Origin of the sequence: Clostridium aestuarii (genome assembly GCF_026735135.1) — a bacterium.
In the GTDB taxonomy this organism is placed as follows: Bacteria; Bacillota; Clostridia; order Clostridiales; family Clostridiaceae; genus Clostridium_H; species Clostridium_H aestuarii.
In genome coordinates, this window is sequence record NZ_JAPQER010000001.1 from 699,558 (window position 1) to 814,900 (window position 115,343).

The window sequence follows — 115,343 nt, forward strand, 5'->3', positions numbered from 1 at the left end:
CTACTAATCTTCATAACCGTATCTACCCCTCTGCTCATCTCTTACAATTACACCTTTTTCAACAGCTATAACTCTTTTTTTCATACTATTTACAATACTTTTATCATGAGTAGCCATAATAATTGTAGTTCCTGCATGGTTTATATCATTTAATGTTTTCATAATTTCAATTGATGTATCTGGATCTAAATTACCGGTTGGCTCATCTGCAATAAGAATTGATGGATTATTTACAATTGCTCTTGCAAGTGCAACCCTTTGTTGCTCTCCTCCTGAAAGTTCATTTGGAAAACATTTATATTTATGTGATAATCCAACCATTGATAGAACCATTGGTACTCTTTTTCTTATATCTCTTTGCTGTGCTTCTATAACTCTCATAGCAAATGCAACATTCTCATATACGTTCAACGTTGGTATTAACCTAAAATCTTGGAACACCATACCAATTTTTCTTCTATAATACGGAGCTTGTTTCCTTTTTAATTTTGCAATATCTTCTTCGTTTACTATTATTCTTCCCGTAGTTAGTTCCACTTCCTTAAAAAGCAACTTAATAAAAGTTGATTTACCAGCGCCACTTGGCCCAACAAGAAATACAAACTCTCCTCTATCTATCTCTAAATTAACATTAGAAATTGCAAAGACATTATTTTCATATATTTTTGTTACATTTTTAAATTCTATCATGTTACAAATTTCTCCCATCTAGTTACTTTATCTTAACAATATTCATTTATTATTATAACATAATATTGAAAATATTTAATTAACTAATTGTGAATATTTTTATCAATTTTCAACAATATTTTTAAATCCTTCCCCTAAAACTTCATGAGCTTCGGTTATTGTTATAAATGCTCTTTCATCTATATCTTTAATATACTCTCTTAATCTTATAAATTCCTTTCTACCCAACACAGTATATAAAACCTCTGTATTATTTTTACTATATCCGCCTTTACCAGTAAAGATTGTGCATCCTCTATCTAATTTTTCTATAATATATTCACTTATCAAATCATTTTTACTGCTAACAATCAGTACAGCTTTACATTTATTCAATCCCTCTATTACATAATCAATTATAAATCCTAACATTATAACGGATATTATCGCATACATACCCTTTTCAGGATTAAAAGTAATTCCTGCCAAAACTGCTATAAAAATATCTACAATCAATAATGATTTCCCTATATCTATATGTATAAATTTGTTTATTATTTTAGCTAATATGTCTGTTCCACCTGTTGAAGCATTTTGATTAAACACAATTCCCATACCTACACCTGATAAAAGCGTGCCAAAAAATGTTGCTAAAAACAAATCATTGGTATAAGCCACCTCTGGTGGAATGATTTTATCCAGAATTGATATTATTATAGACATAGCTAAACTTGCATATATGGTTTTTGCTCCAAATTCTTTGCCTATAACAATAAATGCAATTAAGAAAAATACTCCATTCAAAATCAACATTATATGCCCAACTGATAAACTAGGTATTAAATAATTTATTATTATACCAATACCCATAACACCACCACCAGCTATCTTATTTGGTGCTAAAAAAAATTTTATTGCAATAACCACTATTAAAAATCCTATAGTAGTCCAAAAATATTCTTTTATCTCTTTTTTTATATTCCTCTCCATAATAAATTCCCCCTTGAATTTCCTATAATTAGTTTTACCATCTCAACCCCAAAATATTTGAATTTTAAATTTTAATTATAAAAAACAAAGGAAGGAGTAAATTAAACTCCTTCCTAATCAGTAGTTTTAAGTACTTCTTTTTATTTAAATGAGATACCTTTTTTCACAGCCTTAACGATATCTTCTGCTGTCAATCCATAAGCTTTTAATAATTCATCTGGTTTTCCACTTTCACCAAATTTATCTTTAATACCAATTCTTATTACTGGAACTGGACTATTTTCACTTAAAACTTCGCATACAGCAGACCCTAAACCACCAATGATACTGTGTTCTTCAGCAGTTATAACAACTCCTGTCTCTTTAGCAGCATTTATTATCGCTTCAGTATCTATAGGTTTTATAGTATGTATATTTAAAACTTTAACCTTTATACCTTCTTCTGCAAGAACATTATAAGCTTCTAGAGCAGCATCTACCATTATTCCTGTAGCTATTATAGTAGCTTCTTTACCCTCTCTTAATGTTACTGCTTTTCCTATTTCAAACTTATATTCTTCATTATCATTAATAACTGGAACTCCAGATCTTCCTAATCTTACATAACATGGTCCATTATATTCTGTAATAGCTCTTATTGCAGCTTCTGTTTCAACTGCATCGCTAGGACAAATCACTGTCATATTTGGAATACTTCTCATTAAAGATACATCTTCAATTGCTTGGTGAGAAGCTCCATCTTCACCAACTGTGATTCCTGCATGTGTAGCACATACTTTAACATTTAAATTTGGATAACAAATAGTATTTCTAATTTGTTCGAAAGCTCTTCCTGTTGCAAAAATCGCAAAAGTACTTGCAAACGGTATCTTACCACAAGTTGAAAGTCCTCCCGCAACTGCCATCATATTTCCTTCTGCAATACCCATATTTATATGTCTTTCTGGGCAAACTTTTTTAAACTCTGCTGTCTTAGTTGACTTTGATAAATCCGCATCAAGTACAACGACATTTGGGTTTTCCTGACCTAATTTAGCTAAAGTTTTTCCGTATGCTTCCCTAGTAGCTATTTTTTTAGCCATTATACTTCACCTCCGATTTCCTTTAAAGCCTGCTCACATTGTTCTTTGTTAGGAGTTGAACCATGCCAACCAGCTTGATTTTCCATAAATGATACGCCTTTTCCTTTTATTGTTTTGCAAACTATTACTGTTGGCTTTTCTTTTATTGTTTTAGCTTCATTAATAGCATTTATGATTGCTTCAAAATCATGTCCATCAATATTTATAACATGCCATCCAAAAGCTTTAAATTTCTCATCTATAGGCATAGGATTTAATACATCTTGACAGTTTCCATCAATTTGAAGTCCATTATTATCTACAAACGCAGTTAAATTATCTAATTTATAATGTGCTGCTGACATAGAAGCTTCCCAAACTTGGCCTTCTTCTAATTCTCCGTCTCCTAATAACGTGTAAACTCTATAATCTTTTTCATCTAACTTTCCTGCTATAGCCACACCAACAGCTGTAGAAATTCCTTGTCCTAAAGAACCTGTTGACATATCTATTCCTGGTACATAATTCATATTAGGATGGCCTTGAAGTATTGAACCTAACTTTCTTAATTTCATTAATTCTTCCTTATCAAAAAATCCTTTATTTGCTAGCGCACTATACAGTACAGGAGCTGCATGACCTTTTGAAAGAATAAATCTGTCTCTATCTGGATTATGAGGATCTTCAACATTTACATTCATTTCTTTAAAATATAGAGTTGTTAAAATTTCAACTGCAGATAACGATCCACCTGGATGTCCTGAACCTGATTCTGTTAACATAGTTACTATATCTTTTCTAATTTCTTTTGCAATTTGCTTAAGATGATGAATATCTTTTTCCATATTAATTCCTCCTAATTTTTTCTCCCTAATTATTATAACAACTTATATATAAAAATACACTATGTATATTAAAAAAAGGGCAATTTTGCCCTTTTTTCCTATAAACCAATACTTATTAATAATGCTTCATCTACTTTTCTCATATCTTTTTCTGACATATGTCCAATCTTTTCTTTTAACCTTTTCTTGTCCAAAGTCCTGATTTGTTCCAATAAAACAACTGAATCCTTATTCAGACCATATTCCTCGGAAGAAATTTCCACATGAGTCGGTAGTTTTGCCTTATTTATCTGCGATGTAATGGCAGAAATAATTACTGTAGGACTGTATTTATTACCTACATTATTTTGAATTATAAGTACTGGTCTTATTCCCCCCTGTTCTGAACCCACAACTGGACTCAAATCAGCATAAAATATATCTCCTCTTTTTACCACCATTGTCATCTGGCAAATCACTCTCCACAAGCGTAGCTTCATATTCTTTCAATACTAACATATCTTCTGCTAAGCCCATTTCACTAATTTGTGAGTTAATTTGTGACATTTCAATATATCCTCTTTGAAGTTCATCTATTTTACTTAGCTTTTTTTTATCCTCAATATATACTATTAAAGTATCTTCAATAACTTTACTCTTTTTTTTATATTTTCTTGTACATTTTTTTTTCATTTCACTACTAAGTGCTTTTGACAGGTTTATTATTAATTTCTTTGAACTTGACATTTAGCTAATATTACCTCCTATTTAAACATAAACAAAATATGTACATACTGATTATAATTGAAATTTTGTCAAAATGTCAAAGAAAATCCCTGTTTTTTCTTTATTTTTCTATATGTATTTTTAATCATAATTTCATAATATTAAACATAATTTCTTATTTTAATAATATTTCCATCTTTTATATAAACCCTTGGTACTCTTTTACTTATCATGCATATAACTTCATAATTAATCGTTCCTATCATTTCTGCTATATCATCTGCATCAAATTTAACCCCATTTTCTTGACCCATAAGTATAACTTCATCTCCTGCTCTAACATCACAAGCTATATCTGTAACATCAATCATACATTGGTCCATACAAACGTTACCTATAATTGGTGCAAATTGTCCATTTACTATAACTTTACCTTTATTAGATAGTGATCTAGCATATCCATCAGCATATCCTATAGGTAGCGTTGCAATTACACTTTCTCTACAACTTTTAAATTTTCTTCCATAACTTATATAATGCCCTGAAGGAACTTTTTTTATGTGAGCTATATTAGTCTTTAGTTTCATAACAGGTTTTAATTCTAATTTATTTCTGTCAACTTCTTGTGAAGGATAATACCCATATTGAATTATTCCAGGTCTTACAGCTTGAAAATAGGTTTGAGGTAATTCCATTATAGAAGCACTATTTGCTATATGCCTAATACTTATTTTTATGTTCTTTTGTTTTAGTATATCATAAAAATTATTAAATTTTTCTAATTGATAATAAGTATATTCTTTATCTGTTTCATCTGCTGATGAAAAATGAGAAAACATACCTTCAATTTTTATATTTGGCAGTTTACTTATTTTGTAAATTTCTTCTGCACTTTCATGATTAGGTATAAATCCTATTCTTCCCATTCCTGTATCTATAGCTATATGAATTTTTGCTATCTTTTGCTTTTTATGAGCTATTTCAGAAAGTTGTTTTGCGTAATCATAAGAAAACACAGTTTGCTCTATATTATATTTTAAAAGTTCATCCATAAAACTTGGAGGAGTAAATCCTAAAATCATTATAGGACATTTAATTCCCGCATTTCTAAGCTCAATTCCCTCACTAATTACCGCAACTGCAAGCCTAGTTGCTCCATTTTGTAAAAGTACAGGAGCTACATCTAAAGCTCCATGCCCATAAGCATCTGCCTTAACAACTCCTATAATTTCTTTGACTTTAGCTATTCTCTTTATTTGCTGCATATTAAACGCTAAGTTATCTAAATTAATTTCTGCCCAAACTGGTCTTATATGTTGAAACATTTTATTACCTCCACTTTAAATAAACAAGTATATTATCATAACTTAACTTGTTCTATTCTTTGGTTTCATTATTAATTTGTTCATTATTAATTTGTTCTTTAAAAATTTCTTCTTGTATATCTGTATTAGGACTAAAATTCTTATACACAAATCTAATGCATTCCTTCTCCTTTCTATTATATATAACTATTTTGTCTGGAAAATCATTTTCTAAATTGACATACATAATAGCAGAACTAATATTACTGTTGTTACCAGGTATATCTAAATATATCAATTGATACATTTTATCTTCTATAGTTTCAAAAGAATATTTTATTTCCTCATTGGTATACAATAGACCAATGTATTCACCTATAAAACTTAATTTATATACACTATCAAAATTTTTATCAAGAGTATATTGACTATTATTATTTAAATCTTTTACTGATATATCATTTTCTCTATATATCAATACTCTATCTTTGTTAATGTCTAATCTATGTCCATATTCCTTATGATAAAACTGCTTACATAAATGGTCAATCTCTTGTATATTATTTTTTATATGTACTTCTACATCACAGGTGTAACTATTAAGAGACTTTAAATATTGAATAACTTTACTTGGATCTTTTTCCTTCTTAGTACAAGTACATAAACTCAATATCATAACTATGAAAATAGTAATTAATAATACTAGCTTTTTTTTCATTAATTTCCTCCAGAATATAACTTACAATATTAATACTATTCTCATATAATCTACAATATTCTAAATTTATTAATCTGGAATTTTACCTTTGTAATTCTTTTATAACATAAGGTAGTTCCTCAATAATATGGTCTGCATTTACACAATACATTTTTTTTGATAGTTTGTCCCCACACATGCCATGAATATATGCAGCTACATATGCTGCTTTAAAAGGCTCAATACCTTGTCCTATAAAAGATGCTATCATTCCTGTTAAACAGTCACCCATTCCCCCTGATGCCATAGCACTATTACCAGTAGAATTAACCACTACACTTTCTCCATTTGTGATTAAAGTATTAAATCCTTTTAACAATAATATAACATCATATTCTTTTGCAAATTGTTTTGAAATTTCAATTCTATTTCTTTTGATTTTATCTATAGGAATTTGTGTTATCCTAGACATTTCTCCTAAATGAGGCGTCAAAATTATTTTATTATTTTTTTCTTTAAGCACATCTAGATTATCTTTTAAAACATTAATGCCATCAGCATCAATAACAATAGGAGCTTTTGTTAATTTTATAATATCGCTAACAATTTTTAGTGTACCCTTATTATTACCCATTCCTGGTCCTACGGCTATAACATCACTTTTGTTTAAAATCCCATTTAACTTTTCTTTCTCCTTAAAAGAAACTGTCATAGCTTCTATAAATTTATTACTCATTATTTTTTGTATAATTTCACTACAGCATAATGTTACAAGACCAGCCCCGCTTCTTACAGCAGATTGTGTTGATATATACGCAGCTCCAGTAAATCCTGCTGAACCTGCAACTATAGAAACTCTACCGAAATCGCCTTTATGTGAATATTTTTTTCTTTTAGGAATAATTTTATTTATATCTTTATTGTCTAAAATATAATCATTAATTTTAAATTTGTCTACAACAAAATTCGGAATTCCTATTTCCTCTATTATTATTTTACCTGTTAATTCATGTATTCCATATTTTAAAAAACCTCTTTTATAAAACTGAAAAGATATTGTTTTATTTGCTTTAATACAGCACCCTAAAATTTCTCCAGTATTAGCATTTAATCCTGAAGGAATATCTATTGATATAACATATGTTCCACTGTTATTAATTAATAAAATAACATCTTCATATATACCTTTAATTTCTCTACAAAGTCCTGTTCCAAATATAGCATCAATTATAATATCACACTGTCTTATGTTTTTTTTCATTCTACTAACATCTTCTATATTTGTTATGTTATTTATATTTACATTCATATTTAATAGTATTTCATAATTTAATTTACAATCTTCACTTAGCTTTGAAATATCTCCTATTAAGAATATTTCCGTCTTCTTACCCAATACGCATAAGTGTCTTGCAAGTGCTAGTCCATCGCCTCCATTATTTCCAGTTCCGCACACAATAGCAGCTGAATTAATGTTGTCATATTCTATATTCTTTAAAACTTTCAATGCTGCGTTTTCCATTAAAACCATACTTGGTATTTTCAAAGATTCTATACAAAATCTATCAATCTCCCTCAGCTTTTCAGCTGTTACTATTTTCATTATTTAAAACCTCCAAAACAGCATAAGCAATAGCATTATCTCTACTATGAGATATACTTAAATGAAATTTATATTCTCCCCATTTCTTATCTAATTTTTTAGCTTTGCCCTTTAAAATAACAATTGGTTTACCTAATGTTGTTTTGTCAATTTCTATATCTTTAAATTCAAATCCTGTAAATCCCGTTCCTATAGCTTTAGCTACCGCTTCCTTTGCAGCAAATCTTCCTGCTACATATTCAGGTCTCATATTCCTGCTTTTCAAATATTCTACTTCATTTTTATTAAATATTTTATTTATAAAATTAGGGCTTCTATCCATTGCTTTCTTTATCCTTTTAATTTCCACAATATCTGTACCTATACCAATAATCACATAAACTTCCCCCTAAGATAAAAAATTAAATTTCACGTTTAATTTTACACCTAAAATAATTTTTTATAAACAAAAAAGGAGGTAACCCTCCTTTTAACAAATATATATTTCTTTTAAAACTTCATCAAAATCAGTTATATAACTATCTATATATTCTCCTAAAACATCTAAAAGATGATATGGAGATACTATGTTATTATAAAGCATCTTTGCTAAATTATGTACTTTGTGCCGATGTGGACTTATGCATTTAACACAGTCTCTTTCAATTTTTACAATTTCTCCTTTAACTGTATCCTGTCTTTCAATCTCTATACCGTACGATTGTATTTCTAATTTATCAATCTCCGAAAAAGTAACTTTATCCTTAATTACTCTATATGCATAATTACACTCTATACCTTCATAATTTTCTTTTCTACATAAGTTTTCTACTACTAACATCTTCACTTCCCCCCTTATCTTTCCTTTTATAACTATAATATCATTATTCTATCAAAAAACATGTCACTTTATAAAAGGCGTCTCTATAATTTTATCTCTATGTTATGACAATAATATACCTTTGCTATCACTTTAACTAATCTGTTCACTTATTGTTCCACCCATCATATGGAAGCTATGTATTGATTTGTCGAACGTTACATAAATATGACTATATTTTTTTTGAAGAAATTATTTTATGTACACTATCATTCAATATTTTATTTTCTATAGAAATATATTCACAAACATCTTCCAAAATTAGTAAGATAGCTATATTTATACCTATAGTTTTTTCTTTATGTTCTTGTAAATTGTATTTATTAATATATCTTTTTATAATTTCCTTTTTACATTTAATTTCTTTATATAATTCATTTATAGTTCTATACAATATACTATATGAAATAGTTATAAAATCATTTTGAACTTTTTCATTTCCATTAATTACTTCTTTGATAATTTTATCTAATAAAATACCTTTATAGTATTCTTCTATTTCCTTACTATAAGTATTACTAATAAAACTTCCTATTATATCTGCATCTATTAAAGCTACTTCAGAACTTGTATTAAAGAGTACACTAAACTCTATATCTTTCTTACCCTCTTTTTGTATTTCATCAATTATTTTTTTTATTCTGTAATTAAACGCACTTGTAAACTCGGAATCTAAAATAAAATACTCTAATTCCTTAGCACATACCGTTGCTAAAAATTGCTTAAAATTCTTGTAATCTTTTTTTAAATGATTATCATTTTTCATCCTAAACACCACCTTTAAAGACATTACAAAAAACACTTAGTACTAATTTCTTCTTTATATTCAAACCTGTATTAATTAAAATAAAACAAAATAATACAGATATATGTTTAACATATGTCTGTATTATTATTCTTTTAAAAATATTTTATATAAAAGATAAGAGTTAAATCACAATTATGTTCTGTGATTTAACTCTTATTTACATATTTATAATTCAACTTTTTTAAAATAAACATCACTTAGACTCTTAACTATCAACTTTCAATTTTTAACTGCCTTATTTACGCTTCTGCCTCTAGCTTAACTTTAACCTTTTTTGAAGCTACTATAAATAAACCTAAAGCTAATATTGCTACTACTATTCCTATTGGAAGTGCTATACTCATAGGTAATTTAAATCCAATTTTAGCATTTGCAATAAATGTTGTGCATACTGATGTCATAAATGTAGCTGGAATTGCTGCCATCCAATAGCTCTTACCCTTATGAACCAAATACATTGCTGTTGTCCAAAGCACTATTGTAGCTAAAGTTTGATTTGACCATCCAAAATATCTCCATATAACCCCAAAGTTAACTTTAGTTAATATAAATCCAATTGCAAATAATGGTATACTTATTACAAATCTGTTTTTAATTGCTTCTTGTTTAAATCCAACTGAATCAGCTATTGTAAGTCTAGCACTTCTAAATGCTGTATCTCCTGATGTTATAGGACAAGCTACAACACCTAACACAGCTAATAATCCACCTATTTTACCTAGCCATGTATTACATACTTCATTTACAACCCAAGCAGCATTATGTCCTTCAACAGCCATTGCACTACCAAGTTCATTTATTCCTCCAAAGAAGCTCATTGCTGCTGCCGCCCAAATTAATGCAACAATTCCTTCTGCTATCATTGAACCATAAAATATTCTTCTACCTTGAGATTCTTTTGTTATACATCTAGCCATAAGTGGTGATTGAGTTGCATGAAATCCTGATATAGCTCCACATGCAATTGTTATAAATAATAACGGATATATCGGATTTGTATCAGCTTTCGGATGCATATTTGCCAAAGTAACCTCTGGAATTGGTGCTTTACCAATTATCATTGCTCCTGCAACACCAGCAGCCATAATCAGTAAACATATACCAAATATAGGATAAACCTTACCAATAAGCTTGTCTACTGGTACAACTGTAGCAATTAAATAATAACCAAATATGAAATATAGTAACAAATTAATATTTAGTCCTGTTAAACCATGTAATATACTAGCTGGTCCTTTAACAAAAACAACCCCTACTAGTATAAGTAGTATAACAGAGAATACTCTCATGAACTGTTTAAAACCGCCTCCAAGATATATACCTACAACTTCTGGAATACTAGCTCCATCATGTCTCACTGATAACATACCTGAGAAATAGTCATGTACTGCACCAGCAAAAATACATCCAAATACTATCCACAAGAAAGCAGCTGGCCCCCATAATGCTCCTGAAATAGCTCCAAATATCGGACCTAACCCTGCAATATTAAGAAATTGAATTAAGAATATTTTCCATTCTGGCATTGGAACAAAGTCAACACCATCTTCAAGTCTTACTGCCGGTGTTTGAATGTTATTATCTGCACCAAATGCTTTTTCAACAATTTTACCGTACACAAAATAGCCTATAATAAGTGCAACAATAGATAATAAAAATGATACCATAAAACCCTTCCCCCTTTATCTTATAAAATACTTTCCTTACTTTAAGTATAATGATAACGTTTTATTTTGATTTAAATATTACATTAAAAAACAAAAAAAGCACATGAAGTGCATCTATATACCCATCAAGTGCTTGAAATCGTTTATATTATTCCTACTAACTGGTATTTCCTCATCTAATTCTTTAAACTTAACCATATACGTATTATTAAACCAAGGAATTATTTCTGTTATTTTATCTAAATTTATTACATACGACCTATGGCTTCTAAAAAAATTATTTTTAGGAAGTTTTTTATAGAACTCAGATATACTGGAATTTTCAACATAAGTATTCTTACATGTGTAAATTATAGTTTCTCTTTCACTTGCCTCACAGTAACAAATATCACATACATCTACTACCCATAATTTATTATTCTTCTTTAATGTTATCTTATTGTTTATACATCTGTTTATCGTTTCATTAAATTCTTTTTCAAGTCTCTTTAACGTATTAACAATTCTTTTTTCCGAATAGGGCTTTAATATATAATCAAAAGCTTCTACTTCAAATGCATCAACAGCATACTCTTTATATGCAGTTATAAAGACAATAATTATTTTTTTTTCAAAATTATTGATTATTCTTCCTAACTCCATTCCATCTATTTTAGGCATATTAATATCTAGAAGAATAATATCTGGTTTATGTTTTTCTATAGATTTAAGAGCCTCTACAGAATCTTCAAACTCCCCTTGAATTTTTATATTACTAAATTTATTTATAAAATACTTCAATTCTTCTCTTGCAGGGTATTCATCATCTACTATAACACAGTTCATAACATCACCCTTTCAATCTTTTTATTGTAAAAGAAGTTTTAGTACCTTTATTTAATTTTTCCATTTTAAGTCCTTTTCCATAAATATATTTAAGTCTATTATTTACATTAGAAATTCCTATTTGACTTCCCTTCATAGTTCCTTCATATACCTGTTTTATAATTTCTTCTGATATACCAATTCCGTCATCTTCTATAATTACTTTTACTTTATCTTTATTTAGTTTTTTTATGTCTATTTTAACAGTTCCCTTTTTATCTCCTTTTAAAATACCATGTTTAACTGAGTTTTCTACTATCGGTTGAATAATCAAACTTGGTATCTTTATATCTAAATTATCATCAATATTATATACAACATTTAATTTATCACCAAATCTAGCTTTTTCTATTTCTATATAAGCTTTAACTTGTTCCATCTCTTTATAAATTTCCACAAAATTGTCTCCTAACTCCAAGTTATATCTTAAATATGTAGATAAATTAATAATTAATTCTCTAGCTTTATTGGGGTCTATTCTTACAAATGACGTAATTGTGTTTAGAGCGTTAAATAAAAAATGTGGATTAATTTGAGCTTGAAGTGCCTTAATTTCCGCTTTATTTGCCATTTCCTTCAATTTTCCAAGTTTACTTATTTCTAATTGAGTTGAAATTATTTGTGAAAGTCCTACTGCTAAAGTTTTATTTCTAAAAGATACTAATTCTTCCTCTGCATAGTATATTTTTAACGAGCCAATCACTTCTTCTCCTTCTTTTAAAGGAACTATAATTGCTGATTTTAGTGGACATTTTTCATAAGGACAATTTATTTGTTCAGAATTGGTTAAAGCTAATATTTCTCCATACTTTATTACTTTTTCTGTAGCTCCTGTTAATATTTTCGCTCCTTTGCTATGATGATCTGAGCCCATTCCTACATGTGCTAATACATATTTTTTATCTGTAATAGCTACAGCATCTGCTTTTATAGCTTCTTTAATAATTTCACATATTTTTTCAAAAGAATGATTATTAATCTCTCTAAAATACGGTAGTGTCTTATTAGCTATTTCTAAAGCTAGTTTAGCTTGTTTTGCTGCTATTTGTTCTTTCTCTTGAAATATATTTTGTATTAATAAAATTAGCATTGATATACCTATAGCATTAGAAAATCCCATAGGTATGTATATGTTCTTTACAATAGCTAAAGCAGTTGTAAATGGCTTAGATAAAATTAAGATTAACAGCATTTCTAAGCTTTCTATACCAATACCTGCAAAAAGTCCATATATCCATCTATTTTCCTTATTAGATTTATTATGTAATATTCCTGCTGCTGTTCCTGCTACTATCGTGGTTATTAAACATGGAATAGTAGTAATTCCTCCTATATTTATGAAAAATCTATGTACACCAGCTATAATTCCTGCAAAAGTTCCAACAAAAGGACCACACAAAATCCCTCCTGCCATAACACCTATAACTCTAGTATTAGCTATAGCTCCATTTATTTCTGTTCCTATATAAGTCCCTAATATTCCAAATCCTCCAAATATAGCAGATAAAATAATTAAATCTTTTCTTTGAAATTTATCTTTTTGTATAATTTTTTTAAAACTATTCGGTTGGGAAACAATAAATGCTATAAATACTATATAACTCATATTTTCTGTAAGCTTTTTTATTAATCCAATCAATTTATCAAACCACCTTTTTTAGTTTAGGCGCTTGGCTAAAGCAATACATACTATAAGAATATTTTTGCACAATATTCTTATGTTACGAAATAAGCGTTGGAAAAAATATACACGCTAGAGTAAGTACAGAAGCTGAAATTATACCACCTATAGCTGCGCATATCATAGATTTTTTAAAATCCAATTTTAAAAATGCAGCTACTGCACTTCCTGTCCATACTCCTGTTGTAGGAAGCGGTATTGCTATAAAAGTTATAAGTCCTATTTCCTTATATTTTTCCATTTTAGCTGAATTTTTATTTATTTTTTTCTCAATGAAATTACTTATTCTATTAAAAGCTTTATATTTTTTCATCCACTCAAATATTTTATTGAATAATAATAAAATAAATGGTACTGGAAGCATACTTCCCAAAAAACTTACTAAAAATACTATAGAAGGTTCCAAATTATAAATATTTATTCCTAGTGGTACAGCACCTCTTTGTTCCACTACCGGAACTGCTGATAATAAAAATACTTTTAAAAGTTTACTCATTTGTATTCTCCTCTTCTATCATTTTTATGTACTTTTTATTACTTTTTTATATTAACATTATTCCTTTAAATAGTTAAGAATTTTATATTTTATACCTTGTTTGAGTTTTTTTCTTCACCCACATACATTTGTGCGTCATATGAATATTTTCTTGCATTGTTAAAATATACTGTAAGTTTTTTTTCAAAAACTAGTGACAAATTAAAAATATAATTTATAATTATATTTGAAGGATGGGTTTTTAACACTATTTTTTACAATTATCGGGGTGTATTTATATATATTTATACGTGTAGATTTTATTTATATCATTTATATACATATCTTTAAAACCATAAAACATATCAAAGGGAGGAATTTTAATGAGTAATTACAGTGTTTTCGACATAGTAGGTCCAGTAATGATAGGTCCTTCAAGTTCTCATACTGCTGGTGCTGCAAGGCTTGCTAAAGTAGCTAGCATTATTGCTGGAAACCATATTAAAAAGGTAGAATTTTTATTACACGGATCATTTGCTCAAACTTATAAAGGTCATGGTACTGATAAAGCATTAGTAGCAGGAATTTTAAAAATGGATCCATGGGATGAAAGTTTAAAAACTTCATTTGAAATAGCTAAAGAAAACGGAATAGAAGTTATCTTTAAAGAAACTGATTTAGGAGATGTTCATCCTAATACTGTTAAGTTTATTATTACAAAAGAAGATGGAAAAACATCAGAAGTTACTGGTTCATCTATAGGTGGCGGAAATATAATGATATTTAATATAGATGGCCAATCTGTTGAATTCAGAGGAGATTATCCTACATTAATAACACGACATAAAGATATACCTGGAGTTATTTCAAAAATAACTACAATGTTATATAACCAAAATATTAATATTGGTACTATGAAAGTTTACAGAACAAGTAAAGGATTGCAAGCTACTATGACTGTTGAAACTGATAACTTAATTCCTATAGATATAATTAAAATAATAGAGAAAATTCCTGATGTCTATCATGTAAAAGTCATAAACCCAATCACGGAAGGAGATATTTAAATTATGTTTGCTAACACTGGATTAGAACTTTTAGAAGCTTGTAAAGAACAAAACTGTACTATATGGGAATATACACTTAAAGCTGAAATAGAAAATAGCGGCTTATCGGAAGAAAAAATATTTGAGAAAATGAGAAAAAGCTTAGACGTTATGAAACACTCTGCAAATTTTGCTCTTGAAAATGAAGTTAAATCAGTAAGTGGTTTGATCGGTGGAGATGCATTAAAACTAAACAAATATTCACAAAACAATAATACTTTAACAGGTGAATTTATGGTTAAAGCTATGGCTAGAGCTATTTCTTGTTCAGAAGTTAATGCTGCAATGGGAAGAATAGTTGCATGCCCAACTGCTGGTTCATGTGGTATTTTACCTGCTGCCATTATTTCTGCTGGAGAAAAGCTTAATAAATCAGAAGACGATCTTGTAAAAGCTTTATTTACTGCTTCAGGAGTTGGAATGATTATAGCTCAAAATGCTACTGTAGCAGGTGCTGAAGGAGGTTGTCAAGCTGAGTGTGGTTCTGCTGCAGCAATGGCTTCAGCAGCTATAGTAGAAATGTTAGGTGGAACTGTTGATCAAGCATTACATGCAGCAGCTATAGTAATAAAAAATATCTTAGGATTAGTTTGTGACCCTGTAGCTGGTCTTGTTGAAGTTCCATGTGCTAAGAGAAACTCTTCTGGAACAGTAGCTGCTCTTACTACTGCAGACATGGTTATGGCTGGAGTTAAAAGTATAATTCCTTTTGATGAAATGGTTGCAGCTATGTATAAAGTTGGTAAACAGCTTCCATGTGAACTTAAAGAAACAGCTTTAGGTGGATGTGCAATTACACCAACAGGACTTAAATTAAAGGAAAAAGTTTTCGGAAAAAGTAAGTAAATTTAGTTATTCTAATTGATTTTAAAAAGACCATAAATATAGAAATCTATATTTATGGTCTTTTACAATTAATTTGCTTAAAAATTATTGAATACCTGCACCTAAAAGCATACCCATTAATTCCATTAAATCTATACTCTTAACATCTTCTTTTTTAGGTATATTTATTTCTATTTTTTTGTTAATGTCAAATATATTTAATATTATACTACACTGAACTTTCACATCTTCTGCTGTTGAATTCATATTAATTTTTTCATAAACTATGTAACCATCTTTAATTCCAATAGTTACTTTTAATCCTTCTTCACCTATAGCTTTTAATATTTCATCTATTGATTTATCTAATTCTTTTGAATCTGAACTTTTATCTTCTGAAACCATAATATCTTGTAATATCTTTTTTATTTCAGCATTATCAATTTTCACATCATAAATTTCAATATTTTCTTTATTATTATTAATTTCCACTTCTTGTTTGCCTTTATTTTCTATAATTTTATCACCATTTTTATTTATATAATCCTTTAAAGATTTTAATAACTCTTTTTGCTTATCTAGTCCATTTATACTTAATGGATTAATACCTGATTCTGCTGGTGCTTGTCCCATTGCCTTAAGTTGATTTTCAAACTTCTCAAGGGTATCAGAAGAAACATAAACATAATCTATATTTTCAAACATAGGAGCAGCTTGAGATTTTATAATTTCTGGAATTTGCATAAATATTTGAAAATTAGCTTTATCATTCTTAACGGATGCCTCACCCATCATTTTCATTGCAACATTCATACCTGAAGCATTAAGTTTTAAGTTACCTTGAAATTTTGATTGTTCATCCTTTTCCTTAATAGATTTTCCATCAAATTCTATATTTACTTTATCCATTGCAGCCGAAGGAGTATCCTTTTTTATTCCATCAGCTTTGATATCAATCTTTGCTTTATAAGCACATGTATTTATGCTATTACTTTTTTCAATAGCATTGATTATGATTTCTTTATCAGATTTAGCTCCACATCCTGATAATGCAAATACCATAATACTCATTAAAAATAACCCAATAAAACTTTTAAACTTCTTCATTGGTCTTTCCCCCTAAAAATATAATTTTAAACTCTCCTTTAATGCTAACACATATTTAATATCCATATCATTAGTATATTAATGTAATAATAAACATTATATATCATATCTAAATATTATATATAATTCAAGGTATTATTTCCTTTTTTATTGAACATCCATATCATTGCACATATTACTATATACACCAAAACAAAAAGGAAATTGCGGTGCAATTTCCTTTTTGTTTATTTATATCCAAAAATCACTTCAACTTTTGCTCTTATCTCTAACTCTTTTGCTTGTATAGGTGTAGTTTTTGCTGTTGTAGCAACTCCATCATAAGCTGAATATTCTAATTTTAGTGTCTCTGGATAATCTTGTTCTTTAATTTTAATAGGAATTTTATCTATTGCAACCTTCATTGTTCTAGCAATATCCATTGATTTTTTTATGGCATTTTCAACAGCTACTTTTAATGCTTTTCTATAATATAGTTCTGGATTTGAAATAGTAAAAACTATTTTATCTATAACATTAGCACCATTTTCTACAGCTGTATCAATTACTTCTCCTACCATGTCCAAATCTTTAACAGTAACTTTTAAACTATTCTTAACCTCATATGTTCTAAACTCTTGTTTACCCTCAATATAGTCATATGTTTTTTTAATATTATAAGACACTGTTTCAATATCCTCTTTGTTAATTCCAATATCCTTTAATCCATTAATAACATTATTAGTCTTTACTGCATTTTCTTTTTGAGCTACTTCAAGATTTTTATTTTCTGTAAGTATACTTAAATATACAATAGCTATATCTGACTTTACCGTTATCCTTCCTTCTCCTTCTACTTGCATAATGTAGTTTTCTCTCTTGTTATACAAACGAACAATATCTTTGTAAGGACAGTATGATTGAGGAACTCCTCCTATCCCCCTTATCATCATAAAATTATTCTCCCTAATTTATTGTTATACTTTATAAACGTATTAATATAATATTAATATTATTCTCATTAATATTAAAAATTAACAATGCTCAATTACCGTTAATTTAAAATATTTTTAGTTATATTCTTTATACTATCAAAGCCCAATTTAAAAATATTATTTTCTTCATCTAATATTCTATTTAAAGCATATATTAAATAATCTATATGCTTCTTTTCTATAATGAGTGGTGGTTCTATTCTAAGTACTGATGGATCATTTGTAGTATAACCTGAAATAATTCTATATTCATTCATAAGCTTTGAAATTATTTGAGCCATTGTAGCTTCCATAATTTTATCAGAAATAATACCATTCAAATTATCAAATCTAATACCAAGCATTAATCCCATGCCTCTAATATCTTTTATAATTGTATATTTATTTTTCAAATTTATTAACAATTTCAATGCATAATTCCCCAAATTCTCTGCTCTTTTATATAGTTCTTCTTCCTTTAATATACTTAATGTTTTAATTCCTGCAGCACATGCAAGAGTATTTCCTCCAAAGGTAGAACTAGGTAACTTTGCATTTTTTACCTTTCCATAAGTATCTTTCCATAAAATCTCTTCAACTGCTATGCATCCTATTGGTATTACTCCTCCACTTAAAGATTTTGCAAGGCACATAATATCTGGAACAACTCCAAATTTCTCATAGCAAAACATAGCACCACATCTTCCAAGACCTGTTTGTACCTCATCAAAAATCAAAATAATATCTTTTTTATCACATATTTTTCTTACTTCATTTAAAAAATCTTTAGAAGGAACTACTATTCCGCCTTCTGCTTGAATAGGCTCAACTAGTACAGCTACAATATCCACATTTTCAACAGCTTCTTTAAATTTTTCTATATTATTATAAGGTACTTCTATAAAATTATAAAGTAAAGGCTGATAATTTTCTTTTATTTTTGATCCTAAAGCAGAAATAGAACCCATAGTTTTACCGTGATATGCATTACTAAAATATATTATATTTCCTTCTTTATTATATAGAAGTGAAATCTTTATTGCCTCTTCAACAGCTTCCGTTCCAGAATTAGTAAAAAAACAATATTTCATTTCTCTATTTGTCAAATAGCTTATATTATTTGAAAGTACAGCAGCATAAGTATTTTTAGACACTTGCAACATATTAGGTCTATCTTTAACTTCTTGTATTGCTTCTATAATTTGAGTGTTGTTGTGTCCTAAATTTAAAGCTCCAAATCCCCCCAAAAAATCTATATATTCATTCCCGTCTCTATCATATACATAAACACCATGAGCCTTAACAAATTCCTTATCTATTCCTATTCTTTTAAATAATGTATATAATCCATTATTATAATGTTTTTTATACATTTTATCTATAGATTTTTCACTTAAATTTTTAATATTCTCAAATTTAACAAACTCCATATTTACAACTCTCCTTAAAATTTCTATACTCTACATGACTTATATCCTTATAATTATAATTTCTTAAAAAATAAAAAATAATTCATCATATTAAATGATAATATTATCATTTAATATGATGAATTATAGGTAATTAGCTATATTCCAATTTAACCTTACTTCCTCCTTCACCTTGCTTTGCAGGAGTAACTATAAGTTTTACTGGGACTCTATTTTTAAGTTCTTCTACATGACTTATTATACCTACAGAAAACTTAGAGTTATGAATCCTTTCCAGAGAATTCATAACAATGTCTAATAAATCCCTATCAAGGGTACCGAATCCTTCATCAAGGAAGAAAAATTCAAGTGGAGCACTACCTTTTAACTGAACTTGTGATGAAAGTGCTAAAGCCAGTGCAAGAGAAGTTAAGAAAGTTTCTCCTCCTGAAAGTGTACTAGTTTCTCTTATTTCTCCACCATTATAATCATCTCTAATTGTAAAATTACCTTCACTATCAATTTCAAGAGCATATCTGTCTTTAGTTATATTCTTTAACCTTCTTGATGCCTCTCTTGCTATATACTTCAATTGATTCATAGCTGCAAATTCTACAAATTTATTTCCTTCAACTAATTTTCCTAAGTCATTTAATAGACTTAATTTATGTTCTATTTCTTTTTCCTTCTTTTTAAGTTCTTTTAAATCTTCTATATCCTTTTTCATATCTTCAATGGTCTTTTGAATAGTAGCAATTTCTTTTATTTTTAAATTTAATACTTTTTCCTTTTCACTTCTATCTTTTTTAATTTCTTGCCATTTATCTTCTTCAATAAATTCTCCATTTAACTTTTTATCTATTCTAGCAATATTATTCTTTACGTTCTTTATCTCATCTTCAAATTTATTTATTTCGTTTTCTATTCTATTTATAAATTCTTTATCTAATAAAACTTTTAGTATTTCATTATCATTACTAAAATTATTTTCCTGAAGAGAAACTTCTAGTTTTTCTTTTTGTTCTTTATATAAATTGGTAAGAATAGATTTACTTTGTTCTAAACTTAATTTTGTATCCCATATTTCTTGTCTTTGTTTTTTATCTTTTTCCAGTCTGATTTTAAGAATATCACTACTCTCATTAATTTTTTTAATTTCTTTTCTAACCACTTCAATATATTCTTCTGGATTTTTTCCTAAAGATAGCTTTTGAAATTCTTCTTCTTCCATTTTTATAATACTTGCTTTTTCTTTTCCACTTTGCAATATCTTAGAAATCTCAATATCTAATTCTTTAATTTTATTATTTAATTCTTCCTTTTGTTTATCCATTTTATCTATATATTTTCTTAACTCTCTTTGATTGTTTTGTAACTGTATACTTTCCTTTTCAGCTTTTTTTATTTCCTGCATTTTTAATGTTATATCTTCTAGCTTAAGCTCTTTCTTTAAAAATAAATATTCTTTAGAAGCCTTATCTAGTTTTTTGTTTTCTTTTGATAAATCTTTTTTTAACTCTTCTAAAGAATTTTCTTCACTTTTAAGTATTTCACTTAACTTTGCTTCCTTCATGTCTATCTTTACATTATTTTCTTTTTGCATTTTTAGCTTATTATCTATTTCATTTTTTTCTTTATTGTATTTCTCAAGTCTATTTTTTAAATCTATAAATTCTCTTTCTTTTTTTTCCTTTTCTTCCTTAAGCTTTGATAAATCAATATTTTCCAGTTCTTCTTCTATTTGATTCAAATCATTTTTCATATGTTCTTCTTCTTTTTCATAAGATACAAGTTTAATAGAAAATTTATTTATAATCTTATCTAATTCTTTAAGCTGCTCTTGAATATGAGTCTTCTTTTGTTGTTTTTCTTCTAATAATTTTATATCTATTTTTTCTGCTGAAGAACTATGGTGAATAGAACCACAAACCGGACATGCCTTTCCTTCTTCTAACTCCCTAGCTAAAATACTAGCTAAATTAGTTTTATTAATATAATCTATTTCCTCATCTATAAAAGTTAGTTCTTTCTCTTTTTTTATCAACTTCTCTTTAGTTAGCTTAATTTCTTCTTCTACAGGATTTTTATCCTCATAAACCTCTTTTAAAATTTTTTCTAATTGTCTTTTTTTATTATCATTATTAACAGCCTTCTCTAGCTTTTCTCTCAAGAAACTTACTTTTTCTGATTTTTCTAGAAGTAGTGAATTATCCCCTGGATTTTGCTGTTCTATTTCTCTATATTTATTTTCTAGTTCTATAACTATACTGTTTTGTTTTTTCTGTACCTCTACTACATTTTCATATTCTTTTTTTTCATTAATAATATTTTTTTCTTTGTTTTTAACTTTTAAATCTACTTCTTCTTTTTTATCTAATAATTGTTTATATTCCTTCTCTTTATTAAAAGCATCCTGTACTTTTTCTCTATACTCAGGATCAACACTTATTTTCTTTAATCTACTATCTACTTCTTCTATATTTTTAAACTTATCTTCTCTACTTGAAAGTATTAAATTTAATTTTTTCTCTAATGCATTCATCTCACCTTTAACTTTAGTATAAGCTTTAAGTAGCTCTTCTCTTTCTAATTTTAATCTTGCTACCTTTTTATTTATTTCTATTGCTTGTTGAAGATTAGCTTCTTTTTTAATAAGTTCAGGTATTTCTTTTTCTTTTCTTTCCAAAACATCATTATACTTTTTCTCTGTAGCTTTTAATTCTTCATCTATATTTTTTAGTTTAATTTCTAAATTCTTTAATTCATTATTATTATTTTTAATTTGCATATTTGTTTTTTCTAAATCATCAATAAAAGGTTTTACCCGTAAAGCCTTTTTAGCTTTATCTAAACTTTCTTTTTTTAGTGAAATTTCTTCATTTCTGTCTTCTAAGCTTTTTTCTATAATTTTATAATCTTTAAGTTCATTTTGAAGCTCGTATATACCTTTATATTTCTCATAATCTATATTTAATTTTTTCTTTTCTTCAATTAAACTCTCTTCCTCTTTAATAAGCTCTTTTAATTGAAGTTTTCTTTCTTTAAATACTTCTTCAGACAATCCTTCATATTTTTTCAACTCACCACTTAATATATTTTTTTCCTTTATTCTTTTATTTCTTGCCCGCTTTATCTTATCACTTAAGTTTTTACCATATTTCTCAAGGGCAAAGATTCTTTCAAGCATATCTCTTCTATCTTTTCCTGTAAGCTTTAAAAACTCACTAAATTTCCCCTGCGGAAGCACAACTGAACGAGTAAAATCTTCCACAGTAAGTCCTATAATTTTCTCTATCTGCTTGTGAACTTCCGTTGGTTTATCAGCAAGTATATTGCTTTCACTCTCATTCTTTTCAATAAGTCGTGCATATCTAGTCTTATACGCACCATGCTTATCAATTCTCATATTTCTCTCTGCAATATAAGTTTTTCTTTCACTTCCTAATCCAATTTCAAATTCATAGCTTACATTTAAATTTTTAGTTGTAGTATTTATGTAACCTTTATTTGTTCTTGTAACTTTTCCATATAAAACTATAGTTATAGCATCTAGGATTGTAGATTTACCACTTCCTGTTGGTCCAAAAATACCAAAAAGTCCTTTCTCAGTAAGTCTTTCAAAATCAATCTTTTGTTCCTCTTCAAAACTATTTAATCCAATAATTTTAAGCATTTTAGGCCTCATGTTCTTCACCTTCTTCTTTACCAGCTATACTTAAAAACAACTCCATAATTTCATTGTTTGGCTCTACCATTCTCTGCTTTACATAAAACTCTTTAAAAAGTTCTCCCATACTTTTTTCTTTTACATTATAAAAATCCTCATTTTCTTCATCTTTTCCTTTAATTATAGGTCTTATTTCTAAAATATCTTTTTTAAGACTCTTCATTATTTTTATGTCTTCTTGAGTTATATATTTATCTGTCTTTATCTCTAAATAAACCCAAATTTCTTTATCACAATTTTCCTCACATTTTTTAATAGCCTCGTCTACAGATTCACACTTCCAAACCTCTATAGGCTTGTAGTTTTTAAAATTAATCTTATCTACTTCCGCTTCTTTCCCTGCTTTAACATCAACAATATAGCAGCATTTTGTATATCCCACTTCACTCTTACTATATTGTAGTGGAGACCCTGAATAAAAGCAGTTACTTCTCCCTTTTATTCTTTGAGGTTTATGCAAATGTCCAAGAGCAACATATTGAGCCTTTTCTGGAATAGCCGCAGCACTTACTGCTAAACTTCCTCCAAGTTGAATTTGCCTTTCTGAATCTGATTCTTCTCCACCTAAAACAAACAAATGTGATACTGCTAAATTAATAGTATCTTCTCTATATTTCTCTGAAAGTGATAGAAACAACTCTCCAACCCTTGCAGAATAGCTTTTTTGTCTTTCTTCTTCTTCAATACTTTCCGAAAGCACTTCATTTAATCTTTTTTCACTAGGATAAGGTAAAGTTATGATTACTATTTTTTCACCATTTACTTCTATCTCAACAAACCCTTCACCAGCATTTAATATTTCATGCTTCCCACATCTTCCTATTTCAGCACAACTCTTAGGTCTACCCAAAAGGATAACCCCCTGTTCATAAGCAAGTGGACTTGCCGCTACAAGTCTCTCAGGATTATCATGATTTCCTGCTATAACTAAAACTATTCTCTCTCCACCATTACAAATCTCTTTTAAAGCCCTATAAAACATTTTCTCTGCTCTTGCAGGAGGATTACTATTATCATAAATATCTCCAGCTATTATAACCATATCTGCATTTTTTTCTTCTACTATATCTACAAAGTCTTTTATAAATTGCTCTTGTTCATCCATTCTACTAGCACCTTCTAAGTTCTTTCCAAGATGCCAATCCGAAGTATGTAATATTCTCATAATTTCACCCCTTAAATTTCTCATATTATACACAGAAAACTTAAAATACTAATTTTTATTAATAACTTTCAGATACAAATTATCTCTAACTCTCAACTTTCAATCGTGAGTTTTAAACTATGTAAAATTTCAAGTTTTAAAATTCTATATCTAACATATATTTTAACATTTCAACTATAAAACAAAACATGTAAATTAAAAAAAGAGTTAAGTCACAAAATATATTTGTAACTTAACTCTCTATTATACAAAGTAAATGAATAGCGCCCCTATTTTTACCCCATTAAATTTTATATTTACTCTTCGTTACTTGTTCTTCTAGATTTTAGGCCCCACGCCGCAAGAACAAGTACTACTAAACCGCCTACTACTAATAATGCATTTGTTGATAAACCAGTTTTGAAGTATTCCATTAAACCAATAGAATGTACAAATATAACCATAATTGCTAATGGTGCAACTACTTTGATAGCAAAGCTATATAGATTACTCCATGAGAAAGGATGTAATCCATCACTTTCAATTTCTTTGACAACATTCTTCGTACCCCAAATCCATCCTCCAAATACACATACTAATACTCCACCTAATGGTAATGATATATTTGCTGTAATATAGTCGAAAAGATCGAAGAAATTTTTACCAAACATTTTAACTTCAGACCATGCACCAAAAGATAATGTACTTGGTATAGAAAGCGCGAATAGTGCTAACGTTACTAAAACAGTTGCTTTCTTTCTTCCCATATTAAATTGTTCTGTAACAAAAGCTACAACAACTTCCATTAAAGATATAGTTGAAGTTACAGCTGCAATTCCAATTAATAAGAAGAATAAAGTTTCAAAGAAAGCTCCAAATGGCATAGCCTTGAATACCGCTGGAAGAGTTATAAATATTAATCCTGGTCCTGAATTAGGTTTTAATCCGTAAGCAAAAACTGCTGGGAAAATAACTACTCCTGCCATTAAAGCAATTAATGTATCTGCTATAGTTACTTGAACTGCCAATTTAAAAATATTTTCTTTTTTATCTATATAACTACCATAAGTCATTATTATTGCCATACCTAAACTTAAAGAATAGAAAGAATGTCCAAGTGCTTCTAAAACACCCTTTTTAGTTAATTGTGAAAAATCTGGTTTAAATAAGAATTCCAATCCTGCTGAAGCTCCATCTAAAGTTACAGATCTAATCATTAAGGCAATTAAGATTAATAACAATATTGGCATTAAGAACTTACTACATTTTTCTATACCAGTCTTAACTCCTAAAATTACAACACCAGCGGTTACCACAAGTACAACAAAAGTCCATACTATAGGCTCAGTTCCATTAGATATTATTGCTCCAAAATAATCTTCTAATTTATCTGGTGCAACATTTATTAACTTGCCTGAAGCTGATCTTGATAGATATGAAAATACCCATCCTGCTATGATAGCGTAAAAAGAAAGTATGATAAATGCTGTTGTAACAGATACAATTCCCGATAGATACCATGGTTTATTTGGTTCTAATTCTTTAAATGCTCCTACTGCATTTCTATGTGTCCTTCTTCCTAGTGCAAACTCTGTTAACATTACAGGAAGTCCAACTAAAACAATACATGCTAAATAAACTAAAATAAATGCTGCCCCACCATTTTGTCCTGTAATATACGGAAATTTCCATATGTTGCCTAGCCCTATTGCAGATCCCGCTGCTGCTGCTAAAATACCTAATTTTGATCCAAAATTATCTCTTTTCATATATAAAGCCCCCTTATCTAAATACTAATTATAAAATACCATATAATTGCAAATTTTGTATTTTCTTACTGTTGAATGTATAAATTTTACCCCTTTAATAAGCCCCCCCTTTTTAATTTTTAATTTCTATAAAAAATTTCTGGCAATTCAAAGTTTATAAAAATATTACTATATAAATAAAAAACTCTCGACTCTATGAACGTATAATTGTATACTTCATAGGGACGAGAGATATTATCGTGGTACCACCCTAATTCACATTTTAAATAAAATGCCTTATTATTCAGATCGACGTAGATTTTCAAAATTACTCTTAGAAAATCACCTAACCATAGCCATGTATCGGTGGCAACCGTCCTAATCTACTTGAAAATAATTTCTTTCAATTTGGCAGCTCTAGAGTGATCATTACATACTTCTTTCAACACCAACTTTCAGCATACATTGGCTCTCTGCAGTTAAAACAAAGTATTTTTCTCTCCGTCGTCACTTTATCTTGTTAAATTACCGAAATTCTTATTCACAATTATATATGGTATTTTGAAAATTGTCAACATCTTTTTTGAAAACATTAATTTTTCTAAATTAATTTATTAGTAGTATATGTTTATGTTTTTAAAAAGTTTCCAATTTTCTTGAGTAAATATTCAATATTCTCTTCATCCTTAGCCATTTTTTCTACCGGGCATGCATCACTTTTCGTTCTATTCAATATATAAGGTACCTTTAACTCATACTCAAAAGATATATTATTATGCTTTAAAACCTGTATAGCATTCTCACTTATCATTTTTGTATAGATATGCTTTATACCTGCCTCTACACTTAACATGGCTGCAGCCTTTCCTATAACTTTATCAGCTAAAACTCCTCCAGCTATCAAATCTCTTTTTTCAAGTACTGCAGTAAACAAAGGCTCTATTCCTCTTGCTTTTCTTTGTACAACAACTTCGCTATCCTTAACAATAACCATAGATAAACCATTTTCAATCAAATATTTTTTAGCAAGTTCTATGTCTTTCACATTAAGTCCTCCAACAAAATTTATTTTTACTTAAACCTGTACACTTTTTTCTTCTTTTCCTAAACTTTTTTTCACAGCATATACTACTAAAGGTATAAAAATAAGCTGAATTATTATTCCCGGTAATCCTTTTAAAAATAATCCTGCAGCAATAATATCAAGTTTAAATGGTTTTCCTATTATCATGTGAATAATTATATATACTCCTAAAACATTAACTATTCTACCTAAAATCATTCCAATAATTAATGAAGGATATACACTTAATCTAATTTTATTATATAAAAATGAAATAAATAAACCATAGGCAGCTAATTCAAACATCATTATATATACAAATGGGAACGGTGGCATCCCTGTAAATATATGACTTAAAATAGGAGTTAAAATTCCTATTATCAAAGCATATGATGGACTTAGAATAAACCCTCCTATCAAAATAGGAATATGCATTGGTAAAAACACAGCTCCTGCTTGAGTTCCAAATATATGAAAAAATATTGGTAAAATAATTCCTACTGCTATAAGTAATGCTGCCCTAACTAATTGTTTAATATTTGTAGTTCTTATCATTAAGCTTCCCCCTTTTAATATTTTCCATTAATTACACAGCATTTTTTGTTCCAAAAATAAAAAAAGGCTAAAAACAGCCTTTTTTCCTATTAATATCTTCTGTAATTATTCTTTTTTCTCATTATGATACTATATTTTCTCAATTTGAGATTAAATACTTATTTTTTCTCATTTTGATACTCACTTACTTTTATACCGTATTTACTAATTTTTCTATAAATTGTAGCTCTACTTATTCCTAAGAGTTTTGCTGCTTCTTCAGCATTTCCTTTACAGAAAATTAATGTTTTTTTCATGTTTTGTTCTTCTAAAATCTTAAGTGGAAGTATATCTTCTTTTTTTACATCTAAATTACTTATCTCTTCTTCCACAACATTTGCATTGTTCTTTGGCTTATCTCTTAATAAATTCAATAAATACCTTTCGGTTATTCTATTACAATCACATAAGTAATAAGATTTTTCAACTACATTTCTTAGTTCTCTTACATTGCCTAACCACTTATACTCTGTTAATTTTTTCATTGCCTCTTTATCTATTGTTTTAACATTTTCTATATTTTTGTTATTTAATTTCTTTAAAAAATGTTTTGTTAATTCTTCTATATCTTCTTCTCTTTCATTCAAATCAATTAAACGTATTCCTATAACATTTAATCTATAATAAAGATCATATCTAAAATTTTTATTCTCTACTTCATCAATTAAATTTTTATTCGTAGCAGAAATAACTCTTACATTAATACCTTTTTCGTAGGTTGATCCAACTCTTACTATTTTATGGTTATCTAATACTCTAAGCAATTTAGACTGAATATCAAGTGGCAACTCTCCAATTTCATCTAAAAATATTGTTCCACCATCTGCAAGTTCGAATTTGCCTGGATATCCTCCTTTATTTGCACCTGTAAAAGCACCTTTTTCGTATCCAAAAAGTTCACTTTCCACAAGCTCTCTTGGTATAGCTGCACAATTAACTGCAACAAAAGGTCCTTTAAATCGTTTACTATAATTGTGAATAGCTTGTGCAAAAACTTCTTTTCCAGTACCACTACTTCCCTCTAATAATATATTACAATCTGCATTTGCTGCCTTTTTAGCATATTCTATTATTTTTTTCATTTTTTGATTTTTTGTAGCAATATCCTTAAAAGTATACGATGCACTATATCCAATAACATTATTTACTACCTTATGTATGTGCTTTGTATATCTAAAAGCAACAACTATTCCGCCTATGTTCTCTACATATGTTATAGGTTCTATATTAGTAACACAGCGAACCCTGTTATCATTTATAACAAATGTACAATCCTCATTTTTATATCTTTCACCATTTTTTAAGCAGTCATTCAACAATCTGATATTATTAAATATATCTTTAATATTTTTATCAATTATTTCTTTAAGCTTAAGACCAAGAATTTTTAAAGCTATTTTATTAACTTCTTTTATTTTCAGTTTATCATCTGTAATAATAATTCCTTCTGAAGTACTATTTAAAACAGCATTTAATAATTCTTTTTCCATAAACTCACACCTACTTTTTTATATAGAATTATATATATTATCTCATATATATACTAAATATAGAAGTTAAACTTTTATTATTACTTTATTCTACAAACCACATAAAATACCCTCTATAGAAATCTTTCTTTTTAAATTTCTATAGAGGATATTTTTCTAGATTTATCACTGTCATACATTATTGACAATAAGAAGTTCCTAAGAGAACTTCCTTGAAGGCTTTTGAGTTAATTAAATTTCCACCTTTTAATTCGGCATTTTTTTATTATATAAGAAAATTTAAAATAAAATTCGGTAGGTTACTTCCTACCGAATTTTGTTATTCAAAATCATATTTATTTTTGGCTTCCACTCCACTTTTATTATATTTAGGCTTCTCTGTAGTTTGAACTATCTGATTTTTAGCAAATTGTCCTTGAGATTTAAACCCTTGCTTCTTATAATCTTTTTTATTATCATTTTTTGCTTTTTCACGAGATTTCATAGGGCACCTCCTAAAATATATCCTCTTTAAATAGAATATCCTTATTTTTATAAATTATTAATTGAAGAAATTTCATAATATATTTTCTTAGTATCAATATCTTTTCTCATTTATTTACCTTCTATGGTTATTTGTGTATAATATATTTAAATTAGTATATATATTTGTTCAAAAGGAGTTAATTTCAACATGAGAAAAATAGGTATGAGAAACTTAAAAACTTCATTATCAGTTTTTTTATGTATAATTATTTTAAGAATTTTAAATTTTAAGTATCCTTTTTATGCTTGCATTGCCGCAGTAATTTGCATGCAAAGTTCAGTGTTCAATTCTTTTACAATAGGTAAAAATAGAATGATTGGCACTTTTATCGGTGCTGTGATTGGATTTTTATTTGCACTTATACAACCTAGAAACGTTTTTTTATGTGGTATAGGAATAATAGTTGTAATTTACATATGTACTAGTTTAGGACGAAAAAAGTCTGTAACCATTGCATGTATTGTTTTTCTAGCTATTATGACAAATCTTATAGATAAAACACCTTTTATATACAGTATACATAGATTATTTGAAACCTTTGTAGGTATAATTATAGCAGTTTTAGTTAATTATTTTGTATTTCCTCCAAAGTACTTGGATAATTTAAACACATTAAGAAAAGAAATTATTGATAATATTTTTAAGTTAACAAAAGAAAAAATTTATAACAATAGCAATATAGATCTTTTAACACTAAATAAAAAAATATCTAATTATGAAAGTTTAGTAAATTCATTTTATGAAGAAATTACATATAAACAAAATAAACTTTGTGAAATAGATGATTTTAAAGTATTTTTAACACTATCTAAAAAAGCTTTTAATCATCTATCTATAATTAAAGCCTTAGATATAAATTGCAACTTAACTAAAAGTAATCTAACTAATATTGCATCCATCTATAATATTGAATTAAAACAAAGTTCATATACTACTACAGATAGTACTATCGTTTATAATTATCATATAAATGAGTTAGTAAAGATATTAGATACTTTAAAATCTGATATCCTCAAAATAAATATTTCTCAATAAATTAATAATTATTCTACCCCAACTTATGGGTTACATTTTTTGTAGAATAAGCTTATAATAAATAAATATTCTTATTTATATTTTGGGGGTGAATTTATTTGATTGGAACAACAGTTGATTCTATTGCAATCATTGTAGGAAGTTTAATAGGTATTTTGTTTAAAAAAGGGATAAATGAAAAAATAAGCAAAACTGTTATGAACGGATTAGCACTTTGTGTACTTTTTATAGGAGTATCAAATATTATAGATACTTATAATAAATTCGAGTCTAATAGTATGCTTATAATTATTATTTCTATGGTTATAGGATCAATAATTGGAGAAATAATAGATATAGATAAAAGAATTGAAAATTTAGGAAACACCATAGAAGTTAAGCTAAAAAAAAGTGGTGGTCAAATAGCGGAAGGCTTTGTAACAACAAGTCTCTTATTTTGTATTGGAGCTATGGCAATTATAGGTTCTCTTGAAAGTGGTCTTTCAGGAAATCACAAAACTCTTTTTGCAAAATCAATCATTGATGGCATTACTTCTATAATATTCGCATCTTCTTTAGGAATTGGTGTTATGCTATCAGCTATATCAGTATTTGTATACCAAGGAATAATAACACTTGGAGCATCTTTTTTAAAAGTAATATTGATTCAATCAGTAATAACTAACATGACTGCAATAGGTGGAATTCTAATAATAGGATTAGGCTTTAATGTGTTAGGAATGACTAAAATAAAAGTTGCAAATTTACTTCCAGGAATATTTTTACCTATACTTTATCAAATAGTAACAACTTAACTATTATATAGTTTTCCTAAATTAAGTTTAAATAATTTATTAGGAATAACTTTAACTTTTCTATCATATTATGTACAAACAATATGATGATAGGAAGGTGTTACTATGTATGATAAATTAAAAAAGAGCCACAAACCTTATGCTAAAAAAATCATGTACGAATTATATCCTGACAAAAACTGCAATGTAGATACTTTATGTTCTCGTTTTGTTAAAAAACGTCATAAAATTGTACTCGCTTCTATAAAAGATTTGGAAAAATGTCGCTTAATTGAAAGAGTAAATAATAAAGATAACGAACAATTATATATGCTAACACACTATGGAAAAGATTTTATGAAAGAAGAATTTAATGAATAATAAAAGAAAAGTGCAACGCACTTTTCTTAGTTTAGCCATTTATCACCAACACATTTCTTTTTCACCTAATATTGCTTCAATTTCTTCAACAACAACTGGTTTACTAAATAAATATCCTTGATATTCATCGCACTCGATTTCATTTAAAAACCTAAGTTGTTCATTAGTTTCCACACCTTCTGATATAACTTTTATCTCTAAAGCTTTTGCCATTGTAATAGCTGCTTTTATAAGGGATTCATCTCTTTTATCTTTAGCTATTCCATCAACAAACAATTTATCAATTTTCAATACATCTATTGGAAATGTTTTTAAATAGCTTAACGACGAATATCCTTTTCCAAAATCATCTAATGCTATTTGTATTTTCTTTTTCTTTAACTTAGCAAGAATGTCATAAGCACGTTCTATATCTTCCATAGCTGCTGTCTCAGTAATTTCTATGCTTATATATGAAGTATCAATACCTGTACTTGTTAATATAGACTCTAATTTATCAATAAACTCACTATTGTTAAACATTTTTGCAGAAATATTTACTGCAATATTTATTGGTTTCAAACCATCACTTATCCATTTTTTAATTTGTAAACAAGCTAGTTCTAATATATGTTCATCTATTTCTTTAATAAGCCCTGTCTCTTCTGCTATTAATATAAAATCATTTGGATAAATCAATCCTAGCTTAGGGTGCTGCCATCTTATTAATGCTTCTAGTCCTGTAACTTGCCCCGTTCTAATATTAATTTTAGGTTGATAATGAATAATAAATTCTCTCTTTTTTAATGCAGTTCTAAGGCTTTCTGCAACTTCTAAACTACTCATTACACTATTATCCATTGCATTATTATAAAATTTATAATTATTTCTACCTTTTTCTTTTACATTATACATTGCAATATCAGCATTTTTAAATAAAGTTTCAGCATCTTCTCCATTTTCAGGAAACAAAGAAATCCCCATACTACAAGTAATGTGAATTTGTTTTTCTTTTAGTATAAATGGATGCTTAAAAATCTCTATGATCTTCTTCGCTACATCTTCTACATCTTTTAGTCCATTTATATCATTCAATACTATTATAAACTCATCTCCACCTAACCGAGCAATAATTTCCCCTTTTCTAACAACATCTTTTAATCTACTAGAAACCTTTTTTAGAAAATAATCACCAATGCTGTGTCCAAATGTATCATTTATTAACTTAAATTTATCTAAATCAATAAATATTACTCCTACTTTTTTATCATTTTCTTTTGCTTCTTTAATAGCTAATGTCACTCTTTCCTTTATTATTCTTCTATTAGGTAAATTTGTTAGAGCATCTTTAAATGCTATATCCTTAAAATTTTGTAAAAGTTTTTCTTTTTCCTCAATAGCTTTATAAAAGCCATATCCAATAAATATTATTCCTACTACTACAAACACTTCTTCAAATATATTTTCAATCAAATATCCTAGTTCAATAAATTTAAGTTCATCAATAGTATCACTAAAAAATGAAATAGTTAACAATGCCCACCCAATGCTTAAATATTTAATATTAAGTTTTAAAGAAATATCAAAAGCAATTATAGCAAAAATTGTGCATATCCCTTCTAAAAAAAAATCATTAACTTCTATATCTAAATTCATTTTAATTAATATAAACGTCAGTACTATAAGTAAAATTAATAACATACTAAACATTTTTATTGATTTTTTTGAAATACTTTTCATATAAGTTATCCTCGTTATACATAGTATTTTAGAAATTGTCATTTATCTTTCGTATAATTTTTACTTCTTATCAAAAGTATTTCTACAAAATTATATAAATTCCTCTTTTTATTTACTTTATAAACTTTATAATCTCTTTAAAAACTTATATTTTTTAATAAATTTTAATTTTTAATAAATTTTAATTTTTATAAGCTATTTAATTTTTTAAATTCTAAATAACCTTTTTTTCTCAATTCACATGCTGGACATTCTCCACATCCATTTCCTTTCATTCCATTATAACAAGTTAAAGTTTCTTTTTTTACTATATCAAGCACCCCTAAATCATAAGCCATTTTCCAAGTTTCTGCTTTATTTATCCACATAAGCGGCGTATGAATTACAAATTGATAATCCATTGCTAAATTTAATGTTACATTGATTGACTTTATAAATCCATCTCTACAATCTGGATATCCACTATAATCACTTTGAGATACCCCAGTTATTATATGATTTATTTCTCTCTGCTTAGCAAAAATCGCCACAAAAGTCAAAAACAACATATTTCTTCCATCAACAAAAGAATTAGGCACACCTTCCTTTGGAGATTTTTTATCCACCTCTATGTCACTTCTAGTTAAAGAATTTGGAGCTAACTGGTTTAATAGTGCTAAATCCAAAATATGATGCTCTACATTATATTTTTTACAAATATCCTTTGCACATTCCAATTCAACCTTATGCTTTTGACCATAATCAAACGATACTGCTATAACATCTTTAAATCTTTTTTTTGCCCAAAATAAACAAGTAGTACTATCCTGTCCTCCACTAAATACAACTACAGCTTTTTCTTTATTTATATTATTCACGACTTTTCCCCCGAAATTTAATTTATTTACATAACATTATTAATCTATTTTGTAGAGAAACATCTTCAGCAAATTTTCCTCTTAAAGTAGTCGTAACGGTTTTTGTATTTGGCTTTTTTATTCCTCTAGTAGTCATACAAGCATGTTCACCTTCTATAATAACTGCTACATCCTCTGTTTCAGTAATCTTTTGCATTATTTCAGCTATATCTGTTCCTATTCGTTCTTGAAGTTGTAGCCTTTTACCTACCATATCAGCTATTCTTGCAATCTTACTTAAACCAATAATTTTCTTTTTAGGTAAATAAGCAACAGTCACCTTCATGTTATACATCAAAGCCAAGTGATGCTCACAGTGACTAAATATTTCAATATCCTTCATAATTACTATATCTTTATTTTTTTCTTCTATATTCAAATCTTCTTCAAAAGTTTTATTAAACATTTCCGCAATTTCATCATTTGTATAGCATATTCCTTCAAATAATTCCGCATACATATTAGCAACACGTTTTGGAGTATCCTGTAATCCTTCTCTATCTGGATTTTCTCCTAAAGCTATCAGTATACCTCTTATGTGCTTTGCAATTTCTTTCTTATCAATTTCCATATTAGTTATACCCCCTTTTTGTCTGGTTCCCAGATCACCTTATGAAGCTGAATTTGAAGAGTAACTCCATTCATTTTATTATCCTTCATAAATTCTACAATTTCAACTGTATTAATTTCTCCAAATATTGGGCTTATATACACATTGGTTATTTTTGACAAATCGTACTTATCAATAATATATTTTACCTTTTGTAAGTCTTCACTACCACCTACTACAAATTTAACTGTATCATATCTTCTTAAGTAATTAAAATTATCAACTACCATCTTATCTTCCATATTACTTGAAGAAAGCTTATAATCCATAGTAATTTTAGGTGGGTTTTTTCTTATATCTGCAAATTCTTTTATAGAAATACTTCCATTAGTTTCTATTTCTATTGATAATTCTTTATCCTCTGTAAGTTTTTCTATTAGCTTCAGCATTCCTTCTTGCAGTAGTGGTTCACCACCAGTTAAAGTTACATTTTGGATTTGTGTAGATTTAATATATTCATATATTTCTTTTGTTGTCATCAACTCATATATTACATCTTTTTCATTAGCCCATCTTGTATCACAATAACTGCACTTTAAATTACATCCTGCAAATCTAATGAATACAGCTAGCTGACCTGATAAACGTCCTTCTCCATTAATACTAATAAACTTCTCAACCACTTTATATTGAGTCAAGCTGCTTCACCTCACTTTCCTCATAAACTGCACAATTAGTTGGTGTTTCATATACCATAGATTTTTTTACATTATACCCCTTTTTCTTCATATGCTTAAAGAAGAACTCTGCAAACTTCTCAGCAGTAGGTCTGAATTTTACATTTATTATTCTAAAACCGTCCCCAATTAAATGCTCCAACGTCTCTTTTCTCATGGTATTTTCCTGTATTATCAATGCATGATCATAGAAGTCCACTATTTCTTTTATATCGTTTTTTAAATCTCCAAAATCTATTACCATACCATCAAATTGTCCACCTTCTACTAACTTTTCTGCCTGCACATGAATTTCTACCTTCCATCTATGTCCATGAATATTACCACATTTCCCTTCATATCCAGCAAGAAAATGAGCACTATCAAAACTATGTTCCGCTCTCAAAATATACATATATCTCCTCCTATACTCTCTCCCCATAATAACAGCATCCAATTGCTCCATTAAACTGAGGAAAATTAACAGAAACCACCTCATCATAATCTTTATTAAGATATTTCTTTATAGCAATATTAGTAGCAACACCACCAGTTAAAACAAGTTTTCTTCCTCTAAACTTAGTTAAAAGTGGTTTTAATCTTTTATATAAAGAATAATTAACTCCTGCACTCAAACTTTCTATATTTGCTCCCTCTGCTATTTTCCCAATCAATTCAGATTCTGAAAACACTGCACAAGTTGAATTTAACTCTATAGGATTTTGATAATATTTACTCATCTCATCAAGCGATATTTCTAATACACTTGCCATATTCTCTAAATATCTCCCACAAGAAGCAGCACACTTTTCATTTAGTTCTAAATCAGTAGTTATTCCTTTTTCTATTTTAGCTACCTTAACATCCTGTCCACCTATATCTAAAAGTATAAAATCTTTTAATCCTGTTTGATAAAACCCACCATAAACATGTGCTTTTATCTCATTTATAGCAATAAACTTTTTTAAATCCGTATTATTTCTTCCATATCCAGTAGATATAGCCTTATCAACATTTTCTATTTTAAGCTTTTCTAAATCTACAGTTATTTTTCCATTAAAGCTGCAATAATCTCTATAAAAAGACATCGTACTTATTTTCATTTTTTTTATTATCATATTGTCTTCCATTAATACAATCTTTACTTCTCTACTTCCTAAATCTATTCCTAATATCCTCATCTAGCTTCCCCCTTTAAATCGAGCAACATATCAAGGAAAGCTTCCAATCTAAGTTTTGTTCTAGCATCTAAGCTATTTAGCTTGTCTCCTTCAATATTTAAAATAGGAATATCTAACTGTTGTTTTAATACAATATCTTCAACTGCTCTATAACAAAATGCTTGAGTATAGTGAATTATACCATCTAAATTTCTCTCATTAATTTGTTCCTTAAGTTCTTTAATTCTAAACTTAATATCATAAGGGTATGTATAATCATAATATTGTTCATATATATTTGAAGCTCTATCTGCTCTTGGAAAAGCGAATTCTCTTTGAACCTCATTATAAACAATATGTGAATTAAATTTCTCTACAAATTTATATAAATCAGCCGTCATAGGTGGAACCCCTATATAACCTAATCTAAGCTTTTTATTTATTGGCACTCTTTTTTTAATTTTTGACACGGCATTTTTAAGCTCAACTTCAAATTTATCTACATCTCCATTTAAGTCACTTAAACTAACCTGATATAAATGGTTTTCAAATCCAGTAGCTTTATTTTCAACATATGTTAACTTATCAACTTCCTTTGCTAATTCTCTAATCTCATTTAATCTATTTCTCACATTTTCAACCTTTTCCAAACTTACATTGAAAATATCCATAAATTTTTTAATTTCTATTTCTACATCTCTCTTGTTATGACTATAAGGAAATGAAAAAGGATAAACCTTTATTCCTTTTAAACGTAATACTTCTATAAGTGCCTTTGTATTAGAACAATCGCCTTCCATAACTCCAACTATTTCTTTTATATCGTTCTCCATACACGCACCATAAATTCCTTTTATCCACGCACATAAACTTTTTGGGAAACCATCTCTTTCCGCTATATCTATATATTTTGAATAATCTTCTGAAGTTATAAAAAGATTATTGATATCTACAGGTTTATAACCTGCTGCTAAAATAACCTCTACAGGTACAGTAGTAGTCAAACCAATTTTTTTCATTTTTTCTCCTCCTCTTTTAATAAAAAAGGACATTAAAAAAGGGCTTAACTGCCCCATAAACAAAAAAACTACCTAAGACGCTGGTAGCATGTCCTAGTTTTGTTTATAGACAGGATGGATTACGAACTGTCTTCTTATATTATTAAAAATAAGTATATCATACCTTATTATGCACTACAATGTCTTTGTTTATAATTTGATTTTGTAAATATTTCTTACTATTTTTCACCTTCTGTTTGTTTTTATACATTCTCTCATCAGCAATTTTCATTAATTCATCATATTCTTTTCCTTCTTGTGGAAACTTAGCAATACCATAACTAAAGCTACATTTAAAGCTGTTTTCTTCAAACCTTATTGGGTTATCATTAAACTCCTTAATTAACTCTCTAATTTTTTTTATAGTATTTTGTAAATCTGTATCATTAATAATTGATACAAATTCATCTCCGCCAAACCTTGCTACTATATCTGAATATCCAATTAAATTGCTTAAACGACTAGCAAAAGTCTTAATTAATTCATCTCCTGCTAAATGCCCATAACTATCGTTGATAAGTTTCAATCCATTTAAATCAAACATACCTAGCAAAAATTGTTCATTATTTATAGCTGTTTTCTTAATATGCTTATCAAATAATTCTTCAAAGTATCTTCTGTTATATACATTAGTTAATTTATCATATCTAGATAAATATATAATTTGCTCATATAATTTGTGATTATTAAGCGCAATTGCTATTTTACTCCTCATGTATTCCATTATTTCCAAATCACTTTCATCATAAACATGGTTGCGACTACTATCTACATTTATTAACCCATATAACTTTCCTCCTATAATAATTGGTGCACTAATAGAAGATTGTACTTTAATTTCTTCTTTATTTTCCAAAATTACCGGAAATTTAGTCTTAATCATATCTTGAATATCATTAATTATAATTGTTTTTTCTGGATTTCCATTTGTTTTAATCCAAAAAAACGAATCTTTTAAATTAATGCTAAATTCCTTACCCTTCTCAGCATCATATCCTTTACAAGCAACAATTTTCAAGTTATCATCCTCATCTAAAACCAATACACATGCAAGCTCACTATTTCCCATTAATTCAGTTGCCTTCTCCAAAATCAACTCAAATAATTCGTTGATGTTATTTAGTCCAATTATAGCATGACTTATTTCTAACACAGCATCCTTCAACTTCAAAAGTCTTTCCATTCTTTTTTTATCTATGTTCTGATTTGTAATATCCATCACAACACCAACTAGCCCTTTAACTTCATTTTGTTTATTTATAAGAACTGCTTTATTAAAAATCACATCATGAAAGGAACCATCATTATATAAGAGTTTAGCTTCATACGTTTGCTTGCCTTTACTCTTCATCAATTCATTATCTGCTTTATAATAAATATCAGCAAGTTCTTTAGGATAAACTTCATAAACAGAGTGTTCAATAATTTCTTTCCTTTTAAGACCTACATATTCTATAAAAGCATTATTACAATGTTTATATATACCATATTCATCTTTGTAAAATATAGGGTTAGGAATTGTATCAATAAGAATTTGAAAAAATTCCAAATTTTCTTGGAATGCTGATAGGATTTGTTGAATTTCTTTTGTATTGTAACTTTCTTCTCCTGTTATAAGATTCTTTTTTCTATTTTTTCTTTTAAATAAAGATACAATCTTTTTTATAATATTCAATAATCTTTCATCCTTTCAAACTATTATCGAACTATTCAATATTTTATATAATTATATCAAAACGACAGATAGCTGTCATGTATAATTCACTATATATCCTTTTGAAGCTTTCAGAAAACATTGAATATACAAAAAATTGATATTTAACCTATTTTTTGATACAATTGTGTCATTGATTAAAAAATAAATACTCACTAAAAGGAGAGGTATGCTATAATGTTAAATATTTTGGAAAACATCGTTTCCATAGGTAATAAATGGCTTTGGTCATATGTCCTTATTATTGTTCTTATTGCACTTGGACTTTATTTTACTTTCAAATCAGAATTTGTTCAATTCAAATTTTTGGGGGAAATGTTTAAATTATTGGGAGATGGTGCAAGTAATTCTGTGTCTTCAAATAAAAAAGAACATAAAGGTGTTTCATCCTTTCAAGCATTTTGTATCAGTACAGCTTCAAGAGTTGGAACTGGTAACCTAGCTGGTGTTGCAATAGCTATATCACTTGGAGGTCCTGGAGCAGTTTTTTGGATGTGGTTAATCGCTTTAATAGGTGCTGCATCAAGCTTTGTTGAAAGTACTTTAGCTCAAATTTATAAAGTTAAAGATAAACATGGTTATAGAGGTGGACCTGCTTTTTATATGGAAAAAGGGTTAAATAAAAAATGGATGGGAGTTGTTTTTTCCATTTTAATAACTTTATCCTATGGTTTTGTATTTAACGCTGCACAAGCTAATACAATTACATTAGCCTTCGAAAGTGCTTTTGGATGGAGCAGATTAGCAATGGGATTATGCCTTGCAGCTGTTACAGCAATTATTATTTTCGGTGGAGTAAAGAGAATTGCTAAAGTTGTTGAATTAATCGTACCTGTTATGGCAATAGCTTACGTATTTGTTGCTTTATTTGTTGTAGTTAAGAATTTTTCTGCTATTCCAGCATTATTTACTCTTATAGTAAAAAGTGCTTTTGGGTTTGGACAAGCTATAAGTGGAGGAATTGGAGCAATTATTATGCAGGGAATTAAAAGAGGTCTTTTTTCCAATGAGGCTGGAATGGGTAGTGCTCCAAATGCTGCAGCAACAGCTGATGTAACTCATCCTGTAAAGCAAGGATTCATTCAAACTTTAGGTGTATTTACAGATACTATTTTAATCTGTAGTGCTACTGCATTTATTATATTACTTTCCAATTCTCATGCTTCTGAAGGTTTAAAAGGAATACAAATTACTCAAGCAGCTTTAAGCTCTCAAGTAGGTTCTTGGGGTAATGTTTTTATAGCTGTATGTATTTTACTCTTTGCCTTTAGTTCTATAATTGGAAATTATTATTACGGTGAAACTAATATAGAATTTGTTAATGGAAATAAAGGATTACTAGCTGTATATAGAATATTAGTGCTTTGTATGGTTGTATTCGGTTCAGTTGCAAAAATTCAAATTGTCTGGGATATGGCAGATTTGTTTATGGGTTCAATGGCTCTTATTAATTTAATTGCTATTGCAATGCTTTCAAAAATTGCTTTTGCAGCTTTAAAAGACTATACTAAACAAAAGAAGGAAGGAAAAGATCCTGTATTCAATTTAGATAACATTGAAGAGTTAAGAAATATTGAACAATTAGAAAATATTGAATGTTGGGCAGAAGAAGAACAAACTTACGCAGTTTAATTAAGGAGAAATATAAATGAAAAGTATTTTTTTAGACACAGAAACTACTGGACTTAAACCCGGAAGAATAGTTCAGCTAACTTACATTATAGAAGAAAACAAGAAATTTTCTCGTGCAAAAAACTTTTTCTTTATGGTTGAAGATTGGGAAATGGATGAAAGAGCCGCTCAAGTGCATGGATTTACAGTTGATAGATTGGCAGTATTATCTAATGGTCAGCTTTTTGAAGATGCTGTAGATGAAATTAAAGAAGACTTTAAAGACGGTATTTTTATAGCACATAATAGTAACTTTGATAAAAAATTTATTGACGCTGAATTTGGTAAATTAAATATATCTTGTAATACAAAAAGAGAGTTTTGTACTATGAAATATTTTAAAGATATACTAAAATTACCTGCAAGACGAGGAAACGGCTATAAAAATCCAAAAGTAGAAGAAGTTATGCATTTTTATGATATAGACGCTGATTACGTTCTAGAAAAAACTAAAAAAATATTTGACTGTGAAGATATTTCTTTTCACGATGCTAGATATGATACTATGGCTATGTATATATGTTGCTTAAAATCTCAAAATCGTAATATTGATGTTTAAAATCACATAGCTAAATGTAGTTTTTATTGTTCACTACTTAGAAAATTTCTTTTTTAAATGTCATAATAAGCTTAAAATACAGTAAAAGAGCACAATTATAGATTTAACTATATTTGTGCTCTTTTTATTCAATTTAGTGATTATGTTTTTCATTATAAATTTGTAAAACATTTTTAAATTCTGCTCCAGAACCTATTGAAGCATATTCTACTTCTCCATTTTTCCTAACTTCTTTATATGCATTAGCAACATCTGAATCTTTTTCTGATACTATTACATATTTGTTTTCACCAACTTTAAGAGCATCTACTAACTCCAATTCTACTGGTTTACCAAATTCATTTAAAACTGTAATGGTGTTTTGCTCTGCCATATCCATCTCTCCTCCAATAAATTTATACTTATTTTCTTCTATAACTTATTATTATCTATTAAGCATAAATATATTTATTATAATTAAGAATTAACAATGAAGAATTAACAGTGAACGAGAATTTTCTTCCACTTTGTTACAGAAATTTTTTAATTAATAATTCGTGAATTGGATACTGGTGCTTTATTTCAATAAGCATAACAAGTTTTACTAATAGTTAATTAAAGATTTTCTGATTTTTTAATGAAGAAAATCATCCATAATTGTTAATTGTTCATTCTTAAATCTTAATTATAAGAATATTGTTTCACAATATTCTTATATAGTGTAGTAGCTATCAAAAATCTCAATCATACTATCCATAAATTCAAAACCAATTTCTTTACTTTTTTCCACAATAGCCCCCACTTTTTCATGAAATTGATCTTCTAAGTTATTTTTAGATATATAGTTTAAGGCTTTATCAAAAACTCCTTCAATATTTATATAAAATTCCTCTTGTACATTTCCATGGTAATTCATAAATTTCAATGCATTCTCTACATAATAAAGCATCAACTCTGCTGTTTTAGCTTTAGAAGATGTTATCCTTTGAAAATCCATAATAGCCTTACTTACTACTGAATACCTCATTTTTCCCTCTCCATCATGTGGAAAAAATTCTTCTTTAATAATTTTTTTATACTTTTCTAAAATCTTTTCTTCTAATTCGGGATTTATTTTCAAACTATAATATTCCTTAACATCAGTAAAGAATTTAAATAGTTCTATCACTTCTTCTTTTAATTCATCCTTACTTAAATAATCAATATGCTCGTTTAATTGATATATATTAATATTATTCATTGCTACCTCCAGTAATTTATTTTTAAGAAAAGCAATATGGAAATTAAAATCCCCACAAATAATAATCTTAATACAATTATAACTGTTTTTATTTAACTTTTAAAACATTTTATGTAATAATAATATTTTTTCTAAATGCTCGATTATTTTTTAACAACTTCTATTGATTTTTCAAAAAAAGGTGTTATACTATTACCATATTTTAAATTAAATGGTATTCTTTACGAAACCATATCCTTAAAATATACACATTATAATAAAATTTCATAATTCAACTTATATCCTATTGGAATAAGAATGGAGGTAAAAAAAATGAGTGAAAAATCATTAGTCAAAAGGAAATTAACAACTCAACAAATCACTATTACAGGGATGTTGTCTGCAATATCCATTGTATTAGGAGTAACTGGTTTAGGTTACATACCTATTCCACCATTTCACACAACTATTATGCATGTTCCTGTTATAATAGGCTCATTAATTGAAGGACCTGTTGTAGGAGCTATGCTCGGTCTTATATTTGGACTAACTAGTATATTTCAAGCAATAAAAACCCCTACACCTGTAAGCTTTATCTTTTTAAATCCACTAGTAGCTGTACTCCCAAGAATTTTAATAGGTATTACTCCTTATTACACCTATAAAGTTTTGAGTAAGCTAAAACTGAATTCAATTAAAATAGCATTAGCTACAGGAGTTGGTTCTTTCACTAACACAATAGGTGTTTTGGGAATGATTTACATTCTATATTTTGATGCTTTTGTAAAAGTACAAGGCATAAGCGTAAGTGCTGCAAATAAAACCTTTATTGCACTTACTTTAAACGGATTTGTCTCTGCTGGTGCAGCAATTTTAATTACCTTGCCTGTTGTACAAGCTGTAAATAAAATTAAGAAAAATTAACTTATAAGTTTTAAATAAATATAAAAAACTCGCTTTTTAATTAAGCGAGTTTTTTTATATTTAATACTCTTTTACTTTACTATATTGAGAAGCATCTTTTATCATTGAATACTCTTTATTTTCACTTAGCAGATATGCATCATAAGTTGTATCTATTGTTACCCATGTATCTGAATCCTTTAGATACACTTCATTCCATGCGTGATAAGTGTCAATGTCGTTTTTGTATCCTTTAACAAGTTTTGTAGGTACTCCTACGCTTCTTAGCATTGATGCTAAAAGTGAAGAGTAATCGTAACAAATACCTTTTGAAGTTTTAAAAGTATCATTAATATTTGGAACATAGTCATTACTAATTTTATTTATTTTGTCATAATCGTATTTTATATTTTTTACTATATAGTCATAAACTGCTTCTACTTTTTCTCTGTCATTTACTGCTTTATTTGTTAGTTCTTTTGCTTTTTTTATAGGTTCCATTTCTTTATTCCAATTTATTGTTTGAATAGCATTTAAATAAACTTCTCTTTTATTATCTATATCAGCATTTATTGATTGTTTTTCAGCAACTGTATATTTTTGTCCATCTTTTTGCTTTAAAATCTTTATATTATATTCTCCGCTTCCTAATTGAAGAGGAAAACTTTCATTCTTATCATTTTTTAAATCGTAAAAATATTTTGCATTATCCTTTTCTATCAACAATTTAGCTTTAATGTCAGTATCAGGTGAATAATTCACACTTATGAGTCCTTTATTTATACTTGTATTATCGAAGATATTAGTGCTAATTTCTTGAGCAAAAACTCTGCTGCAAGGTACTAATGTAACAGACAAGATTATTGACAAACTAGCAATTATTTTCTTTAACATATTAAACTCCCCCTTCGGTAACTGGCTACCATTTTACAGGCCCTATAGTTTTGCGTCCCTGTCTTTCGACAGGTTTGCCTTTATCGGTGAGAAGTTTTACACCAATAACTACTTTATTCAGTTTTTACATGTCCTATTTAATTATTTACATGCAAAAAACTTTTCTTTCGGTAATCTGGCTGCCATCTATTACTAGGAAGGCCCTATAGTTTTGCGTCCCTATCTTTCGATAGGTTTGCCTTTATCGGTGAAAAGCTTCGCACCAATAACTTGTCTACTTTTTTATTAACTTAAATAGTGGTACTTGTATACCTCTATTATACTACATTATATGCTTATTATCATTTGTTTGTGATATTTTTCCAAAAAAAATCGAAGGAGAAAAACCCCCTCAATTTCTTAATAATTACTCTTCATTTTCCTCAATATCTTTTTTTCTCAATTTAAGTCCTGATACCACAATCAACAATCCTGATAAATAGTATTTATATGGACTTTCTTCACCTGTTTTAGGTAATACAGATATTCCTTCTGGAATCTTTTCATCAGGCACATCTATCTCTTCATCTGTCACTGGTTCTATTTGTTTTACTTTTATAATTCTTATTACTTGATTTGCTGCATTTCCATTTGAATCTTTTACATCATAAGTTATAATATAGTTTCCTGGTACATCTGTATTTACTTTTCCTTCTTTACCATTTACTCTAACTTGAATTTTTTCAGTAATATCTCCATCTTCCTTATCTACAGCAGTTGATCCTGCATCTTTATACACATCTCCAAAATTCAATACAACTTCTTCATCTCCATTTAAAGTAATCACAGGTTTGCCTGGAATTCCTTCTGGGATTTCTTCTTCTGGAACTTCTACTACTTCTTCTACTATTACAGACCTCATTACCTCATCTGCTTTATTTCCATCTGAATCTGTTACATTATAAGTTATTGTATATGCTCCAGGAACACTGGTGTCAACATCCTTACCATTTGCCTTAACTACAATTTTATCTGTTATATTTCCATCTTCCTTATCATAAGCCTCCGCACCTGCATCAGAATATTCTTCACCTTGCTGAATTCTTATAATATCAGAACCTAGTAGTGTGATTTCAGGAGCTTCATTTGTAACTATACGAGAACTATTACTTTTTTTATGATGGGTTGAAGTTGTCTTTTCATAACTGCATAAAAAACTCAAATCAAAATTACATGTTAAACCCTGAACACTATTTCCAGCTTCCTTGTCCATTGATATAGTTATAATCATTTTAATATTCTTGCCTGCATTTATTAAAATACTGTTATTCCCTTCAATACATACACTTTCTAAATTACCATTAAATATTTCTCTATTTTCTTCTTGAATATCATCCAGATTTTGAACTATATGAACTTTTACATAGTTCATAAAATCTTTATAACTATCTGATTCCTTTGAAAGCACCTCTTTTTTCCCGTTCTCTCCAATAAGAGATATTTCTAAATTATCTAATGAAATTTTTTCCAATTTATTTAAATAATTTACATCATTAGATATTTGGAGTTTTTTTGTAACACTACTACCAGGAACTATTGGTGAATCACCTACTGAAAAAATAGCTTCTACTTTAGCTTCAGGATTACTTATTTTAAACTCTGGGAACGCTTTTGCAGGTTTAGTAAGTAAACATGATAAACCAAATAAAACTAGTACCGTTACAAGAACCTTTTGAAAAAAGATTTTTGTATTTTCAACCACACCTTCACCTTCTTTCTTATTAAACTTTTTAAAAAGCCTCCTTTAACAGGAGGCTTTTTTACCCTTAAAGGATTTTACTTATCTATGCTATCTGCATCCGAATTATTATTAACTGCTATATTATCAGCAGAATTATTTTGTTGTGAATTTTCCTTTTCTGAACCACCTGACTGTACTTGCTGATCAGCTGTGTCATGATGATCTGTTGTGTTTTCTTGCTGTGCCTGCTTATTATCTTGTGAGTCTTGATCATCCCCACTATCTACTTCATCTTGATTGTCTTGTGAGTCTTGATCTTCCCCACTATCTGCTTCTTCTTGATTATCTTGTGAGTCTTGATCTTCCTCACTATCTGCTTCTTCTTGATTATCTTGTGAGTCTTGACCTTCCTCACCATCTGCTTCGTCTTGATTATCTTGTGAGCCTTGATCCACCTCACTATCTACTTCATCTTGATTGTCTTGTGAGCCTTGATCTTCTTCACCCTCTACTTCATCTTGATTGTCTTGTGAGTCTTGATCTTCCTCACCATCTATTTCTTCTTGATTATCTTGTGAGTCTTGATCTTCCCCACTATCTACTTCATCTTGATTGTCTTTTGAGCCTTGATCTTCCTCACCATCTACTTCACCTTGATTATCTTGTGAGCCTTGATCTTCCTCACCATCTACTTCTTCTTGATTATCTTGTGAGTCTTGGTCTTCCTCACCATCTACTTCACCTTGATTATCTTGTGAGTCTTGATCTTCCTCACCATCTACTTCGTCTTGATTATCTTGTGAGTCTTGGTCTTCCTCACCATCTACTTCTTCTTGATTATCTTGTGAGTCTTGGTCTTCCTCACCATCTACTTCTTCTTGATTCTCTTGTGAGTCTTCATCTTCCCCACCATCTGCTTCGTCTTGATTATCTTGTGAGTCTTGATCTTCCCCACTATCTACTTCATCTTGATTGTCTTTTGAGCCTTGGTCTTCCTCACCATCTACTTCACCTTGATTATCTTGTGAGCCTTGATCTTCCTCACCATCTACTTCTTCTTGATTATCTTGTGAGTCTTGGTCTTCCTCACCATCTACTTCACCTTGATTATCTTGTGAGTCTTGATCTTCCTCACCATCTACTTCGTCTTGATTATCTTGTGAGTCTTGGTCTTCCTCACCATCTACTTCGTCTTGATTATCTTGTGAGTCTTCATCTTCCCCACCATCTGCTTCGTCTTGATTCTCTTGTGAGTCTTGATCTTCCTCACCATCTACTTCGTCTTGATTATCTTGTGAGTCTTGATCTTCCTCACCATCTACTTCGTCTTGATTCTCTTGTGAGTCTTGATCTTCATCACCATCTACTTCGTCTTGATTATCTTGTGAGTCTTGATCTTCCTCACCATCTACTTCGTCTTGATTATCTTGTGAGTCTTCATCTTCTTCACCATCTATCTCTCCTGCTGGATCTTGAGGCTGTTCAACCTCACCATCTTTTGGTTGTTCCACCTGTTCTTGCGGCGGCTTCGGTTGAATCTCCTCTTTATTATTCAATGCTTCTATTTGTGATTTAATACCTTCTATTTCACTATTTAAACCATTCAAATTATCACTTAAACTAGCAACCTCGCCTTCTAATTGATATATATACTCAACATAACCTTGTGCTGCCTTGTTTATTTCGGCTATTTGCTCATCACTAAGTTCAAGCTTATCTGGTATTTCTACTGATATATCATCACTAATATCAGGTATATCTATATTTTCAACATTTCCAGCTTTTAATTCTTCTAATTTACTATTTAATTCATCTCTAGTCATCTTAGCTGTATCTATTTTTTCACTTAAATTTCCATTTAAACTTTCTAAGGATGATACATACTCAATGTATTTTTTATCAATTTTATTTATTGCTTGTATTTGCTCATCACTTAAAGTTCCATTGAATTGATTAATATCTTTTTCTGGTAACTTCTCTGGCTGAGTTTCCTCTTTATTATTCAATGTTTCTATTTCGCTATTTAACTTATTTGCTTGATTTGTTAAATCTTTAATATCATCTTGTAATTGAGATACATATTCTAAGTACCCTTTAGCTACTGAATCAATTAAACTAGCTTGTTTTTTAGTAAGTTCAACAATATTAAGTTTTTCTTCTGCTTCAATATTGTTTAACTCTACATTTTCTAACATCACTTCTGGTTTATCACCTAAATTAATAGCTTTAACACTATTTTGTTCTATTTCATTCTTATTTAATTTTTCTTTATTTGCTAATGATTCTGTTAAAGTTAACTGCTTTTGTAATTCTTTCTTTTTACTAATTAAACCCTCAACCTGATTATTAAGGTTCTTTTTCTTCTTTTCTAAATTTGATACATATTCAATATACCCTTTAGCCACTTCATTTATTGCTTTTATTTGCTCTGGTTTAAGAGTACCATTAAATTTCTCAACGACCTCTTCTATAGGTTCCACACCTTTAATTGTTTCAATCTCAGATTTTATACCTTTTATTTCAACATTCAAACTATTTATTTGTTTTAATAGTCTTTCAAATTCCTCTTCCATTCGAGTTATATCTTCTACTTTAATACCTTCTTTTTCAGCAATTAATTTTTTCTGATCTTCAGTAAGCTTAAATCGCTCAAACTGTTTCATAATTTCTTCATTTTCTGATAAACCTTCATTTAATGGCACTTTAGATTTACTTGCTAAATCAGGTGTATTGATAGTATATAAACTCATTCTATAATTTAATCTACTTTGATTATCTTGTATTACAGAACGAAGTTCTGTAGTTAATTGTTTCTTCTGATTTTCTAAATCATTAACTTGATTATCTAATTTAGCTTTTAACTGTCGCATACTAGATATATAATCAGTTGTAGTATCTTTATTTACAAGTGGGTTGACATGTTTACAAAATTCATGTTGCCATACCTCATGATTTAAATCTAATTGTAATGGTATACTAACAAATCTATTTAAAGCTGTTAAATTAATTTGAGTTTGAGTAGGTAAATTATCATATTTATATCGCGTAGTTTCATACCATTTCTTGTAATATTTTTTACCCAAATATTCTGATTTATATATTGTCAAATTATTTTTATCATCCCATTCATAACCATTTATATCTTTGTTCTCCAAATGATAGCTGATATCTGGGCAATTATTAAATACAATCGGTATACAATAACAATTGTTATAATATTCACGGTACCAATCTACCCTATAATTTCTAGAAAAATGTTTATAATACTTAGTACCAATAAAAAACTTTTCTTTCTGTTTATCGTATTTAATTTTATTATCATTATAACCTACTTCTATCCATTTAGAATTTCCATCTATTTTAAAATCTATAGTTGAATCATCTTGTGATAAAAATAATTTTTCAGTTTGAAATCGTATATAATAAGTATCAGAAATTCTTCTATTTTTCCACTTTCCCCAACCAAACCAACGATCATGATCATTCACATTAAGCATAATAGAATCATACTCATCATTTGTTCCACCACAATGTACTATACTTACATCATGAATAAAATCCCCATTCTTAGCCGTCGATATCCTACCCGTAGCACTAGCTCTACTAGTAAAATAGGAATAACAAGCATTATTGGCTACAAATGCAGAACTAATAAAAAAAGCCGAAGTTAAAACAGCTAAACTTTTCAAAGTTAAATTCTTTTTTTTCTTTTTCTCTTTACTTCTTCGTATCTCTCTTCGCAAGGTTTCACCTCCTTTTGGTAGTAAATACTTATGGTTAAATAGAAAAAATTTTATTAAATTCAATATATTTATATTTTATATTGATTAAATAGTTTTCCATAATATTTAGATATTAAAATTAATTATCAATTTAATTACAACTTTTTAAAAAAAGCAATGGTTATTATCAACAGATATAATCATTGCTTTTTAGTTATATTTTAAAAATAATATAAGTATTTATTTTATTCCGTTTTAACTCCATGGATTATTTCCTTGAGTTGCCTCAAAAGTAAATGTCAAATCATCCTGTGTTCCTTGGTCTTGAAAACTATTATCTGCCTCTTTTGGTAAAAAATATGCTATTCTATACGTAGCACTTGCAGTTGTTGCTAATGTACCCAAATGCACATTCATCATCGCGTCAATATTTGTATATGAGTCATGGTCCGTAATTGGTTCATAGATGAAATTACCATTCTCATCCTTTGCTTTCGTTTTTCTCTCAATTCTCATCTTTAACCCTGAACAGCTATACTCCTCTGAGTTAACCGGTCCATCTCCATAATACAATATAGAGGTTTCAGGAGCTTCTACTTTAGTTAATCTATATTGTAATGTTAGACTTCCTGTATTACTAATAGCAAAATCATTACTGTATCTTACTTCATCATCTGGAAACAACGTATTTTGCTCCAACCCATCTATCACTATTGTACCTGCTGTGTCACCATCACTCTCATTTAATCCTAAGGTTGCTGTACTAATAACATTTTCTGCACTTGTTGCCTGTGCAGTAAAATAAGCATATGTTCCTACTCCTGCTCCACCAACTGCTATAGCTCCTGCTAATGCTAATCCTAATAAACTTTTTCTTAATGCCATAAAAAATTCCTCCTCTTAATAATTTAATTTTTTATTATAAGAGGGTCGGTTGCACCACTGACTCCGTACATTCCAGGTGCCCATATATAGAATGTACATCTAAGTCTCCCTATAATTAACATTTATATAAAGATAAAATATTAACTAAATTTTACATGTAATTGATATTTTTTTATTTTTGTGATAAATTTAAATTTGAAGTATTAATTTTTTTTATTTTCTACACTGGATATGTTATTATTTATTCCAACTGCCATTGGAATTTAACATATCTAGTGTAACACTTAAGTAATATCGATTAATAATTATGTATTTATTACTTATCTCTTTTTATAACTTTTACATACTATCTTTAGAATTTATATTCTTATTTCTCTTATTTAATACATTTTTTAACTCACTTGCCATAATAATTAAAATAGGAACTATGAATAGTACTATAATACCTATTGGACTTATCATAAATTTTTGAACATATCCCCCATAAGGAATTTTAAATGCTAATGTTCCAACTACTTGATTTGATGAAATTAACTTATCATCTTCAACATTATTAGCATCACCTTTCATCTTAAGCATTGTTTTTCCATCTTTATTTATTTTTTCTATAACTCTATGAGTAACTAGCATATTTTGCTGTTTTCTATAAGTGACTACATCTCCTTCTTTTATTTCAGTTGTATCTATTTCTTTAGTTAAAATCATATCTCCTGGCTGTATTGAAGGTCTCATACTTCCAGTTAAAACTGTAAGTGGTGTATATCCTAAAATAGAAGGAATCTTACCTGGATTTTTTCTTACTTGTATAACAGAATAAAAGTTCAAAACAACTAAAGCAATTAAAACTACAAGCACTATATTTCCTATCCAGCTTAATACTCTTTTTATCATCTCAATCTACCTTTCTTATTTTTTACTTTAATTATTTCAGGCAAAATAAAAACCAAACCTATATAAACAAATACAAGTTTGGATCGGTTGCACTACTGACTCAGTATATTTCAAGTGCCCAAATACAAAATATACATCATTGTCTTCCATTATCTATTTTATTTTTTAGTTATCATTTCTTTTACACACACTCTCAAGCTTACCTTGAATAATCAATCTATGAGTAGCCACTCTAATAGGAGTACATGTTATTAAAGTAACCAATTTATCTTTTCCATTTCCTTTTAAAACTCCTACTTCTTCTGGCTTTACTATAAACTTCTTGACTACTTTATATTTATATTCATCATCCTTTGAAAATATTATTATTTCGTCTCCTTCTTCAACCTCGTCAAGTCTGTTAAAATGTCTTCCATAGGTATAGCATCTATGTCCTGCAATAGCATAATTTCCTACTTCACCTAGTTTTCCTGTATTATTCATATGTGCTACAGAAACTCTAAGATTTTCCCTAGTTTCTCCCTCCATAATAGGCATATATAAATCAATTTTTGCTATTTTCAAGATTGGAGAATTTTTAGGAATTTTTATTTTAGACCCATTGCTTTTAGTTTTCAAAACAGAATTAGTATCATTCTGTTGTTTTTCTTCACTTTCAACAAGAGCTTTTTCCATATCGCCTATACTTTTCATGCTTTCTTCATACTGTTCAAGTACATTATTCTGTTCATGTGTATAGTAAGCTTCTCTTATTTTGGGATACATCATAACAAGTATTCCTATAGTAATTAAAACAGTAGCCCATACTTTCCTCATATATCTAAATTCCTTTTCAAAGCTTTATTATAATAAAATCTGCATTACATCTTTCCTATGTAAAAATTGATATTTAACTTGTTAAAATAAATAACATTACTATATACTATCATTTACACCATCAGTTTCCTTAAATTCTATTTAATTACATTTATATTGTACTATAACCATTTTTACATTTCAATAGTTTTGTGAAATATTTTCTAAAAATTTACATCTACAACATTTTATTCATCATGAATTTATACTTAAATCTTTCTTTTATTAAACAAAAATTAATTTAAATTCATCTTTACACTAGTAAATCAACCTTAATTGTTAACTCTTAATTGTTAATTAAAAAAAGAACATTAATTTAATTCAATGCTCTTTCCTCAATATTATTTAGTTTTATTTTTCTGTATTTTACATTTTGAAAGTTTTATTTCCTCATGTTTTAGTTTTGCCCCACATGAATCACATTTATGTTCGCCCTCACCATAAGCTGTATACCAAACTCTACCACATTTAGTGCAAACTAATCTTACTATACCAATCGCCCCCATCTTTTTAGTAAATTTTTTATTTTTTACATTTATATACATTTTAGGATATTATTAGTATACACTAAATATTATTGATACGTTACACTTTGATAATTAAAAATTAAGAATTATTTAAAAATGATATTTCACATTAATTGTTAAATCTTAATTGTTAATTCTTAATTTAGAAAGTTATCTAGTTAACTCTTTCCAATTTTCTAAAGCAGCATTTAACTCCACTAGTGCACCAGCTTTATCTTCTGCTATCATTATTCCTTTAAGTCTAGCTATATTTATACTTAAATTATATATTTCATCTCTTTCAACACTAAACTGTATTCTAGGTATAATCTTATTCCAAGCAACTTCAAGTTTTGTTATATCCTCTTTAAAATCATCCCACCTATCTTCTTTTATATCTTCTAATGCCATTGTCATATACCCTAATACATCTTCTGATGGATCACGTGGTTTCTTTAAATAACTTCCCCCCAACATAACAAAAACAAATACTGTTAAAGCAGCTAATGGAATAAGCTTGCACAAAATTTTTTTCATAAAAAGCCCTCCATTCATCAGTTTATTCAACCGTGGAAATTGCATAATTAAAAATTTCAAGTGCGAAATGTAAGTTTTGTTGTAAACAGCGTCTTAAAATTTCTCTTTCAATACATAAAAATAATTTAAGTTTAGCTTTACGACAGTAAAGCAACATTAATTGTTAATTGTTAATTGTTAATTGTTAATTATTAATTAACTGTATGGTCTTTATAGAGATCAATATACATTTCTTTATTAGGATTATACACAGCAATAAAAACTTCTGAAATATCATTAACTCCTTTTATTTTTAATTGCTTATTTAACCATTTACGAGTTTTATTAATAGCATTAAGATTTTGTTCAATAACTATTCCGTCATAAATCAACTCTTTATCTACAAATGTAGGTTCTGTTTTTATATTTAAGTCCTTACGTGTTGCTGGCAAAGTCTCTGACTTTTTCAACACCGATAACTTACCATCCTTTTCTAATACTGCAAAAGCTACCTCTCTTAAGTCAAAAATATCCTTATCTCTCAATTCTTCTAACAAATCACCTAATGTATATCTCACTTTTTTCATAGATTCTTCTAATATTTTTCCATTCATAATTAAAATAGTAGGTTTGCCATTTATATATTCTGAAGCCTTTCTCCATTTCAAACTAATAAATTGAAGCGTAATTGCTAAACAACTCCATACCAAAAGTCCAACCCAATGTGACCAAGCACTACTGGTTAAATTTGTAGTAAGATTAGCAGCAATACCTCCAATCGTTATACCTACTATATAATCAAAAAAAGTAAGTTGACTAATTTGCTGTTTTCCAAGCACACGAGCAAATATTAATAGAGTAAAAAAAGATATTATTGCCCTCACTAATACTATAAGAGCTTCATTCATACAACTACCCCCTCTCTTTAGGTATCGCTTCACACTATTCTTATTATGTGAAATCAATAAAATATTATTATAAAAAAGAAAAGCCATAGCATGAAATTAATCATACTACAGCTTTTCATATCAAATTTATCCTCTTAAAAACGTTTCTCCCATAAGGTATTCATCCACACTTTTTGCAGCAACTCTTCCATCATTAATTGCTTTAACAACCAACGATTGTCCAGTTCTCATATCTCCTGCTGCAAATATGCCTTTTTTACTTGTCATGTGTTTTTCATCCGTTTTTATATTTCCTCTTTCATCAAGTTCTAATTGCAAATCATTTATAACACCTGCATGCTGTGGATGTAAGAATCCCATAGCAAGTAGTACTAAATCTGCCTTAATTTCAAATTCTGTACCTTCTAACTCATTAAGATTCATTCTACCATTTTCGTCTTTTGTCCATTCAACTTTTATACCATTAAGCTTAATTAATTTTCCATTTTTACCTATAAACTTTTTAGTACCTACATTCCATTCTTGAACAAAATTCCCTTCTTCAAAGCCTTCTTGATGTGATGTACTAACTTTAAGAAGCTTAGGATAAGTAGGCCAAGGCATTGTATCATTTCTTTCTTCTGAAGGTTTAGGCATTATTTCATATTGATATACATTTTTAGCACCTTGTCTTAGAGAAGTACCAACACAGTCAGAACCTGTATCTCCACCACCTATAACCACAACAACTTTATCTTTAGCAGTTATTTCTTCACCATCTATTTTTTTATCTGCTGCCTTTTTATTTTGTTGTGATAAGAATTCCATTGCAAAATGAACTCCTTTAAGATCTCTACCTTCCGCTTTTAAATCTCTAGGTATAGTGGAACCTCCTGTTAATACTACTGCATCAAATTCTTTTGTAAATTCTTCTGCTTTAATGTCTACACCAACATTAGTATTAGTTTTGAACTCTATTCCTTCTTGTTCCATTATTGATATACGCCTATCAATTACATTCTTTTCTAATTTGAAATCAGGAATACCATATCTTAATAATCCTCCAATTTCATCAGCTCGTTCAAATAACACAACATTATGTCCTGCTGAATTAAGTTCTGCTGCAGCTGCAAGTCCTGCCGGACCTGATCCTACAACAGCTACTTTTTTACCTGTTCTAACTTTTGGTGGATTAGGTTTTACCCACCCTTCTTTATAAGCTTTTTCTATTATACTGACTTCAATTTCTCTAATAGATACAGCTTTTCTATTTACTCCAAGAGCACAAGCAGCCTCACAAAGTGCTGGGCAAATTCTTCCTGTAAACTCTGGAAAATTACTTGTTAAATTTAATCTGTCAAAAGCTTTTTTCCAATCATCTCTATATACCATATCATTCCAATCAGGAATTAAGTTTCCAAGAGGACATCCCCAATTACAGAAAGCAGTACCACAATCCATACATCTTGCTGCCTGCTGCTGCATTTCTTCTTTTGTTAGAGGTACATAAACTTCTTTATAGTCTTTTACTCTTTCTTTAACTGAACGTTTATTAAAATTATTTCTTTCAAATTCTTTAAATCCTGTTAATTTCCCCATATTAATGCCCCCTTTCTAAGAAACTTTACTTCCCTTTTTGGATTTTTCTAATATCAGTTTATATGCAGTTGGAATTGTCTTTTTAAACTTAGCTTTATATTCATCCCAATTATCTAAAATATCTTTTGCTTTTTCACTATTTGTATACTCATAATGCTCTTTCAATAATTTTTGCACTTTTAATACGTCCTTATCATCTTCCAATTCACTTATTTCTATCATTTCTCTATTACATTTTCCTTCAAATTCACTATCTTCATCAAGTATAAATGCAGTACCCCCACTCATACCTGCTCCAAAGTTTCTACCAGCTTTTCCTATTACAACTACAGTTCCACCAGTCATATATTCACAGCAGTGATCTCCAACACCTTCAACTACAGCTTCAGCTCCACTATTTCTTACTGCAAAACGTTCTCCAACTATTCCATTTACAAATAGCTTACCACTAGTAGCTCCGTATAAAATTGTATTACCTGCTATATATCCTTCTGATGATTTATATAACGATTTTTCTGGAGTTTTTATTATGATTTTTCCACCTGATAGACACTTACCTACATAATCATTAGCATCTCCTTCAAGTATCATAGTCAATCCATTAACTCCAAAAGCACCAAAACTTTGACCAGCTGAACCTTTAAAATTAAATAGTATTGTATCTTCTTCAAGACCTTCTTCTCCATGAATTTTTGATATTTTTCCACTTAGCATTATTCCTACGCTTCTATCAACATTATTTATTTCAAAACTTCCTCTAACTGGCTTTTTATCATGAAGTGCAGGTTCTGCAAATTGTATTAGTTTACGATCCATAGCCTTATCTATTCCGTGGTCTTGAGCTATAACACAATATGGTTTTATTCTCTTAGGCATATCTGGTCTATAAAGAATACTAGATAAATCAAGTCCTTTAGCCTTCCAGTGTTCTACTGCTTTTTTAGCCTTAATCTTATCTACTCTACCTATCATTTCATTCATAGTTCTAAATCCAAGCTTAGCCATATATTCTCTTGCTTCTGAAGCAATAAAAGTAAGGAAATTAATCAAATACTCTGCTTTTCCTTTAAAGTTCTTTCTAAGTTCTGGATCTTGAGTTGCAACTCCCATATCACACGTATTACATTGACAATTACGAAGCATTGTACATCCCATAACTACAAGAGCAGTTGTTGCAAATCCAAACTCTTCAGCGCCAAGCAATGCCCCTATTACAACATCTCTACCTGTTTTAATCTGACCATCTGTTTGAAGTCTTACTCTACTTCTTAAATTATTAAGCATTAACACTTGATGTGTTTCTGAAAGACCAATTTCCCAAGGTATACCAGCATGCTTTATAGATGAAAGTGGTGCTGCACCTGTTCCTCCATCATGTCCACTGATTAATATTAAATCAGCATGAGCTTTAGCTACACCAGCTGCAATAGTTCCTACTCCAACCTCTGAAACAAGCTTTACACTTACGTTACTGCTAGGATTTACAGATTTTAAATCGTAAATAAGTTGTGCTAAATCTTCTATAGAATATATATCATGGTGTGGTGGTGGTGAAATCAAATCTATTCCCGGCGTTGAATGTCTAAGCTTAGCTATATATTCATTAACTTTTTTACCTGGAAGATGTCCGCCTTCTCCTGGTTTAGCTCCTTGAGCTACTTTTATTTGAAGCTCATCTGCATTAACAAGATAGTTTGTTGTTACACCAAAACGTGCAGAAGCTACTTGTTTAATAGCACTTCTTCTGCTATCTCCATTACTATCTAATTTAAACCTAATACTATCTTCTCCACCTTCTCCTGAGTTGCTCTTTCCACCTAATCTATTCATAGCTATTGCTATCGTTTCATGAGCTTCTCTACTAATTGACCCTAAAGACATAGCCCCTGTACAAAATCTTTTAACTATTTCACTTACTGGTTCTACTTCTTCAATTGGAATAGGATTTTGTGCTTCTTCTAGTTCAAATAATCCTCTAATTGTACATAGATTTTTGCTTTGATCATTAATATGTTTTGCATATTCCTTGTATACATCATAGTTATTTGTTCTAGCAGCTATTTGAAGCTTATATATAGTTTCTGGATTAAACAAGTGGAATTCCCCACCTTTTCTCCATGAATAATTTCCGCCTACATCCAGTTCCGAAACAGATCTTCTTAATCTATTAAAAGCATTTTTATGTCTCATAAGTACTTCTTCTGCTACTGTTTCTAATCCAATTCCTCCAATTCTTGAAGGAGTTCCATGGAAATACTTATCTATAAATTCTTCATTTAAACCAAGTGCTTCAAATATTTGTGCTCCATGGTAACTTTGAATTGTACAAATACCCATCTTAGATAGAATTTTTAACAAACCTTTATTATTTGCTTTTATATAATTCTTGCAAGCTTCTTTAGCACTTAATCCTTTTATTTGTCCTTCTTTTACCATATTTCCTACAGTTTCTATAGCTAAATATGGATTTATAGCAGTAGCTCCATAACCAATTAATAATGCAAAATGCATAGTTTCTCTAGCTTCTCCTGTTTCTACTATTATAGAAACCTTAGTTCTGCTCTTTTTCTTAATTAAGTAATGGTGAACTGCTGATACTGCAAGCAAGCTAGGAATTGCAGCTTCATATCCATCAACCTTTTTATCACTTAAAATCAATATATTATAGCCTTCTTTTACACGTTTAGAGGCTCTATCACAGATTAATTCAAGTGCATTTTTGAATCCTTCTATTCCACTATCATATTTAAATGTTATAGGTATTCTTGTTGCTTTGAAATGCTTATCTCTAATACTTCTTATTTTTGACATTTCAGAATTAGATAAAATAGGAGTTTTAAGTTCTATAAAAGGATTATTTAATTCTTCTTTATTTAGTATATTTTCTTGTGTACCTACATAATTTTTAAGAGACATAACAATTCCTTCTCTTATTGAATCTATTGGTGGGTTTGTAACTTGTGCAAATAATTGTCTGAAATATGAAAATAATAACTGACTTTTATTTGATAATACAGCTAAAGGAGCATCATTCCCCATTGAACCAATAGGCTCTTTACCATCTTCAGCCATAGGCTTTAAGATTGATTTTAAATCCTCCATTGTATATCCAAAAGCTTGCTGTATTTCTTTTAAACTTTCTGACTCAATTTCATAATTTTCAACTACTTCGTCAAAATCTTCTAATGAAAATTTATTTTCTTCTATTATCTTTTTATAAGGCTTATCATTACTTAATTCCTTTTTTATTTCTTCGTCTTTAAAGATTTTCCCAAGCTTAGTATCTACCAATAGCATTTTTCCTGGTTCTAATCTACCTTTTTCAATTATTTCTTCTGGACTATAATTAATTACTCCAAGTTCTGATGCCACAACTATTTGTCCATTTTTTGTAATTACATATTTTGCAGGTCTAAGTCCATTTCTATCTAGAGTTGTTCCTATTTGAATACCATCACAGAAAAATACTGCTGCTGGTCCATCCCATGGTTCAATCATAGATGCATGATATTCATAAAAAGCTTTTTTATATTCAGGCATAAATTCATTTTGTTGCCAAGCTTCTGGAATAAGCATTGCCATAGCATGACTATTGATTCTACCATCAGCTTTTAAAAGCTCAAACATATTATCTAAAGAAGCTGAATCACTTACATTAGGTGTAATAATAGGAAATAGCTTAGATAATTTTTCTCCAAAAACATCAGATTTTAAAACACCTTCTCTGGCATTCATCCAGTTTCTGTTTCCTCTTATAGTATTAATTTCTCCATTATGAGCTAAATATCTGAATGGTTGAGCTAAATCCCAAGTTGGAAAAGTATTTGTACTAAATCTTTGATGAACTAATGCCATTGCACTTTTAAAGTTTATATCATTTAAATCCAGATAAAAACCATTTATTTGATCTGCAAGTAATAATCCTTTATAAACTATTGTTCTACTTGATAAACTGCAAATATAAAAATACTCTGTACTTCTTTTTACAAGCTTCTTAACTTCATTTTCTGCTCTTTTTCTGATTATATATAGTCTTCTTTCAAATTCTTCTTGTTTAAGATTGCCGCATTTCTCTATAAAAATTTGTCTTATTAAAGGTTCTGTTCCTTTAGCTGTTTCTCCAATTACTCTATTATCAGTTGGAACATTTCTCCATCCTAAAACCTTTTGCCCTTCTTCTTCAATGATTCTTTCTAGTATTCCTTCGCATTGATATCTTAGAGCTGTTTCTTTAGGTAAAAATATCATTCCTGCAGCATATTCACCTGGCTTAGGTAGTTCTATTCCTAAATTATCACAGGATATTCTAAAAAATTGATCTGGTATTTGAAGCATTATTCCTGCTCCATCACCTGTTTTAGGGTCTGAACCCACTGCTCCTCTATGTGTTAAATTCACTAAAACTTTAAGACCTTTTTTAACTATGTCGTGAGTCTTTTGTCCTTTTACGTTAGCTACAAAGCCAACTCCACAATTATCTTTTTCAAACTGTGGATCATAAAGCCCCTGTTTTTTTGGTACCCCTCTGTTATCTATCATCAACTTCCCCCCACTATTATTCATTTGAATTAATTATAAATGAATTTAGTTTTACTTAATATTATATAAGGATTTATGCAATTTTTCAACATTATCATTGCAATTTTCATTATAGTGCCACTAATTTTTACATTTTTTTAAGTGTAATACATTTTTTTTGAATTTTTCGTTCTTCTTTCTTGCTAAAAGCAAGCATTTTTAAGTAAAAAACTATATATTTGGTATAAATTTCATCTATAAAAATAAATTCTTATAAAAATTTATAAAACCATGCATGCCTTAAAATACGTTTAATCACAAAATAATTTTTAAACTTCAAAAAATAAAAATACACTATCTCAAAATAAATAAAAAAATACAATATACAGTATTATTTTCAAATTAGAAACCAATATATTATATATAAAATCTATTTTGAGACAGCGCCTTTTATCAATACTTAAATTTTTTTATTATCATTACAAAAATATTCTGCCTATGAATATCTTTTTATAGCCATTAAATAATCATTTGTATCAATTTCGTTATTAAGTATTTTTTCTAGTTCTTTCAGTCTCTTTTGTTCATCTTCTGTTAAATTAACATCTTTTATTTTGGATTCTATATACTCTTTCTGCATAATATTTCCCCTCAATTAACTTTATTTTTATTAATGTAGTCCTTCTATTTTGTTATACAGATCATGAGCCATTATTTCAAATTCATTATAGCTATCTGGAACTCTGTTTATGTAGTCAATCAAGCAATTGTTATTATTAAAAACCTCTATTCTTCCTGTAGTTTCATTTGCTTTAAACAAAAATTTCCCTATTTTTGTTTCATAAACTTTCCTATTGATAAACACCATAACATCTCCACCAATCATTTATTGTCTTGTTACTGCTGGATCTCCTGTGTTATCTAATTCTTTAACATATACTCCAAATATTTCTCTTGTATCTAAAGTTCTAACTTGTGCTGTTTCAGTATCTTTATTAATAGATTCAATCCATACTGGATGGCCTTTATACATTATGTCAATATTTTTCTGATTAGTTAGGACTTTTTCAATATTTTTCATATTCATTTTTATCTCCTCCTTATCTAACTTTTATTAGATTTAGATAAATAAAAATTTACCTATTATATAAGAGTCTTTCTAAAAGCCTCTGAAAATATGTAAAAAAAATTTGTGAAAAAAATTCCTACTTAAATGTATTAAAAATTAACTATTGTCAATAATCCAAATAGTACTACTTTGAAAGGAGAAGTAAAATTATGAAAAAATTCAAGAAACCATTAATACTAATTTGTTCCGGTATCGTATTGTTTTTAGGAGTATTTTTCATGACAAGAAGTTTAAATAATTTAATACAAGCTTCTAATACCGAAACACCTATTAGTATAGATAAAAACTCAGTTAAATCCAATTCTAATGAAAAAGATACAAAATTAAATGAACAAAAGAACACTGAAACTCAACCTGATATTACCAATGATAAAGATTCAAAGGAAGAAGACAAAAGTGACAGTAAAGATACAGCAACTTTATATGATGAAAAACATGAATACTATACTGTAAAATCTGGTGATTCATTATATAGCATTGCTAAAACATTAATGCCTTGGAGTTCTATAAACAATGCTAAAAAAATGCTTATAGAAATAAATGACATTAAAAATTCAGAAATTTTACCTGTAGGTGTACATTTACTCATCCCTGAAAATCCTATAGATACTGAAAACTGTATAAAATATACTATAGGTGAAGGTGATACTTTATACAACGTAGCCCAAAAATATTTTCCTACTTCAAACCCTAATAATGTTGTAAGTGTAATAATGGAGAAAAATAACATAAATGATCCTACATCTGTTACTGAAGATAGGGTTATATACATTCCTAAAAACTACATTGACCATACCCAAGATACAGCAAAAAAATAAAAAATAAGGAATATTGCATTGCAATATTCCTTATTTTTTATACTATTTTTTATTTTTAATGTTCCAAATTTCATTTGCATATCGAGATATAGTGTTATCACTGGAAAACACTCCAGAATGTGCAATATTAGTTATGCACATTTCCTGCCATTTTGATTTTTGTCTATAAAGATTATCGACTTTCTCTTGAGCCTGTACATAAGAATCAAAATCCTTTAATACAAAGTATTCATCATTACGTTCTATTAAATTATTATATATATTTCTAAACTCTGAACTTGGTACACCAAAATATCCATTCATCATCTTATCTATTACATTATGAATTCTAGAATCGCTATTATATATATCTCTTGAAAAATATCCTCCATTCATTTCATAATTCATAACTTCTTCTGCTGTCATTCCAAAAATAATTATATTATTATCTCCAACTTTATTTCTTATTTCTACATTTGCTCCATCTAGAGTAGCTACAGTAACAGCCCCATTCATCATAAATTTCATATTTCCTGTACCTGATGCTTCCTTTGAAGCAGTTGATATCTGTTCACTTATATCAGCACAAGGAATTATTTTTTCTGCTAAAGATACTCTATAATTCTCTAGAAATACAATTTTTATTTTATCATTTATATCTTTATCATTATTTATTTTATTTGCAACAGTATTTATCAATTTTATTACTTCTTTTGCCAAATAATAATTAGGTGAAGCTTTTGCTCCAAAAACGAAAGTTCTTGGAATTATATCTATATTAGGATTTTCTTTTAATCTATTGTACATATGCATTATATTGAATAAATTGAGAACTTGTCTTTTATATGCATGTAATCTTTTAACTTGCACATCAAAAATTGAGGCTGGATCAACATTTATTTTGTATTGCTTTTTTATTTCATTTGCAAATTTAATCTTGTTATCTCTTTTTATATTATATATTTCTTCTTGAACCGACTTATCTTTAGAATATTTTAATAATTTTATAAGTTTTTCAGGAGTTTTAATCCATTCATCTCCTATAGTTTTACTTATACACCTAGCAAGCTCTGGATTAGCTTGAATCAACCATCTTCTATGAGTTATTCCATTAGTCTTATTATTAAATTTGTGTGGAAACATCTGATAAAAATCATTAAGTTCTCTCTTCTTTAATATCTCTGTATGCAGCCTGGCAACACCATTTACTGAGTAACTACCTACTATAGCTAAATTAGCCATTCTAACTTTTCCATTACTTAATATAGACATATCTTTTACTTTATTAGGATCATTTTTATATTTTAATAATATTTCACCAATAAATCTTCTATTTATCTCTTCAATAATCATATAAATTCTAGGAAGAAGTTTTTTAAATATATCTTCTGGCCATTTTTCAAGTGCTTCAGCCATTATAGTATGATTTGTATATGATATTGTTTTAGTTGTTATCTCCCAAGCTTCATCCCAATTTAACTCATGTTCATCCATAAGAATTCTCATAAGTTCTGGTACTGCTAGTGAAGGATGTGTATCATTAATATGAATAGCAATATATTTATATAATTCTCTTATTGGCTTATTAAGTTTTTTATAGCTTCTAATTATACTTTGAATCCCAGCACTTACAAAAAAGTATTGCTGTTTTAATCTTAAAATCTTACCTTCAATATGAGAATCATCTGGATACAAAACCTGTGAAATAGATTCTACAGCTGATTTATGCTCTACAGCCTTAGAATAATTTCCACTCTTGAAAAAATTAAAATCTAAGTCCTTGTCCTTTTCTACAGTTTCAGCACTCCAAAGCCTTAAAGTATTTACTGTTTTATTTTTATAGCCAATTATTGGAGTATCATAAGGTATTGCTTTTACAGCATTATACCCCTCATGCTTAAAATTTAATCTTCCATTATTCATATAAGAAATTATTTTCCCATAAAATTTAACTATTACAGCTTTATTATCCTTCCTAGTTTCCCATACATTACCTTTTACTAACCAATTATCAGGTATTTCTACTTGATATCCATCAACTATTTTTTGTTCAAATAAACCATATTTATATCTTATTCCACATCCATGCCCTGGAATTTCCAAAGATGCCATGGAATCCAAAAAGCATGCTGCTAATCTTCCAAGTCCACCATTTCCAAGTCCAGCGTCCTTCTCGGCTTCTTCTAATTCATTCATGTCAATCCCTAATTCTTTTAAAGCCTCTTCACATTCCTTTTCTATTCCTAAATTAATCAGATTACTTTTTAATAACCTTCCAATTAAAAATTCCATAGAAAAATAATAAACCTGTTTTTCATAATTTTTTCTATATTCTTTATTAGTTTTCATCCAGTTTTCAGCACAGTATTCTTTAATTAAACTTCCAAAAACTAAATATTTATGAAGAAGCGGTGCTTCATTTATATCTTCTGAAAACATACTTATAAGCTTTCTTTTAAAATCCTTTTTTATCGTCTCCTTATCGAGATTCATATTATGCACCCCTTAAAATTGATAAATTTAATAAGAATGTTACGATAAAACATTATTATAAAGTTGAATATATTGATTTGCTGATTTATTCCAGCCATATTCTTGCGTTATAGCTCTTTTGACCAACATATTCCATATTTCCTTTTTATAATAAAAATATATAGCTCTTCTTATCGTACAAAGCATATCATGGGCATTAAATCTATGAAATGTAAATCCATTTCCTTCTTGTGTGAATTCGTTATAAGACTGAACAGTGTCATTTAAACCACCTGTTTCACGAACAATTGGAATACTTCCATATCTTAAAGCTATAAGTTGACTTATTCCACATGGTTCAAATCTAGATGGCATTAAAAACATGTCTGATGATGCATATATTTTTTGTGCTAAATAATCATCAAAAAATATATTTGCAGACATTTTATCTGGATATTTATAAGCTAAAAACTTAAACATGTCTTCATAATTTCGTGATCCAGTTCCTAAGACTACAACTTGAACGTTTTCTTGAAGAATTTCTTCAAGAACTTCATTTACTAAATCCAATCCTTTTTGTTCTTCAAGTCGAGTAACCATAGCAATCATAGGTATATCTCCATTTACAGGTAAATTCAACATTTCTTGAAGTTTCATTTTATTTTTAGTTTTATTTTCTAGATTATTCTCATTATAATTAAAAAATAGCTTTGAATCAGTTGCTGGATTATTAACTTCAGTATCAATTCCATTTAATATACCATATAAATCACTGTCTCTACTTTGCAGTAATCCATGTAATCCCTCTCCAAAGTATTCATACTTTATTTCTTGTGCATAAGTAGGACTTACTGTTGTAACTGCATTTGAATATTTAATTCCACCTTTCATAAAAGAAATAGCATCATAATACTTAAGTTTATCCTCTGAAAAGTATTCATTACTTAAGTTTAATAACTCACCTAACAATTTTTTTGGAAATACTCCTTGATATTTCAAATTGTGTATTGTAAGAACAGTCTTCATATTATTATATTCCCATATATCATTATAGTGTTCCTTAAGTACAGGAATAATTGCACTATGCCAATCATTACAATGTAAAATATCAGGAACAAAATTATCAAAATGACTTATACTTTCTAGTACAGCTTTAGAAAAAAATGCAAATTTTTCTCCATCATCATAATCTCCATAAGGTATTGGTCTTTTAAAATAATATTCATTATCTATAAAATAAAAAGGAACTCCATCTTCCTCCAATTTTAATAATCCACAATATTGATTTCTCCACCCTACTTGAACATTAAATTCACTTATTCTTTCCATTCTATTCCTATACCATTCTGGAATTTCAATATATTTAGGTATTATAACTCTCACATCAATGCCTAATTTTCTTAGCTCCTTTGGTAATGCATAAGATACATCGCCAAGTCCTCCTGTTTTAATAAATGGATAAGCTTCTGATGAAATAAATAAAACCTTCATTACTATACATCTCCCCCCATCTTGCATATAGATATCTTGAATATTATTGTTTAAATTACATTTTTTACCTATTAATTATATCATACTATTTTAATATTTAAAGACAATATCTATAATTTTTAAATAAAAAAAGATGTTCAATTTTTATAGAACATCTTTTAAACAAATTTATATCTAGAAATAAGCTCTTCTAATTCTTTAGAAACAACATTTAAATTTTCAGCTGAAGATACTACTTCTATCAAACTTTCTGTATAATTCTGTGCATCTGAACTTATTTCTTCAGTTATTGCTAAAGCTTCTTGCGCAACACCAGCACCTTCATTTATATTATTGATTACCTCATCTTTGTCCATATCTATATCGCTTAATGAAACATTTACTTCTTTTACACTAGCTTCAAGTATATCAATACAATTATCTATATTTTCAAAACTCAATGTAGTTACTTCTATGCTTTTTTCAGTAGCAGAGTTTAATTTGATAAAATATTTTATTTTTTCTAACACTGAATTAATTGCATTAGTTATTTCATTTAAAACTTTATCTATATCAGTAACATACACAGATGATTCTTCTGCAAGTTTTTTAACCTCTTCTGCTACTACTACAAATCCTCTTCCAGCAGCTCCTGCTCTAGCAGCTTCTATACTTGCATTTAATGATAATAAATTAGTTTGTTCTGATATTTGTTTTATTGTACTTGTAATATTTGATATTTTAGCTGAATTAAGTGCTAACCTCTCCACTTCATGTACTGCATCTTCATTAGCTTTTTTAGTTTTTTTAAATACACCTTTTAACTGATACACTTCTTCTTTTCCTTCATTTGTAGATTCCTTTACAATATCTGATGCTTCTATCATATTTATTCCATCTTGTATAGATTTCTCTATTTCCTTACCTAATTGGTTAGCATTATTGGCTCCATCTTCTAATTTTTTCGCTTGTATTAATGTACCATCTGCTATATGATTCATTGCATTTGACACTTTGTCTGATATTGTATTTGCATCTTGTGACATTATGCACAATTTTTGTGATGATTTTTTTAAAGAATCAGAATAAATTTTCATTCCCTGTAAAATTACTACTGTATTATCTATCATTTCATTTAAAGAATCTACTGTATCTTGTGCTTCAATATACTCTATATCATTTCTATCAACTTTTTGTGAAAAATCCCCATCCCTTAATTTATTAATAATATAAGAAATCTTATTCAATGGTTTTAGTATCTTTCTTAAAACTATTTTAGATATAAAACTTGCAATTAATATAGATACTATACTTACTCCTAAAACAGTATATATATACCCTAAATTATTTGTGGTTTCATCAATACACATATAAGCTGAAAAAATACTTATAAAAACAATTGGCACAGCTATAACTAACAAATTTATTCCTAATATATAGTTTTTTAAACTTTTTTCTTTGGTTTTTCTCTGATTAACTTTTGTAGATTTTATTTCCATGCATATACTCCTCTCAACACTAATTGAAATTTCTTTTTAATTGATTATTGTTATCATATATAATTATACATATTGGAATATAATAAGTCAATTACCTATTATTATACTATCGAAAAAACAAAAGCATATAATGCTGGAAATATATCCCTCTGCATTATATGCTTTCTTATTAAAAACTTTTACTTGGTTTATATATTTTTCTTTTTTCTAAAGACCAAATACTGTTAGAAAACTCTCCTTCTTTAGTCTCATTCAAAGCTTTGTTCATATCATAAAGACTAGCATCCAATATATCCAAATAATGAAGCATTTGAGCTTCAGGAATCATAGGTTTTTTTGGACTTCCATATTCAGCCTCATAATGATGAGATAAAATCATATGTTGAAGAAGCATAGTAATTTCTTTATCTGCACCTACTTTTTGAGCTGTGACTTCTATCTTTTTAACTCCCTCAATTATATGTCCAAGTAGCTGCCCTTCTACTGTATAGTCACTTACAATTCCAAGCTCACTTGCATCCATTTCATCAATTTTACACATATCATGAAGTATAACTCCACCATACAATAAATCAGTGTTTATAAACGTATAGATTTCACTTAATTTTTCCCCTGCTTTAAGCATTGTTGTTGTATGATATAAAAGTCCAGCTCTTACAGCATGATGATTCTTTTTAGCAGCAGGATAATGCATCAATTTATCTGCCATTTCATCTATAATTGTTTCAACAATATTTTTTATATCTTCATTTTCAATTTTAGAAATATACCTTATAACTTCATCATACATTTTCTCTGGAGAATATGGTGCTGATGGTACAAAATCAGATATATCTACACCCTCATTCTCACTACCAACTCTTATTCTATCAATTTTGAACTGCATATTCCCCTGCCATAAAGTAACACTACCTCTAACCTTTATTAACACATTAGGTTTATATAGTTCTTCATCTCCTTCATTATAGTTCCAAAGTTTTGCGTTAATCTCTCCCGTTTTATCACTTATTGTAAAATCTAAATACTTTTTACTATTACTGGCTGTTCTACATTCTGAACTCTTGATCAAGAAAAAACCATCTACTCTGTCATTAACTTCAAATTCCTCTATTTTTTTAACTAATATATCCATAATGGACCCCCTCGACTTCTTAATTAATAGTTAATAATTATTAGTTAATAGTTATATAATTATGCTATACTCTTAATTCACTAAAACTTCTTTATTATTATAAAATAAATATAAATATTTTTCCTTAACTTTTTTATTTGTTATTTTCTCAATTGCTTTTGCATAGTATTCTAGCTGTACTCTATATTTGTCTTTTATAATTTCTATATTTCCGTCTTTAACGTAATCTGTTTTATAATCTAATAAAACTATTTCTCCATCTTCTTCAAAATAGCAATCTATAATACCTTGAAGCATAATATACTCTTTATTATATTTTTCTTCTGGAAGTTCTTTATATACCTCTGTACTTCTAAGCTCTATATGAAAAGGAACTTCTCTATATACATTTTCTGCATTCATAATTCGTTTTCCTATGCTTGAATAAAAAAACTTTAATATTTTATCTATACTAATATTTTCAGCTTGTTCTTTAGTAATCAATTCTTTATTTACTAATTCTTTAATCTGTATTTCTATTTCAGCTTCATTTAATTCCTTATTATAATCAATTCGCTGCATAACTGCATGCATCGCAGTACCCTTTTCAGCTGCTGTAGACTTTCTATCCTTTTCTAGAAAAGTAGGTCTTTTAACAAGCTTTGGAGCATAAAGGTTTTGTGAACCATCATTATAAAGCTCATTGTTTCTTATTCTTTTTAGCTCTGTAACAGTAAGAAGAGTAGGAAGTTTTGAAGCTTTAATATATGGATATTCCCATTCCAATCTTCTTTTAATTTCATCATGATATTTACTATGCTGTATTATTGTATCTATAGTTATATCTTCTTTATCCATATCTTCTTTTTTTTGTATGTTTTTATCTATAATATCGTTTTTATTATATAATTTTATACTCCATTTAGAACTATCTTTTAATAAATTAGATACTTCATATTCTTCTATAGACGCTTCTTGCCTTAATACAATTCCATCTTTATGTCTGATTATAGATGGTACAATCCAATCAAGGTAGTTCCTTGCTTTTAACATCTCATATTCTGGAAGCTTTTTATCATCATCATCAAGTCCATAAGACCATTTCTTAATAGACTTTTGTATATCCTTTACTGATCCTGTCATTATGAGCTTTTCTTTAGCTCTTGTTAGTGCAACATAAAGAATTCTCATTTCTTCTGATAAACTTTCCATTTTTATTTTCTTTTTTAATGCCTGTTTTAACACAGTCTCATAAGAAATTCTTTTTTCTAAATTAACATATTTAGGTCCTAATCCTAGCTGCTGATGAAAAAGAATACTTTCATTTAAATCCTGCATATTAAAATTCTTGCCAAGTCCAGATAAAATTACAACAGGGAACTCAAGTCCCTTACTTTTATGAATACTCATTATTCTAACTACATTTTCATTTTCTCCAAGTATTTTAGCACTTCCCATATCTCCACTGCTTACTTTTAATTTATTTATAAAATTTATAAAATTAAATAGTCCTTTATAGCTTGTTTGCTCATATTGCCTAGCTCTTTGGAAAAGCACTCTAAGATTTGCTTGTCTTTGAACTCCTCCTGCCATAGCCCCTACATATCCATAATAACCAGTATCGGTATATAGATACCATATGAATTCATCTATAGGCATATGAATAGCTTTATCTCTCCAAATATCTAATCTATTTAAAAATTGTCTGCATTTATTTCTTAATTTATATTCAAACTCTTCACTTTCTCCTGCTATTTTAAGTACTTCGAAAAAATTTAATTTTTTATCTACAAGCCTTATATCAATTAACTCCTCTGGCGTAAAAGAAGCTATAGGCGCTCTTAAAACAGCAATAAGAGGTATATCCTGTATTGGATTATCTATTATTTGAAGTAACGCTAATATAGTTTTAACCTCTAAAGTTTCAAAATACCCATTTCCCGTATCTGCATAAGCTGGTATTAAATTTTCTTTTAGTTCCTCTAAAAATATAGGAGCCCAACTTGATGTACTTCTTAAAAGTATAACTATATCTTTATATTCTACTTTTCTGTATTCTTTGGTATCTTTATCAAAAATTTTAAATACAGGTCCTTCCTTAGGGTTTACAAGCTCATTTATATTTTTTGCAATAAGCCTTGCTTCTATTTGTATGTTTGTAGGTATCTCTTCTTGTGTATCTCCATCTACCTCTAATGCCTTATTTAAAACATTTTCTTCATACTCATTATTACTACTCTTCTCTATAATATGAAGTTCAGTTTTCCCACCTACTAAAGCATTTTCATCACTGCACTTAGGATATTCTGCTCCTAAATTTAAAGCTTCCTTCTCATCATAATCAAGTTCTCCCATATTTACTGACATTATCTGTTCAAAAATAAAATTAACAGCATAAAGTATTTCTTTTCTACTTCTAAAATTCTTAAATAGGGTTATTTTTCTTTCTGCGTCCCCTTCTTCTAGAGTATATGAATTATACTTTTTAAGAAATATTTCTGGTTTTGCCTGCCTGAATCTATAGATACTCTGCTTTACATCCCCAACCATAAACACATTATTACTTCTACCTGTTACTTCATCTTTTCTAGCTATAGAATTTATAATTGCCTCTTGAACATCATTACTATCCTGATATTCATCAACAAGAATTTCATCATGTTTTTCTCTTAACTTTAAAGCTTCCTTAGATGGAACTATTTTTCCTTCTTCATTCTTCTCCGTTAATATTTGAAGACAAAAATGTTCAAAATCATTAAAATCTATAATTCCTCTTTCTTGTTTTGCTACTGCATATTTTTCAATAAACTTTATTACAAGACTTGAAAGTGCTTTCATAATAGGATAAAGCTCTATTATATCCAAAGTTGTTTCCTTACTTCCATACATAACTACTTTCTTTTGCATATCATCTTTAATCTGCTTTTTTACTTTATCCCTGATGTCCTTCACCTTATTTTGAACCTGTTTATACTCACATTTTTTACAAGATTTTAGCCTTTTAAAATTTACATTTAAAAATTCATCATATAAGCTATCCCATGAATTTTTAGATGCCAATATTAAATCCTGTATCATATGAACTTCTTCTGTGAAAGTCTCTTCATATGGCTCTAAACCTTCTGTGTTTTTTATAATATTTAATGCATTTATCATAATCTTGTAAAGACCTTGAAGCTCTATATTTATATCTTCCATTAATATTTTAGCCCACTTAGATTCTCCAAAATCATAATCTACATCCACATTAAAATCTTCTGCCATTTGATTTATAAGTTCCTTAGGATATGGTGAACTCATAGCAAAATTATAAAGCTTCAGAACTAAATTTTGAATTACAAAATCATCCTTATTATTACTATAAGATTCTATAAGCTTTAAAAATTCTATACTGCAATTATCATCTTCATATTCTTCCTCAAACATCTGCTCTAATGTTTCTTGTTTTAAAAGTATTATCTCTGTTTGATCAGCAATTCTAAAGTTAGGATCTATATCTAAACAGTGGAAATTATTCCTTATAACTTCAAGACAAAAAGAATGGATTGTAGTTATACTAGCTTTATTTAACAAAGTAAGCTGTCTTTGGAGCTGTCTTGATTTTGGATGAAGTTTTAATTCTTTGCTTATAGCCTTTGCTATTCTCTCTTTCATTTCTGATGCAGCTGCATTAGTAAATGTTACAACAAGTAATTTATCTATATCTATAGGATTTTTAAAATTTGTTATCATTTTTATTATTCTTTCAACAAGTACCGCAGTTTTTCCAGAACCAGCAGCTGCTGCCACTAAAAGGTTGCATCCGTGAGTTTCGATTGCTGCTTGCTGCTCCTGCGTCCACTTTACATCTGACAATATTTTCACCCCAATCTTATTCTAACAATTTCCAAACGTCTTCATCTTTCAAATCATTTATAACTTTATGGTTGTTATCCTCAAAACTGTTGTCGAATTGACATACAGCAGAATACATGCAATACTTACATGCTTCAGATTTAGTATTTTTAAAAGGCTTTATTTTAATATCCCCTTTAAGCATTCTTTCACAAGTTTTAACTAAGTTACTTTTAACATGTTGTCTTAATTTATTAAACTGTTCTTTTGTTCCTACAGAAGATTTTCCAAGTACATCTCCTTTATTAAGTCTTGCAGGAATTATTAAAGATTGACCTTCTATTTTTCTGTCCATTTCCTTAATGATATCAACATCCGCAAGAAGAAGACCTTTCATTTTTAGTGCTTTCAATATTTCTTTTTCTATTTCTTGTTCTGAAAGGTTTCTCTTTCCTTTTATAATAGGATCATCAATCTTAAAATATAAAACTCCTCCAGGAAATACTGGTTCTTTTTCTTTTAATTCTTCATTTGTAAGAATTGCATCTAAGTAAGTTAACAGCTGTATTTGAAGTCCATAATATACATCTGATAGATTAAAATCTTTATTACCAGATTTATAATCAATTATTCTATAATAATGCTTATCTTCTAAACTCAATTTATCAATTCTATCTATTCTTCCTATGAGTTTAACCTTTTCACCATTTGAAAGTTCTATTTCAATTGGTGGATACTTTCCACCATCATCAAAATCAACTTCGTATCCAATAGGCTGAAAACCGCTTCGTTTCATATGTTCAACTATAACCATAATAGTCTTTATCAGAACCCTCTTCAATCTTTCAGTAAAATACCTATATCTTGGTGAACTATTAAAGATTGAACCTAGCTCATCATTAACCATTGTATCAACTATATTATTAACAGTTTCAATACACCATTCTTCCTCAATTTCATACCAGTTCATTGAGTTTTTATCCACAGTTTTAGAAAACTCATCAATAACCGTGTGCATAAATGTACCTAAATCCGGTGGATTAAGTGCAAAAATTTTTCTTTCTTTTGCTTTAAGTCCATATTGAACATAATATGAAAAAGGACATTCTTCATATTTTTCAAGTCTTGAAACACTAAAATATAACTTTTTCCCATAAAGTTTTCTTATTTTTTCTTCGTTTATTAAGTTAACTGCATTTGTATATGCCGCTGCTGAAAAAACTATTTTACACTTTTTTTTCCACTCATCATCATTGCTATAAAAACTATATACATCACTCCAAAGAGGACTTGTTTTCACTTCACAATTATCTTTCCTTAAAACTGATACAAGCTTATTAAACGTAGGTGTTTTTCTTGAAATAAACTCTAAATTTTCATTATCATTAACTGCCTCTATAATATCACTTTCCTCAGTTATATTAGGAAAGATTTCTTTAAGCCTTGAAACTATTATAGAAGGTCTGGAGGTTTTTCCTTCATGATCAGCTATAGGATAACATACGCTCAAGCATTTACTTGCAATTGTTAATGTCTTATATATTAAAAATTGTTCTTGAAAAGTTTGCATTTTTGTATCTTCTGCAAGCTCAACACCCATTTTTCTAAGTTTATCTCTATCTCCATCTGTTAGTATTCCCTCATCATTTATAACTGCTGGGAAAACGCCATCATTTACTCCAACTATATAAAGTACTTTAACAGAATGACTTCTAACTCTATCTATACTTGATACTAATACCTCATCTAAAGATGTTGGAATAAGTCCCATCTTATGCTCTCCGAAACCTATATATAAAATCTTTACAAACTCTTTCAACTCAATCTTCTCTTCTTTAAATACTTCAACTATCTGATCAAGTAACTCAATAACCATATTCCAAATTTGACTGTATTCATTAGCAAGTTCTTGGTTTCCTTCTTTCTTAAATCTATAAATCCAACCTTCTATTGTTTCATTAACTTTAATTTCGCATAAAAAATTATATAATGCCGTGCATATTTCTTCTGCATTATCTTTTCTTTTCAAATTAGAACTGAGTTTTACTAAAGGAGTAACAACTCTTTCACGTATAGGGTTTACCTTTTCAAGCAGTTCTTCTTTTCCATATTCCCACGCTTTTGACCATTTCTTTTTTCCTCTTATTCCATATGCCATCACATAATTTTCTAATATATCTATCTCTTCTTTATCAATATCTAACAATCCAGTTTTTAAATATCTAAATATTGATTCATAAGACCAATTTTTATTAAATATTTCTATTACAGAAGTTATAAGTATAATAAGAGGATTATCCTCTATATCTTTTTTTCTATCTATAAAACACGGAATTTCATATTCATTAAAAATTGTTTTAATTATTTTTTCGTAGTAACTTAAATCTCTAGTTACAACAGCAATATCTCTAAATCTCAAATTTTTATCTCTTGTAAGTTCTATAATTTCTTTTGCTATCTTTTCAATTTCAGAATAAGGATTTAGAGCCTTTATAATTTTCATATTTTCTGTTCTGTTGGTGTATGGTTTATGAGGATATTTAAAATAATTATTTTCAAGATGTCTTAATTCTTCATTATCATTAAACCTATCTAACTTTAAATTTTTAAGTTCAACTGGCTTTTCAAGCATAATACCATTTTCTCTTACAATTCTCATTATTCTTTGTTCTGTATTTTTAAGAGAAGTAAAGACATCTGCAACATCTATTTCATCATTACTATTCATACACAAAGTTATATTTACCTTTTTAGCTTTTTTCATAAGTTTTTCAATAATTTTATACTGCTGAGGAGTAAAAGATGTAAACTCATCCATCCATATTTCAGCATCATCCAGCATTTTTGATTCATCTAATTTTTTATAAAGCAAACTCAAATCATCTTCATTATCTATATAATTTTGATGGAGAGTATATTCAAATTCACCGAAAACATTACTTAAATCATACATTTTATCTTGTAAAAGCTCATCTTCTTCCATAAGTTTTATAGAATCTTTAAGTTCATCTGGATTAATATCATATCTTTTAAATTCAGTTATCATATCCGAAATAGTATTAACAAATCCCTGCTGATTTGCAGCAGTAGCAAAAACCTTAAACTTATCTCGCATTTTATTCATTATATTAAAAACAAGCATACATTTTCCCGAGGAATCCATATGCTGACGAGTAGCCCCTCCAACTTCATTAAATACCTTATAAGCAAGTCTTTCAAAACTGGTTACCTCTACATTTATAATCCCTGTTCCCTTAATTTCTTCTACTACATTCTTTTCAGCTTGAAATGAATACTGCTCAGGCACAATAAGAATCAACGGAGTTTTCTGCCCTTTTTCTAATTTTTTCTTGATTTGATCTATACAATAATAGCTCTTTCCACTTCCAGAACGCCCGTATATAAACCTTAAACTCAATATATTCACCTACTTTTATAACGTTCGACTGTTTGCCGAACGTTTATTCTCGTTCTAATTATAACATAAGACATCTTCAAAAAAATAACAAGTATACTGACTAGTTATTTTTGAAGATGCCTAAATAAATGATATAATTAATTTTGGAAAATATAATTATATCTAACATATTTTTAAAGTAACTTCATAAATCACTTTAAATTTTATACTTCAATTAAAAATAATAAATGAGCCTAGAAATACTAGACTCATTTTTCCACTTATAAATTAGGAACATTTTTACCATAAAAAATTTCTGTAATTTCTTTATTTAATTTATTAATAATTTCTTTTATTTCTTCTTCGGTCAAATCTTCTTTTTTGCTTTCAAATAAATAATTATCAAGTTTTAAATCTTTCAACCTCATTTTTGTATGAAATATATTAGACTGATATATATTCATGTCAATTAAATTGTATCTATCTATAGTTCTTTGAGCAATAAAATTTTGTATAGAGTTAATTTTATGATCTATAAAATGTTTTTTACCTTTAACATCTCTAGTAAAGCCTCTAACTCTATAGTCTACAGTAATAATATCCGAATCAAAACTTTCTATCAAATAATTTAAAGCATTTAAAGGGGAAATAGTACCACAAGTGGCAACATCAATATCTACTCTAAATGTGCTTATAGCCTTTTGAGGATGAGCCTCTGGATAAGTGTGTACTGTTACGTGGCTCTTATCTAAATGTCCTACTATATTTTCACGAGTTGGGGCTAAAATCCCTCTATTACATGATGAATCAAGGACATATAAAGGGACTTCTTCTTCTGAAATAAGTAATGTTACACTTGCTCCTTGTGGATCATAATCTTGTTTAGCAACATTTAGGACACTTGCTCCTATTATTTCTGTAACATCTGTAAGAATTTTTGTTAATCTTTCAGAGTTATATTGTTCATCAATATACTCAACATATTTTTTTCGATCTTCTTCAGTTTTTGTGTAACAAACATCATAAATATTAAAACTAAGTGATTTTGTTAAATTATTGAATCCATAAAGTTTTAGCTTATTTTTGTTAAACTTAGCCAATATCATTCCCCCTTTCTAATATAGTTTACTAGAAAATTATATAATTTTTAGCTTCTTTGTCAATATGTAATTTTTACTACTTATTCAAGTTTTACCCATGCTTAATTTTAAACTTATTATTACTTTTAAAATAAAATTTTTAATTCTTAAATTAACACCCTAGTTGAAAAAGCCCTGTAGTTTTAGTGGACCTTCTATTATGTCCCTATCTATATATAGTGTTCCATCATCTTTTGTTTTGATACTCCATTCTACTAACATTATCTTATCATTTACAATTTCAATTCCTGTTATACAATGTGGATGAACACAACTACCATCGTTGAAATATGGAGTTTGTCCTGGTTCTGGAAACATAGGTCTATGAGTGTGTCCTGCAATAACCATTTGATTATTAGCTTTTATCCATTTTATAATTTTTCTTTCAGTAATTTTTTTTCTTTTATAATTTTTTGATGCACTTGTTGGATCTTTAAATCCAAAATATAATTCTAAAGGTCTCCATATATATCTAATTAAAAATCTGCTAAGCCACCAAAAAGTATCATTAATAAAATCTCCTTGATGTCCATGCACAGCAAAGATTTTATTTTCTGTACCTTTATATCTAAGAATTATTCCCTCATGAACTTCAATATTTTCAAATAAAGACTCATACTTTTTTTTACTTTCATTATAATAATATAGATTTTTTCTAACGAATTTTTTGCTTTTTTTTACAACATCATGATTTCCCCAAATCATATATAATCGTTTTTTAATATAAAATTTTCTCATAAGCTTAAAAACATCACTATGAGCTTCTTTTATATCAAAAAACTTTCTATTTTCCCAAAGTTCATCCCCATCACCCAATTCAATATATATGAAGTCATTGTTATAATAATACTTTAATGCAGCATAGAAAACATTTCTATTATGAGCAAAATTATCTGCCCAACTACTATTTCCTCTATGACAATCACTAATTAATACTATCTTAGCTGAATCATCAATGACTATTTCTTTTGATGATTTAAATACTTGTGTTAGCCTCTTAAAAGTGGACATATAACATCCCCCTTATATGAAAATTTAAATATTTTATAGTAAATAATTTTTTGTCTATTAATTTCTAATTACAATATATGGTTTAATATTTCAATTAGTTCTAACTAATCTTTTCATTAATTAAACTTAGATATTAAAAATAAATTACTTCATAATAAAAAAAATGTCTCAAAATGAGTTTTGAAATCATTTTGGGACATTTCCTTTTATAGAGCGTCTTTTCCTTCTTCTCCTGTTCTAATTCTTATGACATTTGATACATCATAAATAAATATTTTTCCGTCACCTACTCTTCCCGTATTAAGAATTTTTTTAGCTGTTTCAACCACTAATTCTACTGGGACTTCACAAACTACAATTTCCACTTTTACTTTTGGAAGTACATTAGTTTCATAAGGGACTCCTCTGTAATACTCCGTAATTCCTTTTTGCATTCCACAACCTAGAACCTGAGTTACAGTCATACCTGTTACTCCAATTTGACTTAAAGCTTCTTTTAAATCTTCAAATTTATTACTTCTAGTTATTATTTCAATTTTTGTAATTTTATTTCCCATACTAACCCTCCTTTTATATATCCATATATGCAGATATTCCGTGTTCAATAGTATCTAAGCCATCAATTTCTTCGTGTAGTTCTACTCTTAAACCTATAGTGTTTTTTATTATCATAAAAGTAATATTAGAAAGAGAAAGAACAGCTATTGCACATATTGTAACTCCTAATATTTGAATTCCTAAGAGTTTTACCCCTCCGCCATATAATAGTCCTCCCTGCGTTGAAAATATACCTACAGCTATAGTTCCAAGAGTTCCACATATACCATGAACAGAAATAGCTCCTACAGGATCATCTATTTTTAATTTAGTATCTATAAATTCAACAGATAAAATCATTATAATTCCAGCAACCGTTGCAATTGCAATTGCACCTAAATATGAAATAATAGACGCTCCTGCTGTCACACTTACCAATCCTGCTAAAGCACCATTTAAAGTAAGACCAGCATCAGGTTTTTTATAACGTATCGTACTGAAAACCAAACTTGATATAGTAGCTGATACTCCGCCTAATAGAGTTGTAATAGCAGCATGAGCAGTAAGTGGTGAAGTAATATCAAGAGTACTTCCTGGATTAAATCCAAACCATCCAAACCACAATATTAAAACTCCTAAAGCTCCTAAAGGAATATTATGTCCAGGAATTGCATTAACTCTTCCCTTTTTATATTTACCATCTCTTGCTCCTACTAATTTAGCTCCTACAAAAGCTGCAAATCCCCCTACAGCATGTACTGCAGTACCACCAGCAAAATCTACAAATCCTAATTTGCTTAAAAATCCTCCACCCCAAATCCAGTGACCAATCAATGGATAAATTAAAGTTGTAGAAACTATACAGAAAATAATGTAAGAAGAAAATTTTGTTCTCTCTGCCATAGCTCCTGAAACAATAGTGGCACAAGTAGCAGCAAAAATTGCTTGAAAGAAAAAGAATACTTCAAAAGAAATTCCAGCATATTCAGTCGGAGAATTTATTAAAATAAATCCATCAACTCCAAATATACCCCCTAAGCTTTTACCATACATAATTCCATAACCTACAATAAAAAATCCAATAACACCAATAGATACTGTAACAAAATTTTTCATAATGATGTTTACAGCATTTTTGGATTGTGTAAATCCTACCTCTACCATTGCAAAACCAGCATGCATAAGAAACACCAAAACTGCAGCAATCAAAACCCACATCGAATTTAGAATATAATTCATTTCCATAGTTTGTTCTCCCCCTCAACTTTTATTAATCCCAGCCCCATTTATTAATAATTCATCAACAAAACACATGATAATTTATTAATTTATCAATAAATTATTTGTTTTATATTATATTATCATTTTAAAAGCCTGTCAACTAACATTTTATCAATTAAACCTTTACATTGTAAATAAATTAAAAATCCCATGATAAAAATCATAGGATTTCAGATTTTGCACTCTATTATTTTACTTTTTTCATCTTTCTCTTTTCTCTAAATAATGAAATACCATTATACAGCGTCTCGTCTTTTTTAACTATATTTTCTGAATTTGCTAAAATTTCTTCTTCGTTATGACATTCAGTATAACTAGAAAACAACATTGACACCACTGCCTTACCTGATGACGCTGATGCAAGTTCAGCAGAATAATACATAGCTTCATAAACAGGCACTTCTCCAGTTATAACAACTTTATCTCCTAATATAACTGGTTCATCAAAATTTCCATTCATTCTTAAAATATCAGACATTACTCTTCCTGAAAAATCTTTTTCCACAATAATTTTATATTTATATATTGGCTCTAGTAAAATACTACTATTATTAGATAATGCCTGTTGAACTGCTCTTATAGCTGCAATTCTAAAATCCCCACCATGAGTATGTTCAAGATGATATTTTGCTGATATAAGCTTAACCGTTATATCCGTTACACTACTTCCAATTAATCCCCCATGTTTAACGCCTTCATAAACAGCTTTCTCTATATTATTCTGATACTGAAGAGGTAGTACATCCAAACTCAAATTGGAAACAAACTTTACTCCTTGTCCTCTTTTATTAGGTTCAATTTCAACTTCTACTTCTGCATAATGCTTTTTAGGTTCAAAATGACAAAACCCAGTACTCTTTGTAGTTATAGTTTCTAAATACTTTACCTTTGGTTTTTCAATTTCTACTTCTATATTAAATCTATCTTTTATTAACTGCCTTAAAACTTCCATTTGAACAAAACCCATAACATTTATATTTATCTGTTTTTTATCTGTGTCCCACTGCATCGACAATATAGGGTCTTCTTCATTTAAAATTTCTATTGATTTTAAAAGTTCCGCTATATCACTTTCATCTTTAGGAATAACTCTACAAGTAAGCACAGATTTACTTTCTTCTTCTTTATTTTCTTTTTTTAAACCTAACCTCTCCCCTACTCTCCCCTTGCGAATACCACAAAGCACTCCTATTTCTCCTGAAGTTAACTTTTCAACAGAATTATATTTTTTACCATTATACTTTCTTATTTGTGTAACTTTTTCTTCTTCACCAAATTCATTAAAAATAGTATCTCTAACTTTTACAATTCCATCTAGAACTTTTACATAACAAAGCTTACCTATACTATCATCTATCTTTATTTTATATATAATACCTGAAAAATCCTCCTCATCATTTCCTTTATTATCAGGAAGGATATCCACCACTAAATCTAATAAATTCTTTATTCCTATTCCCTTTATGGAAGAACCTACAATCACAGGATAAACACTGCATGTATCCACATTGAATCTAATGCATTTTATAATTTCTTCATTACTTATGCTCTCACCTTCTAAATATTTTTCTAAAATATTATCATCTTTATCTGCCAATTTTTCAATAAGCTTGATTTTATCATATGTTTCTTTTTTGTCTTGTATAGAAAATTTAAACGCATCATCAGAATTCCATATGTACATCTTATCATTAATTAAATCCACAAACTTATTAAAATCTTTTTCAAGATTATAGCATTTATATAGTGGTAAAAAATCACTTGTAATATTTTCTTCAATTTCTTTATAGACTCTATCTAAATCAGCACCTACTCTATCTAATTTATTTATAAATATTAGTGTAGGAATTTTATATTTTCTTAATAGCTGCCATATAGTTTCTGTATAAGATTGTACTCCTTCTACTGCAGAAATTATTAATATTGATGCATCCAAAGCCTTTAGTGCTCTTTCCAATTCTGATAAAAAATCTATATGTCCAGGAGTATCAATTATATTAATTTTAGTATCTTTCCAATTTAAAGTAGTTTGTTCTGCAAAAATTGTAATTCCTCTCTGTTTTTCTATTTCATCATAATCCATTTGCGAGGAGCCTTTATCTACACTGCCTAATTTCATTATATTTCCTGACAAATACATCATTTGTTCTGTAGTAGTAGTTTTTCCTGCATCTACATGAGCTACAAGACCTATATTTCTTATGTTTTTCATGTTCCACCCCACTTATTTATATGTAATTCTAATTTTATTATTAGGTAGTTTTTCATATACTATTAACACCATTAAAATTGCAGTATTAAAAAACTAATAAAATTTTCTTTAAAATAAAATTCTAACACTTTTTACTTTCGTAATACTTTTGAAACCTTTATACTTAATATTAATAATATAATTATACAATGAAAAATCATTTATAATGGAGGCTTTTGTTTATGTTACAACACAATAAAAAGTTAAAAATTACTATTATAGTTATTATAACTTTAATCATATCAACTATTTCCTATTTTATATATGCTTTTCAAAAAAATAGTTATATATCAGATAATTCTTATTTTATTAACACAAAAGATAATGTTGAAACCCCAGATGAACCTAATATAGAAACACCTAATTTGCAAGAAATAGACGGTATAACAAATATATTATTAATAGGAAGCGATGCTAGAAATTTAGATGAAAAATCAAGATCAGATGCTCTAATGATATTAACTATAGACGATGTCCATAAAAAACTAAAAATAACCTCTATAATGAGGGATACTTATGCTAAAATCCCTGGTTACGGTGAGCAAAAAATAAACCATGCTTTTGTATATGGTGGTCCTAATTTACTACTAAAAACCATTGAAAATAATTTTAATATAAAACTTGATAAATATGTTATTATTAATTTTTTCGGATTTAAAGATTTAATCGACAGTATTGATGGATTAGAGCTCAATGTTAAAACTAATGAAATAGCAGAAATAAATAAATATATATTGGAAGTTGACCCCAAAAATCCTCATCTTTTAAAAAAATCTGGACTTCAACATCTAGATGGTCAACAAGTTCTTTCTTACTCAAGAATAAGACATGTAGGAAATGGTTCGTATGAAAGAACTGAAAGACAAAGACATGTTATTTCTTTAATTATAGACAAACTAAAAGATACTTCTATAATAAAATATCCATCTGTAGCTTCAAGTTTATTTCCCTGTATAAAAACAAATATGACTCTTTCTGAGTTGATGGATTATGCTTATACTGTATATAAAATTGATAATTTTAATTTAGAACAACTTCAAATGCCTTTAACTGAATTAAGCCATGGACAAATATATGGTGATAAAGGTTGGGTATTACTAATTGATAAAAAACAAAATTCTGATATACTTAATAAATTTATTTTTGATGACCAAAAATATACTAAATCTGATTTAAGCTATAAATCATTCAAAAGGATTATAGCTGAGTACCTTTCAAAACTACCAAAACCTAAAGAAAACGAAAATATTGATAAAACCAATAATCCTGAAAATAATAATCCCACTGAAGATAATAATAGCAATATCATAGATACACCTAAAAATACCAATAATGATTCTGATAATAAAAATAATGACAGTATAGATATTCCAGAAAATGAAAATGAAAATAATGATAATGATACAGATACTGATATTCCTAAAGATGAAAATAACAATACAGATAATCCTGAAGATAGTAACAACACTCCTCAAGATGAAGATAATAACAACATCGATGAACCACAAGATATAAACAATACCGATGAAGATACTAATAATACTGAGAATCCAGAAAATATTACTGATACAAATAAAACTGAAGATAATACTAATGAAATTAAAGATATTCCAAATATAGATCAAGATAAAGTTAATAATACCGATAACTCCATTAAAGAAAATATTGAAGCCAGAGATAATATCATTAAAAATGACAACACTGATGATACTATTAAAGATAATACTGATAGCACTAGTGACTCTTATGAAAACGACAGTATAACTAATAATTGATTAAAATAATAAATTTGACTTCTCATAGTAACATAAGTTATTAAGCCAACAGACTATATTTGTAGTTCTGTTGGCTTATATTATAACTTAATGTAAAAATTACACCGCATTGAAATTTGTATTATGCAAAAACTAAATATATAAAAATAATTGCATCTGTAGAAAGTAAAATGACAAAACAGTAATTGGAGGTAATTGATTTGGATATTAAAACAGCTAAGAAAATGATGGAATCAAAATCAAATACATCTATATATTATAAAAATACTCCTGTTTGTATCAAAGGAGTAGATAAAGAAAAAGGAACTGTTAGCTTAAAAAATTTAAATACTGATAAAGACTTTGTTGTTTCAGTTAAAACAATTAATACAAGATATGGAATGAAATAATAATTAAAGGGTTGTTAATAAATAATTTATTAGCAACCTTTATTCAATACTCTCTAACTAATGCATTTCCAAGTTTTCAAAAATCGCCTTATTGAAAATTAAAATTATTGCTGAAATAAATAAATTATATCCTATCAATATTAAATACATTAAATATTTCATATACCTAACATCTCTATAAGCTATCGCTAAATATACTGAAATTGAAATTCCGGGTGCTACTATAAATATGGCAAATATAAATTTAAAAAAGGTTTCTAATGTCTTACTTTCAATTTTAAACATTCTTCGTGCCAATATATCTATATAAATATAAATCGCTCCAAAACTTGCATAGGCTAATGAACATAAAAATATTATTAAGGGACTAGTTTTAAACTTAATTCCTACAATAATGAAAAGTACAACTCCATCTATAAAGTTTTTTATATTATCAGCTAAAGTAGCATAAAAAACTTTACTAAAAGAACTTGATGGTATTAAAAAAATATATGGTTTTTGAATTTCATCAGACCATTTTCCTTGAAATGAAAAAATCAAAAGCATATAAGCAGAAAAATATAGTACAGCAATTATATTGTTTCCACCAATACTCATTCCAAAAAATATTCCTGCTATAATCATACTTAAAGTACGCATATTTATAAAAAAGAAACCTGACTTTCTATATTCAAGTATTTGTCTATAAAATATAGCTTTTGCTCCGTTTCCTTTATAACTTTGTTTAATTTTTCTAAGCTTAGTGTTAAATCTTACTGATTTACCTTCACGTTTATTTTTAAATAATTGTTCCTTATATTCTGTAGCACCTAGTACATCTTCATAGTAATCCGTATTTACGTTATATATAATGTAAATCATTATAGCTATAAATATAACAGTAATAACACCATATATGTAAAAACTATTGCTTATCCCATACACACAAGCCATTAAAATCTCTTTAGTCCATCCTAGTATAGGTATATAAGAAAAATATCTACTATTAAAAATAGTCTCACCAGCTAAAGCTATATTTTTAGTCTTCATTACTTGAATTAAAGCAATTCCTATAAATATTATTGCAACTACTTTTAGCACTTTCTCAAACATCTCTCTATATTTTTCAGATCTTGATGCAATAGAATACACTAAAATCCCTATTATAGACATTGAAAACATAAAAACAAATACGCCTAAAATTAATATAATAGAGGCATAACTTTTTAAATTAAACCAATTACTCATATTGGGTATTTGAAGTACAATAAAAAAAAGCATAATAAATGTACGATATAATTGTTTCAAAATTCCATATATCAACACTTTTTTAGGAGAAATAGGAGCTGTAAAAACTAAATTTACATCTGACAATCTAAAAAACGAACTTCCTTTAGCTAATCCATCTTTTATACTTAAATAGAAAAATATCATTAAAACCATTCCTACTATAAATCCAAATCTATAATTTGAAAAATGTGTGTGACGTTGAGATGGATTAATAGCACTCATTACAATAGCTCCTATCATTAAAGCAGCAATAACAATATATCCTATAAGTGCAAATGGTTTTCTTTTTAAATCCTTTAAGTAATTTTTAAAAGTCTTTTTCATAAGATAAAATAATGGTTTCATATTATCCCTCCGTAACCTCAAAAAAGATTTCTTCTAAGGATTCTTTCTTTTTGTCAAGTTCATCTCTTGTTGTTTGAATAACAATATTTCCTTTATTTATTATAATCGCTTTATCCCATATCTCATCAATACTATCAATTATATGTGTACTTATTATTACAGAACATCCATTTTCCTTAAGCTCTAAAAATACTTTTTTTAATTCCTTTATTGCTTTTGGATCTAAACCAATCATAGGTTCATCAAATAATATAACTTTTGGATTAGTCAAAAGTCCACAACATATACTTACCTTTTGTTGCATACCCTTTGACAATTCTTTTCCAAGCTTGTATTTTTTATCTTCAAGTTCAAATCGTTTTAAAAGTAAATCAACCTTTTCTTCATAATTTTTTACATTATAAGCACTTGCTATGTATTCAAGATGTTCATACACAGTAAGCATATCATAAAGTGATGGTGTCTCTGGAACATAACTAAATACCCTTTTTGCATCTACTGTTTTATTTTCATAGCCTTCGATTTCTATACTTCCTTTATATCTTAGTAAACCTGTAATACATTTTATAGTTGTACTTTTCCCAGCTCCATTAGGACCTAATAAAATAGCAATTTGTCCATCTTCAACTTGAAAGCTCATATTGTTTACTGCAAGTACCTTATGATATTCTTTGGTTAAATCATCAACTTTTATCATTTTATAATTTCCTCTCTTATTTGTATTAAACAACCCCAATGTTCTTATTTTATAATTACAGCATATAGAAAATTCCTACCTCTATACATTTTTATTTTGTTTAAATATACTACTTGTTTTCAGTATTTCATATTGAACAAAAAATTATGATTAAATTTCAAACTTTGTACAATTTAACAAATTGTATAGATAGCATTCAACATTTGCAATTAAAATACTATTTATAAAATTAATATTAAAATTTATGAAGTTCACCCGTAAATTTTGTAATGAAAAATTCATTAACCTTTGCTTAAAAGTATAATTATTGGAAAAACACACATGAAGGATGTTACTGACTATTAATAATAATTATACAATGTTATTTGAAAAATTTATAAATTTAATTTATTGGAAATCCTTTAAAATATATTCTTATAAGTTAAATATTAATTATTTGTAACTATTCAGCTACTATTTTAATTATACAAAAAACACCTTACCATTAAATATTTTATTTATTTGATAGTAAGATGTTCATATTAAATTTATATACACACAAAAAAAGGTGTTACACTTCTTTTAGCGGAGCTTTCTATGTTAAAGTTGGATCAGTTGCTGTAAATACTGATTTTATGCAATTTAAAACATTTTGACTTTATTTTCTTACAGTAGATACATAACCACGGATTCTAGTAAAAGTACTTGCTCCTTGAGAACTTCTAAAAGTTCCAGAAATTTTTTATTTAACTGTGAATGTCAATTAAAATTGGTTCTTTCCATAGTTATTTTAAGTGGGTAAAATTTAGGTCTGCAAAAACAGGAATCAAAATTCATACTAAATTTAATTTAGGTGAAATATTCCTGAAACAATAATTATAACTAATACTAAAAACCATGCTAAATTAAAGCTTGATGAATTAATAACTGAAGAAAACTGTATATATATTTCCATATAAAGCTATAAGCTCTCGCTATAGGGTATTTTATACCTTTTTTAGTATATTTCTATATCTTCATCTACATCATAGACTATTTTGTTGGTTTTAACAATATCTTCTAATTTGCTTTTTATATTACAAATTTCATCATTTATCTCTTTTAAATCATATTTTGATATATTGTAATGTAAATATATTTTTTCAAAAATTTTAGCTATATTTACTATATCTTGATTTGTATAAATAAAATTTTCGAATTTTTTACTGTTTTTTGCATTTTTAAATTTTTCAATATCTATTTTTATACTGTTAATTATATTTTCTTCTAAATCAAAACCAGCAATAGGCATATTATAAGGTGAGATTCTTTCAAGAAAATATTTATTTTTTCTGTTTATATGGTACAAATACCTAAACTTTGTACCATGTATTGTGAATTTTATATAGTATAAAGGCTCTTTAATATTACAGACCTCAGCTCCAAGTTGTTCTAATTGAAATTTAAGCATAGAATCTTTGACTGATATATATTTTTTTTTCATAAAGTATCACATCCCCTATATGTATTTATTTTTAAAACTTATAAATAAAATAATAAAAGATATATTGTAGAAATAATTATAGATATTATCATTAAAGGAAAACCTATTTTAAAATAGTCTTTAAAAGATATTTTATAACCACTTTTCCCAGCTATTCCTATTACAATTAAGTTAGCTGAAGCCCCCACAATAGTTCCGTTTCCGCCTAAGCAAGAACCAAGAGATAAAGCCCACCATAAAGGCATAACATTCATATGTCCCATAGTTGACATTGATTTTATTAAAGGAATCATTGTAGCTACAAAAGGTATATTATCTATAAATGAAGAGGCAATAGAAGATACCCATAAAATTAAAATTCCTGTTAGTGTTTGATTACCTTGTGTTAATGCTAAAGCTTTTTTTGCTAAAAGTTCCATCAAACCAACATTTTCTAGTACTCCTGTCATTATAAATAAACCTATAAAGAAAAATAATGTTCCCCATTCAACCTCTTCTAATATTTCTTCAGGCTCTACTTTACTTATAAGTAAAAGCATAGAGGAGCCGATTATTGCTACAGTTGCTGATTCAAAATGAAAAGAAGCATGAAGTAGAAAACCGCAAAATGTAAAGGCTAGTACAAATAAACATTTTTTTAATAAAACAGGGTCGGTTATTGCTTTGTATTCATCCATAGTCATTATTTTTTGTTTTTTATCTTCTGTAGTTTCTATTTGTTTTTTATATATAAATTTTATTAAAAACATATTAACTATAAAAATAATTATTACAATAGGAGCTAAATTTTTTATGAATTCTAAAAAGCTAATATGTGCTGCACTACCTATCATTATATTAGGAGGATCACCTATTAAGGTTGCAGTACCTCCAATATTTGAAGATAATATCTCAGTTATTAAGAATGGTATTGGATTAGTATCTAAAGTTTTCGTTACAACTAATGTTACAGGAACAATTAGCAAAACAGTAGTAACATTATCTAGTAAAGCAGAAAAAACAAATGTTATTAATGAAAATACTATAAGAAGAGTAAGTGGATTACCTTTAGAAAATTTAGCTGCTTTTATGGCAACATATTCAAATAATCCAGTTCTCTTAGTTATGTTTACAATAATCATCATTCCAATAAGTAAGCTTATAGTATTAAAATCAATTTTAGCAAAGGCTTCTTGCTGTGATATGAGTTTTAGAGCAAGCATTATTGCTGCTCCTCCAAGAGCTGCAACAACTCTATTTAGTTTTTCACTAACTATTAATGCATATACGATTAGAAATATAATAGTTGGAAGCAAAATATTAAATTTAAGTAACATATTAGTCCCGCCTTTCGTGAGTTATTTATGTTAAATTCAAAATAAATACTATAATTGAGAAAATTTCACAACATATATTTATAGTTTTAATAACATGTTCAGCAATTTATAAAAGGTTCTACTCAAAATGGTTATAAAGGAACAATAACTGATATTGTCTTATTAAACCTTTCTAATTGCCATAGAATTACCTTCGATAAATTTTTAAGTGAAGGTATTTTGAATATTAATGTTACATGGAAAAGTATAGAAATTTTGTTGTACATGTTTTTTTCAATTGTCACTATCTGAGTTACCTATATTTTCAATTTACGATAATACTATTTGTGAAAAAACTAAGTCCTCGTTGACATTCAGATAAACTATATAAGTTCGGATTGGATAATCAGGCTAATGAAAAATATCAATGTAAAAAATGCAAACTAGAATCTTTTAATAAAACATTCAAAGCATGGTATAAAGCTAAAAAAAGTTTTAATTCTTTTGATAAAGCAAATAATCTAATATCCTTATTTCTTTTTCACTACAACTTTATTAGACCTCATGGTTCACTAAATAGACTAACTCCTGCTGAAATAGCAAGGTTTCAAAGTGATAACTTAAATAAATTTTCTTGGTTTGTAGCTGCATAATGTTTATTAATATATTTGATTAACCTGCAAAAACCCACTTTATTGCAGGTTTGTTTATCATACAATAAAATAATCAAACTTATATAGTTTTCAAAGAACGAGTAATTCTACCAAATATTAAGCTGTTTTTCATATTAGCTTAACAGATTCTATTAATTAATTTTTAATCTCTTTATAGATTAAAATAAGGATGGTGAATTTTACTTCCATCCTTACTTTAAAATTAAACAGTTGCTATTAATTGAATCTCAACTTTTGTACCTGCTGATAACTTAGATACTTATACTGTACTTCTAGCTTGTTTAAATAATTTGTTTTTTTATCGTAATTTATACTTTTATATTCATTTATTCGTATTAAAATTTAGTTTATATAACTTGTATCTTTTCTTCATAATTATGAATTTTAATTTGTTGATTGAATACTTCTTTAATATGATTATAGCCCACCTTTTGTGTATTTTCAAGTATTTTTGTTTTTTTATATGTTTTTTTGTGTTATTTTGCAATTTGAATATTATATTTACATGTTTTTTAGAACTTTATGTGTATTTTAAATAAAGTATAGACCTTGCCAAACAAAGCAAGGTCTATACTTTATTTAAGGATATGATATTAATTTTAGTATCATATCCTTATAAATTATATTAAATTGTATTAAGCACTTTTGTCTTCCAGATATCCATTGGATGGATCAAAGAATTCCTTAGTACTCTTGAAAACCTTCGGACTTAAATATATGATAGCAATAAGATTAGGGATAATTAGCAAACCTAAAATACAGTCTTGTATATACCATACTAACTTCAGGCTACTAATGCATCCAATTATGGTAAAACCCAGAAAAGGATATTTAAAATAAGACGCTTTCTTAGAACCAATAATGTAAGTCAAACCAACATTACCAAAATACCATTGTGCAGGAATAGTCGAATAGGCAAATAAAATCATACTTATTCCAATAATATATTTAAATAAAGGATGAACCTGTCCAAACGCTATACTCACAAGTACTGAAGCCTTCGCTCCTGTTTCTAAGACTCCTGAAGAAAGAACTACCAAGGATGTAATAGTACATATAACTACAGTATCAATTAATATCTCAGTAATACCATATAATGCTTGTCTTACTGGATGATCGGTAATAGCTGCAGAATGCAGAACTGGAGCTGACCCTTCACCAGCTTCATTAGAATAAAGTCCACGAGCAACACCATATCTTAATGCCTGACGAACAGAATACCCTGCCGCGCCAGCAGCCCCAGCCTTAACATTAAAAGCACTCTTAAAAATAAGTTCAAATATATTAGGAATCATATCAATATTCATAACTATAACACAAATTCCACCAATTATATAAAATCCAGCCATAAAAGGTATCAATTTTTCTGTAACCTGACCAAGTCTCTTTACACCACCGATAACAACAAGCCCAACAGCAAATACAAGTAAAAAAGCTGTAACTAGCGGTGGAATTCCAAACATGCTTTCAACGACACCAGCAACAGCGTTAGATTGAATAAGATTACCTCCAGAAATCTGTAAAACAAGACAGCTAGAGAAGATCACTGCTAGCCAATGAAGCCTCATTCCCTTAGAAATATAATACATTGGTCCACCTACATAAGTACCATCTTCTGCCTTTTCTCTATATAACATACCTATTGTAATTTCAGCATACTTTGTTGCCATACCTAACAGTGCCGCAAGCCACATCCAGAATACTGCACCTGGTCCACCACCAACAATAGCTGTAGCAACTCCTACAATATTACCATTTCCAACACAGCTCGCTAAAGCTGTACATAAAGCCTGAAATGGAGTAAGTGTCCCCTCACCCTTTTGTTTATAACCTTTTTTAAAAGGTTTAATAAGCGTTTCATAAACTATAAAAGGAAGCTTTCTTATTTGAATAAATTTTGTCATTATAGTATAATATAGGCCAACACTCATAAGTGTAATTATAAGCCAATTTCCCCAAATCATATCCGCTAAGTGTTTAAAAAAATTCTCTAACCCTTGCACTATAAGTTCACCCTCTTTATAATATATATTTTATTAATACATAAAATAATTTACTAAATTTATTTTTATTATAAATCGTTTTCATATTAATTTAAGCAAACCTGTACTTTCTAAAAAAATATAATTTTCAAAACAAATACCCTTTGCTTAAGTATTTACTATAAATAAAACTAATCTTATTGGTTCTCATCCTCCTTTAAGACCATATTTTTTTAGAATTTAAATAACACTCCATTTAATTCCACATTTTTTAATATAAGTAGATATTTATACATAATTTTTTGCGCATTCTTATGTATATAATATCATATTATATGTATAATTTCAATTTTTTATGCTTTTTTTGGGGTATTTTGTATTGTTTTTTATTTATCATTATAAAAATATAATTGTTTTACACATGATTACACAAAAACTATTTATTGTAAATTAATAGCCACTTATATATCGATATTAGTATATAAGTGGCATTATAAATAATCTAAATAAAACTATTTATTCACAACCTCAATTCCGTTTCTTGTGTATTTTTCAAAAACATTTTGCTTCAATTTAGAATCAGTCACAATCATATTAACTTGGTCTAAATCACAAATTTTCAATAAAGATACCGTATCAAACTTACTGCTATCTGCTAAAATTATAACCTTTTGAGAAACTTCTATCATCTTCTTTTGAATTTGAAGCTGTTCAAACATGCAATCTGTAATTCCATCCTTAAGAGATATACCATTTACATTAATAAAAGCTGTATCTATATTAAAATTACTAATATTACTTTCTGCAATAGCACCAACTAAAGAAAATTCATCATTCTTGATAATACCTCCAGTAAGAATAACTGTATATTTATCCATATCAGCCAATTCATTAGCTATCATCAATGAATTAGTTAGAATTGTTAGTCTTTCAAATTTTTTCTTAAGCACTTTTATTATTTCTAAATTAGTTGTACCCGCATCCATAGCTATGGACTGATCTTCTGTTACAAATCCAGCTGCAACCTCAGCTATTTCGTTTTTTTCTTCTATATACTCTTTTTTTCGTGACTGAAATGAAAGCTGTTTACTATTTACTTCTTTAAGAACTGCTCCACCATAAACTCTTTTAAGAAGTCCTTCTTTCTCTAAATATTCTAAATCTCTTCGAACAGTTTCTATAGATACATTAAATAATTTAGTAAGCTTGGAAACCTTTACAGAATTATCTTTTTCAAGTATGCTCAGAATTTGTTCATACCTTTCTTGTGCTAACATCCCTCACACCTCCTTTTAAATAAAGTTACAATTTTTGTGTATTTTTGTGTGTTTGAAAGTATTATACCTTATTTTGATAATATTTTCAATTCATTTCCTGTCCAAATAGATTCAATTATTGCTTTACCAACATTAAAATTCATATTTTTATCTATTATAAATTATCAAAAGCATTTCATACCTAAAACCTGGATGAAATGCTTCATATTTTAAACGTTATATAGTTTCTCTACAATATTTATCTCTTAAAGTTAATACATATTTTACTGATTTCTCAACTTCTTTTTCTTGATATTCAAGCATCATTTCAATCAATTCTTCTGGTGGATAATAGTAATCTGTAACCTTTATAACTGCTGGATTAAGTGGTGGATTCTCTATTTTAAATGCACCTTTTCCTAATTCAAGCGCCCCACCGGCTCCTTTTTCTTTTTTAAATGTTGCTGTATATGGATGACACATTTCAATATTTATTCTTGTTAATGTAGTATCATTTACCAATATCTTAAAGCATTCTTCAGTATCAATATTACCTGAACCTACAGCAATTCCACAAACTCTGTAATCATCTCCATTTGGCACAATAATATGATCTTTAAAATGTGTTGTAACAGTATATGGAGCTAACTTTTTCACCGTATCAATCGGCTCTTCCCAAACCATCATTCCATTTCCAATATCACAAGTAATTCCTACCCAAGGACTGTCAATTTTTTTGATTATATCTATCATTTCATCAGCTGTTTCATACTCATGATTTTCTATACCAAGTTTAATTCTATACTTTTTTAATAACGGTATAATTTGTTTAATATCTTCTGGTGCACGTCTAATTTCTTCCTGTAAGTCTCCACCACAGCTAACATAGTTACGAACAATATCTGCACCTATTTTATGTGCAACTTCTATAACTTTTTTTAAATGTTCTGGCTCTGTTCCTCTTGTATCAAGTTCAACAAATAATCCATATTTCTGAATTTCTTTCTTTATTTTTTCTAAATGTTCAGGATCATCACTACCAAGGCAACCCCAATTGGGATCAAGATTCTTATCTTTAATAATATTTATTTGCACTCCATCTAAACCTAATTCAGCAGTTTTCTTTATAAAATCAAAAATATCCATACGTCCATTTTGGAAATGCAAATGATAACTTTCTGTTTCCAATCCTATTTTCATAATTATCTCCTCCATAAATGAATGCGTAAAATATATATTTTACGCATTCCCATTTTATATTAAAATCTTTTATGCATTCATTGCTGTTTTATCTTTTAATTGTTTATTCTTATTTTTAATAATGCGAAGTAATATACTTGCAATAACAAATCCAAGTAATGCGAAACCAATCATAGTCATGAATACATGCTTGTACCCTTGAAGTCCTGGTGTTTTATCTAACATACTACCATATAATGCATATGCAAACATAGATGGTGAATATCCTAGCACACAAGCTATTGACATAGCTGCTCCACTTATTTCTCTTGGTACTTTTATTTCTTCAATTGGAGCGAAGAATACAGCTCTCATTGTAAAGATAATTGCACCAAAACCAAGTGTTAAACTCATTCCTGCATATATGTTCATAGATTCATGAGGTAAGAACATAAATCCTGTCATAGCAATAGCTGCTACTAACAAAGCTCCTCTTAAGTATTTTGTTGCTGATTTAACCTTTTTATCAACCAAGAATCCACCGACTGGACCACCGACCATTTTTAAACCATATTGATTGATAATACCGTAAGCTCCAACCAATGTTACTGGCATTGCATAAATATCTTTTAAGAATGGAATGAAGTACGTTAAACCACAATACACTGAATATATTGAGAAAATAGTAAGTGATACTACCCATATTTCTGGTGTTTTTATTGCTTTTATAACACCTTGTAATGCAACTTTATTTCTACTAACTTTATTTCCTTTTTCATCAGTAGTTTTTATAACATCATCTTCAAGCATAAAGTATGAAATAACGCCTATAACAATTGGTACTACAGAGTAGAATATTATAGAACTTCTTAAAGCACCTGCGCCTTTTCCAAATACAGCAAAGATTGCAAGAGCACTAAACGCTACAATTGTATCAATTACTCCTCTACCTGCTTCAAGGAAACCAAACATTCTTCCCTGTTCATCTTCATTACCTAATAATCTTACAGATTTTAATAAAACAGGCCAATATAACACCTCTCCAAATAAAGAGAATAAAGCCCAACATACTAATACTCCAGAATAGTTAGGAAATGTTGCTAAATAGAATCCAGTTGCTCCTACCCCTATTAAAGATATTGGTATTAATTTTTTCTTTGAAAATCTATCCGCTATATAAATGGAACCTATGTTACCAAATGTTTGAACCATTCCATAAACAGACATAGCCATACCTATTTGTGTATGTGATAAATGCATAAACTCCTGCATAGGAACATAAAATGCATCTTTTAAGGAAGAAAGCTTGTATATTGTTCCTCCACCTAAAATTAAAACAACGAGCTTAAACCATTTTAAAAAACTGCTATTATTTTTTAATTTTCCCACTGCAAAACCCTCCCATTTTTTATTTGTAAATCACCCTTCAAACTTAAAAATAATTCCACAAATCTGTCATTCTAAATCTTAGTACTTTAATAATTTTTTTGAAAGATAATCAAAAAAATCTTTAATTATATAAGCGTAATTAATAAGTGCTAATCATAACTTCCTAAGATCTTTTAATGTGAAAAAACGTTTTCTTTTCATGCTAACCAGTTTTTACTTTCATCGATGAATCTAATGTAATTATATATCACTTTTTGTGTGTTTTCAAGTATTTATGTTTTATTTTTTGTAATTGAATATATATTTTTAAATTATTGATTGTAATTGTTTGCATTTTCCCATACTCAGTACTGGTTTTCATTATTTTATATCAACTCAATACAAATATTATATATAATTCATGTTGTAATATTGTGCTTCTACTCTTTTTCTTTCTCCTACTCACATTTTCTAATCATTTCTATGCTTTTATGAGTATTTAAATGTTGTAAAATTATTTTTCCCATTTTAAAATTGTTGTTTTTTGTGTTGTTTTGTGTTTTTAGTTGAATTTGACTTGTTTTTTATTTTTCTACTTGATATGATATAGACCATAAAGAATGTAATTAGATTCTGTAAGGAGGAAATATTATGCTATTAAAAAAAATAAACCGAGGAATTATAGATTATTTGATAGTTTATATTGGATGTATGATTCAAGCTTTTGCCGTTACCGCAATCTTAAAACCAAATGGATTAGTAGTAGGTGGTTTTACAGGGATTTCTCTTGTATTAGGGCAATTGATAAATGTTAACTATACTTTTATCTACTATACTTTATGTGTTTCCGTATTAATAATAGCTTGGCTTATTTTAGGTAAGAAGGAAGCTTTAAAAATTATACTTTTATCAACAACATACCCTATTATATTAATCTTGTTTGATAACTTAAATTTAAATTTTATTGATGCAAACTCTAATGATAAATTACTTTCTTGCATCTATTACGGAATCTTTGCAGGAATTGGATTAGGTTTAGTGTTGAAAAATGGATTTTCTCAAGGAAGTTCAGATACAGTCGCTAAAATCATTCATAAAAAATTTTTCCCTTTTATAAGTGTAAGTCAAATCTTACTCGTCATTGATATCTGTATACTTACACTATCTGGTTTTGTTTTTGGTCGAAATGCTGTATTATATGCAATTATTATGCAGATGATCTATGTAAAAACAGTTGATACAGTTCTATTTGGGTTTGGATCATCACTAGTAAAAATGGTAATTGTCAGTACTAAAACTACTGAGATTTCAGATTACATTTTAAATAAAATTAATAAAGGGGTTAGTATTGGAAATATAACCGGTGCTCACTCTAATAAATCTAAAACAAAAATTATTTCCGTTTGCTCTGCAAGAGAATCAATGCTTATTAAAAATTTTGTAGCTAAAATGGATAATGATGCCTTTATTAATGTTGTTCCTGTAATTTCTGCATGGGGGAAAGGATATGGACTTGATAATTTAGAAATAGATTAAATAAGCTAAAAAATAAAGAGATGTATGTTTTAAATTTTAAAAATACTACTAGAAAAATCAATTTCTAGTAGTATTTCATAGTAGCATTCTAAATTACACAATTCTATCTATATTCTTTTAATAAATAATTTATTATCAACTTTTATTATAAAATAGTTATCCATATAATAAACTTTATATTTTAATTAAACATTATTTTATTGAACTTTTTGATCTTGAGTTCCATTTGTTTTTATTTTATGTAACATACCTTGTGGTTCCGATCCCCAATTTTGATAATATATCCAATCTCCCTGCACCGCTGTGTATCCCTCATTATTAATGTTAGCAGAAGTATTTCCTATTTTATTTTTAACTTTTTCCTTTGTTATTGAACTTATTATACTTGAAAAATTTCCTTCTCCTGAACTGTTTATCGCTGATATTTCATACCAATATTTAGTAGACGGCATCAATCCTTTATCTGTATATGAAGTTCCCTTTGGTGTGTCAATTCTTACATATTTTCCATCTTTACTAAGTGAACGATAAATGTTATATGATACAGCTTGAGATACTTTAGACCAACTAAGAGTAATATCATTAGTACCTACTTTTATTATATTTAACTCTTTAGGAACAGATGGTTTTGAAACTGAATCTTCAGTTTTTAATTGTCCATCTTTAAGCTCTAAATTTTGTTTATCTTCTTTAGGTGAGTTACTTAAACCAGTTGAGCTGTTACCTTGAGAATCATTTTTCTCATTTTCTTCTGGTTTTTCATTAGAATTTATATTTTCCTCTGTATTATTAGTTGTATTGTTATCTATACTGTTGTGTATATTATTTTCAATATTATTTCCATTAGTATGTCTGTGTTAAACTTTCTTTTATATTACATTAAGTCCAATATTAATAATTACTTTTAATAATATTCAATTTACTATGAATTGTAGTGTTTATTTGTTTTATTGTTTATGTATATAAATAAAAATAGGCGTGTAAAATTGCTTTAAACTCAAAACAATCTTACACGCCCTATACCCTATTATTTAATTTAAACTCTTCTAAAACTCTGCGTTTCCTGGAGTTCTTGGGAATGGTATTACATCTCTTATGTTACCCATTCCTGTTAAATACATGATTAGTCTTTCAAATCCAAGACCATATCCTGAGTGCTTAGTTTCTCCATATTTTCTAAGCTCTAAATACCACCAGTAATCTTCTTTGTTAAGTCCTATTTCTTTTATTTTATTTTCTAATACATCAAGTCTTTCTTCCCTTTGGCTTCCACCTATAAGTTCACCTATTCCTGGCACAAGTAAGTCTGATGCTGCAACAGTTTTTCCATCTTCATTTAATCTCATATAGAATGCTTTTATATCCTTTGGATAATCTGTAACAAATACAGGTTTTCCAAATATTTCTTCTGTTAAATATCTTTCGTGTTCTGTTTGAAGATCAATTCCCCATTCTACTGGATATTCAAATTCATGCCCAGATTTTTGAAGAATTTCTACAGCTTCTGTATAAGTCACTCTTCCAAATTCAGAATCAGCAACATTATTTAATCTATCAAATAATCCTTTATCAATAAACTTATTGAAGAATTCCATTTCTTCTGGAGCATTTTCCATTACATACTTAATTACATATTTAATCATTTCTTCTGCATTATCTAAATAATCATTTAATTCTGCAAAAGCCATTTCTGGTTCTATCATCCAAAATTCTGATGCATGTCTTGCTGTATTAGAATTTTCTGCTCTAAATGTAGGACCAAAAGTATAAACATTTCTAAATGCAAGAGCATATATTTCAGCTTCAAGCTGCCCACTTACAGTAAGGTTAGTTTCTTTCTCAAAGAAATCTTCTTTGCAATTCACATTTCCTTCTTCATCTTTTGGAACATTTTTTACATCTAATGTAGTTACTCTGAACATTTCTCCTGCACCTTCAGCATCACTTCCAGTTATTATAGGAGTATTTACATATACAAATCCTTGTTCTTGGAAAAACTTATGTATAGCATATGCTGCAAGAGAACGAACTCTAAATACTGCTGAAAAAGTATTACTTCTTGGTCTTAAATGCGCTATTTCTCTTAAATACTCAAGAGTATGTCTTTTCTTTTGAAGTGGATAATCTGCATCTGATTTTCCTTCTAATATAATTTTTTTAGCATGAATTTCAAAAGGTTGTTTTGCTCCTTCTGTTAATACAACCTCTCCTTCTACACTTATACTTGAACTAATAGCAAATTTAGCTATTTCTTTAAAGTTTTCTAAACTTTGATCAAATACAACTTGAGTGTTTTTAAAAAAACTTCCATCATTAACTTCTATAAATCCAAATTTATTTGAAGCTCTTAATGTTCTAATCCATCCTGAAATTTTCACTTCTTTACCAACAAATTTATCAGTTTCTCTGTAAAGCTGTTTAATCAATATATTTTCCATAACTTACTCCTCCTCAATATTCTTATTTTACTCTTAAAAACAAATAAAAAACCCTCATCCTAAAAATGTTAGGACGAAGGTTACATATCCGTGGTACCACCTAATTTGTCATATACAATATGACCACTCTTCAAAAGTACTATACAATACTTTCCAGTTGTTAACGGCCTGGTTCCGTCTAAGCCTACTTTCAAAATTGATTTCGGTTAGAGATTCCAAGGTGTTCTTCAGCATAGACTTCATACTAACCTTTCACCCTCGTTAGTTCGCTATAAATCCGACTCTATACTTACTCTCCTCTTCACTATCTTTGAAGCTTTTATAAATATTAACTTATTTTTTATACAAAATAACAATTTATATAAGATTATAATATTAAACAAAATATATGTCAACATAAAAGAATATTTAAAGGAAGAATAATGTCAATCTAACAATTTTTATAGTATGCTTATGTTGTATAAGTATATTTAATATTACATAAATATACTTATTTCTTAATATATTTGTATATATCAATTATTTATTATTACATATATGTAAATAATTTGATATAATAATTTATAGCTAATAGGAGGTTTTTTATGAATTTAATTGATTTTCACTGTGATACTGTTTCTAAAATATATAACGATAATACTGAGCTCTTTGAAAATAAATATAGTGTAGATATAAACAAATTAAAAAAAGGAAATTGTGCAGCTCAATTTTTCGCGCTTTTTATAGAGTTAGACAAGGTTAAAAATCCTCTTCAATATACTCTAAAAATGCTGGATAAATTCTATATAGAATTAGAAAAAAATATAGATTACATAGCCTTAGCAAGAAACTATGATGAACTTATAAAAAATAAATCAGATAATAAAATTTCTGCTTTTTTGACCATAGAAGAAGGTGCTGCACTTAAAGGTGATTTATCTAATCTTCGAAATTTTCATAGATTAGGCATTAAGCTTATTACTCTTACCTGGAATTTTCCTAATGAAATAGGCTATCCAAATTGTAATTCAAAGTATATGAATAAAGGTCTCACCCCTTTTGGATATGAATTAATTGAAGAAATGAATAATTTAAATATGATAATTGATGTTTCTCATTTATCTGATGGTGGTTTTTTTGACGTATGTAGACTTAGCAAAACACCATTCATAGCTTCTCATTCTAATGCAAGGACAATTACCAACCATCCAAGAAATTTAAGTGATGAAATGATAAAACTTCTTGCTAAAAAAGGTGGAGTAATGGGATTAAATTTTTATGGCAATTTTCTTGGCGGAAATGATTTTAGTAAAATTGAGGATATGATAAGACATATAAAACATATTAAAAATATAGGTGGTATAGATGTTATATCCTTAGGTACGGATTTTGATGGTATAGATTCTAATTTGGAAATAAAAAATACTGGAGAAATAAACAAATTAATTTCTGCACTACAAAAAAATAATTTTTCCGAATCTGAAATTGAAAAAATATTTTATAAAAATGCTTTAAGATTTTTAAAGGAAATAAACTAGTTAAAACATTGAAAAACATTATAGATAAGCTTCATACCACATATAATAATATAAATGATTTTAATAAATCTTTGGGGGATTAATTATGTATAGTTTAAAAAATTACTCAGAAGAAATTGTTGACCACTTACTCAATAAAATACTGAAGGAATATAACAACATCTGTAAATGCGATAAATGCAAACTGGATATTAAAGCTTATGCATTGAACTCTATAAAACCTAAGTACATTGTTACAGAACAGGGAGAAATTTATACTAGAGCTCTACATGAAATAAATAAACAAGAAGTTATAAATATAACTAACGCTATCATGCAAGCCATAGAAGTTGTTAGTAATAACCCTAAACATTAATATACAAATATTTAGGATTAAAAACTGCATAATTTTGAAATTATGCAGTTTCCTCTTTTATTATTTTAAATTTAGTATAATTTATTTTACTAATTGTCTTGTATGTTCTGCTACCCATTCTGGAGTAACTTTATTGTTTCTAGCTATTCCAGTTTCAATAGCTACCTTTGCTACACTAGCTGCAACATTAGGTGCTATGTCTAAATTAAATGCTTTTGGAATTATGTATTCTTCACTAAGTTCTTCTTCTGATACCATTTCTGCAATTGCTTTTGCTGTTGCTATTTTCATCTCTTCGCTTATTTCTTTTGCTCTAACATCTAATGCTCCTCTAAATATCCCTGGGAATGCCAAAACATTATTTATTTGATTTGGATAATCAGACCTTCCTGTAGCAACTACTCTTGCTCCTCCAACCTTAGCTTCATCTGGTGTGATTTCTGGCACAGGGTTTGCCATTGCAAATACAATAGCATCTTTATTCATAGTTGATACCATTTGTGCATTTAAAACATTAGGCCCAGAAACTCCTATAAATACATCTTTTTCTTTTACTATTTCTTTTAGGATTCCCTTTTCAAAGTTTCTATTAGTAACCTTAGCTATTTCCGCTTGTGCTTCATTCATCCATTCTGCACCTTCAACTAAAGCTCCCATTTTATCACACATAACTATGTTTTTAGCACCAGCTAAAAGTAACAACTTACAAATCGAAATCCCTGCTGACCCAGCTCCATTTATAACTATTTTTACTTGTTCTAAATTTTTCTTTACTAACTTTATTGCATTCAAAAGTCCTGCTAAAACTACTATAGCAGTACCATGCTGATCATCATGAAATACTGGAATATCCAGTTCTTCCTTTAATCTTTTTTCTATTTCAAAACATTCTGGAGCTTTTATATCTTCTAAATTAATTCCGCCAAAGCTAGGTTCCATTATTTTGACAGTCTCAATTATTTTATCTACATCTTTAGTGTCCAAACATATTGGAAATGCATCTACCCCTGCAAATGCTTTAAATAAAACAGCTTTTCCTTCCATAACAGGTAATCCCGCACTTGCTCCTATATCACCTAATCCTAAAACTGCAGTACCATTTGTAACAACTGCTACCCAATTTCCTTTTGATGTATAGTCATAAATAGTATTATAATCCTTATTAATTTCTAAACATGGCTCAGCAACTCCTGGAGTATAGGCAAGAGCTAAATCCTCAGCATTTTTTACAGGAACCTTACAATTTATAGATATTTTACCTTGGTTATCTTTATGAAGGTTTAGTGCTTTTTCTTTTAAATCCACAAAATCAACTCCTAAACTTTAGTTTTTTTATTTAAATTTTCTTTTTTAAGAAAACATTAAAATCTTTATAAAAATTATAACATAGTTGAAAAAATATCCTACAGTAATTTTATACTAACTATATTTTTTTACAGATAAATGTTATATTATAACAAAATCCTTTTTTTAATTTCATACAGTAATATTGTTTAAGTATGAAAAATATCCAATTTGGAAATTTTAATTTTATATAAGGGGTGATTTTATGGATTATAAAAAAAATTATGACCAATGGTTAAACAATGAGTTCTTTGACAAAAAAACAAAAGAAGAATTAAAAGCCTTAAAAGATGAAAAAGAAATTGAAGATAGATTCTATAAAGATTTAGAATTTGGAACTGCTGGACTTCGAGGTAAAATTGGTGCAGGAACAAATAGAATGAACATATATAACGTATCAAAAGTTACTCAAGGTATTGCTGATTTCATAGTTGAAAAAGGTAAAGAATACATGGACAGAGGTGTAGCTATAGCTTATGATTGCAGACACTACTCAAAAGAATTTTCAAAAACCGCTGCGCTTGTACTTGCTGCTAACGGAATTAAAGCTTATTTATTTGAAGATTTACGTCCAACTCCTGAACTTTCTTTTGCTGTAAGAAGACTAAATACTGCTGCTGGAATAGTAATTACTGCAAGCCATAATCCAAAAGATTACAATGGATATAAGGTTTACTGGGAAGATGGTGCACAAATACTTTCACATGTTGCAACTGCTATAACAGAAAAAATAAATAAAATAGAAAAATTTGAAGATGTACAAAAAATAAGTGAAACTGAAGCTTTGGAAAAAGGTATTCTTCAAATATTAGGCAAGGAAATCGATGATGAATACGTAGAAAAAGTAAAGGGCTTAAAAATACGTGATAACATCGATAAAGATATCAAAATACTTTATACGCCTTTAAACGGCACAGGAAATATACTAGTACGACGTGTACTTAAAGAAAGAGGCTTTAAAAATATTGCAGTTGTGCCTGAACAAGAAAAACCTGATCCGAACTTTACAACAGTTGATTATCCTAATCCTGAAGATACTAGAGCCTTTGAATACGCTGAAAAATTAGGTAAAAAAATTGATGCTGAACTTCTAATTGCAACTGATCCTGATTGTGACAGATTAGCTATAGAAGTTAGAGATTCTAATGGAGAATATATTTCTTTTAACGGAAATCAAACTGGAGCAATATTAATAAAATATATCGTTGAAGGTATGCACGAGATGGGTACTTTGCCACAAAACGCAGCAATAGTAAAGTCCATTGTAACTGGTGACCTTGGAAAAGTTATTGCTGAAAAATATGGAGTTACTACTTTTGAAGCCCTTACTGGATTTAAAAATATTTGTGGCAAAATTCCTCAATTTGAAAAGACAGGAGAATACCAATTTATATTTGGTTATGAGGAAAGCATAGGTTATAACACGGGCACCTTTGTTAGAGATAAAGATGGAGTTAGTTCCGCAATGCTTTTGTGTGAAGCTGCTGCTTACTATAAAACTAAAGGTAAAACTCTTTTAGATATATTAAATGAAGTTTTTCAAAAACACGGTTATTATAAGGAAAAACAAATTTCTCTTGTACTTGAAGGAATAGAAGGAAAGAAAAGAATAGCTAGAATGATGGAAGGCTACAGAAAAGATTTTCCAAAACAAATAGGAAAACTTAAAGTATCAAAGTTTATAGATTATTTAAAGGGATATGAAGATATTTCTCCTTCAAATGTTTTAAAATTTTATTTAGAAGATGGAAGCTGGTATGCAGTTCGTCCTTCTGGTACAGAACCTAAAATAAAAATATATATCTATACAAAAGGTAATACTTTAGAAGAATCTAATAAAAATCTAGAAATGTTAGAACAAATAGTTATAACCAAACTTAATTCAATAGAATAATATGTTTTTATAAAATAAAATCTATGCTTTTTCATAAGTATGGATTTTATTTTTATTTCACTTCTAAAATACATAAAACCCCATTTGTTACCATATAATATTACCGAGGTGATTTACCTAATGTCAGGTTCAAACGAAAAAATCAAAGAAAATTTCATCATATCCTTTTTTTTCATCATTTTAAATTTTCTCGTTTTAGTTTTATTTAATGACTATATTAATCCTGTTAATAGAAAATATATGTTTTTCATTAATATGCTTATTACCTTCCCTTGTATCTATTACATTTATAGAGATTTAAAGGTTTTAATTTATCTTTCCTCAAAATTTTCTTATCTAGATAAATTCTTTGGCTTATATATGTTCTTTATGTGTTTAGTTTGTGTCTTCAATAGCTATATATCTGTTTTAGATAAAACTGAAGTATTGAATAACATTCTATATATACTTTCTTGTATTCTTCCTTTATATAGTTTTTTTGTTATTTTATCTGCTCATCTACTGTCATTTTATAGAAAATTAAAAATACCTTCTGTAACTTTATATTTTTATACAGTTTTAGCTTTTGCATTAATTTCTATTAGTTTTATTATTACATTCTTAGGAAATCTATTTTTATGCATTTCTTATCTTTCTTTAAATTTTATGTTTTTAAAGCTCTCTAAATCTGAAGAAATATAATATAAGAAAAGTGCAATGCACTTTTCTTATATTATTTAGCCAATTTTATTTCTGTCCATGCTTCATCATATTTTCTTAAATTATCACCTAAGTCAACAAACACTTCACATTTTTTTAATACTTCATCGTCTGGATATGCTGATTTATTGTTTCTAATATCCTCATCTAACATTTTATAAGTTTCTGTATTTGGTGTTGAGTATCCTATATATTCAACATTTTTCTTTGAAATATCTGGTCTTGTTAAAAAGTCTATAAATAATTCAGCTTCTTTTTTATGTTTACTTCCTTTTGGTATTACTATATTGTCAAACCATATATTACTTCCTTCTTTAGGAACAACATATTTAAGATCTGGATTTTCACTCATCAATACCATTGCATCTCCAGTCCAAACGACTGCCATTGCTGCTTCTTCTTGCAACATCATGTCTTTAACTTGATCAACTACATAAGCTCGTACAAGAGGTTTTTGCTTTATTAATTCCTGTTTAGCTTTTTCTATTTCATCTGAATTAATGCTATTCATAGAATATCCTAGACGTTTTAGTGAAATTGATATTGTATCTCTTAAGCTGTTAAACATTAATATTTCACCTTCATACTTTTTATCCCAAAGTATATCCCAGCTATCTACATTTTCTTTTACTGTTTTGCTATTATATATTATTCCAAATGTTCCCCACATATATGGTACAGAATACTCATTTTTAGGATCAAATGATAAATTTTTAAATTTATTATCTATATATTTATAGTTTGCAATATTATTGAAATCAATTTTTTCAAGCATATCTTCCTTTAACATTTTTTCAATCATATAGTCTGATGGTATACAAATATCATAAGCTGTTCCACCACTCTTAAGTTTTGTGTACATATTTTCATTGGTATCATAATTTTCATAGTTAACTTTTATTCCATATTCTTTTTCAAAATCTTCTAGTATAGAAGTATCCATGTACTCTCCCCAGTTATACACATTAAGAACCACTTTGTCTTCTTTTTGTCCACACCCAACAGCAATTGTTGTTAAAACTGTTAACATCATAAGTATTGCTAATAATTTTTTAAAATTTTTCATTTTTAATATCACGCTCCCTTTTATCTCTTATATTTATAATAATAAGTAAAATCAATACTACTAAAAACATCAAAGTAGATAATGCATTTATCTTAGGATTTATTCCCCTTCTTGCCATAGAATAAATTGTTATAGACAAATTGCTTACCCCTGAGCCTGTTGTAAAAAAACTTATTACAAAATCATCTATAGACAATGTAAATGCTATAAGAAATCCAGAAATAATTCCTTGTTTTATCTGAGGTAAAATAACTTTTCTAAGAGTATATGTTGGAGTTGCTCCTAAGTCCATTGCCGCTTCTGTTATATTTTTAGGCATTTGCTTCAACTTAGGTAATACCGACAAAATAACATAAGGTATATTAAAAGTTATATGTGCAAGCAACATTGTTATAAATCCTAATTGGAATTTTATAAAAATGAATAAACTCATTAATGCAACCCCTGTAACTATGTCAGGATTTAATATAGGTAAATAATTTATATTTAAAATTGCTTTCTTGCTAAAACCTTTCATTTTGTAAATCCCAATTGCAGATATAGTTCCTATGACAGTAGCAACTATAGATGATAATGCTGCTACAGCAAGTGTATAATATAATGCTCTTAATATTTGTCTATCTTTAAGCAGTTCTCCATACCACTTAAAAGTAAACCCATCCCAGTGTGCTCTTGATTTCGAATTATTAAATGAAAAGATGATTAAAACTACAATAGGAGCATATAAGAATGCGTATACTAAAAAGGTATATACTTTCTTAATAATTTTTCCTACCATAAATGACCACCACTTTCTTCTTTGTCGTATTTAGACATTGCAGCCATTGATATCAATATTAAAATCATCATTATTATTGATACAGCAGAACCAAAATGCCAATCGTTCATGAGAGTAAATTGATCCTCTACCAAATTTCCTATAAGCATATACTGGCCCCCACCTAAAAGTCTTGGAATTACAAATGTACTTACTGCAGGCATGAATACCATTGTTATTCCAGACATAACTCCTGGTATACTTAATGGCAGTATAATTTTTATAAAAACAATAATTTTATTAGCTCCTAAATCCTTTGCTGCTTCAATAAGCTTTTTGTCCATTTTACTTAATACTGTATAAATTGGTAGCACCATAAATGGTAGAAAATTATAAACCATTCCCAAAATAACTGCTCCATCATTATATAACAAATTAAAAGTGGGAAGTCCCAGTGCCTTTAAAGCTACATTTATAAACCCATTTCTTCCTAATATAGACATCCACGCATAGGTTCTAAGTAAAAAATTCATCCACATTGGTAAAACAAACAGTAACACCATAGTACTTCTCTTTTTAAGCTCTATATTAGCCAAAATCATAGCCATTGGATAACCTAAAATCAAACTAGCAATTGTTGCTATTAAAGCAAGTAATATAGAATGAATAAACACATCACCATACATGGGTTTCATAAGTCTCTTAAAATTATCTAGGGTAAACACTAATCCATCTTGGTATTTAGTTAAGCTGAATACTACAACTAAAACCAATGGAACTATTATGAATATAATGCTCCATATTATATAAGGATACGCCGCATACTTCTTCATAATTACACAGTTACCTTTTTCATTATATGAATATCTTCTGGCATAATATTCATTCCTATTATGTTTCCTATTTCTGCACTTAAAGTATTATGCAGTATCCACCTTCTATTATTTTCTCTTACCACCATTTCATAATGAACACCCTTAAATATTTGAGACTCAACTACCCCTTTTAACATTCCATCTTGTGCACTTACCATTTTTATATCTTCCGGTCTAACAACAACTTCAATTTTTTCATTTGTTTTAAAACCTTTATCTACACATTCAAACTTTGTATCTGAAAACTCTACTAAAAAATCCTTATGCATTATTCCATCAACTATATTACTCTCTCCTATAAATTTAGCTACAAAAGCATTTTTAGGTTCATTATATATATCTTGTGGAGTTCCAATTTGCTGTATTTCTCCCTTGTCCATAACAACAATAGTATCTGACATAGTTAGCGCTTCCTCTTGATCATGAGTAACATATATAAAAGTAATCCCTAATTTTTGCTGCATATTTTTTAATTCAATCTGCATTTCTTTTCTTAATTTTAAATCCAATGCCCCTAGAGGTTCATCAAGCAATAAAACTCTTGGTTCATTTACAAGAGCTCTTGCTATAGCAATTCTTTGCTGCTGCCCACCACTTAAAGAATCTATACTTCTTTTTTCATATCCTTCTAAGTCAACAAGCTTTAGCATTCTTTGTACTCTAGATTTTATTTCATCTTTAGGAATCTTTTTTATTTTCAATCCAAAAGCAATATTCTCATATATATTCATATGAGGAAATAATGCATACTTTTGAAATACAGTATTAATTTGTCTCTTATATGCTGGAACATCATTAGTAACCTTGCCTTCAAAAAAAACTTTTCCTTTAGTAGGTTCTTCAAACCCACCTAAAATTCTTAAAGTAGTGGTTTTCCCACACCCACTAGGTCCAAGTAAAGTTAAGAACTCATTTTTTCTAATGTTAAGATTAATATTCTTTAAAACTTGTATTTCCTGGTATTCTTTAAATATACCTTCTAATTTAATTATATTTTCCCCCACTATCCTCACCTCACAAAAAATAATTAAAAATTGGGTGGTGTACTTACCCATAATACTTTTGCAACACTTTTGCTAGCATTTGAAATATAATGATTGGATTTTGCTTTGTAATAAAAGCTTTCGCCTTTTTTTGCCTTATATTTTTTATTTCCCAAATGTACACATATACTGCCTAATAAAACATATCCAAACTCTTCACCTTCATGTGGTTCATCTTCTTTATATTTACCCTCTGGTTGTAAAGTCACCAAAATAGGCTCCATCATATTTTTTTGAGCATTAGTTACAACCCATTCAAGCTTATATTTAAGCTCCTCATCCTCTGTTTCAAAAATATCTTCCTTTGAAAACACTATTTTTTCTTCTTCTCCATCATTGAAAAAATCTTTCAAATTTGTACCCAAGCATTCTAAAATATCTACTAACGTTGCTATAGATGGTGATGTAAGATCTCTTTCAATTTGTGAAATAAATCCCTTAGATAATTCACATCTATTAGCCAATTCTATCTGAGTTAAGCTTTTTTCTATTCTTAATCGCTTAATTTTTTCACCAATATTCATAATTTAACCTCTCTTATTAACCCTTATACTAAACCTCATGTTTATAATTACTAAACTTTCTCCGAAATTATTATACTAATATTATTTTTAAAAATCAACATTTTTTTCTTAATTTTTCTTATTATTTTGGTTTTTTTTAGCAAATAAAACATTTGAATTGTAAAACAAAAAAAATATTGTAAAAAAATTTAAAAACAAACATTATATCCCACATTTTTTTTATATAATAAAAAAGAACTAACATAATTTTAAAAATAAATTATGTTAGTTCTTTCTTATTATATTTATATACCTATATTAAAACATATCTCTTTTAATGTAATGTGTATGAAGCAATTCATGCGCTTTGTGACTGTTAGGCTTTCCTAAGAACTCTTCGTATAGCTTCATTACGGATTTATTTTTATGTGATTTTCTTATTTTCAATGATTTATCCTCATCATAAATAGCTTTTGCTCTTTCTTTTCTTACATCTATTTTTTCTATTGTTTTAGCATCTACAATAGGCTGTCCACCTCCCGTTACACATCCACCGGGGCATGCCATAATTTCAATAAAGTCATATTGCTTTTCACCATTTCTTATTGCTTCCAATATCTTTCTTGCATTACCAAGACCATGTATTACTACTGCATTTACAGTTCTTCCATCTGGAAGAATAACAGCTGTTTCTTTAATTCCTTCTATTCCTCGAACAATATTAAAATCTACTATTTCAAGTTCTTTACCTGCTGTAATTTCAAATATAGTTCTAAGTGCTGCTTCAGCAACTCCCCCTGTTGCACCAAAAATCACAGCAGCTCCTGTAGATTCTCCAAAAGGATTATCAAACTCTTCATCTTTAAGATTTATAAAATCAATCGCTGCTTCTTTTATCATTTGAGCAAACTCTCTAGTTGAAAGTACATAATCTACATCTTGTATTCCATTATTTGATAATTCTTCTCTTTGCCCTTCATATTTTTTACCTACACAAGGCATAATTGAAACAACCACTATTTTAGATGGATCAATTCCATTCTTCTCTGCAAAATAACTTTTAATTAAAGCTCCTTCCATTTCCTGTGGTGATTTACATGTTGATAAATTCTCTATCATATCAGGAAAGTTATGCTCAACAAATTTTATCCATCCTGGACAGCAAGATGTCATAAGCGGTAGTTTGCCACCTTTTTCTATCCTACCTAATAGTTCTGTTCCTTCTTCCATTATTGTAACATCCGCAGCAAAATCAGTATCAAACACCTTATCAAATCCGAGCTTTCTTAATGCTGCAACCATTCTACCTGTAACTCTAGAACCCATATCAAATCCAAATTCTTCTCCTATCGCAACTCTTACAGCTGGTGCTGTTTGAACAACTACAATTTTATCTGGATCATCTATAGTCTCCCATACCTGCTCTATATTTCCTTTTTCTTTTAATGCTCCTACAGGACATGCCATTATACATTGTCCACAGTTTATACAGTTTGTTTCCGATAGTTCCCTATCATACGCTGGGGCTATTTTTGTATCAAATCCCCTGCCAGCAAAATTAATTGCCCCAACAGTCTGTACATTTTTACATACACTTATGCATCTTCCACATAAAATACATTTTTCCGAATCTCTTACAATAGATTTTGAAGATATATCCATTGGACATTCTGTTACTTCACCTTCATATTCTAACTCTCTTATATTTAATTCTTTAGCAGCCTTTTGAAGCTCACAGTTTTCACTTCTTTCACAAGTTGTACATTCTCTTTTATGATTTGATAAAAGTAATTCTACAACTGACTTTCTTGCTTCTCTTACTTTCCTGTTGTTAGTTTTTATAGCCATTCCTTCTTCTGCAATCAAAGTACAAGATGTTAGAAGTTTAGAACCTACTTCTACTAAACAGATTCTACAGCTTGAAACTTCATTAATATCCTTCAAGAAACATAACGTAGGTATTTCAACTCCAATAGATCTTGCTGCTTCCAACACTGTTGTTCCTTTTTGGATCTGTACTTTGATGTCATCTATCGTTATATTAATTGTTTCCATTTTTTTCACCTCTCACAACAAATTATTGTTTAACTATAGCGTCAAACGGACATACTTCCATACAGAATCCACACTTAATACATTTATTAGAATGAACCACATGAATTTCTCCAACTTTTCCACTTATTGCACCAACATTACAATTTCTTACACACATACCACATTTCTTACACTTATCTTCTAAAATCTTATATTCAACAAGCTCATTACATATTTTTGCTGGACATTTTTTATCTACAATATGAGCAATATATTCATCTTCAAAATATCTTATTGTTGATAATATAGGGTTAGGTGCTGTTTGTCCAAGTCCACATAATGCAGCAACTTTCACTTGTTTAGATAGTTTTTTTAATTTTCTAAATTCTTTCATTTCAGCTTGTCCTTGAGTTATTTTTTCAAGTAATTCAAGCAATCTTTTAGTTCCAATTCTACAGGGTGTACATTTTCCACAAGATTCATCTTTGGTAAAATCCAGAAAAAACCTTGCTACATCAACCATACAATTATCTTCATCCATTACTATCATTCCACCTGACCCCATCATTGAACCAAGTTCAATTAAAGTATCATATTCTATAGGAGTATCTATATGCTGTAGTGGTATGCATCCACCTGATGGACCTCCCGTTTGAACTGCTTTGAATTTCTTGCCATTTGGAATTCCTCCACCTATGCTAAATATAACTTCTTTTAAAGTTGTTCCCATAGGTACTTCTACAAGCCCAGCATTCTTTATCTTACCACCTAGTGCAAACACTTTAGTTCCTGGACTTTTTTCTGTACCAATTTTTCTAAACCATTTATCCCCTTTTAGTATTATAGGATTTATATTGGCAAGAGTCTCAACATTATTTATTACTGTAGGCTTACCCCAAAGTCCACTTACTGCTGGGAATGGTGGCTTAGGCATTGGCATTCCTCTTTTACCTTCTATTGACTGCATTAATGCAGTTTCCTCTCCACATACAAAAGCTCCTGCTCCAAGCCTTATTTCAATATCAAATTTAAAATCTGTTCCTAAAATATTGTTCCCTAATAGCCCATATTCTTTTGCTTGAAATATTGCTGTTTCGAGTCTTTCTACTGCAAGTGGATATTCTGCTCTAACATATATAAAGCCTTTATTTGAACCTATAGCATATCCTTCTATAGCCATTGCTTCTAGTACAGAATGTGGATCTCCTTCTAAAACAGAACGATCCATAAAAGCTCCTGGGTCTCCTTCATCAGCATTACAGATTACATATTTTTCATCTGATTTTTGTTTTGCAGCAAATCCCCATTTTATACCTGATGGGAACCCACCACCACCTCTTCCACGAAGTCCTGATTTCGTAACAACATCAATAACTTCTTCCGGTCTCATTTCAGTTAACACCTTTGCAAGCCCTCTGTATCCATCAAACGCTATATATTCGTCAATATTTTCTGGATCTATAATTCCACAATTTCTAAGCACAATTCTATTTTGTTTTTTAAATAACTCTATATCATTTATAGCTCTAACTCTTCCATCACCAGGTTTCTGTTTATATAAAAGTCTTTCTAGTTTTTTATTCTTAATAAAATGCTCTTCCACAAGTTCCTTTATATCATCGCTCTTAACTTTAGTATAGACAGTTCCTTCTGGATAAATAATAACAACAGGTCCCATCTCACAAAGTCCAAGACAGCTAGTTTTTAAAATTTCCACTTCTCTCTCTAATTTATACTTTCTTATCTCCTGCTTAAAAATATTCATTATTTTTTTACAATCCAATGAATTAGACTCTTCTAAACAACTTATTAATATTTGAGAATTGTAAGCTTCCATTATTTCTCCCCCACTCAGTCATCTATTATTGAAAAATCATTTATAATTTTATTGTTAATAATATGAATAGTATTTTCTTCAACTATGTTTCCGTTAGCTACATGTTCATTTATTATTTGTCTTGCTTTATATGGTGTGATTTTTACATATGTTACTTTTTCTTCTCCTGGTTTTATAATTTCAATAATAGGTTCCAATTTACAAGCTCCAATACACCCTGTTTTAGTAACTACTATATTATCAAGTTCTAACTCTTCAATTGCATTATTTATAGCATCCAAAACTGGTTTTGCACCTGCAGCTATTCCACAAGTAGCCATTCCTACAACTATTCTAGTAGTTCTTCTATCTGTTCCCTGATTAACTCTTTCCAACGTTTTAAATTTTATTTCTTCAAGCTCCTGTATAGATATATTTCTCATAAAATCATCTCCTTGCTATTTATATTCTTCAAGTATTCTTATCACATCATTAGGATGTACTCCTCCGTAAACCTTATCATCAACGGTTACAACTGGAGCAAGCCCGCAGCTTCCAAGACATCTAGCTGCTTCTAATGTAAATTCACCATTCTTTGTTG

The 115,343-nt window shown here is 28.4% G+C and carries 96 protein-coding genes, 2 pseudogenes, 4 riboswitches and 2 other annotated features (2 of these 104 cut by a window edge); of the genes and pseudogenes, 16 read left to right on the plus strand and 82 right to left on the minus strand.

Annotated features, from left to right (window positions below; translation table 11 throughout):
* The 17 genes from ftsX to OW763_RS02995 all read right to left on the minus strand — a co-directional run.
* Positions 1-14 carry the 5' end (the start) of a permease-like cell division protein FtsX gene (gene ftsX, locus OW763_RS02915; protein WP_268039560.1) on the minus strand. 877 nt of this gene lie to the left of the window's left edge, so the window shows 14 of its 891 coding nt (coding positions 1-14); the start codon lies at positions 12-14; its stop codon lies beyond the left edge, outside the window.
* Complete coding sequence (gene ftsE, locus OW763_RS02920) at positions 4-690, minus strand: cell division ATP-binding protein FtsE (protein WP_268039561.1); 687 nt, start codon at positions 688-690, stop codon at positions 4-6. The genes ftsX and ftsE overlap by 11 nt, the downstream gene beginning before the upstream one ends.
* Before the next feature lie 102 nt (positions 691-792).
* On the minus strand, positions 793-1,659 hold the full coding sequence (locus OW763_RS02925; protein WP_268039562.1) for a YitT family protein: 867 nt from the start codon (positions 1,657-1,659) through the stop codon (positions 793-795).
* Between the two features lie 140 nt (positions 1,660-1,799).
* Entirely contained in the window at positions 1,800-2,741 is a 942-nt protein-coding gene (locus tag OW763_RS02930) for a transketolase family protein (RefSeq protein WP_268039563.1), read from the minus strand.
* Positions 2,741-3,565: a transketolase gene (locus tag OW763_RS02935; protein ID WP_268039564.1), complete on the minus strand. Its 825-nt coding sequence runs from the start codon at positions 3,563-3,565 to the stop codon at positions 2,741-2,743. Before OW763_RS02935 ends, OW763_RS02930 begins: the two co-directional genes overlap by 1 nt.
* Before the next feature lie 98 nt (positions 3,566-3,663).
* Positions 3,664-4,011 carry a type II toxin-antitoxin system PemK/MazF family toxin gene (locus OW763_RS02940; protein ID WP_272507264.1) on the minus strand — a complete coding sequence of 116 codons (348 nt, stop codon included), beginning with the start codon at positions 4,009-4,011 and terminating at the stop codon, positions 3,664-3,666.
* The gene (locus OW763_RS02945; protein ID WP_268039565.1) at positions 3,971-4,291 is read right to left on the minus strand and encodes a CopG family transcriptional regulator; all 321 of its coding nucleotides are present in this window, start codon (positions 4,289-4,291) and stop codon (positions 3,971-3,973) included. The genes OW763_RS02940 and OW763_RS02945 overlap by 41 nt, the downstream gene beginning before the upstream one ends.
* A gap of 140 nt (positions 4,292-4,431) precedes the next feature.
* Positions 4,432-5,595 carry an alanine racemase gene (gene alr, locus OW763_RS02950; protein WP_268039566.1) on the minus strand — a complete coding sequence of 388 codons (1,164 nt, stop codon included), beginning with the start codon at positions 5,593-5,595 and terminating at the stop codon, positions 4,432-4,434.
* Between the two features lie 52 nt (positions 5,596-5,647).
* The gene (locus OW763_RS02955) at positions 5,648-6,292 is read right to left on the minus strand and encodes a germination lipoprotein GerS-related protein (protein ID WP_268039567.1); all 645 of its coding nucleotides are present in this window, start codon (positions 6,290-6,292) and stop codon (positions 5,648-5,650) included.
* A gap of 82 nt (positions 6,293-6,374) precedes the next feature.
* Positions 6,375-7,874: an NAD(P)H-hydrate dehydratase gene (locus tag OW763_RS02960; protein WP_268039568.1), complete on the minus strand. Its 1,500-nt coding sequence runs from the start codon at positions 7,872-7,874 to the stop codon at positions 6,375-6,377.
* Positions 7,855-8,250: a holo-ACP synthase gene (acpS, locus tag OW763_RS02965; protein WP_268039569.1), complete on the minus strand. Its 396-nt coding sequence runs from the start codon at positions 8,248-8,250 to the stop codon at positions 7,855-7,857. Before acpS ends, OW763_RS02960 begins: the two co-directional genes overlap by 20 nt.
* 93 nt (positions 8,251-8,343) lie before the next feature.
* Positions 8,344-8,694, minus strand: coding sequence for a DUF6514 family protein (locus OW763_RS02970; protein WP_268039570.1), 351 nt, complete (start codon positions 8,692-8,694; stop codon positions 8,344-8,346).
* 211 nt (positions 8,695-8,905) lie between these two features.
* Positions 8,906-9,499 carry a hypothetical protein gene (locus OW763_RS02975; RefSeq protein WP_268039571.1) on the minus strand — a complete coding sequence of 198 codons (594 nt, stop codon included), beginning with the start codon at positions 9,497-9,499 and terminating at the stop codon, positions 8,906-8,908.
* Between the two features lie 281 nt (positions 9,500-9,780).
* Positions 9,781-11,208: a carbon starvation CstA family protein gene (locus OW763_RS02980; RefSeq protein ID WP_268039572.1), complete on the minus strand. Its 1,428-nt coding sequence runs from the start codon at positions 11,206-11,208 to the stop codon at positions 9,781-9,783.
* Between the two features lie 114 nt (positions 11,209-11,322).
* Positions 11,323-12,033: a LytR/AlgR family response regulator transcription factor gene (locus OW763_RS02985; protein ID WP_268039573.1), complete on the minus strand. Its 711-nt coding sequence runs from the start codon at positions 12,031-12,033 to the stop codon at positions 11,323-11,325.
* A gap of 4 nt (positions 12,034-12,037) precedes the next feature.
* A complete protein-coding gene (locus tag OW763_RS02990; protein WP_268039574.1) occupies positions 12,038-13,711 on the minus strand; it encodes a sensor histidine kinase in 1,674 nt (557 codons plus the stop codon).
* 82 nt (positions 13,712-13,793) lie between these two features.
* Positions 13,794-14,249 (minus strand): COG2426 family protein, encoded by a 456-nt coding sequence (locus tag OW763_RS02995; RefSeq protein ID WP_268039575.1) that lies wholly within the window; start codon positions 14,247-14,249, stop codon positions 13,794-13,796.
* Between the two features lie 362 nt (positions 14,250-14,611).
* Between OW763_RS02995 and sdaAB the strand changes: the two genes are divergently transcribed.
* The gene (gene sdaAB, locus OW763_RS03000; RefSeq protein ID WP_268039576.1) at positions 14,612-15,295 is read left to right on the plus strand and encodes an L-serine ammonia-lyase, iron-sulfur-dependent subunit beta; all 684 of its coding nucleotides are present in this window, start codon (positions 14,612-14,614) and stop codon (positions 15,293-15,295) included.
* Positions 15,296-15,298: 3 nt separating this feature from the next.
* Positions 15,299-16,180, plus strand: coding sequence for an L-serine ammonia-lyase, iron-sulfur-dependent, subunit alpha (gene sdaAA, locus OW763_RS03005; RefSeq protein WP_268039577.1), 882 nt, complete (start codon positions 15,299-15,301; stop codon positions 16,178-16,180).
* Between the two features lie 84 nt (positions 16,181-16,264).
* On the opposite strand, the gene OW763_RS03010 is transcribed toward sdaAA, so the two are convergent.
* The 10 genes from OW763_RS03010 to OW763_RS03055 form a co-directional block, all read right to left on the minus strand.
* The gene (locus OW763_RS03010) at positions 16,265-17,266 is read right to left on the minus strand and encodes a hypothetical protein (RefSeq protein ID WP_268039578.1); all 1,002 of its coding nucleotides are present in this window, start codon (positions 17,264-17,266) and stop codon (positions 16,265-16,267) included.
* 227 nt (positions 17,267-17,493) lie between these two features.
* Entirely contained in the window at positions 17,494-18,198 is a 705-nt protein-coding gene (locus OW763_RS03015) for an SIMPL domain-containing protein (protein WP_268039579.1), read from the minus strand.
* Between the two features lie 101 nt (positions 18,199-18,299).
* Entirely contained in the window at positions 18,300-19,649 is a 1,350-nt protein-coding gene (locus OW763_RS03020; RefSeq protein WP_268039580.1) for an aspartate aminotransferase family protein, read from the minus strand.
* Positions 19,650-19,782: 133 nt separating this feature from the next.
* Positions 19,783-23,301, minus strand: coding sequence for an AAA family ATPase (locus OW763_RS03025; RefSeq protein WP_268039581.1), 3,519 nt, complete (start codon positions 23,299-23,301; stop codon positions 19,783-19,785).
* A gap of 1 nt (position 23,302) precedes the next feature.
* Positions 23,303-24,520 carry an exonuclease SbcCD subunit D gene (locus OW763_RS03030; RefSeq protein WP_268039582.1) on the minus strand — a complete coding sequence of 406 codons (1,218 nt, stop codon included), beginning with the start codon at positions 24,518-24,520 and terminating at the stop codon, positions 23,303-23,305.
* Positions 24,521-24,816: 296 nt separating this feature from the next.
* Positions 24,817-26,268: a sodium-dependent transporter gene (locus OW763_RS03035; protein WP_268039583.1), complete on the minus strand. Its 1,452-nt coding sequence runs from the start codon at positions 26,266-26,268 to the stop codon at positions 24,817-24,819.
* 217 nt (positions 26,269-26,485) lie between these two features.
* Positions 26,486-26,764 (minus strand) — a binding site (T-box leader).
* 111 nt (positions 26,765-26,875) lie between these two features.
* Entirely contained in the window at positions 26,876-27,292 is a 417-nt protein-coding gene (locus OW763_RS03040) for a DUF1893 domain-containing protein (protein ID WP_268039584.1), read from the minus strand.
* 30 nt (positions 27,293-27,322) lie between these two features.
* Positions 27,323-27,865: an ECF transporter S component gene (locus tag OW763_RS03045; RefSeq protein ID WP_268039585.1), complete on the minus strand. Its 543-nt coding sequence runs from the start codon at positions 27,863-27,865 to the stop codon at positions 27,323-27,325.
* A gap of 158 nt (positions 27,866-28,023) precedes the next feature.
* Positions 28,024-29,394: a sigma-54 interaction domain-containing protein gene (locus tag OW763_RS03050; protein WP_268039586.1), complete on the minus strand. Its 1,371-nt coding sequence runs from the start codon at positions 29,392-29,394 to the stop codon at positions 28,024-28,026.
* A gap of 319 nt (positions 29,395-29,713) precedes the next feature.
* A complete protein-coding gene (locus tag OW763_RS03055; protein WP_268039587.1) occupies positions 29,714-29,878 on the minus strand; it encodes a hypothetical protein in 165 nt (54 codons plus the stop codon).
* A gap of 189 nt (positions 29,879-30,067) precedes the next feature.
* On the opposite strand from OW763_RS03055, the gene OW763_RS03060 reads away from it, so the two are divergent.
* The 3 genes from OW763_RS03060 (at position 30,068) to OW763_RS03070 (ending at position 32,109) form a co-directional block, all read left to right on the plus strand.
* Positions 30,068-30,955, plus strand: coding sequence for an FUSC family protein (locus OW763_RS03060; RefSeq protein WP_268039588.1), 888 nt, complete (start codon positions 30,068-30,070; stop codon positions 30,953-30,955).
* Positions 30,956-31,053: 98 nt separating this feature from the next.
* Positions 31,054-31,749, plus strand: coding sequence for a DUF554 domain-containing protein (locus OW763_RS03065; RefSeq protein WP_268039589.1), 696 nt, complete (start codon positions 31,054-31,056; stop codon positions 31,747-31,749).
* A 105-nt stretch (positions 31,750-31,854) separates the two neighbouring features.
* On the plus strand, positions 31,855-32,109 hold the full coding sequence (locus tag OW763_RS03070; protein ID WP_268039590.1) for a hypothetical protein: 255 nt from the start codon (positions 31,855-31,857) through the stop codon (positions 32,107-32,109).
* 42 nt (positions 32,110-32,151) lie between these two features.
* On the opposite strand, the gene OW763_RS03075 is transcribed toward OW763_RS03070, so the two are convergent.
* The 8 genes and pseudogenes from OW763_RS03075 to OW763_RS03110 all read right to left on the minus strand — a co-directional run bounded on the left by OW763_RS03075 (position 32,152) and on the right by OW763_RS03110 (position 39,883).
* Positions 32,152-33,828 (minus strand): putative bifunctional diguanylate cyclase/phosphodiesterase, encoded by a 1,677-nt coding sequence (locus OW763_RS03075; protein WP_268039591.1) that lies wholly within the window; start codon positions 33,826-33,828, stop codon positions 32,152-32,154.
* A 188-nt stretch (positions 33,829-34,016) separates the two neighbouring features.
* Positions 34,017-34,688, minus strand: a pseudogene (gene queC / locus OW763_RS03080) (7-cyano-7-deazaguanine synthase QueC); the annotation flags it as partial.
* A gap of 19 nt (positions 34,689-34,707) precedes the next feature.
* Complete coding sequence (gene folE, locus OW763_RS03085; RefSeq protein WP_268039592.1) at positions 34,708-35,295, minus strand: GTP cyclohydrolase I FolE; 588 nt, start codon at positions 35,293-35,295, stop codon at positions 34,708-34,710.
* 5 nt (positions 35,296-35,300) lie between these two features.
* Entirely contained in the window at positions 35,301-35,972 is a 672-nt protein-coding gene (queE, locus tag OW763_RS03090) for a putative 7-carboxy-7-deazaguanine synthase QueE (RefSeq protein ID WP_268039593.1), read from the minus strand.
* Positions 35,959-36,405, minus strand: coding sequence for a 6-carboxytetrahydropterin synthase QueD (gene queD / locus OW763_RS03095; protein ID WP_268039594.1), 447 nt, complete (start codon positions 36,403-36,405; stop codon positions 35,959-35,961). Before queD ends, queE begins: the two co-directional genes overlap by 14 nt.
* A 10-nt stretch (positions 36,406-36,415) precedes the next feature.
* The gene (locus OW763_RS03100; RefSeq protein ID WP_268039595.1) at positions 36,416-37,171 is read right to left on the minus strand and encodes an acyl-CoA dehydratase activase; all 756 of its coding nucleotides are present in this window, start codon (positions 37,169-37,171) and stop codon (positions 36,416-36,418) included.
* Positions 37,168-38,169 carry a 2-hydroxyacyl-CoA dehydratase family protein gene (locus OW763_RS03105; protein WP_268039596.1) on the minus strand — a complete coding sequence of 334 codons (1,002 nt, stop codon included), beginning with the start codon at positions 38,167-38,169 and terminating at the stop codon, positions 37,168-37,170. Before OW763_RS03105 ends, OW763_RS03100 begins: the two co-directional genes overlap by 4 nt.
* A 157-nt stretch (positions 38,170-38,326) precedes the next feature.
* Complete coding sequence (locus tag OW763_RS03110; RefSeq protein ID WP_268039597.1) at positions 38,327-39,883, minus strand: sensor domain-containing diguanylate cyclase; 1,557 nt, start codon at positions 39,881-39,883, stop codon at positions 38,327-38,329.
* A 216-nt stretch (positions 39,884-40,099) separates the two neighbouring features.
* Here OW763_RS03110 and OW763_RS03115 point away from each other — a divergent pair, with 216 nt between their 5' ends.
* Positions 40,100-41,554, plus strand: a complete 1,455-nt coding sequence (locus OW763_RS03115; RefSeq protein WP_268039598.1) for an alanine/glycine:cation symporter family protein — start codon at positions 40,100-40,102, stop codon at positions 41,552-41,554.
* Between the two features lie 16 nt (positions 41,555-41,570).
* On the plus strand, positions 41,571-42,152 hold the full coding sequence (locus OW763_RS03120; RefSeq protein WP_268039599.1) for a 3'-5' exonuclease: 582 nt from the start codon (positions 41,571-41,573) through the stop codon (positions 42,150-42,152).
* A gap of 133 nt (positions 42,153-42,285) precedes the next feature.
* Here the strand turns inward: OW763_RS03120 and OW763_RS03125 are convergent, their stop codons facing one another.
* Positions 42,286-42,525: a DUF1292 domain-containing protein gene (locus tag OW763_RS03125; protein ID WP_268039600.1), complete on the minus strand. Its 240-nt coding sequence runs from the start codon at positions 42,523-42,525 to the stop codon at positions 42,286-42,288.
* Between the two features lie 318 nt (positions 42,526-42,843).
* Entirely contained in the window at positions 42,844-43,371 is a 528-nt protein-coding gene (locus OW763_RS03130) for a DUF6155 family protein (RefSeq protein ID WP_268039601.1), read from the minus strand.
* A gap of 312 nt (positions 43,372-43,683) precedes the next feature.
* Here OW763_RS03130 and OW763_RS03135 point away from each other — a divergent pair, with 312 nt between their 5' ends.
* Positions 43,684-44,274, plus strand: coding sequence for an ECF transporter S component (locus tag OW763_RS03135; RefSeq protein WP_268039602.1), 591 nt, complete (start codon positions 43,684-43,686; stop codon positions 44,272-44,274).
* Between the two features lie 60 nt (positions 44,275-44,334).
* Here the strand turns inward: OW763_RS03135 and OW763_RS03140 are convergent, their stop codons facing one another.
* The 14 genes from OW763_RS03140 to OW763_RS03205 form a co-directional block, all read right to left on the minus strand.
* On the minus strand, positions 44,335-45,147 hold the full coding sequence (locus tag OW763_RS03140; protein WP_268039603.1) for a transglutaminase-like domain-containing protein: 813 nt from the start codon (positions 45,145-45,147) through the stop codon (positions 44,335-44,337).
* A gap of 13 nt (positions 45,148-45,160) precedes the next feature.
* A riboswitch (cyclic di-GMP riboswitch) is annotated at positions 45,161-45,236 on the minus strand.
* Between the two features lie 77 nt (positions 45,237-45,313).
* Positions 45,314-45,397, minus strand: a riboswitch (cyclic di-GMP riboswitch).
* Positions 45,398-45,553: 156 nt separating this feature from the next.
* The gene (locus OW763_RS16885; RefSeq protein ID WP_268039604.1) at positions 45,554-46,888 is read right to left on the minus strand and encodes a DUF5011 domain-containing protein; all 1,335 of its coding nucleotides are present in this window, start codon (positions 46,886-46,888) and stop codon (positions 45,554-45,556) included.
* Between the two features lie 74 nt (positions 46,889-46,962).
* Positions 46,963-50,610: a hypothetical protein gene (locus OW763_RS03150; RefSeq protein ID WP_268039605.1), complete on the minus strand. Its 3,648-nt coding sequence runs from the start codon at positions 50,608-50,610 to the stop codon at positions 46,963-46,965.
* Between the two features lie 234 nt (positions 50,611-50,844).
* Positions 50,845-51,474, minus strand: coding sequence for a SipW-dependent-type signal peptide-containing protein (locus OW763_RS03155; RefSeq protein WP_268039606.1), 630 nt, complete (start codon positions 51,472-51,474; stop codon positions 50,845-50,847).
* Positions 51,475-51,508: 34 nt separating this feature from the next.
* A riboswitch (cyclic di-GMP riboswitch) is annotated at positions 51,509-51,592 on the minus strand.
* Between the two features lie 221 nt (positions 51,593-51,813).
* Positions 51,814-52,365, minus strand: coding sequence for a signal peptidase I (locus OW763_RS03160; protein WP_268039607.1), 552 nt, complete (start codon positions 52,363-52,365; stop codon positions 51,814-51,816).
* A gap of 72 nt (positions 52,366-52,437) precedes the next feature.
* Positions 52,438-52,521, minus strand: a riboswitch (cyclic di-GMP riboswitch).
* Between the two features lie 9 nt (positions 52,522-52,530).
* Positions 52,531-53,181, minus strand: coding sequence for a class D sortase (locus OW763_RS03165; RefSeq protein WP_268039608.1), 651 nt, complete (start codon positions 53,179-53,181; stop codon positions 52,531-52,533).
* 380 nt (positions 53,182-53,561) lie between these two features.
* Positions 53,562-53,765 (minus strand): hypothetical protein, encoded by a 204-nt coding sequence (locus OW763_RS03170; RefSeq protein WP_268039609.1) that lies wholly within the window; start codon positions 53,763-53,765, stop codon positions 53,562-53,564.
* Between the two features lie 132 nt (positions 53,766-53,897).
* Positions 53,898-54,263, minus strand: coding sequence for a DUF4363 family protein (locus tag OW763_RS03175; RefSeq protein WP_268039610.1), 366 nt, complete (start codon positions 54,261-54,263; stop codon positions 53,898-53,900).
* 191 nt (positions 54,264-54,454) lie between these two features.
* The gene (locus tag OW763_RS03180) at positions 54,455-55,150 is read right to left on the minus strand and encodes a DUF421 domain-containing protein (protein WP_268039611.1); all 696 of its coding nucleotides are present in this window, start codon (positions 55,148-55,150) and stop codon (positions 54,455-54,457) included.
* 126 nt (positions 55,151-55,276) lie between these two features.
* The gene (locus OW763_RS03185; protein ID WP_268039612.1) at positions 55,277-56,728 is read right to left on the minus strand and encodes a glutamate synthase subunit beta; all 1,452 of its coding nucleotides are present in this window, start codon (positions 56,726-56,728) and stop codon (positions 55,277-55,279) included.
* A gap of 15 nt (positions 56,729-56,743) precedes the next feature.
* The gene (gene gltB / locus OW763_RS03190) at positions 56,744-61,267 is read right to left on the minus strand and encodes a glutamate synthase large subunit (protein ID WP_268039613.1); all 4,524 of its coding nucleotides are present in this window, start codon (positions 61,265-61,267) and stop codon (positions 56,744-56,746) included.
* 475 nt (positions 61,268-61,742) lie between these two features.
* Entirely contained in the window at positions 61,743-61,886 is a 144-nt protein-coding gene (locus tag OW763_RS03195; protein WP_268039614.1) for a hypothetical protein, read from the minus strand.
* Between the two features lie 30 nt (positions 61,887-61,916).
* A complete protein-coding gene (locus tag OW763_RS03200; RefSeq protein ID WP_268039615.1) occupies positions 61,917-62,114 on the minus strand; it encodes a hypothetical protein in 198 nt (65 codons plus the stop codon).
* A gap of 18 nt (positions 62,115-62,132) precedes the next feature.
* Entirely contained in the window at positions 62,133-62,333 is a 201-nt protein-coding gene (locus tag OW763_RS03205; protein ID WP_268039616.1) for a small, acid-soluble spore protein, H family, read from the minus strand.
* A 191-nt stretch (positions 62,334-62,524) separates the two neighbouring features.
* Here OW763_RS03205 and OW763_RS03210 point away from each other — a divergent pair, with 191 nt between their 5' ends.
* Positions 62,525-63,193 carry a LysM peptidoglycan-binding domain-containing protein gene (locus tag OW763_RS03210; protein ID WP_268039617.1) on the plus strand — a complete coding sequence of 223 codons (669 nt, stop codon included), beginning with the start codon at positions 62,525-62,527 and terminating at the stop codon, positions 63,191-63,193.
* 42 nt (positions 63,194-63,235) lie between these two features.
* Here the strand turns inward: OW763_RS03210 and OW763_RS03215 are convergent, their stop codons facing one another.
* The 11 genes from OW763_RS03215 to OW763_RS03265 all read right to left on the minus strand — a co-directional run bounded on the left by OW763_RS03215 (position 63,236) and on the right by OW763_RS03265 (position 83,135).
* Positions 63,236-65,665, minus strand: a complete 2,430-nt coding sequence (locus OW763_RS03215; RefSeq protein ID WP_268039618.1) for a glycogen/starch/alpha-glucan phosphorylase — start codon at positions 65,663-65,665, stop codon at positions 63,236-63,238.
* A 39-nt stretch (positions 65,666-65,704) separates the two neighbouring features.
* On the minus strand, positions 65,705-67,135 hold the full coding sequence (gene glgA / locus OW763_RS03220; RefSeq protein ID WP_268039619.1) for a glycogen synthase GlgA: 1,431 nt from the start codon (positions 67,133-67,135) through the stop codon (positions 65,705-65,707).
* A 158-nt stretch (positions 67,136-67,293) separates the two neighbouring features.
* Positions 67,294-68,613: a methyl-accepting chemotaxis protein gene (locus OW763_RS03225; RefSeq protein ID WP_268039620.1), complete on the minus strand. Its 1,320-nt coding sequence runs from the start codon at positions 68,611-68,613 to the stop codon at positions 67,294-67,296.
* Positions 68,614-68,782: 169 nt separating this feature from the next.
* Entirely contained in the window at positions 68,783-69,745 is a 963-nt protein-coding gene (locus OW763_RS03230; protein WP_268039621.1) for a 3'-5' exoribonuclease YhaM family protein, read from the minus strand.
* A 72-nt stretch (positions 69,746-69,817) separates the two neighbouring features.
* A complete protein-coding gene (addA, locus tag OW763_RS03235; RefSeq protein WP_268039622.1) occupies positions 69,818-73,579 on the minus strand; it encodes a helicase-exonuclease AddAB subunit AddA in 3,762 nt (1,253 codons plus the stop codon).
* Between the two features lie 16 nt (positions 73,580-73,595).
* Positions 73,596-76,976 carry a helicase-exonuclease AddAB subunit AddB gene (gene addB, locus OW763_RS03240; RefSeq protein ID WP_268039623.1) on the minus strand — a complete coding sequence of 1,127 codons (3,381 nt, stop codon included), beginning with the start codon at positions 76,974-76,976 and terminating at the stop codon, positions 73,596-73,598.
* Positions 76,977-77,236: 260 nt separating this feature from the next.
* Positions 77,237-78,055 (minus strand): adenosylmethionine decarboxylase, encoded by an 819-nt coding sequence (gene speD, locus OW763_RS03245; protein ID WP_268039624.1) that lies wholly within the window; start codon positions 78,053-78,055, stop codon positions 77,237-77,239.
* Between the two features lie 159 nt (positions 78,056-78,214).
* Positions 78,215-79,105 carry a metallophosphoesterase gene (locus OW763_RS03250; RefSeq protein ID WP_268039625.1) on the minus strand — a complete coding sequence of 297 codons (891 nt, stop codon included), beginning with the start codon at positions 79,103-79,105 and terminating at the stop codon, positions 78,215-78,217.
* A gap of 206 nt (positions 79,106-79,311) precedes the next feature.
* Positions 79,312-79,662, minus strand: a complete 351-nt coding sequence (locus OW763_RS03255; RefSeq protein ID WP_272507272.1) for a P-II family nitrogen regulator — start codon at positions 79,660-79,662, stop codon at positions 79,312-79,314.
* A 13-nt stretch (positions 79,663-79,675) separates the two neighbouring features.
* A complete protein-coding gene (locus OW763_RS03260) occupies positions 79,676-80,887 on the minus strand; it encodes an ammonium transporter (protein ID WP_268039626.1) in 1,212 nt (403 codons plus the stop codon).
* Positions 80,888-81,110: 223 nt separating this feature from the next.
* Positions 81,111-83,135: a GTP-binding protein gene (locus tag OW763_RS03265; protein ID WP_268039627.1), complete on the minus strand. Its 2,025-nt coding sequence runs from the start codon at positions 83,133-83,135 to the stop codon at positions 81,111-81,113.
* Positions 83,136-83,356: 221 nt separating this feature from the next.
* Here OW763_RS03265 and OW763_RS03270 point away from each other — a divergent pair, with 221 nt between their 5' ends.
* Both OW763_RS03270 and OW763_RS03275 read left to right on the plus strand, forming a co-directional pair.
* Positions 83,357-84,949, plus strand: a complete 1,593-nt coding sequence (locus OW763_RS03270) for an LCP family glycopolymer transferase (RefSeq protein WP_268039628.1) — start codon at positions 83,357-83,359, stop codon at positions 84,947-84,949.
* A 200-nt stretch (positions 84,950-85,149) separates the two neighbouring features.
* Entirely contained in the window at positions 85,150-85,338 is a 189-nt protein-coding gene (locus OW763_RS03275; RefSeq protein WP_268039629.1) for an H-type small acid-soluble spore protein, read from the plus strand.
* 57 nt (positions 85,339-85,395) lie between these two features.
* On the opposite strand, the gene OW763_RS03280 is transcribed toward OW763_RS03275, so the two are convergent.
* From OW763_RS03280 to OW763_RS03295, 4 genes are all read right to left on the minus strand, one after another.
* Positions 85,396-86,952, minus strand: a complete 1,557-nt coding sequence (locus tag OW763_RS03280; protein WP_268039630.1) for a putative ABC exporter domain-containing protein — start codon at positions 86,950-86,952, stop codon at positions 85,396-85,398.
* Position 86,953: 1 nt separating this feature from the next.
* Positions 86,954-87,649 (minus strand): ABC transporter ATP-binding protein, encoded by a 696-nt coding sequence (locus tag OW763_RS03285; RefSeq protein WP_268039631.1) that lies wholly within the window; start codon positions 87,647-87,649, stop codon positions 86,954-86,956.
* Positions 87,650-88,625: 976 nt separating this feature from the next.
* A complete protein-coding gene (locus OW763_RS03290; RefSeq protein ID WP_268039632.1) occupies positions 88,626-89,111 on the minus strand; it encodes a hypothetical protein in 486 nt (161 codons plus the stop codon).
* 38 nt (positions 89,112-89,149) lie between these two features.
* Entirely contained in the window at positions 89,150-90,409 is a 1,260-nt protein-coding gene (locus OW763_RS03295) for an ArsB/NhaD family transporter (RefSeq protein ID WP_268039818.1), read from the minus strand.
* A gap of 440 nt (positions 90,410-90,849) precedes the next feature.
* On the opposite strand from OW763_RS03295, the pseudogene OW763_RS03300 reads away from it, so the two are divergent.
* Positions 90,850-91,059 (plus strand): annotated as a pseudogene (locus tag OW763_RS03300) (integrase core domain-containing protein); the annotation flags it as partial.
* 656 nt (positions 91,060-91,715) lie between these two features.
* Here the strand turns inward: OW763_RS03300 and OW763_RS03305 are convergent.
* The 4 genes from OW763_RS03305 to OW763_RS03320 form a co-directional block, all read right to left on the minus strand.
* Entirely contained in the window at positions 91,716-93,083 is a 1,368-nt protein-coding gene (locus tag OW763_RS03305) for an alanine/glycine:cation symporter family protein (RefSeq protein WP_268039633.1), read from the minus strand.
* 491 nt (positions 93,084-93,574) lie between these two features.
* On the minus strand, positions 93,575-94,339 hold the full coding sequence (locus OW763_RS03310) for a DeoR/GlpR family DNA-binding transcription regulator (protein ID WP_268039634.1): 765 nt from the start codon (positions 94,337-94,339) through the stop codon (positions 93,575-93,577).
* Between the two features lie 216 nt (positions 94,340-94,555).
* Positions 94,556-95,518 carry a sugar phosphate isomerase/epimerase family protein gene (locus OW763_RS03315; protein WP_268039635.1) on the minus strand — a complete coding sequence of 321 codons (963 nt, stop codon included), beginning with the start codon at positions 95,516-95,518 and terminating at the stop codon, positions 94,556-94,558.
* 69 nt (positions 95,519-95,587) lie between these two features.
* The gene (locus tag OW763_RS03320; protein ID WP_268039636.1) at positions 95,588-96,886 is read right to left on the minus strand and encodes an MFS transporter; all 1,299 of its coding nucleotides are present in this window, start codon (positions 96,884-96,886) and stop codon (positions 95,588-95,590) included.
* A gap of 630 nt (positions 96,887-97,516) precedes the next feature.
* Here OW763_RS03320 and OW763_RS03325 point away from each other — a divergent pair.
* Positions 97,517-98,401: a YitT family protein gene (locus OW763_RS03325; RefSeq protein ID WP_268039637.1), complete on the plus strand. Its 885-nt coding sequence runs from the start codon at positions 97,517-97,519 to the stop codon at positions 98,399-98,401.
* A gap of 197 nt (positions 98,402-98,598) precedes the next feature.
* Here the strand turns inward: OW763_RS03325 and OW763_RS16890 are convergent, their stop codons facing one another.
* Positions 98,599-99,234, minus strand: a complete 636-nt coding sequence (locus tag OW763_RS16890) for a fibronectin type III domain-containing protein (RefSeq protein WP_336296877.1) — start codon at positions 99,232-99,234, stop codon at positions 98,599-98,601.
* Between the two features lie 213 nt (positions 99,235-99,447).
* Positions 99,448-100,839 (minus strand): asparagine--tRNA ligase, encoded by a 1,392-nt coding sequence (gene asnS, locus OW763_RS03335; protein ID WP_268039638.1) that lies wholly within the window; start codon positions 100,837-100,839, stop codon positions 99,448-99,450.
* A 66-nt stretch (positions 100,840-100,905) separates the two neighbouring features.
* Positions 100,906-101,153, minus strand: a binding site (T-box leader).
* A 270-nt stretch (positions 101,154-101,423) separates the two neighbouring features.
* On the opposite strand from asnS, the gene OW763_RS03340 reads away from it, so the two are divergent.
* On the plus strand, positions 101,424-102,356 hold the full coding sequence (locus OW763_RS03340; RefSeq protein ID WP_268039639.1) for a dipeptidase: 933 nt from the start codon (positions 101,424-101,426) through the stop codon (positions 102,354-102,356).
* 85 nt (positions 102,357-102,441) lie between these two features.
* Complete coding sequence (locus OW763_RS03345; RefSeq protein ID WP_268039640.1) at positions 102,442-102,711, plus strand: late competence development ComFB family protein; 270 nt, start codon at positions 102,442-102,444, stop codon at positions 102,709-102,711.
* A gap of 81 nt (positions 102,712-102,792) precedes the next feature.
* Here the strand turns inward: OW763_RS03345 and OW763_RS03350 are convergent, their stop codons facing one another.
* On the minus strand, positions 102,793-104,016 hold the full coding sequence (locus tag OW763_RS03350; protein WP_268039641.1) for an NAD(P)-dependent malic enzyme: 1,224 nt from the start codon (positions 104,014-104,016) through the stop codon (positions 102,793-102,795).
* A gap of 244 nt (positions 104,017-104,260) precedes the next feature.
* Between OW763_RS03350 and OW763_RS03355 the strand changes: the two genes are divergently transcribed.
* Positions 104,261-105,949: a phospho-sugar mutase gene (locus OW763_RS03355; RefSeq protein WP_268039642.1), complete on the plus strand. Its 1,689-nt coding sequence runs from the start codon at positions 104,261-104,263 to the stop codon at positions 105,947-105,949.
* Between the two features lie 712 nt (positions 105,950-106,661).
* Here OW763_RS03355 and OW763_RS03360 read toward each other — a convergent pair.
* From OW763_RS03360 to nuoE, 9 genes are all read right to left on the minus strand, one after another.
* Positions 106,662-107,714, minus strand: coding sequence for an ABC transporter substrate-binding protein (locus OW763_RS03360; protein WP_268039643.1), 1,053 nt, complete (start codon positions 107,712-107,714; stop codon positions 106,662-106,664).
* Positions 107,701-108,492, minus strand: coding sequence for an ABC transporter permease (locus OW763_RS03365; RefSeq protein WP_268039644.1), 792 nt, complete (start codon positions 108,490-108,492; stop codon positions 107,701-107,703). The genes OW763_RS03360 and OW763_RS03365 overlap by 14 nt, the downstream gene beginning before the upstream one ends.
* Positions 108,486-109,304 (minus strand): ABC transporter permease, encoded by an 819-nt coding sequence (locus tag OW763_RS03370; RefSeq protein ID WP_268039645.1) that lies wholly within the window; start codon positions 109,302-109,304, stop codon positions 108,486-108,488. The genes OW763_RS03365 and OW763_RS03370 overlap by 7 nt, the downstream gene beginning before the upstream one ends.
* Before the next feature lie 2 nt (positions 109,305-109,306).
* Complete coding sequence (gene potA / locus OW763_RS03375) at positions 109,307-110,350, minus strand: spermidine/putrescine ABC transporter ATP-binding protein (protein ID WP_268039646.1); 1,044 nt, start codon at positions 110,348-110,350, stop codon at positions 109,307-109,309.
* A gap of 23 nt (positions 110,351-110,373) precedes the next feature.
* The gene (locus tag OW763_RS03380) at positions 110,374-110,913 is read right to left on the minus strand and encodes a helix-turn-helix domain-containing protein (RefSeq protein WP_268039647.1); all 540 of its coding nucleotides are present in this window, start codon (positions 110,911-110,913) and stop codon (positions 110,374-110,376) included.
* Positions 110,914-111,210: 297 nt separating this feature from the next.
* Entirely contained in the window at positions 111,211-112,947 is a 1,737-nt protein-coding gene (locus OW763_RS03385; protein ID WP_268039648.1) for an NADH-dependent [FeFe] hydrogenase, group A6, read from the minus strand.
* 22 nt (positions 112,948-112,969) lie between these two features.
* The gene (locus tag OW763_RS03390; RefSeq protein WP_272507279.1) at positions 112,970-114,763 is read right to left on the minus strand and encodes an NADH-ubiquinone oxidoreductase-F iron-sulfur binding region domain-containing protein; all 1,794 of its coding nucleotides are present in this window, start codon (positions 114,761-114,763) and stop codon (positions 112,970-112,972) included.
* A gap of 14 nt (positions 114,764-114,777) precedes the next feature.
* Complete coding sequence (locus OW763_RS03395; protein WP_268039649.1) at positions 114,778-115,185, minus strand: (2Fe-2S) ferredoxin domain-containing protein; 408 nt, start codon at positions 115,183-115,185, stop codon at positions 114,778-114,780.
* Between the two features lie 15 nt (positions 115,186-115,200).
* Positions 115,201-115,343, minus strand: partial view of an NADH-quinone oxidoreductase subunit NuoE gene (gene nuoE / locus OW763_RS03400; protein WP_268039650.1) — the final stretch only. The gene runs 352 nt beyond the window's last position; 143 of the gene's 495 nt are visible here — the last part of the coding sequence; the start codon falls outside the window, past its right edge; it ends in the stop codon at positions 115,201-115,203.

Bases quoted from the DNA above. Each gene is read 5' to 3' on its own strand.
- ftsE (WP_268039561.1), bottom strand. From the start codon at position 690: ATGATAGAATTTAAAAATGTAACAAAAATATATGAAAATAATGTCTTT.
- OW763_RS02925 (WP_268039562.1), bottom strand. From the start codon at position 1,659: ATGGAGAGGAATATAAAAAAAGAGATAAAAGAATATTTTTGGACTACT.
- OW763_RS02930 (WP_268039563.1), bottom strand. From the start codon at position 2,741: ATGGCTAAAAAAATAGCTACTAGGGAAGCATACGGAAAAACTTTAGCT.
- OW763_RS02935 (WP_268039564.1), bottom strand. From the start codon at position 3,565: ATGGAAAAAGATATTCATCATCTTAAGCAAATTGCAAAAGAAATTAGA.
- OW763_RS02940 (WP_272507264.1), bottom strand. From the start codon at position 4,011: ATGACAATGGTGGTAAAAAGAGGAGATATATTTTATGCTGATTTGAGT.
- OW763_RS02945 (WP_268039565.1), bottom strand. From the start codon at position 4,291: ATGTCAAGTTCAAAGAAATTAATAATAAACCTGTCAAAAGCACTTAGT.
- alr (WP_268039566.1), bottom strand. From the start codon at position 5,595: ATGTTTCAACATATAAGACCAGTTTGGGCAGAAATTAATTTAGATAAC.
- OW763_RS02955 (WP_268039567.1), bottom strand. From the start codon at position 6,292: ATGAAAAAAAAGCTAGTATTATTAATTACTATTTTCATAGTTATGATA.
- OW763_RS02960 (WP_268039568.1), bottom strand. From the start codon at position 7,874: ATGAAAATAGTAACAGCTGAAAAGCTGAGGGAGATTGATAGATTTTGT.
- OW763_RS02970 (WP_268039570.1), bottom strand. From the start codon at position 8,694: ATGTTAGTAGTAGAAAACTTATGTAGAAAAGAAAATTATGAAGGTATA.
- OW763_RS02975 (WP_268039571.1), bottom strand. From the start codon at position 9,499: ATGAAAAATGATAATCATTTAAAAAAAGATTACAAGAATTTTAAGCAA.
- OW763_RS02980 (WP_268039572.1), bottom strand. From the start codon at position 11,208: ATGGTATCATTTTTATTATCTATTGTTGCACTTATTATAGGCTATTTT.
- OW763_RS02985 (WP_268039573.1), bottom strand. From the start codon at position 12,033: ATGAACTGTGTTATAGTAGATGATGAATACCCTGCAAGAGAAGAATTG.
- OW763_RS02995 (WP_268039575.1), bottom strand. From the start codon at position 14,249: ATGAGTAAACTTTTAAAAGTATTTTTATTATCAGCAGTTCCGGTAGTG.
- sdaAB (WP_268039576.1), top strand. From the start codon at position 14,612: ATGAGTAATTACAGTGTTTTCGACATAGTAGGTCCAGTAATGATAGGT.
- sdaAA (WP_268039577.1), top strand. From the start codon at position 15,299: ATGTTTGCTAACACTGGATTAGAACTTTTAGAAGCTTGTAAAGAACAA.
- OW763_RS03010 (WP_268039578.1), bottom strand. From the start codon at position 17,266: ATGAAGAAGTTTAAAAGTTTTATTGGGTTATTTTTAATGAGTATTATG.
- OW763_RS03015 (WP_268039579.1), bottom strand. From the start codon at position 18,198: ATGATGATAAGGGGGATAGGAGGAGTTCCTCAATCATACTGTCCTTAC.
- OW763_RS03020 (WP_268039580.1), bottom strand. From the start codon at position 19,649: ATGGAGTTTGTTAAATTTGAGAATATTAAAAATTTAAGTGAAAAATCT.
- OW763_RS03025 (WP_268039581.1), bottom strand. From the start codon at position 23,301: ATGCTTAAAATTATTGGATTAAATAGTTTTGAAGAGGAACAAAAGATT.
- OW763_RS03030 (WP_268039582.1), bottom strand. From the start codon at position 24,520: ATGAGAATATTACATACTTCGGATTGGCATCTTGGAAAGAACTTAGAA.
- OW763_RS03035 (WP_268039583.1), bottom strand. From the start codon at position 26,268: ATGAAAAGAGATAATTTTGGATCAAAATTAGGTATTTTAGCAGCAGCA.
- OW763_RS03045 (WP_268039585.1), bottom strand. From the start codon at position 27,865: ATGATAAGAACTACAAATATTAAACAATTAGTTAGGGCAGCATTACTT.
- OW763_RS03050 (WP_268039586.1), bottom strand. From the start codon at position 29,394: ATGGAAAAAGAATTATTAAATGCTGTTTTAAATAGTACTTCAGAAGGA.
- OW763_RS03055 (WP_268039587.1), bottom strand. From the start codon at position 29,878: ATGAAATCTCGTGAAAAAGCAAAAAATGATAATAAAAAAGATTATAAG.
- OW763_RS03060 (WP_268039588.1), top strand. From the start codon at position 30,068: ATGAGAAAAATAGGTATGAGAAACTTAAAAACTTCATTATCAGTTTTT.
- OW763_RS03070 (WP_268039590.1), top strand. From the start codon at position 31,855: ATGTATGATAAATTAAAAAAGAGCCACAAACCTTATGCTAAAAAAATC.
- OW763_RS03075 (WP_268039591.1), bottom strand. From the start codon at position 33,828: ATGAAAAGTATTTCAAAAAAATCAATAAAAATGTTTAGTATGTTATTA.
- folE (WP_268039592.1), bottom strand. From the start codon at position 35,295: ATGGAAATTGATAAGAAAGAAATTGCAAAGCACATAAGAGGTATACTG.
- queD (WP_268039594.1), bottom strand. From the start codon at position 36,405: ATGTATATTTTGAGAGCGGAACATAGTTTTGATAGTGCTCATTTTCTT.
- OW763_RS03100 (WP_268039595.1), bottom strand. From the start codon at position 37,171: ATGAGGATATTAGGAATAGATTTAGGAAGTAGAGAAGTAAAGATTGTA.
- OW763_RS03105 (WP_268039596.1), bottom strand. From the start codon at position 38,169: ATGAAAAAAATTGGTTTGACTACTACTGTACCTGTAGAGGTTATTTTA.
- OW763_RS03115 (WP_268039598.1), top strand. From the start codon at position 40,100: ATGTTAAATATTTTGGAAAACATCGTTTCCATAGGTAATAAATGGCTT.
- OW763_RS03120 (WP_268039599.1), top strand. From the start codon at position 41,571: ATGAAAAGTATTTTTTTAGACACAGAAACTACTGGACTTAAACCCGGA.
- OW763_RS03125 (WP_268039600.1), bottom strand. From the start codon at position 42,525: ATGGCAGAGCAAAACACCATTACAGTTTTAAATGAATTTGGTAAACCA.
- OW763_RS03130 (WP_268039601.1), bottom strand. From the start codon at position 43,371: ATGAATAATATTAATATATATCAATTAAACGAGCATATTGATTATTTA.
- OW763_RS03135 (WP_268039602.1), top strand. From the start codon at position 43,684: ATGAGTGAAAAATCATTAGTCAAAAGGAAATTAACAACTCAACAAATC.
- OW763_RS03140 (WP_268039603.1), bottom strand. From the start codon at position 45,147: ATGTTAAAGAAAATAATTGCTAGTTTGTCAATAATCTTGTCTGTTACA.
- OW763_RS03155 (WP_268039606.1), bottom strand. From the start codon at position 51,474: ATGGCATTAAGAAAAAGTTTATTAGGATTAGCATTAGCAGGAGCTATA.
- OW763_RS03160 (WP_268039607.1), bottom strand. From the start codon at position 52,365: ATGATAAAAAGAGTATTAAGCTGGATAGGAAATATAGTGCTTGTAGTT.
- OW763_RS03165 (WP_268039608.1), bottom strand. From the start codon at position 53,181: ATGAGGAAAGTATGGGCTACTGTTTTAATTACTATAGGAATACTTGTT.
- OW763_RS03170 (WP_268039609.1), bottom strand. From the start codon at position 53,765: ATGTATATAAATGTAAAAAATAAAAAATTTACTAAAAAGATGGGGGCG.
- OW763_RS03175 (WP_268039610.1), bottom strand. From the start codon at position 54,263: ATGAAAAAAATTTTGTGCAAGCTTATTCCATTAGCTGCTTTAACAGTA.
- OW763_RS03180 (WP_268039611.1), bottom strand. From the start codon at position 55,150: ATGAATGAAGCTCTTATAGTATTAGTGAGGGCAATAATATCTTTTTTT.
- OW763_RS03185 (WP_268039612.1), bottom strand. From the start codon at position 56,728: ATGGGGAAATTAACAGGATTTAAAGAATTTGAAAGAAATAATTTTAAT.
- gltB (WP_268039613.1), bottom strand. From the start codon at position 61,267: ATGATAGATAACAGAGGGGTACCAAAAAAACAGGGGCTTTATGATCCA.
- OW763_RS03195 (WP_268039614.1), bottom strand. From the start codon at position 61,886: ATGCAGAAAGAGTATATAGAATCCAAAATAAAAGATGTTAATTTAACA.
- OW763_RS03200 (WP_268039615.1), bottom strand. From the start codon at position 62,114: ATGGTGTTTATCAATAGGAAAGTTTATGAAACAAAAATAGGGAAATTT.
- OW763_RS03205 (WP_268039616.1), bottom strand. From the start codon at position 62,333: ATGAATATGAAAAATATTGAAAAAGTCCTAACTAATCAGAAAAATATT.
- OW763_RS03210 (WP_268039617.1), top strand. From the start codon at position 62,525: ATGAAAAAATTCAAGAAACCATTAATACTAATTTGTTCCGGTATCGTA.
- OW763_RS03215 (WP_268039618.1), bottom strand. From the start codon at position 65,665: ATGAATCTCGATAAGGAGACGATAAAAAAGGATTTTAAAAGAAAGCTT.
- glgA (WP_268039619.1), bottom strand. From the start codon at position 67,135: ATGAAGGTTTTATTTATTTCATCAGAAGCTTATCCATTTATTAAAACA.
- OW763_RS03225 (WP_268039620.1), bottom strand. From the start codon at position 68,613: ATGGAAATAAAATCTACAAAAGTTAATCAGAGAAAAACCAAAGAAAAA.
- OW763_RS03230 (WP_268039621.1), bottom strand. From the start codon at position 69,745: ATGGATATATTAGTTAAAAAAATAGAGGAATTTGAAGTTAATGACAGA.
- OW763_RS03250 (WP_268039625.1), bottom strand. From the start codon at position 79,105: ATGTCCACTTTTAAGAGGCTAACACAAGTATTTAAATCATCAAAAGAA.
- OW763_RS03255 (WP_272507272.1), bottom strand. From the start codon at position 79,662: ATGGGAAATAAAATTACAAAAATTGAAATAATAACTAGAAGTAATAAA.
- OW763_RS03260 (WP_268039626.1), bottom strand. From the start codon at position 80,887: ATGGAAATGAATTATATTCTAAATTCGATGTGGGTTTTGATTGCTGCA.
- OW763_RS03265 (WP_268039627.1), bottom strand. From the start codon at position 83,135: ATGAAAAACATAAGAAATATAGGTCTTGTAGCTCATGTAGATGCAGGA.
- OW763_RS03270 (WP_268039628.1), top strand. From the start codon at position 83,357: ATGTTACAACACAATAAAAAGTTAAAAATTACTATTATAGTTATTATA.
- OW763_RS03280 (WP_268039630.1), bottom strand. From the start codon at position 86,952: ATGAAACCATTATTTTATCTTATGAAAAAGACTTTTAAAAATTACTTA.
- OW763_RS03285 (WP_268039631.1), bottom strand. From the start codon at position 87,649: ATGATAAAAGTTGATGATTTAACCAAAGAATATCATAAGGTACTTGCA.
- OW763_RS03290 (WP_268039632.1), bottom strand. From the start codon at position 89,111: ATGAAAAAAAAATATATATCAGTCAAAGATTCTATGCTTAAATTTCAA.
- OW763_RS03310 (WP_268039634.1), bottom strand. From the start codon at position 94,339: ATGTTAGCACAAGAAAGGTATGAACAAATTCTGAGCATACTTGAAAAA.
- OW763_RS03315 (WP_268039635.1), bottom strand. From the start codon at position 95,518: ATGAAAATAGGATTGGAAACAGAAAGTTATCATTTGCATTTCCAAAAT.
- OW763_RS03325 (WP_268039637.1), top strand. From the start codon at position 97,517: ATGCTATTAAAAAAAATAAACCGAGGAATTATAGATTATTTGATAGTT.
- asnS (WP_268039638.1), bottom strand. From the start codon at position 100,839: ATGGAAAATATATTGATTAAACAGCTTTACAGAGAAACTGATAAATTT.
- OW763_RS03340 (WP_268039639.1), top strand. From the start codon at position 101,424: ATGAATTTAATTGATTTTCACTGTGATACTGTTTCTAAAATATATAAC.
- OW763_RS03345 (WP_268039640.1), top strand. From the start codon at position 102,442: ATGTATAGTTTAAAAAATTACTCAGAAGAAATTGTTGACCACTTACTC.
- OW763_RS03355 (WP_268039642.1), top strand. From the start codon at position 104,261: ATGGATTATAAAAAAAATTATGACCAATGGTTAAACAATGAGTTCTTT.
- OW763_RS03360 (WP_268039643.1), bottom strand. From the start codon at position 107,714: ATGAAAAATTTTAAAAAATTATTAGCAATACTTATGATGTTAACAGTT.
- OW763_RS03365 (WP_268039644.1), bottom strand. From the start codon at position 108,492: ATGGTAGGAAAAATTATTAAGAAAGTATATACCTTTTTAGTATACGCA.
- OW763_RS03370 (WP_268039645.1), bottom strand. From the start codon at position 109,304: ATGAAGAAGTATGCGGCGTATCCTTATATAATATGGAGCATTATATTC.
- OW763_RS03380 (WP_268039647.1), bottom strand. From the start codon at position 110,913: ATGAATATTGGTGAAAAAATTAAGCGATTAAGAATAGAAAAAAGCTTA.
- OW763_RS03385 (WP_268039648.1), bottom strand. From the start codon at position 112,947: ATGGAAACAATTAATATAACGATAGATGACATCAAAGTACAGATCCAA.
- OW763_RS03390 (WP_272507279.1), bottom strand. From the start codon at position 114,763: ATGGAAGCTTACAATTCTCAAATATTAATAAGTTGTTTAGAAGAGTCT.
- OW763_RS03395 (WP_268039649.1), bottom strand. From the start codon at position 115,185: ATGAGAAATATATCTATACAGGAGCTTGAAGAAATAAAATTTAAAACG.